This window comes from Streptomyces sp. NPDC044063 (assembly GCF_056434285.1).
In genome coordinates this window covers 141,223-254,977 of sequence record NZ_JBWKFM010000006.1, presented here as the reverse complement: position 1 = coordinate 254,977, position 113,755 = coordinate 141,223, and the positions used below count along the sequence as shown (strand labels likewise).

Annotated in this window: 102 protein-coding genes, 1 tRNA gene and 1 pseudogene (2 of these 104 running past the window's edge); 59 read left to right on the top strand and 45 right to left on the bottom strand. The window is 72.8% G+C overall.

Translation table 11 applies throughout. The annotated features are described in order from the left end of the window. From AC07BS_RS11035 to AC07BS_RS10970, 14 genes are all read left to right on the top strand, one after another. Positions 1 to 3,429: the 3' portion of a DNA polymerase III subunit alpha gene (locus tag AC07BS_RS11035; protein ID WP_478931483.1), read on the top strand. The gene continues 63 nt to the left of window position 1, outside the view; 3,429 of the gene's 3,492 nt are visible here — the last part of the coding sequence; its start codon lies beyond the left edge, outside the window; its stop codon occupies positions 3,427 to 3,429. Between the two features lie 92 nt (positions 3,430 to 3,521). Further along, positions 3,522 to 4,511: a DNA polymerase Y family protein gene (locus AC07BS_RS11030; RefSeq protein WP_478644956.1), complete on the top strand. Its 990-nt coding sequence runs from the start codon at positions 3,522 to 3,524 to the stop codon at positions 4,509 to 4,511. Between the two features lie 151 nt (positions 4,512 to 4,662). Beyond that, the gene (locus AC07BS_RS11025; RefSeq protein WP_478931481.1) at positions 4,663 to 5,544 is read left to right on the top strand and encodes an esterase/lipase family protein; all 882 of its coding nucleotides are present in this window, start codon (positions 4,663 to 4,665) and stop codon (positions 5,542 to 5,544) included. An 89-nt stretch (positions 5,545 to 5,633) separates the two neighbouring features. Beyond that, positions 5,634 to 6,152 carry a ribonuclease FAU-1 family protein gene (locus tag AC07BS_RS11020; protein WP_478644952.1) on the top strand — a complete coding sequence of 173 codons (519 nt, stop codon included), beginning with the start codon at positions 5,634 to 5,636 and terminating at the stop codon, positions 6,150 to 6,152. A gap of 12 nt (positions 6,153 to 6,164) precedes the next feature. After that, entirely contained in the window at positions 6,165 to 7,718 is a 1,554-nt protein-coding gene (locus tag AC07BS_RS11015) for a carboxyl transferase domain-containing protein (protein WP_478644950.1), read from the top strand. A gap of 149 nt (positions 7,719 to 7,867) precedes the next feature. Then, positions 7,868 to 9,088: an ATP-grasp domain-containing protein gene (locus tag AC07BS_RS11010; RefSeq protein WP_478644947.1), complete on the top strand. Its 1,221-nt coding sequence runs from the start codon at positions 7,868 to 7,870 to the stop codon at positions 9,086 to 9,088. Then, entirely contained in the window at positions 9,085 to 10,839 is a 1,755-nt protein-coding gene (locus tag AC07BS_RS11005) for an IucA/IucC family protein (RefSeq protein ID WP_478931480.1), read from the top strand. The genes AC07BS_RS11010 and AC07BS_RS11005 overlap by 4 nt, the downstream gene beginning before the upstream one ends. A 58-nt stretch (positions 10,840 to 10,897) precedes the next feature. After that, on the top strand, positions 10,898 to 12,646 hold the full coding sequence (locus AC07BS_RS11000) for an IucA/IucC family protein (protein ID WP_478931478.1): 1,749 nt from the start codon (positions 10,898 to 10,900) through the stop codon (positions 12,644 to 12,646). Next, on the top strand, positions 12,643 to 13,827 hold the full coding sequence (locus AC07BS_RS10995) for a type III PLP-dependent enzyme (protein WP_478644938.1): 1,185 nt from the start codon (positions 12,643 to 12,645) through the stop codon (positions 13,825 to 13,827). Before AC07BS_RS11000 ends, AC07BS_RS10995 begins: the two co-directional genes overlap by 4 nt. A 131-nt stretch (positions 13,828 to 13,958) precedes the next feature. Beyond that, complete coding sequence (gene asnB / locus AC07BS_RS10990) at positions 13,959 to 15,815, top strand: asparagine synthase (glutamine-hydrolyzing) (protein WP_478931476.1); 1,857 nt, start codon at positions 13,959 to 13,961, stop codon at positions 15,813 to 15,815. A gap of 82 nt (positions 15,816 to 15,897) precedes the next feature. After that, positions 15,898 to 16,272, top strand: a complete 375-nt coding sequence (locus AC07BS_RS10985; RefSeq protein ID WP_478644933.1) for a GntR family transcriptional regulator — start codon at positions 15,898 to 15,900, stop codon at positions 16,270 to 16,272. Between the two features lie 173 nt (positions 16,273 to 16,445). Beyond that, positions 16,446 to 17,762, top strand: a complete 1,317-nt coding sequence (locus tag AC07BS_RS10980) for a GH39 family glycosyl hydrolase (RefSeq protein ID WP_478931474.1) — start codon at positions 16,446 to 16,448, stop codon at positions 17,760 to 17,762. Between the two features lie 55 nt (positions 17,763 to 17,817). Beyond that, a complete protein-coding gene (locus tag AC07BS_RS10975; protein WP_478644929.1) occupies positions 17,818 to 18,072 on the top strand; it encodes a hypothetical protein in 255 nt (84 codons plus the stop codon). After that, on the top strand, positions 18,072 to 18,707 hold the full coding sequence (locus AC07BS_RS10970; protein ID WP_478644926.1) for a hypothetical protein: 636 nt from the start codon (positions 18,072 to 18,074) through the stop codon (positions 18,705 to 18,707). Before AC07BS_RS10975 ends, AC07BS_RS10970 begins: the two co-directional genes overlap by 1 nt. A 27-nt stretch (positions 18,708 to 18,734) precedes the next feature. Here AC07BS_RS10970 and AC07BS_RS10965 read toward each other — a convergent pair whose 3' ends face one another. From AC07BS_RS10965 to AC07BS_RS10935, 7 genes are all read right to left on the bottom strand, one after another. Continuing rightward, positions 18,735 to 22,388 (bottom strand): lipopolysaccharide biosynthesis protein, encoded by a 3,654-nt coding sequence (locus AC07BS_RS10965; RefSeq protein WP_478931472.1) that lies wholly within the window; start codon positions 22,386 to 22,388, stop codon positions 18,735 to 18,737. After that, complete coding sequence (locus AC07BS_RS10960; protein ID WP_478931471.1) at positions 22,381 to 23,208, bottom strand: polysaccharide deacetylase family protein; 828 nt, start codon at positions 23,206 to 23,208, stop codon at positions 22,381 to 22,383. The genes AC07BS_RS10965 and AC07BS_RS10960 overlap by 8 nt, the downstream gene beginning before the upstream one ends. After that, a complete protein-coding gene (locus tag AC07BS_RS10955; protein ID WP_478931469.1) occupies positions 23,205 to 24,302 on the bottom strand; it encodes a glycosyltransferase family 2 protein in 1,098 nt (365 codons plus the stop codon). Before AC07BS_RS10955 ends, AC07BS_RS10960 begins: the two co-directional genes overlap by 4 nt. Continuing rightward, on the bottom strand, positions 24,299 to 25,123 hold the full coding sequence (locus AC07BS_RS10950; protein WP_478644916.1) for a glycosyltransferase family 2 protein: 825 nt from the start codon (positions 25,121 to 25,123) through the stop codon (positions 24,299 to 24,301). Before AC07BS_RS10950 ends, AC07BS_RS10955 begins: the two co-directional genes overlap by 4 nt. A gap of 425 nt (positions 25,124 to 25,548) precedes the next feature. Further along, positions 25,549 to 26,643, bottom strand: a complete 1,095-nt coding sequence (locus AC07BS_RS10945; protein WP_478931466.1) for a GNAT family N-acetyltransferase — start codon at positions 26,641 to 26,643, stop codon at positions 25,549 to 25,551. Position 26,644: 1 nt separating this feature from the next. Then, positions 26,645 to 27,094 carry a hypothetical protein gene (locus AC07BS_RS10940; protein ID WP_478931464.1) on the bottom strand — a complete coding sequence of 150 codons (450 nt, stop codon included), beginning with the start codon at positions 27,092 to 27,094 and terminating at the stop codon, positions 26,645 to 26,647. A gap of 175 nt (positions 27,095 to 27,269) precedes the next feature. Then, positions 27,270 to 27,464 carry a hypothetical protein gene (locus tag AC07BS_RS10935; RefSeq protein WP_478931462.1) on the bottom strand — a complete coding sequence of 65 codons (195 nt, stop codon included), beginning with the start codon at positions 27,462 to 27,464 and terminating at the stop codon, positions 27,270 to 27,272. Here AC07BS_RS10935 and AC07BS_RS10930 point away from each other — a divergent pair. Continuing rightward, positions 27,463 to 28,266: an SGNH/GDSL hydrolase family protein gene (locus tag AC07BS_RS10930; protein WP_478931460.1), complete on the top strand. Its 804-nt coding sequence runs from the start codon at positions 27,463 to 27,465 to the stop codon at positions 28,264 to 28,266. The two genes, AC07BS_RS10935 and AC07BS_RS10930, sit on opposite strands and share 2 nt — an antisense overlap. A gap of 3 nt (positions 28,267 to 28,269) precedes the next feature. Here the strand turns inward: AC07BS_RS10930 and AC07BS_RS10925 are convergent, their stop codons facing one another. Beyond that, on the bottom strand, positions 28,270 to 29,967 hold the full coding sequence (locus tag AC07BS_RS10925) for a serine/threonine-protein kinase (protein WP_478931458.1): 1,698 nt from the start codon (positions 29,965 to 29,967) through the stop codon (positions 28,270 to 28,272). Positions 29,968 to 30,205: 238 nt separating this feature from the next. Between AC07BS_RS10925 and AC07BS_RS10920 the strand changes: the two genes are divergently transcribed. Then, positions 30,206 to 30,487, top strand: coding sequence for a hypothetical protein (locus AC07BS_RS10920; protein WP_478644905.1), 282 nt, complete (start codon positions 30,206 to 30,208; stop codon positions 30,485 to 30,487). Positions 30,488 to 30,538: 51 nt separating this feature from the next. On the opposite strand, the gene AC07BS_RS10915 is transcribed toward AC07BS_RS10920, so the two are convergent. Together AC07BS_RS10915 and AC07BS_RS10910 are read right to left on the bottom strand one after the other, a co-directional pair. Continuing rightward, positions 30,539 to 31,336 (bottom strand): ABC transporter permease, encoded by a 798-nt coding sequence (locus AC07BS_RS10915; RefSeq protein WP_478931503.1) that lies wholly within the window; start codon positions 31,334 to 31,336, stop codon positions 30,539 to 30,541. Further along, positions 31,336 to 32,298: an ATP-binding cassette domain-containing protein gene (locus AC07BS_RS10910; protein WP_478931456.1), complete on the bottom strand. Its 963-nt coding sequence runs from the start codon at positions 32,296 to 32,298 to the stop codon at positions 31,336 to 31,338. Before AC07BS_RS10910 ends, AC07BS_RS10915 begins: the two co-directional genes overlap by 1 nt. Before the next feature lie 65 nt (positions 32,299 to 32,363). Here AC07BS_RS10910 and AC07BS_RS10905 point away from each other — a divergent pair, with 65 nt between their 5' ends. Beyond that, positions 32,364 to 33,086 (top strand): TetR/AcrR family transcriptional regulator, encoded by a 723-nt coding sequence (locus AC07BS_RS10905; protein ID WP_478644898.1) that lies wholly within the window; start codon positions 32,364 to 32,366, stop codon positions 33,084 to 33,086. 45 nt (positions 33,087 to 33,131) lie between these two features. Here the strand turns inward: AC07BS_RS10905 and AC07BS_RS10900 are convergent, their stop codons facing one another. From AC07BS_RS10900 to AC07BS_RS10890, 3 genes are all read right to left on the bottom strand, one after another. After that, positions 33,132 to 33,881, bottom strand: a complete 750-nt coding sequence (locus AC07BS_RS10900) for a GntR family transcriptional regulator (RefSeq protein ID WP_478644896.1) — start codon at positions 33,879 to 33,881, stop codon at positions 33,132 to 33,134. A gap of 16 nt (positions 33,882 to 33,897) precedes the next feature. Next, positions 33,898 to 35,229, bottom strand: coding sequence for a homogentisate 1,2-dioxygenase (gene hmgA / locus AC07BS_RS10895; protein ID WP_478931453.1), 1,332 nt, complete (start codon positions 35,227 to 35,229; stop codon positions 33,898 to 33,900). 85 nt (positions 35,230 to 35,314) lie between these two features. Beyond that, complete coding sequence (locus AC07BS_RS10890) at positions 35,315 to 35,836, bottom strand: DUF2165 domain-containing protein (protein WP_478644892.1); 522 nt, start codon at positions 35,834 to 35,836, stop codon at positions 35,315 to 35,317. A gap of 197 nt (positions 35,837 to 36,033) precedes the next feature. Between AC07BS_RS10890 and AC07BS_RS10885 the strand changes: the two genes are divergently transcribed. Together AC07BS_RS10885 and soxR are read left to right on the top strand one after the other, a co-directional pair. Then, a complete protein-coding gene (locus AC07BS_RS10885) occupies positions 36,034 to 36,654 on the top strand; it encodes a TetR/AcrR family transcriptional regulator (protein ID WP_478644890.1) in 621 nt (206 codons plus the stop codon). Positions 36,655 to 36,669: 15 nt separating this feature from the next. Next, positions 36,670 to 37,119 (top strand): redox-sensitive transcriptional activator SoxR, encoded by a 450-nt coding sequence (soxR, locus tag AC07BS_RS10880; RefSeq protein ID WP_478644889.1) that lies wholly within the window; start codon positions 36,670 to 36,672, stop codon positions 37,117 to 37,119. A gap of 71 nt (positions 37,120 to 37,190) precedes the next feature. On the opposite strand, the gene AC07BS_RS10875 is transcribed toward soxR, so the two are convergent. Both AC07BS_RS10875 and AC07BS_RS10870 read right to left on the bottom strand, forming a co-directional pair. Next, positions 37,191 to 37,802, bottom strand: a complete 612-nt coding sequence (locus AC07BS_RS10875) for a hypothetical protein (RefSeq protein WP_478644887.1) — start codon at positions 37,800 to 37,802, stop codon at positions 37,191 to 37,193. Between the two features lie 163 nt (positions 37,803 to 37,965). After that, a complete protein-coding gene (locus tag AC07BS_RS10870) occupies positions 37,966 to 39,360 on the bottom strand; it encodes a serine-threonine protein kinase (protein WP_478644886.1) in 1,395 nt (464 codons plus the stop codon). Positions 39,361 to 39,588: 228 nt separating this feature from the next. Between AC07BS_RS10870 and AC07BS_RS10865 the strand changes: the two genes are divergently transcribed. The 3 genes from AC07BS_RS10865 (at position 39,589) to AC07BS_RS10855 (ending at position 42,844) form a co-directional block, all read left to right on the top strand. Continuing rightward, complete coding sequence (locus tag AC07BS_RS10865) at positions 39,589 to 40,440, top strand: SDR family NAD(P)-dependent oxidoreductase (protein WP_478931450.1); 852 nt, start codon at positions 39,589 to 39,591, stop codon at positions 40,438 to 40,440. A gap of 76 nt (positions 40,441 to 40,516) precedes the next feature. Continuing rightward, entirely contained in the window at positions 40,517 to 42,184 is a 1,668-nt protein-coding gene (locus AC07BS_RS10860; protein WP_478931448.1) for a class I adenylate-forming enzyme family protein, read from the top strand. Between the two features lie 48 nt (positions 42,185 to 42,232). Beyond that, positions 42,233 to 42,844, top strand: a complete 612-nt coding sequence (locus AC07BS_RS10855) for a TetR/AcrR family transcriptional regulator (protein ID WP_478644883.1) — start codon at positions 42,233 to 42,235, stop codon at positions 42,842 to 42,844. 20 nt (positions 42,845 to 42,864) lie between these two features. Here AC07BS_RS10855 and AC07BS_RS10850 read toward each other — a convergent pair whose 3' ends face one another. From AC07BS_RS10850 to AC07BS_RS10840, 3 genes are all read right to left on the bottom strand, one after another. Beyond that, positions 42,865 to 44,079, bottom strand: a complete 1,215-nt coding sequence (locus tag AC07BS_RS10850) for an acyl-CoA dehydrogenase family protein (protein ID WP_478644880.1) — start codon at positions 44,077 to 44,079, stop codon at positions 42,865 to 42,867. A gap of 5 nt (positions 44,080 to 44,084) precedes the next feature. Continuing rightward, a complete protein-coding gene (locus tag AC07BS_RS10845; protein ID WP_478644878.1) occupies positions 44,085 to 45,107 on the bottom strand; it encodes a phosphotransferase family protein in 1,023 nt (340 codons plus the stop codon). A gap of 139 nt (positions 45,108 to 45,246) precedes the next feature. Next, positions 45,247 to 46,194, bottom strand: coding sequence for an MBL fold metallo-hydrolase (locus AC07BS_RS10840; RefSeq protein ID WP_478644875.1), 948 nt, complete (start codon positions 46,192 to 46,194; stop codon positions 45,247 to 45,249). 302 nt (positions 46,195 to 46,496) lie between these two features. On the opposite strand from AC07BS_RS10840, the gene AC07BS_RS10835 reads away from it, so the two are divergent. Further along, complete coding sequence (locus AC07BS_RS10835; RefSeq protein WP_478931445.1) at positions 46,497 to 48,023, top strand: MFS transporter; 1,527 nt, start codon at positions 46,497 to 46,499, stop codon at positions 48,021 to 48,023. After that, positions 48,020 to 48,943: an NADP-dependent oxidoreductase gene (locus tag AC07BS_RS10830; protein ID WP_478931443.1), complete on the top strand. Its 924-nt coding sequence runs from the start codon at positions 48,020 to 48,022 to the stop codon at positions 48,941 to 48,943. Before AC07BS_RS10835 ends, AC07BS_RS10830 begins: the two co-directional genes overlap by 4 nt. A 597-nt stretch (positions 48,944 to 49,540) precedes the next feature. Here the strand turns inward: AC07BS_RS10830 and AC07BS_RS10825 are convergent. Then, complete coding sequence (locus AC07BS_RS10825; RefSeq protein ID WP_478931442.1) at positions 49,541 to 50,077, bottom strand: NUDIX hydrolase; 537 nt, start codon at positions 50,075 to 50,077, stop codon at positions 49,541 to 49,543. Positions 50,078 to 50,120: 43 nt separating this feature from the next. Beyond that, positions 50,121 to 51,005 carry a DMT family transporter gene (locus tag AC07BS_RS10820; RefSeq protein WP_478931501.1) on the bottom strand — a complete coding sequence of 295 codons (885 nt, stop codon included), beginning with the start codon at positions 51,003 to 51,005 and terminating at the stop codon, positions 50,121 to 50,123. Positions 51,006 to 51,400: 395 nt separating this feature from the next. On the opposite strand from AC07BS_RS10820, the gene AC07BS_RS10815 reads away from it, so the two are divergent. Further along, on the top strand, positions 51,401 to 52,396 hold the full coding sequence (locus tag AC07BS_RS10815) for a hypothetical protein (RefSeq protein WP_478644866.1): 996 nt from the start codon (positions 51,401 to 51,403) through the stop codon (positions 52,394 to 52,396). 35 nt (positions 52,397 to 52,431) lie between these two features. After that, complete coding sequence (locus tag AC07BS_RS10810; protein ID WP_478931441.1) at positions 52,432 to 54,000, top strand: APC family permease; 1,569 nt, start codon at positions 52,432 to 52,434, stop codon at positions 53,998 to 54,000. Between the two features lie 32 nt (positions 54,001 to 54,032). Here AC07BS_RS10810 and AC07BS_RS10805 read toward each other — a convergent pair. After that, positions 54,033 to 54,855, bottom strand: a pseudogene (locus AC07BS_RS10805) (helix-turn-helix domain-containing protein); the annotation flags it as partial. 14 nt (positions 54,856 to 54,869) lie between these two features. After that, positions 54,870 to 55,385, bottom strand: a complete 516-nt coding sequence (locus tag AC07BS_RS10800; RefSeq protein WP_478931440.1) for a DUF6879 family protein — start codon at positions 55,383 to 55,385, stop codon at positions 54,870 to 54,872. A 337-nt stretch (positions 55,386 to 55,722) separates the two neighbouring features. Here AC07BS_RS10800 and AC07BS_RS10795 point away from each other — a divergent pair, with 337 nt between their 5' ends. Together AC07BS_RS10795 and AC07BS_RS10790 are read left to right on the top strand one after the other, a co-directional pair. Beyond that, complete coding sequence (locus AC07BS_RS10795) at positions 55,723 to 55,857, top strand: hypothetical protein (RefSeq protein ID WP_478931438.1); 135 nt, start codon at positions 55,723 to 55,725, stop codon at positions 55,855 to 55,857. Positions 55,858 to 55,862: 5 nt separating this feature from the next. Next, positions 55,863 to 56,051 (top strand): hypothetical protein, encoded by a 189-nt coding sequence (locus tag AC07BS_RS10790; protein ID WP_478644861.1) that lies wholly within the window; start codon positions 55,863 to 55,865, stop codon positions 56,049 to 56,051. 53 nt (positions 56,052 to 56,104) lie between these two features. Here AC07BS_RS10790 and AC07BS_RS10785 read toward each other — a convergent pair whose 3' ends face one another. The 3 genes from AC07BS_RS10785 to AC07BS_RS10775 all read right to left on the bottom strand — a co-directional run bounded on the left by AC07BS_RS10785 (position 56,105) and on the right by AC07BS_RS10775 (position 58,613). Further along, positions 56,105 to 56,515: a (2Fe-2S) ferredoxin domain-containing protein gene (locus tag AC07BS_RS10785; RefSeq protein WP_478644858.1), complete on the bottom strand. Its 411-nt coding sequence runs from the start codon at positions 56,513 to 56,515 to the stop codon at positions 56,105 to 56,107. Positions 56,516 to 56,561: 46 nt separating this feature from the next. Continuing rightward, positions 56,562 to 57,350: a ferritin-like domain-containing protein gene (locus AC07BS_RS10780; RefSeq protein ID WP_478644856.1), complete on the bottom strand. Its 789-nt coding sequence runs from the start codon at positions 57,348 to 57,350 to the stop codon at positions 56,562 to 56,564. Between the two features lie 213 nt (positions 57,351 to 57,563). Continuing rightward, entirely contained in the window at positions 57,564 to 58,613 is a 1,050-nt protein-coding gene (locus AC07BS_RS10775) for an LLM class F420-dependent oxidoreductase (protein WP_478644854.1), read from the bottom strand. Between the two features lie 138 nt (positions 58,614 to 58,751). Here AC07BS_RS10775 and AC07BS_RS10770 point away from each other — a divergent pair, with 138 nt between their 5' ends. Then, a complete protein-coding gene (locus tag AC07BS_RS10770) occupies positions 58,752 to 59,735 on the top strand; it encodes an aldo/keto reductase (RefSeq protein WP_478644853.1) in 984 nt (327 codons plus the stop codon). Next, positions 59,732 to 61,837, top strand: coding sequence for a helix-hairpin-helix domain-containing protein (locus tag AC07BS_RS10765; RefSeq protein WP_478931435.1), 2,106 nt, complete (start codon positions 59,732 to 59,734; stop codon positions 61,835 to 61,837). Before AC07BS_RS10770 ends, AC07BS_RS10765 begins: the two co-directional genes overlap by 4 nt. Positions 61,838 to 61,912: 75 nt before the next feature. On the opposite strand, the gene AC07BS_RS10760 is transcribed toward AC07BS_RS10765, so the two are convergent. Next, positions 61,913 to 62,710, bottom strand: coding sequence for a hypothetical protein (locus tag AC07BS_RS10760; RefSeq protein WP_478644848.1), 798 nt, complete (start codon positions 62,708 to 62,710; stop codon positions 61,913 to 61,915). A 47-nt stretch (positions 62,711 to 62,757) separates the two neighbouring features. Between AC07BS_RS10760 and AC07BS_RS10755 the strand changes: the two genes are divergently transcribed. Next, positions 62,758 to 62,946: a DUF5703 family protein gene (locus AC07BS_RS10755; protein ID WP_478644846.1), complete on the top strand. Its 189-nt coding sequence runs from the start codon at positions 62,758 to 62,760 to the stop codon at positions 62,944 to 62,946. Positions 62,947 to 63,106: 160 nt separating this feature from the next. On the opposite strand, the gene AC07BS_RS10750 is transcribed toward AC07BS_RS10755, so the two are convergent. From AC07BS_RS10750 to AC07BS_RS10740, 3 genes are all read right to left on the bottom strand, one after another. Further along, positions 63,107 to 63,949, bottom strand: coding sequence for a chaplin (locus AC07BS_RS10750; protein ID WP_478931433.1), 843 nt, complete (start codon positions 63,947 to 63,949; stop codon positions 63,107 to 63,109). Between the two features lie 163 nt (positions 63,950 to 64,112). Further along, positions 64,113 to 64,346, bottom strand: coding sequence for a chaplin (locus AC07BS_RS10745; protein WP_478644842.1), 234 nt, complete (start codon positions 64,344 to 64,346; stop codon positions 64,113 to 64,115). A gap of 163 nt (positions 64,347 to 64,509) precedes the next feature. Then, on the bottom strand, positions 64,510 to 65,853 hold the full coding sequence (locus AC07BS_RS10740; protein ID WP_478644841.1) for a M20/M25/M40 family metallo-hydrolase: 1,344 nt from the start codon (positions 65,851 to 65,853) through the stop codon (positions 64,510 to 64,512). 231 nt (positions 65,854 to 66,084) lie between these two features. On the opposite strand from AC07BS_RS10740, the gene AC07BS_RS10735 reads away from it, so the two are divergent. Beyond that, positions 66,085 to 66,172 (top strand) — tRNA-Leu (locus tag AC07BS_RS10735). Between the two features lie 88 nt (positions 66,173 to 66,260). On the opposite strand, the gene AC07BS_RS10730 is transcribed toward AC07BS_RS10735, so the two are convergent. Beyond that, complete coding sequence (locus AC07BS_RS10730) at positions 66,261 to 67,538, bottom strand: tyrosine-type recombinase/integrase (protein WP_478931430.1); 1,278 nt, start codon at positions 67,536 to 67,538, stop codon at positions 66,261 to 66,263. 32 nt (positions 67,539 to 67,570) lie between these two features. Next, positions 67,571 to 68,137, bottom strand: a complete 567-nt coding sequence (locus AC07BS_RS10725; RefSeq protein ID WP_478931429.1) for a hypothetical protein — start codon at positions 68,135 to 68,137, stop codon at positions 67,571 to 67,573. A gap of 135 nt (positions 68,138 to 68,272) precedes the next feature. On the opposite strand from AC07BS_RS10725, the gene AC07BS_RS10720 reads away from it, so the two are divergent. The 3 genes from AC07BS_RS10720 to AC07BS_RS10710 all read left to right on the top strand — a co-directional run bounded on the left by AC07BS_RS10720 (position 68,273) and on the right by AC07BS_RS10710 (position 70,971). Continuing rightward, positions 68,273 to 68,455 (top strand): helix-turn-helix domain-containing protein, encoded by a 183-nt coding sequence (locus AC07BS_RS10720; protein WP_478931427.1) that lies wholly within the window; start codon positions 68,273 to 68,275, stop codon positions 68,453 to 68,455. Between the two features lie 117 nt (positions 68,456 to 68,572). Then, on the top strand, positions 68,573 to 68,962 hold the full coding sequence (locus AC07BS_RS10715; protein WP_478931425.1) for a hypothetical protein: 390 nt from the start codon (positions 68,573 to 68,575) through the stop codon (positions 68,960 to 68,962). A gap of 1,175 nt (positions 68,963 to 70,137) precedes the next feature. Next, entirely contained in the window at positions 70,138 to 70,971 is an 834-nt protein-coding gene (locus tag AC07BS_RS10710) for a recombinase family protein (RefSeq protein WP_478931423.1), read from the top strand. Between the two features lie 21 nt (positions 70,972 to 70,992). On the opposite strand, the gene AC07BS_RS10705 is transcribed toward AC07BS_RS10710, so the two are convergent. The 8 genes from AC07BS_RS10705 to corA all read right to left on the bottom strand — a co-directional run bounded on the left by AC07BS_RS10705 (position 70,993) and on the right by corA (position 77,633). Beyond that, the gene (locus tag AC07BS_RS10705) at positions 70,993 to 71,847 is read right to left on the bottom strand and encodes a hypothetical protein (protein WP_478931421.1); all 855 of its coding nucleotides are present in this window, start codon (positions 71,845 to 71,847) and stop codon (positions 70,993 to 70,995) included. Further along, positions 71,828 to 72,733 carry an aldo/keto reductase gene (locus AC07BS_RS10700; RefSeq protein ID WP_478931420.1) on the bottom strand — a complete coding sequence of 302 codons (906 nt, stop codon included), beginning with the start codon at positions 72,731 to 72,733 and terminating at the stop codon, positions 71,828 to 71,830. Before AC07BS_RS10700 ends, AC07BS_RS10705 begins: the two co-directional genes overlap by 20 nt. Next, positions 72,730 to 73,917, bottom strand: a complete 1,188-nt coding sequence (locus AC07BS_RS10695) for a cupin domain-containing protein (protein WP_478931418.1) — start codon at positions 73,915 to 73,917, stop codon at positions 72,730 to 72,732. Before AC07BS_RS10695 ends, AC07BS_RS10700 begins: the two co-directional genes overlap by 4 nt. 14 nt (positions 73,918 to 73,931) lie before the next feature. Further along, entirely contained in the window at positions 73,932 to 74,069 is a 138-nt protein-coding gene (locus tag AC07BS_RS10690; protein ID WP_169748831.1) for a hypothetical protein, read from the bottom strand. 552 nt (positions 74,070 to 74,621) lie between these two features. After that, complete coding sequence (locus AC07BS_RS10685) at positions 74,622 to 75,455, bottom strand: helix-turn-helix domain-containing protein (protein ID WP_478931417.1); 834 nt, start codon at positions 75,453 to 75,455, stop codon at positions 74,622 to 74,624. Next, positions 75,452 to 75,964, bottom strand: a complete 513-nt coding sequence (locus AC07BS_RS10680; RefSeq protein WP_478931416.1) for a DUF6879 family protein — start codon at positions 75,962 to 75,964, stop codon at positions 75,452 to 75,454. Before AC07BS_RS10680 ends, AC07BS_RS10685 begins: the two co-directional genes overlap by 4 nt. Beyond that, a complete protein-coding gene (locus AC07BS_RS10675; RefSeq protein ID WP_478931415.1) occupies positions 75,948 to 76,157 on the bottom strand; it encodes a hypothetical protein in 210 nt (69 codons plus the stop codon). Before AC07BS_RS10675 ends, AC07BS_RS10680 begins: the two co-directional genes overlap by 17 nt. Before the next feature lie 483 nt (positions 76,158 to 76,640). Then, positions 76,641 to 77,633, bottom strand: coding sequence for a magnesium/cobalt transporter CorA (gene corA / locus AC07BS_RS10670; RefSeq protein WP_478644840.1), 993 nt, complete (start codon positions 77,631 to 77,633; stop codon positions 76,641 to 76,643). A 66-nt stretch (positions 77,634 to 77,699) separates the two neighbouring features. Between corA and AC07BS_RS10665 the strand changes: the two genes are divergently transcribed. From AC07BS_RS10665 to AC07BS_RS10645, 5 genes are all read left to right on the top strand, one after another. Further along, the gene (locus tag AC07BS_RS10665; RefSeq protein ID WP_478931413.1) at positions 77,700 to 78,398 is read left to right on the top strand and encodes a histidine phosphatase family protein; all 699 of its coding nucleotides are present in this window, start codon (positions 77,700 to 77,702) and stop codon (positions 78,396 to 78,398) included. A 102-nt stretch (positions 78,399 to 78,500) separates the two neighbouring features. Next, positions 78,501 to 79,091 (top strand): DUF3090 domain-containing protein, encoded by a 591-nt coding sequence (locus AC07BS_RS10660; protein WP_478644836.1) that lies wholly within the window; start codon positions 78,501 to 78,503, stop codon positions 79,089 to 79,091. Then, complete coding sequence (locus AC07BS_RS10655; protein ID WP_478644835.1) at positions 79,055 to 79,885, top strand: SCO1664 family protein; 831 nt, start codon at positions 79,055 to 79,057, stop codon at positions 79,883 to 79,885. Before AC07BS_RS10660 ends, AC07BS_RS10655 begins: the two co-directional genes overlap by 37 nt. Positions 79,886 to 80,049: 164 nt before the next feature. Continuing rightward, positions 80,050 to 81,279 (top strand): cysteine--1-D-myo-inosityl 2-amino-2-deoxy-alpha-D-glucopyranoside ligase, encoded by a 1,230-nt coding sequence (gene mshC / locus AC07BS_RS10650; protein WP_478644834.1) that lies wholly within the window; start codon positions 80,050 to 80,052, stop codon positions 81,277 to 81,279. A gap of 172 nt (positions 81,280 to 81,451) precedes the next feature. Next, a complete protein-coding gene (locus AC07BS_RS10645; protein ID WP_478931410.1) occupies positions 81,452 to 83,761 on the top strand; it encodes a glycoside hydrolase family 31 protein in 2,310 nt (769 codons plus the stop codon). Between the two features lie 21 nt (positions 83,762 to 83,782). On the opposite strand, the gene AC07BS_RS10640 is transcribed toward AC07BS_RS10645, so the two are convergent. Together AC07BS_RS10640 and metH are read right to left on the bottom strand one after the other, a co-directional pair. Then, positions 83,783 to 84,130, bottom strand: a complete 348-nt coding sequence (locus AC07BS_RS10640) for a peptidase inhibitor family I36 protein (protein ID WP_478644830.1) — start codon at positions 84,128 to 84,130, stop codon at positions 83,783 to 83,785. Positions 84,131 to 84,248: 118 nt separating this feature from the next. Continuing rightward, on the bottom strand, positions 84,249 to 87,755 hold the full coding sequence (metH, locus tag AC07BS_RS10635) for a methionine synthase (protein WP_478644827.1): 3,507 nt from the start codon (positions 87,753 to 87,755) through the stop codon (positions 84,249 to 84,251). A gap of 299 nt (positions 87,756 to 88,054) precedes the next feature. Between metH and AC07BS_RS10630 the strand changes: the two genes are divergently transcribed. The 9 genes from AC07BS_RS10630 (at position 88,055) to AC07BS_RS10590 (ending at position 100,141) form a co-directional block, all read left to right on the top strand. Beyond that, positions 88,055 to 88,819 (top strand): IclR family transcriptional regulator, encoded by a 765-nt coding sequence (locus AC07BS_RS10630; RefSeq protein WP_478644825.1) that lies wholly within the window; start codon positions 88,055 to 88,057, stop codon positions 88,817 to 88,819. Between the two features lie 370 nt (positions 88,820 to 89,189). Continuing rightward, positions 89,190 to 89,972, top strand: a complete 783-nt coding sequence (locus AC07BS_RS10625; RefSeq protein ID WP_478644822.1) for an MIP/aquaporin family protein — start codon at positions 89,190 to 89,192, stop codon at positions 89,970 to 89,972. Positions 89,973 to 90,005: 33 nt separating this feature from the next. Further along, positions 90,006 to 91,541, top strand: a complete 1,536-nt coding sequence (gene glpK, locus AC07BS_RS10620) for a glycerol kinase GlpK (protein WP_478644820.1) — start codon at positions 90,006 to 90,008, stop codon at positions 91,539 to 91,541. A gap of 2 nt (positions 91,542 to 91,543) precedes the next feature. Continuing rightward, positions 91,544 to 93,151, top strand: coding sequence for a glycerol-3-phosphate dehydrogenase/oxidase (locus tag AC07BS_RS10615; RefSeq protein WP_478644817.1), 1,608 nt, complete (start codon positions 91,544 to 91,546; stop codon positions 93,149 to 93,151). 125 nt (positions 93,152 to 93,276) lie between these two features. Next, positions 93,277 to 94,347, top strand: a complete 1,071-nt coding sequence (locus AC07BS_RS10610) for a glycoside hydrolase family 18 protein (RefSeq protein WP_478931406.1) — start codon at positions 93,277 to 93,279, stop codon at positions 94,345 to 94,347. A 145-nt stretch (positions 94,348 to 94,492) separates the two neighbouring features. Beyond that, a complete protein-coding gene (locus AC07BS_RS10605; protein WP_478644812.1) occupies positions 94,493 to 95,548 on the top strand; it encodes a PAC2 family protein in 1,056 nt (351 codons plus the stop codon). Positions 95,549 to 95,697: 149 nt separating this feature from the next. Continuing rightward, positions 95,698 to 96,390, top strand: a complete 693-nt coding sequence (locus AC07BS_RS10600; RefSeq protein WP_478931403.1) for an HAD family hydrolase — start codon at positions 95,698 to 95,700, stop codon at positions 96,388 to 96,390. A gap of 459 nt (positions 96,391 to 96,849) precedes the next feature. Continuing rightward, positions 96,850 to 98,442: an ABC transporter substrate-binding protein gene (locus tag AC07BS_RS10595; RefSeq protein WP_478644807.1), complete on the top strand. Its 1,593-nt coding sequence runs from the start codon at positions 96,850 to 96,852 to the stop codon at positions 98,440 to 98,442. A gap of 106 nt (positions 98,443 to 98,548) precedes the next feature. Further along, on the top strand, positions 98,549 to 100,141 hold the full coding sequence (locus tag AC07BS_RS10590) for an ABC transporter substrate-binding protein (RefSeq protein ID WP_478644804.1): 1,593 nt from the start codon (positions 98,549 to 98,551) through the stop codon (positions 100,139 to 100,141). Positions 100,142 to 100,228: 87 nt separating this feature from the next. Here the strand turns inward: AC07BS_RS10590 and AC07BS_RS10585 are convergent, their stop codons facing one another. Both AC07BS_RS10585 and AC07BS_RS10580 read right to left on the bottom strand, forming a co-directional pair. Further along, entirely contained in the window at positions 100,229 to 100,900 is a 672-nt protein-coding gene (locus tag AC07BS_RS10585; RefSeq protein ID WP_087928839.1) for a response regulator, read from the bottom strand. Positions 100,901 to 100,915: 15 nt separating this feature from the next. Continuing rightward, positions 100,916 to 101,845: a RecB family exonuclease gene (locus AC07BS_RS10580; protein WP_478931401.1), complete on the bottom strand. Its 930-nt coding sequence runs from the start codon at positions 101,843 to 101,845 to the stop codon at positions 100,916 to 100,918. Positions 101,846 to 101,971: 126 nt separating this feature from the next. On the opposite strand from AC07BS_RS10580, the gene AC07BS_RS10575 reads away from it, so the two are divergent. From AC07BS_RS10575 to AC07BS_RS10565, 3 genes are all read left to right on the top strand, one after another. Next, complete coding sequence (locus AC07BS_RS10575) at positions 101,972 to 103,201, top strand: site-2 protease family protein (protein WP_478644799.1); 1,230 nt, start codon at positions 101,972 to 101,974, stop codon at positions 103,199 to 103,201. 104 nt (positions 103,202 to 103,305) lie between these two features. Continuing rightward, complete coding sequence (locus AC07BS_RS10570) at positions 103,306 to 104,193, top strand: tRNA (adenine-N1)-methyltransferase (RefSeq protein WP_399930811.1); 888 nt, start codon at positions 103,306 to 103,308, stop codon at positions 104,191 to 104,193. A 190-nt stretch (positions 104,194 to 104,383) separates the two neighbouring features. Beyond that, a complete protein-coding gene (locus tag AC07BS_RS10565) occupies positions 104,384 to 104,968 on the top strand; it encodes a hypothetical protein (protein WP_478644796.1) in 585 nt (194 codons plus the stop codon). A 4-nt stretch (positions 104,969 to 104,972) separates the two neighbouring features. Here AC07BS_RS10565 and AC07BS_RS10560 read toward each other — a convergent pair whose 3' ends face one another. Continuing rightward, complete coding sequence (locus AC07BS_RS10560) at positions 104,973 to 105,269, bottom strand: ferredoxin (protein ID WP_478644793.1); 297 nt, start codon at positions 105,267 to 105,269, stop codon at positions 104,973 to 104,975. 241 nt (positions 105,270 to 105,510) lie between these two features. On the opposite strand from AC07BS_RS10560, the gene arc reads away from it, so the two are divergent. The 6 genes from arc (at position 105,511) to prcA (ending at position 111,656) form a co-directional block, all read left to right on the top strand. Continuing rightward, entirely contained in the window at positions 105,511 to 107,277 is a 1,767-nt protein-coding gene (gene arc, locus AC07BS_RS10555; RefSeq protein ID WP_478644790.1) for a proteasome ATPase, read from the top strand. A 307-nt stretch (positions 107,278 to 107,584) separates the two neighbouring features. Continuing rightward, entirely contained in the window at positions 107,585 to 109,096 is a 1,512-nt protein-coding gene (gene dop, locus AC07BS_RS10550) for a depupylase/deamidase Dop (RefSeq protein WP_478644788.1), read from the top strand. A gap of 148 nt (positions 109,097 to 109,244) precedes the next feature. Then, entirely contained in the window at positions 109,245 to 109,463 is a 219-nt protein-coding gene (locus tag AC07BS_RS10545; protein ID WP_478644785.1) for a ubiquitin-like protein Pup, read from the top strand. Positions 109,464 to 109,517: 54 nt separating this feature from the next. After that, positions 109,518 to 110,093, top strand: a complete 576-nt coding sequence (locus AC07BS_RS10540; RefSeq protein WP_478931396.1) for an endonuclease VII domain-containing protein — start codon at positions 109,518 to 109,520, stop codon at positions 110,091 to 110,093. Next, positions 110,045 to 110,887: a proteasome subunit beta gene (prcB, locus tag AC07BS_RS10535; protein WP_478644782.1), complete on the top strand. Its 843-nt coding sequence runs from the start codon at positions 110,045 to 110,047 to the stop codon at positions 110,885 to 110,887. The genes AC07BS_RS10540 and prcB overlap by 49 nt, the downstream gene beginning before the upstream one ends. A gap of 46 nt (positions 110,888 to 110,933) precedes the next feature. Further along, positions 110,934 to 111,656, top strand: a complete 723-nt coding sequence (gene prcA / locus AC07BS_RS10530; protein WP_478644779.1) for a proteasome subunit alpha — start codon at positions 110,934 to 110,936, stop codon at positions 111,654 to 111,656. A gap of 80 nt (positions 111,657 to 111,736) precedes the next feature. Here prcA and AC07BS_RS10525 read toward each other — a convergent pair whose 3' ends face one another. Beyond that, the gene (locus tag AC07BS_RS10525) at positions 111,737 to 112,837 is read right to left on the bottom strand and encodes a LacI family DNA-binding transcriptional regulator (protein WP_478644776.1); all 1,101 of its coding nucleotides are present in this window, start codon (positions 112,835 to 112,837) and stop codon (positions 111,737 to 111,739) included. Positions 112,838 to 113,009: 172 nt separating this feature from the next. Here AC07BS_RS10525 and AC07BS_RS10520 point away from each other — a divergent pair, with 172 nt between their 5' ends. Further along, on the top strand, positions 113,010 to 113,755 hold the 5' portion of the coding sequence (locus tag AC07BS_RS10520) for an MFS transporter (RefSeq protein WP_478931394.1). 493 nt of this gene lie beyond the right edge of the window; the window shows 746 of its 1,239 coding nt (coding positions 1-746); the start codon lies at positions 113,010 to 113,012; the stop codon falls past the right edge of the window.

Sequence of the window (113,755 nt, the reverse complement as noted above, 5' to 3'; positions counted from 1 at the left end):
GCCACGCACCCCGAGCGGCTCGCCGAGCGGGCCGCCGAGCGCGGCATGGACGCGCTGGCCCTCACCGACCGGGACACCCTGGCCGGGGCGGTCCGCTTCGCCCGGGCCGCGGCCGCGGCCGGGGTCCGCCCGCTGTTCGGCGTGGACCTGGCGGTCCGCGAACCGCTGCCCCAGGACGGCCCCACGGTGCGCCACCGGGCCCCGGCGCGCGGCGGCGCCTTCGTCGACGAGTCCGCGCCCCGCGCGGTCTTCCTCGCCCGCGCCGGCGCCCCCGCCTGGGCCGCGCTGTGCGGACTGGTCTCCGCCGCCCACGCGGGCGGCACCGGACGACCGGAGCTGGCCCGGACGGACCTCGCGGACGCCGCCGACGGCATCCGCGCCCCGCTGACCGTCCTGCTCGGACCGGACTCCGAGGTCGGCCGCGCGCTGGCCGCCGGCCGTCCCGACCGGGCCGCGCGACTGCTGGGCCCCTGGCGCGAGATGTTCGGCGACGGCCTGCGGCTGGAGACCGTCTGGCACGGCCGCACCGGCACCGGACCCGGCTCCCTGCGCCTCGCCGCCCGCACCGCCGGCTTCGCCGCAGACCAGGGCGTACCGGCCGTGCTCAGCAACGCCGTCCGCTACGCCGACCCCGGCCAGGGGCCCGTCGCCGACGTCCTCGACGCCGCCCGCCGGCTGGTGCCCGTCGACCGCCGCCGGCCCGACACCCTCGACGGCGGCGAACGATGGCTGAAACCCCCCGCCGACATGGCCGCCGCGGCCGAGCGGATCGCGGAGGCCGCCGGCTTCCGCCGCTCCGCCGCCCACCGGCTGCTGGCCACCACCGAGGACACCGCGGCCGCGTGCCTCGTCGACCCCGAGGACGACCTGGGCCTGGGCTCCGTCCACTTCCCCGAGCCGCACCTGGTCGGGGCCGGCCGCCGCACCGCGGCCCGTGTCCTGCGCTCCCGCTGCGCCGCGGCCATGGTGCGGCGCGGGTACGACCGCGACCGGCGTCGCTGGGACCGGCTGGAGGAGGAGCTGGGCGTCATCGAGGCGCGCGGCCTGGCCTCGTACTTCCTCACCGTCGCCCGCGTCGTCGACGACACCCGCGCCCTCGGCATCCGCGTCACGGCCCGCGGCTCCGGCGCCGGTTCCCTCGTCAACCACCTGCTCGGCATCGCCCACGCCGACCCCGTCGAGCACGGCCTGCTCATGGAGCGCTTCCTGTCCCGGGAGCGGACCGCGCTGCCCGACATCGACATCGACGTGGAGTCCGCCCGCCGGCTGGAGGTCTACCGCGCGATCTTCGACCGCTTCGGCCCGGAGCGGGTGGCGACCGTCGCCATGCCCGAGACCTACCGCGTCCGGCACGCCGTCCGCGACGTGGGCGCGGCCCTCGGCATGGACCCCGCCGAGGTGGACCGGCTCGCCAAGGCCTTCCCGCACATCCGGGCCCGCGACGCCCGCGCGGCGCTCGCCGAACTGCCCGAGCTGCGCGACGTCGCCGCCGGGCCGTACGGGCCGGACGCCCGGCTGTGGCCGCTGGTCGAGGCGCTGGACGGACTGCCGCGCGGCGTCGCCATGCACCCGTGCGGGGTGCTGCTGTCCGACGCCGGCCTGCGCGCCCGCACCCCCGTCGTGCCGACCAGCGGCGAGGGCTTCCCGATGTCGCAGTTCGACAAGGACGACGTGGAGGAACTGGGCCTGCTCAAGCTCGACGTGCTCGGCGTGCGGATGCAGTCCGCCATGGCCCACGCGGTGGACGAGATCGCCCGGGTCACCGGCCGCCGGATCGACCTCGACGACCCCGCGCACGTACCGCCCGGCGACCCCGCCACCTACGAACTGATCCGCTCGACCGAGACCCTCGGCTGCTTCCAGATCGAGTCGCCGGGCCAGCGGGACCTCGTCGGCCGGCTCCAGCCCGAGACCTTCCACGACCTCGTCGTCGACATCTCGCTGTTCCGCCCCGGACCGGTCGCGGCCGACATGGTGCGCCCCTTCGTCGAGGCCCGCCACGGCCGCGCCCCCGCCCGCTACCCCCACCCCGACCTGGCGGAGGTGCTCGGCGAGACCTACGGCGTGGTCGTCTTCCACGAGCAGGTCATCGAGATCCTGCGGATCATGACCGGCTGCGACCGGGGCTTCGCCGACGAGAGCCGGCGCGCGCTGTCCGACCCCCTGCTGGTGGGCCGGGTACGGGCCTGGTTCGCGGAACGGGCCCGGGCGCGCGGCTACGGTACGGACGTCGTCCGGCGCACCTGGGAGATCGTCGAGGCGTTCGGCGCCTACGGCTTCTGCAAGGCGCACGCCGTGGCCTTCGCCGTGCCGACCTACCAGTCGGCCTGGCTCAAGGCCCACCACCCGGCGGCCTTCTACGCCGGGCTGCTCACCCACGACCCGGGCATGTACCCCAAGCGGCTGCTGCTCGCCGACGCGCGCCGGCGCGGGGTGCCCGTCCTGCCGCTGGACGTGAACCGCTCGGGGGCCGCCTATGCGATCGAACTGGTGTCCGGCAAGGGGCCGGGGGCGGGCCGCTTCGGCATCCGCCTCGCCCTCTCCGAGGTACAGGGCATCTCCGAGGCCGAGACCCGCCGGATCACCGCCGGCCGCCCGTACACCTCGCTCCCGGACCTGTGGCGGCGCGCCCGGCCCGCACGCCCGGTCGCCGAACGGCTGGCCCGGGTCGGCGCGCTGGACGCCTTCGGCACCAACCGCCGGGACCTGCTGCTCCACATCGCCGAACTGCACGGCCGGCGGGACCCCGCCGGAGCCGTCCAGCCGACCCTCGTCGACAGCGCCCGCACCGCGCCGGCCGGCCTCCCCGACCTGGACGCGCGCGAACGGCTCGGCGCGGAACTCGCCGTGCTCGGCATGGACGCCTCACGCCACCTGATGACCGATCACCTGGCCTTCCTGGCCGAGCTGGGCGCGACGCCGGCACGGCGGCTGCGCGACGCCCGGCACGGCGAGACCGTGCTGGTCGCGGGCGCCAAGGCGGCCACCCAGACACCACCGGTCCGCTCCGGCCGGCGAGTGATTTTCACGACCCTCGACGACGGCACGGGCCTGGTCGACTGCGCCTTCTTCGACGACAGCCACGAGGCGTGCGCCCACACGGTCTTCCACTCCTGGCTGCTGCTCGTACGCGGCGTGGTCCAGCGCCGGGGGCCGCGCAGCCTGAGCGTGGTGGGGGCGGCGGCGTGGGACCTCGCGGAACTGGCGCGACTGCGGGGGGAAGGGGGGCTGGAGGCGGTGGCGGGGGTTCTGGCCGGGGCCGTGCCGGTTGCCGCGTCGGCGGTGCCGGATGCGGTGCCGGATGGGGGTCGGCGGGTCCGGATGCCCACGGGCTACGCCATGCATCCGTGGGCGGATCTGCAACCGGCCGGTGAGGGGGCGCCGACCGGGCGGAAGCTGTGGCACGCGAGTTCCGGGAGCGCGGGATGAGTGCGCGAGGTCTTCTCTCCCCGGTCCCGCCCCTTCCCGGAACCAGGGGCTCCGCCCCCGGACCCCCGGTCCTCGAACGCCGGACGGGCTGGGTGGGCACCGTCCTGTACGTCCACTTCCACGCGGCCGGAGGGCCGCTCGGCGAGGAGACCTACGACGGCCTGCTCGCCCTGCTGGCCGCGGTGACGCCGGTCGTCCAGGCGTTGCCCCCCGACGCCGCCCTCATGGACGTCCGTGGAGCGCGCCGGTACTTCGGGCTCGATCCGGCCTCCCTCGGCACCCTGCTGCGCGTCCGCGCGCTCGCGCGGTACGGCGTGGACTGCACCGTCGGCATCGCGGGCAATCCCACGCTCGCGCGGATGGTCGCGGCGGACGGGCCGCCCGGGGCGGTGCGCGCGCTGCCCGGTGAACCGGACGCGGTCGCCGCCTTCCTGGACCGCAAGCCGGTCGCCGCGCTGCACGGGGTGGGGCCCGCCACGGCCCGGGCGCTCTGCGCGTACGGGCTGGACAGTGTGGGCCGGGTCGCCGCGGCGCCGGTCGGCACCCTGGAGCGGGTCCTGGGCGCGGCGGCCGGGCGACGGGTGCACGAGCGGGCGCGCGGTGTCGATCCGACACCCGTCACCCCGGACGCCCGGGCGCGGTCGATGGGGGCCGAGCACCGTTTCGCCGCCGACGAGCTGGACCCCGCGCACCGGCGTCGCGCGCTGCTGGCGCTCGCCGACGGGCTGGGGGCCCGGATGCGGGCGGGTGGCCAGGTCGCCCGTGGTCTGAAGCTGACCGTCCGGTACGCGGACGGCTCCTCGACCACCCGGTCGCGGACCTTCGCCGAGCCCACCGCGCACACCCCCGAACTGACGGCCGCGGCCTACGCGCTGCACGCCGGGCTCGCCCTCCAGCGGGCCAGGGTGCGGGCGGTGGCGCTGCGCGCCGAGGGGCTGTGCGGTGCCGAGCACGCCGCCCACCAGCTGACGTTCGATCCGGCCGACGAGAAGGCGCGGCGCGTCGAGGCGGCGGTCGACCGGGCGCGGGCGCGTTTCGGCATGGCGGCGGTGGGTCCCGCGGCGGCGCTGGACGTGGCGTAATCACGCCAAACGGATTTCGGTGAACTTGCTTGACGAAAGCAAGAAAAAGATCGCAGGCTACCCGCAAGTAAGTTAACGCCTTTTTAATCCACCGGTAACACCTCCCACCGGTGCTCATCGGCATGCCATCCCCCACCTGCGAGGACGTCCCATGAAGCCGCGCCGCAGATCCTTCCGTCCGCTCCGCGCCCTCCTGCCCGCTCTGGCCCTGGCCCTGTCGGCCGTCGCCGTTCCGACGGCGGCGTCGGCCGCCCCGGCCGGCGAGCGGACGGTCAGCAGTGGCTGGAACGACTTCTCCTGCAAGCCCTCCGCCGCCCACCCCCGGCCCGTGGTCCTCGTCCACGGCACGCTGGAGAACTCCACCAGCAACTGGTGGTCCTTCGCCCCCTACCTGGTCAAGCGCGGCTACTGCGTCTTCTCCTTCGACTACGGCAAGCTGCCCGGCATCCCCGCCTTCTACGGCCTGGGCCCCGTCGCGAAGTCGGCCGAGGAGCTCGCCGCGGACGTCGACAAGGTGCTGGCGGCCACCGGCGCCGAGAAGGTCGACATGGTCGGCCACTCGCAGGGCGGGATGATCCCCCGGCAGTACATGAAGTTCAACGGCGGGGCGACGAAGGTGAACGCCCTGGTCGGCATCGCCCCCAACAACCACGGCACCACCCTGTCCGGGCTCACCAAACTGCTGGACGTCGTCCCCGGCGCGCGCGGCGTGATCGACGCCACCGCCCCCGGCCTGACCGACCAGGTCGTCGGCTCGGACTTCATGAAGCGCCTCAACGAGGGCGGCGACACCGTGCCGGGCGTGAAGTACACGGTCATCGCCACCCGCTACGACGAGGTCGTCACGCCCTACGAGACCCAGTACCTCTCCGGCCCGAACGTCCGCAACGTGCTCGTCCAGGACCTCTGCCCGGTCGACATCTCGATGCACCTGACCCTCGGCACCATCGACCGGGTCGCCTTCCACGAGGCGGCCAACGCCCTCGACCCGGAGCACGCCACCCCGGCGAACTGCGCCTCGATGGTGAGCTGACCGGGCGAAAACCGGTGGCCCCGTGCCCCGTCGTGGGAGAGGCTGCGGCCGTTGACCACCACGGCGAGGCACGGAACGGGGTTCCCACGATGGACGAGGCACTGACCGGCGAGGCACTGACGGCGGGCGGTACGGTCACGGTCCGGCTGGTGAAGGCGGGCCGGACCAAGGTGAGCTACCCCGCCACGGTCGTGTACGACGACGGCACCCACGCCGTCGTACGGGCGCCCTGGGCGGGTGACGGCGACCGCGACTTCGGGTTCGTGCGCTTCGAGACGGGCGACCTCTTCACCGAGCACTACTGGCGGGACCGCTGGTTCTCCGTCAAGGAGGTGCGCGACGGCGCCGGCGTGCTCAAGGGCTGGTACTGCGACGTCACCCGCCCGGCGCGGACCGGGAAGGACCTGCTGGTGGCCGAGGACCTCGACCTGGACCTGTGGGTCTCGGCCGACGGGGCCACCGTACTGCGCCTGGACGAGGACGAGTTCGCCGCGAGCGGGCTGGCCGAGCGGGACCCGGAGGCGGCCCGGGCGGCCGAGCGGGCCCTGGACGAGCTGGAGGCGCTGGCCCGCACGGGCCGACTCGCCGGTCCGCTGCTCGGAACGTGACAGGGTGACGGCATGACCGACACCGGCAAGCGGACCTCCGCCCTCGATCTGATCCTGGCCGTCGTCGATCCCGGCAGCTGGCGCTGCTGGGACGAGCCCGTCGCGCTGACCACCGACGACCCGGACTACCGTGCCGATCTGCTCGCCGCCCGGGAGCGGACCGGGCTGGACGAGTCGGTGATCACCGGCGAGGGGAGGGTGCGCGGCCGCCGGGTGGCCCTGGTGGCCTGCGAGTTCCGCTTCCTGGGAGGCTCGATCGGGGTCGACGCGGGGGAGCGGCTGGTGCGGGCCGTGGAGCGGGCCACCGCCGAGCGGCTGCCGCTGCTGGCGGCGCCCGCCTCGGGCGGGACGCGGATGCAGGAGGGCACCATCGCCTTCCTCCAGATGGTCAAGGTGACCGGCGCGATCACCGATCACAAGGCCGCGGGCCTGCCCTACCTCGTCCACCTCCGCCACCCCACCACCGGCGGCGTCCTCGCCTCGTGGGGCTCGCTGGGCCATCTGACCTCCGCCGAACCCGGCGCCCTCATCGGCTTCCTGGGGCCGCGCGTGCACGAGGCGCTGTACGGCGAGGAGTTCCCGCCGGGCGTCCAGGTCGCGGAGAACCTGCTGGCGAACGGGCTGGTGGACGCCGTACTGCCGGCCGCGCTGCTGCCGGAGGTCGCGGCCCGGGCGCTGTCCGTGCTGTGCGCCGACGAGGTGCCGTGCGCCGACGAGGTGCCCGCCGCGCCCGGCCCCGTACCCGTGCCCGCACCCGCACCCGCCGAGGGCGGCGCCGTGCCCCCGGTCGAGGAATCGATCCGGCGGTCGCGCCGCCCGGACCGGCCGGGCGTCCGCGAGTTCCTGCGCGCCGCGGCCACCGAGGTCACCCCGCTCAGCGGTACCGGCGCGGGGGAGCGCGACCCCGGGCTGCTGCTCGCCCTCGCCCGGGTCGGCGGCACCCCCTGCGTGGTGCTCGGCCACGACCGGGGCAGCCACCCCGACCCGGCCGCGGGCCAGGCGCTCGGGCCCGCCGGGCTGCGCGCCGCCCGCCGCGGCATGCGCATCGCGGCCGGGCTGGGGCTGCCGCTGCTCACCGTGGTGGACACCGCGGGGGCCGCGCTCTCCCGGGAGGCCGAGGAGGGCGGGCTCGCCGGGGAGATCGCCCGCTGCCTGGCCGATCTGGTGAACCTTCCCGCGCCCACGCTCTGCCTGCTGCTCGGGCAGGGGGCGGGCGGCGCGGCGCTCGCGCTGCTCCCGGCGGACCGGGTGGTGGCGGCCCGGCACGCCTGGCTCTCCCCGCTGCCGCCCGAGGGCGCCTCGGCGATCCTCCACCGCACCACGGACCGGGCGTACGAGGTGGCCGGACGTCAAGGGGTGCGCACCGCCGACCTCTTGGCGAACGGGATCGTGGACCGCATCGTAGAGGAAGGACTACCGGGGGACGACGCGTTCCTCGCGGTGCTCGGCCGGGTGATCGGAGGGGACATGGCCGCTCTGGCGGCGCGCGACGAGCGGGAGCGGCACGCGGCCCGCCGGTCGCGCTATCGGCGCCTCGGCGGCACGGGTGTCGCACGGTCCTCGTGACGCGACGGCCCGGGGAAGCGAAGGGGCCCGGGCGAAGGGGGCATCGGGGGTATACGTCCACGCTCCTCGCAGGGTCCGTCACGGCGGCCGGCGCCCCCCGGTAGGCCGCGCCGGCCCACCCCACCCCTGATCCACCGAAAGGTGCCCCCGTGCGGCTGCATCTTCTCGCGCTCAACCCGACCGACTCCGTCACCGAGGGCTATCTGCCCGCCGCCGCCCGCCTGGGGCTCACGGTCACCCTGCTCACCGACCGGCCCGAGGACCACCGGCGCGCCCACGCCCGCCATCTGGCCCGGGGCGGCGACCCGCTGCCCCGGATCGGCGTCCTGCCCTGCGACGTCCGGGACTTCCGCGAGGTCATCGGCCGGATCTGCGAACTCGGCCGCCCCGACGCCGTCTTCACCAACAGCGACCACCTCCAGACCCAGGCCGCGCTGGCCGCCGACTACCTCGGGCTGCCCGGCAAGGACTGGAAGGCCGCGTTCAACGCCAAGAACAAGGCCCAGATGCGCCGCACCCTGGCCGCGGCCGGGCTGGACACCGTCCGTACCGCCGAACTCCGGCCGGACGACGACCTCCCCGGCCCGGCCGCCGGCCTGCCCTTCCCCTGTGTGGTCAAGCCCCGCGAGGGGGTCGCCAGCGAGGACGTGGTCCTCGCGCGCGACGCCGGCGAACTGGTCCGGCACTGCCGGGAGATCCGGGCCCGCAGGCCCGGCGCCGCCCTGGTCGCCGAGGAGTACCTCGACGGGCCGCTGCACACCCTGGAGACCCTCGGCGACGGCACCGTCCTCCACGTCCTCGCCGCCTTCCGCACCCGGCTCTCCCCGCCGCCCCACTTCGTCGAGGAACGCCTCGACCTGCTGCCCGCCCCGCCCCGCCCGCACACCGGGCACGTCCTCGCCCAGCTGGCCGCGCTCGGCGTCGGCTTCGGGATCTGCCACACCGAGTACGTCGCCCAGGGCGACCGGGCCCGCCTCGTCGAGGTCAACTACCGCGCCATCGGCGACCAGTGCGACCTCGCCCTCGCCCAGGCCCTGGACATCCCCCTCTTCGACCACGTGCTGCGCGTCCACCTCGGCGAGCCGCTCCCCGCCGAACTCGGTGCGCGCGCGGACAGCCGGGTACGTATCGAGTACGTGTGCGCCGAGCGCGCCGGCACCCTCAAGGCCGCGCCCGGGGCGAGCGACACCGAGCACGACGGGGTCCGGCTGGTCTACCGGCCGCTGCGCGAGCTCGGCGAGGACCACCCGCACCACCGCACGAACCGCGACTACCTGGGGGTGTTGCGGGCGACCGGTACCGACCAGGACCGGATCGACCGTGCCGTCGCGGAATTCCTGGCTGCCCGGCGATGGGAGATCGTCCCATGAGCACGGCCGAGACGACCGCACCGGCGCACGACGCGCCGGAGGAGGAGCTCCTCGGCAGGGTCCTCAGCGCCCTGCTGCGCGAGGACGCCTACGGACTGCGCACCGGAGCCGTCGCGGAACACCGCCCCGACGGCGACTGGCTCCGGCTCCCCGTCACCGGGGAAACGTTGCTGCTCCCGGTCGGTCCCGAGGGCTTCCAGTGCGAGGTCCAGGCCCGCGAGCCCGTCCTGGAGACCGCCGACGGACCGGTGCGGGGCCTGCGTCCCGCGCTGGCCCGGCTGCGCGCGGCCGCCGCCCCCGAGGACCGGGCCGGTTTCGACGCCTTCCTCACCGAGTGCGACGAGGCGCTGGCCGCGATCCGGCTCCAGGGCCGGCTGCGCGAGGCCGTCGCCGGCCACCTGGCCGACGCCTACGGGCCCTCCTGCGACGACTGGCGGGGACTGCGCGGCGCCCTCGCCTTCGACACCCTCGCCGCCTACCGCGACCACCCCGTCTACCCCACCGGCCGGGCCCGCGCCGGCCTCACCGAGGCCGAACTGCGCCCCTACGCGCCCGAGTTCCACCCCACCTTCGCGCTGCGCTGGATCGTCCTGCCGCTCGGGTCCGTCACCGGCGACCCCACCGCCCTGCCCCACTGGTGGCCCACCCCCGCCGCGCTCGGCCTGCCCCACCTGGACGCCACCCACCTCCCGCTGCCCGTCCACCCGCTCACCGCCGGCGCCCCGCTCGCCGGGGCCCTCGCCGCGACCGGCCTCGCCGGCCGCGCCCACCTCGCCGGCAAGCCCTGGCTGGAGGTCACCCCCACCCTGTCGATGCGGACCGTCGCCCTCGCCGACGACCCCGCGACCCACCTCAAGCTCCCGCTGGCCACCGCCACCCTGGGGCTGCGCAACCGGCGCACCCTCACCCCCGGCTCCCTCCTGGACGGCCGGACCGGACAGCGGCTGCTGGAGGAGATCCTCGCCGCCGAGCCGCGCTTCGCCGGCCGCGTCCTCCTCGCCGACGAACGCACCCACCTCGGCGCCGGCCACGAGCTCCTCGCCGCCCTGGTCCGGCGCTACCCGGCGGACCTCGGGGACGCCCACGTCGTCACCGTCGCCGGCCTCCTCGCCCGGACCCCCGACGGGCGGCTGGTCGCCGACGCGCTCGCCGCCCGCTACTACGGCGGCTCCCTCACCACCCTCGTCGACGCCTATCTGACCCTGCTGCTGGACTGGCACACCACCCTCTTCTCGTACGGCATAGCCCTCGAGTCCCACCAGCAGAACACCTCCGTCGTGCTCGACGAGGCCGGCGGCCGGACCCGGATGCGGCTGCTGCTCAAGGACAACGACGGGCCGCGCGTGCACTCCGTCCGGCTCGCCGCCCGGCTCGGCGGCGCGGTCGCCGACCTGCTCGGCTTCGATGACAAGCGCATCCTCGTCGCCGCCGACGGCCCCGTGGCCGACGTCTTCGCCACCATCACCGTCCACCTGTGCGCGGGCGCCCCGGCCTTCGAGCTGGCCCGCCTGGGCCGCGGCACGCTCCGGCAGTGGCTGGGGCTGCTGCGCGCGCGGCTCGCCGAGGCGGTGGAACGGCTCACGCCCGGCCCCGCCGCCGTCCTGCGCGCCCGGGTCCTGGACGCGGAACGGCTGCCCGTCAAGGCCATGCTCACCGCGGGCACGCTGCTCAGCAAGGAACGCTCCGGCGCCGCCGACATCAACAAGCACTACGTCGACGGCCCCAACTACCTGCGCGGGGCCCTCCCGTGACCACGGGCCCCCACGGCGCCCGTCAGCACGCCACCCCACCTCCGCTGGAGCCGCCGAGATGTCCTCCCCCGTGCCCCCCGCCGCCTCCCGGCGCTCCCGGGGGGCCGCGCCCACCGGCCTCCCCGAGGCCGGCCACGTGGTCGCCCACACCCTGCTGAACTGCCTGCTCCGCGAGGTCTCGGGGCCCGAGCACCGGACCGCCGTCAGCGACGGGCACCTCCTGCTGCGCCTGCCCCGCGGCGGCGCCCTGCTGCGGGTCCGGCTGCGCCGCACCTCCCTGATCGGCGCCCACCGCTTCACCGGGCCCGTCACCGAGCGGCGCGGCGGCGGCTGGAGGGAATTACCCTGGGCGGGCCTCGCCGAGCACATCCACCGCGAGCTGGAGCTGCGCACCGGCGTCCGCAACGACGAGTTCCTCGGCCAGGTGGCCGCCAGCCACGCCGGCGTGGCCGCCGCCCTCGCCGCCCGCCGGCCGGCCGCCACCGGCCTCACCCCCGCCGGCCGCTACATGGACTCCGAGCAGTCCCTGCTCTTCGGCCACCGCTTCCACCCCACCCCCAAGGCCCGCTCCGGCACCCCCGAGGACTGGGCCCGCTACGCCCCCGAGGCCCGCGCCCGCTTCCCCCTGCGCCACCTGGCCGTGCGCCGCGCGAGGGTCCGCGAGGAGGCCGCCCGCCCGGGCGCGCTGGCCGCGCTCGACCGGCAGGGCGCCGTACCCGCCGGCTACGTCCTGCTGCCCGTCCACCCGTGGCAGTACGCCATGCTCCGCGACCACCCCGCGCTGCGCGCCGCGGCCGCCCGCGGGGACGTCCTCGACCTCGGTGAGCGGGGCGCCGCCTTCGAGCCCACCGCCTCGGTGCGCACGCTCTACGACGGCCGGGACTTCCTGAAGTTCAGCCTCAACATCCGCATCACCAACTGTCTGCGCAAGAACGCCGAGTACGAGCTGGCCGGCGCGGTCGCGCTGACCCGGGTGCTGGAGCCGGTGGCGCGGCGCCTCGCCGCCCGCTTCCCCGGCGCCGACCTGCTGCGCGAGCCCGCCTACCGCACCCTCGACCTGGGCTGCCGCGACCTCGCCGAGGGCTTCGGGGTGATCGTCCGCGAGGGCCTGGGCGCCCGTCTGGCCCCCGGCCTCACCGCGCTGCTGGCCGCCGCGGTCGCCGACGAGTACCCCACCAGCGGGGCCCAGCTCTCCCGGCTGCCGGCGGTCGCCGGCCCGGACGACGCCCTCGCCTGGTGGGACGACTACCTCCGGCTGCTCGTCCCCCCGGTGCTGGCCGCCTACGCCGACCACGGCGTCGTCCTCGAACCCCACCTGCAGAACGTCGTCGTCGGCGTCGACGACGACGGCGCGCCCCGCCAGATCCTGCTGCGCGACCTGGAGGGCGCCAAGCTGCTCCCCGGCCACCACGCCGCCGCCCTCGCCGCCCTCCCCGAGGACGTGGCCCGCCCCCTGACGTACGACCGCGAGCGCGGCTGGGACCGGGTCGTCTACTGCCTGCTGGTCAACCACCTCGCCGAGACGCTCGCCGCCCTCGCCGACCGCCACCCCCGCCTGGAGCCCGCCCTGTGGTCCGCCGTGCGCCGGGTGCTGGGCCGGTGCGCCGAGGCCCACGGCGACCCGCCCCGGCTGCGGGCCCTGGCCGCGGGCGCCTCACTGCCCGCCAAGGCCAACCTCCTCACCCGCTGGGAGCGCAAGGCCGACCGGCACGCCGGGTACGTCCGCATCGGCTCACCGCTCGCCTCCGACCTGCTCTCGGCCGCCACCGCGGCCGGGACCCGTACCGCACCCTGGAGCCCCGCGTGATCACCCCCCGGGCCGCCGCCCTCGCCACCCGCCTGCCGGCCGCCGACCTGCCCGCCTATGTGTACGACCTCGCCGCCCTCGCCGAGCACGCCGGCGCCGTACGGGCCGCCCTGCCCCCGGGCGTCGAGCTCCACTACGCGGCCAAGGCCAACCCCGCCCCCGAGATCCTCCGGGCCCTCGCCCCGCACGTCACCGGCTACGAGGTCTCCTCGGGCGGCGAGCTGGCCCACGTCCGCCGGACCGTCCCCGGACACCCGCTCGCCTTCGGCGGCCCCGGCAAGACCGAGGAGGAGCTGCGGCTCGCCCTCCGGCTGGGCGCCGAGCGGCTGCACGTGGAGAGCGAGCAGGAGCTGCGGCTGCTGACCCACCTGGCCGCGGAGGAACCGGCCGGGCCGCCCGTGGACGTCCTGCTGCGCGTCAACCTCCCCGCAGGCGCCGCCGGTCCGGGCGGCGCGGCGCTGGTCATGGGCGGCCGGCCCAGCCCCTTCGGCCTCGATCCGCGCCGCGCCGACGCCTGTGTGCCCCGGCCGGGCGGCCGGGTGCGGCTGCGCGGCGTCCACGCCCATCTGGCCAGCGGCCTCGGTGCGCCGGCCCTGCTGGAGGTGGCGGCCCGGATCACCGCCTGGGCCCGGGAGTTCGGCGACCGGCACGGCCTGGGCGGGCTGGAGGTGAACGTCGGCGGCGGCATGGCCGTCGACTACGCCCGCCCGCACACCCGCTTCGACTGGACCGGCTACGGGCGGGGGATGGCCGCGCTCGGCGCGCGCCACCCGGACGTCACCCTGCGCGTCGAGCCGGGCCGGTCGCTGACGGCCCACGCGGGCTGGTACGTCACCGAGGTGCTGGACGTCAAGCACAGCCACGGCGAGGCGTTCGCCGTCCTGCGCGGGGGGACCCACCACATGCGCACCCCCGCCGCGAAGGGCCACGACCACCCCTTCACCGTGCTGCCCACCGACGACTGGGCCCGCCCCTGGCCGCGCCCGGCCGCCCTCGACGAGCCGGTGACCCTCACCGGGCAGCTGTGCACGCCCCGGGACACCCTCGCCGCGCGGGTGCCGGTGGCCGAACTGCGGGTGGGGGACCGGGTGGCGTTCGCCATGGCCGGCGCGTACGCCTGGAACATCTCGCACCACGACTTCCTGATGCACCCCCCGCCGTCGTTCCACTTCCTGCCGTGACGCCTTCCTGATGTGACGTCGTCCTGCCGTGACGTCTTTCCGCCGCTCCGGCGCCAGTAGATGGTGGATGCATCTATGGCGGCGTAGCGTCGTCGTGCCGACGGGGGACGCCTACCGAGAGGGGAACGTCCATGTGCGGGATCACCGGCTGGATCTCCTACGACCAGGACCTCACCACCGCCTCCGGAACGCTGGACGCGATGACGCGGACCATGGCCTGCCGCGGACCGGACGCCGCCGGCGTCTGGCTGGACACCCACGCCGCCCTCGGCCACCGCCGGCTGGCCGTCATCGACATCGAGGGCGGCCGGCAGCCCATGCTCGCCGAGCACGGCGGCCGCGTCCTGCGCGCCCTCACCTACAGCGGAGAGATCTACAACTACCGCGAGCTCCGCGCCGAACTGCGCTCCCTGGGGCACCACTTCCGCACCGACAGTGACACCGAGGTCGTCCTGCGCGCCCACCTCCAGTGGGGCGACGCCTTCACCGAACGCCTCAACGGCATGTACGCCCTCGCCCTGTGGGACCCCCGCGCCGAGGAACTCCTGCTCGTCCGTGACCGCATGGGCATCAAGCCGCTCTACTACCACCCCACCCCCGACGGTGTGCTCTTCGGCTCCGAGCCCAAGGCGATCCTCGCCCACCCCGCCGTCCGTCCGGCCGTCGACGCCGAGGGCCTGGCGGAGCTGCTGGCCTTCACCAAGACCCCCGGCCACGCCGTCTACAAGGGCATGCGCGAACTGCGCCCCGGCCACACCCTCCGCGTCCGCCGCGAGGGCCTGACCGAACGCCGCTACTGGGCCCTGGAGGCCCACGAGCACACCGACGACACCCGCACCACCGTGGCGCACGTCCGCGAGCTCCTGGAGGACATCGTCGCCCGCCAGCTCGTCGCCGACGTCCCCCTGTGCACCCTTCTCTCCGGCGGGCTCGACTCCTCCGCCATCACCGCGCTCGCCGCCCGCGGCCTGACCCGCTCCGGACGGGGCCCGGTGCGCTCGTTCTCCGTCGACTTCACCGGCCACGCCGAGCACTTCGTCCCCGACGAGCTGCGCCCCACCTCCGACGGGCCCTACGCCCACGCCCTCGCCGACCACGTGCGCTCCGACCACCGCGACATCGTGCTCGACACCGCCGACCTGATGGACCCGGTCCACCGGCGCGCCGTGCTCACCGCCCGCGACCTGCCCGTCGCCGGCTTCGGCGACGGCGACGTCTCCCTCTACCTCCTCTTCCGGGCCATCCGCGAGCGGTCCACGGTCGCCCTCTCCGGCGAGTCCGCCGACGAGGTCTTCGGCGGCTACCGGTGGTTCCACGACCCCGCGCACGTGGCCGCCGACACCTTCCCCTGGATCGCCGCCCGCGTCGCCGACCACTTCTCCGGCCAGGGCAGCGGCGGCCGCACCGGGCTCCTCGACCCCGGCCTGCTGGCCAAGGCCGACCTGCCCGGCTACACCGAGGCGCGCTACCGCGAGGCCCTCGCCGAGGTCCCCGTCCTGCCCGGCGAGAGCGGGCACACCCGGCGGATGCGCGAGATATCCCACCTCCACCTGACCCGCTTCGTGCAGATGCTCCTCGACCGCAAGGACCGGGCCAGCATGGCCACCGGGCTCGAGGTGCGCGTCCCCTTCTGCGACCACCGCCTGGTCTCCTACGTCTTCAACACCCCCTGGTCGATGAAGACCTTCGACGGCCGCGAGAAGTCCCTGCTGCGCGCCGCCGTCCGCGACCTCCTCCCCGACGCCGTCGCCGACCGGGTCAAGAGCCCCTACCCCAGCACCCAGGACCCCCGCTACGCCACCGCCCTGCGCGCCGAGCTCGGCCGCGTGCTCGCGGACCCCGACGCGCCCGTCCGCCCGCTCCTCGACCGGGCGGCCGTCTCCAGCGCCCTCGCCGGGGACGCCGGCGGCTCCTTCCGCGCCGCCACCGAGGTCGTCCTGAGCCTCAACACCTGGCTGGCCTCGTACGGCACGGCCCTGGAACTCTGACCCCAGCGGGCCTGCGGGCACGGTGGGCGCACCTGGCGCACAATGGACGGCACAACCACCCGCCCAGCCTGGAGTTCCCACCGTGGCCCTGCAGATGACCGTCGACCCGGACGCCGCCGAACCCCCCTTCGAGCAGATCCGCGCCCGCATCGCCGAGCGCGCCCGCTCCGGTGAGCTCCCGGCCGGCTACAAGCTGCCGACCGTCCGCGGCTTCGCCGAGGAACTCGGTCTCGCCGCCAACACCGTGGCCAAGGCCTACCGCGCCCTGGAGGCCGACGGCGTCATCGAGACCCGCGGCCGCAACGGCACCTTCGTCGCCGCCCGGGGCGGCGCCGCCGAACGCGAGGCCGCCGCGGCCGCCGCCGCGTACGCCCAGCGCGCCCACCGCCTCGGCCTCGGCCACGAGGCCGCCCTCGCCGCCGCCCGGGACGCGCTGCGGGCCGTCTACGGCGACTGAGGCGACCCGCCTGACGGAAGCCCCCGCGCGTCCGTTCCGCCCCGGATACCCTTTCCGTGATGGGACGTCATGGTGGATCGGGGACGCCGGGAACGGCACGCCGCCGGCCGAGAAGGGCCCGGCGCCGGCCGCGGGTGGCGTGGTGGCGGTCGTGGAGCCCGCGGACACGACTGGTGGTCCTGCTCGCGACCGCCCTCGCCACCGTGGTGGCCCTGGTCACCGTGGGCCTCGCGGTCCGCCCCGGCGGCGCCGGCGACGGCCACGGGCGCGTCGGCGGGGCCGCCGCCGACATCGGCTGGGGCTTCACCCACACCCAGTACAGCGCCGACCTCGGCCAGGACGCCGCCCGCCGCACCGCGACGCGCACCCTCTCCGGCGACCGCCTCCCGCAGAACCAGCACATCATGGGCTGGGGCGTCGACAACCCCGAACCCCGCAAGGGCTCCTACAACTTCACCGACCTCGACCGGCGCGTCGCCCTCATGCGCAGCACCGGCACCACGCCCGTCCTCACCCTGTGCTGCGCCCCCGACTGGATGAAGGGCGGCGGCGAACGCACCGACTGGTCCCAGAAGTCCCTGGAGAAGGCCCCCGACCGGGCCCACTACAAGGACTTCGCCAAGCTCGCCGGCGTCATCGCCAAGCGCTACCCGGACGTCCGCCACTTCATCGTCTGGAACGAGTTCAAGGGCTTCTACGACGAATCCAGGAAGCGCTGGGACTACGAGGGATACACCGAGCTGTACAACCTCGTCTACAAGGAGGTGAAGAAGAGGAACAGGAACGCCCTCGTCGGCGGTCCGTACGTCGTCATGGACAGCGAGGCCCCCGGCGACGGCTCCAACGCCTCCCGGGTGAGCGGCCCCTGGGGAGCCGTGGACCAGCGCGCCGTCGACGCCGTGGAGTACTGGGACGAGCACAAGGAGGGGGCGGACTTCGTCGTCGTCGACGGCGCCAGCTACACCCGTACGGGCAACCGGTCCGTCCCCGACGAGTTCCGGGCCACGGCCAAGTTCTCCGACGTCACCGCCTGGCTCAACCGGACCACCGGCCTCCCGGTGTGGTGGGCCGAGTGGTACGTCGAGCCCGCCGACGAGCAGGACAGCCGCCGGACCTGGAACGAGACCCACCGGGTGGCCGTCCAGGCCAGCGCCCTGATGCGGCTGGCCGCGGCGGGCGTGGCGGGAGCCTTCTACTGGAACCCCGAGGAGCAGGGCGCCGACTGCCCCGGCTGCCTGTGGCGCAGCACCGAACTGGCCGACGGCGGGGGCCGACTGCCCATGCTGGACCTGCTCACCCGCTTCGCCAGGGCCTTCCCGCCCGGCACCGCCCTGCGGGACGTGGACGTCGGCGGCGCGGACGCCGAGCGGGTCCAGGTGCTCGGCTCCGCCGACGCGGTGCTCGTCGTCAACACCGAGGACCGCCAGGTCACGGCCCGTGTCGACGGCCGGCAGGTCGCCCTCGGCCCGTACGAGACCCGCTGGCTGTGAGCCGGCGGCACCCACCGCCCGAGCGGCGTTCCCCCCGAGCGAAAGGAAGACCGCCATGCCGGACGGCACGAGCCAGGCGCTGGTCATCGCCGACGCGGAGAACAACTACTACGTCCTGCCCCGCGAGGTCGTCGAGATGGCCCGCGCGGCCCCCGAGGCCAGGGCCGCCATCGACGAGCACCTCGGCGACCGGGGCCGGGTCCCGCTCGCCGACGGCTACACCTTCGTCGGTGTGCTGCGGCTGTCCGCCGAGGGGGAGATGACCCACTACACCACCGAGGCCTCCTGGCCCGTGGCCACCACCCCCTGATGGCCGCCGCCGACCCGCCGCCACTGCTCCGCTCCACCGTCACCCCGGCCGAGCGGCGCGCCTTCGCCGCCCAGGGTCACACGGCGCTGCCCGGGCTGTGGGGCCGCGAGCTGGCCGGTGCCCTCGCCGCGGAGGGCCGGCGGCGCCATGCCGCCGCCGAGGTGCCCCGGCGCGGCCCGCGCACCCCCGTGCCGGCCCGGCGGCTGCCGCGCCGGGCCACCCCCGCCGCGAGCGGGCCGCTGCTGGCCCGGGTGCACCTGGCGCTGACGGGCGCGGCCCGCGCCCTGACCGGGCGGCTGCTCGTGCCCACCTTCGCGGCCTACGGCTACTACGAGGGCGACGACGAGGTGTTCCTGCACGTCGACACCGAGCAGTGCGATCTGACCCTGCTGACCGTCGCGTTCGGCGAGGTCGGCCCGCTGCATGTCCACCCCGGCCTGATCGGCAGCGGCATGGAGCGGCTGGGCGAGCTGGAGGGCGACGCCGGCTGGGACCGTACGGGCGGTGTCCGGGTCTCCTACCCGGACACCGGGGTCACCGCCCTCAGCGGCCACGTCCTGCCCCACCACCGGCCCGGAAGCCCGCGTCCGGGCCTCCAGGCGGTGGCGGCCCTGTGCTACCGCTCGCTCTTCTGACCCGCCCCGCTCACGGCACCCGCCCGCTCACGACATCGTCACCAGCCGCCACACCAGCGACCCCAGCACCACCGCCAGCAGCGGCAGGGAGAACCAGAACGACCCCTGGAGCCAGCGCAGCCGGCGCACCCCCGGGCGCACCCCGACCCGCACCAGCTCCCTGGCCGTCAGCAGCACCAGCAGCACCCCGGCCGCCAGGGCGCCGACCACGGTCACCGGCGTCCACGTCACCCGGGGCCCGGCCGGGCCGGGCCGGGGCTCGGGCGCCGGACCCGGGGGCGGGTCCTTGAGCTCGTAGAGCACCGCGTCGTCGTTGGCGAGCACCCGGCGCAGCTCCGGCCGCCCGTCGAGGGAGCGGCGCAGCCGCCCCTCCCAGTCGGGCGCGTAGCCCGCCGTGAACTCCAGGTAGACGGACTGACCGCGGCCGACCATCAGATAGGCGTGCGGTCCGGCGGCGCGCAGCCCGGCCACCAGCGCGGACGCCTGCGCGGGGTCGCGCGGGGCGGCCACCGGCTCGTAGAGCACCCGCTCCATGTCCCGGGCACCCCACGGTATGGCGGGGGTGACGTCACGGGTGGTGTCGCCGCTCAGCCACAACAGTCGTACGGTGGGCCGGTCGTGGCGGTAGACGTAGTCCATCGCCGCGACCTCGCCGGGCCGCACCCGCTCGAAGGGCTCGTTGCCCCAGCGGGCCACCAGGAAGCCCATGACCAGCGCCAGCCCGGCCAGCAGCGCCGCCACCGGCGCCCACCGGGCACGGGCGTCCCCGGACGGGCGCGGGAAGAACGCGAGCGCGGCCAGGACGCAGGCCCCCGGCAGGGCGAACAGGAAGACGCGCAGGGCCACCTCGCCGCCGTACGACTGCGCCCCGAAGGCGAGGAACGGCACGCAGGCCAGGATCAGCAGGGACCGGTCGCCGATGCCCGCCCGGCGCCGCCGCCACCAGCCCAGCGCCGCCAGGGCCAGCACACCGCCCGCGAGGGCCACCCGGACGTAGAGCACCGCCTTGTGGGTGGCGCTGCCGCCCTCGATACGGCCCGAGACGGACGAGGAGACGTTCCCGCCCAGCGAGCCCAGGCCGCCGAAGAGGTCGTCGAAATGACCCGACCAGTACGGCTCCGCCAGGAAGCCCACCCACACCGCGAGCAGCACCGCGCACAGCAGCGGCAGCCCGGTCAGCGACAGCCGGCGGGCCAGGGCCAGCGCCGTCACGACGCCCAGCATGACGAAGGGGGTGAGCTGGTGGCTGGCGACCGAGGCGGCGAACAGCGCCAGCAGCAGCGCCAGCAGGACCACCCCGTCGCCCCGGCCCAGCGGCGCGACCTCGCGCTCGCCGGGCAGCAGTCTGCCCCGCAGCTGCCCGGGCCACCGGAACCACACCAGCAGCACGGCGGCGAACAGCAGGTAGAAGAGGTAGTTCAGCGACTGGGGGGAGAAGTAGTCCTGCCCCACCCAGCCGCTCAGCGCGAACAGCCACAGCGCCGTCCAGCGCGCCCGCCGGGACGCTCGCACCGCCCGCAGCAGCAGCCACAGCGGTGCCAGCGCGAGCAGCTGGACGGCCGTCGGCCACCAGCGCAGCACCGCCTCCAGGTCCGTCACCCCGCAGGCGCGCAGGACGAACGCGGCCAGCGCGAAGAACCCCGGCCAGCTCCAGCGGGCGTCCAGGTCGGGCGCGGCCGTGCCGGCGCGGTCGATGTAGTCGAGGAAGCCCAGGTGCTGCCAGGCCGTCGCGAAGCGCGGCCGGTCCTCCAGCACGGCGGGCACGGCGTGGAGGGACACCACGGTCGCCACCAGCACCGCCGGCAGCAGCCACCGCCCGGGCCGCGGCAGCCACAAGGCCCCGGCGAAGGTCGCGACCAGCAGCGCCGCCCCCAGCAGCGTGGCCACCGGCAGCACGGACACCAGCCCGAACCCGCCCATGTCGTCCAGATCGGCCCCGCCGGCGACCGTCAGCGGCAGCCAGTACAGCGCCAGCGCGGCGATCAGCAGTAGCCATGCGCCGGCCTCCGCCGACCACCACCGGCGCGCGGGGCGCGGCACGGCGCCCCCGGCGGAGGCCGGGGGCGCCGGGGCCCGCTCGGCGCCCTCGGGGGCGGGGCGCGCGGCGGGACGTCCGTCGGGCCGTACATCGGGCCGTACATCGGGCCGTACATCGGGACGCACATCGGGGCGCCGCTCGGGATGTTCGAAGTCCGGCCGCATCCCCAGCGGGAGGGTGTCCGCGTCGAGCGCCGAGCGCAGCGCCCAGCGCGCGCCCGTACCGCCGCCCTCGCCGGCGGGCCGCTCGCCCGGCCGGTCGCCGTGCACCGCGAGATCGGCCAGATCACCGTCGGGCGGCGTGCCGCCCTCCGCGGGGGAGGGCTCGGGCGCCGCTCTCAGCACCGCCCGCAGCTTGACCGCCGCGATGGAGACGATCACCGTGAGGCTGCAGATCTCCGCCACCCCCGCGCCCGTCAGCCCCATCCGGGGCAGCAGCACCAGGGTCAGCCCCAGCACCAGCGCGCACAACAGCCCCTGGAGATAGGCGAGTCCGGCGGTGCGGCTCTGCGCCCGCAGCACCGCGAAGTAGACCTCCATCACCACCCGCAGCGCCGCCCCCACCGCGAACCAGCGCAGCAGGGGGGTGGCCGCGGCGGCGTACCCCGGGCCGAAGACCCGCAGGATCCACGGCGCCAGCACGAAGAGCAGCAGGCACACCGGGACCATGATCCTGGCCATCCGGCGCAGCGCGGCCCGGCAGTTCTCCGCGAGCCGCGCCGGGTCGTGCGAGCCCTCCACCGTCAGCGAGGCGCCCATGTTGATGGCGAGCAGGTTGACCGTGCCGGCGATGGTGGAGGCGATGTAGAAGTACGCGTTGTCGGCCGGGGCGATCTGCGCGGCCACCAGCACGGGCACCAGGTAGACCACGGCCAGCGAGAACAGCGAGCCCGTGCAGTCCCCGGCCAGGAAGCGGCCGATCTCGTGGTACGACACCGTCCGCGCCGTCGTCCGGGTCGCCGCGACGTGCGCGGGCACCAGCCGCCGGAACACCAGCCAGCCGAGCGGCAGCACCGACACCGCGATCGAGACCACCCAGGAGACGAACACCCCGGACACCGGCAGCGCCGCCGCCAGCCCCACCAGCAGGGCCAGCTTCACCACCGAGAAGACGGTGTTGCCCACCGGCACCCAGAAGGCGCTGCGCAGTCCCGTCAGCACCCCGTCCTGGAGGGTGAGCAGCGACCAGGCCACCGCGGCCGCGACGAACCCCACCCCGGCCGGCGTCCCGTGGAGGAAGCCGTACGACGGGCCCCAGGAGTCCAGGGTGAGCACGAAGACGCCCGCCGCGACGGCGATGACCACCGAGCTCCCGGCGTACGTGTGCCGGACCAGCCGGCCCGTCCAGGGCCCCGCGACCGGTATGAAGCGGGCCAGCGCGCCGGTGAGCGTGATGGCGGTCAGGCCCGCCAGGAGCTTCATGGCGGCGATGGCCGCCGAGCCCTGGCCGACCGACTCCTCGCTGTAGTAGCGGGCGGCGGCCAGCCAGAAGCCCAGTCCCAGGACGCCGCTGATGCCCGTGTTGAGCATCAGCGCGAAGGCGTTGCGGAACAGCGGGCTTCCGGTGCCGCGGCCGGGCAGCCGCAACCGCCGGGCGGCCGGCTCCACGGCTCTTTCCTCGGGCCGGGTGGACGTTTCAGGCACGGGTTCCGATCGCTTTCCTGATGCCGCTCTTCCTGACGAGACCGCGCGTCCTGCGGACGACCGCGTATCCCTTGGTCAGAGCCCGGTCGCGGGCGAAGAGGCGCCCGAGTGCCCGGCCCTCGACGAGCCGTTCGAACTCGGCGAGCCCCGTGGACCGCCGCACCGTCACCCGCTCCAGGGCGTACGGTCCCTGGTGGCGGGAGGCCAGCGCGTTGCCCACGGCGAGGGACACCCCGAATCCGGCCGCGCGCACCGTATCGCGCACCCGGCGGCTGGAATAGCCGTAGGGATAGGCGAACGACACGGGAGGGTGACCCAGTTCGGACGCCAGCAGCTCGCGGCAGTGCGCCACCTCGAACCGCAGCGCGTCGTCGGACAACTGGTCGAGCTGGGGATGGGTGTGACTGTGCCCCCCGATCTCCAGCCCGGCGGCGGCCAGCTCACGGACCTGCTCCCAGGTCAGCATGAGGTCGAGGGCGCCCCCCGTCTCGTGCTTCCCGCGCAGCCAGCCCGTCGAGGCGAACAGCGTGGCGGTGAAGCCGTGTCCGGCCAGCGCGGGGAGGGCGTAGCGGTGCACGCCCTCGTAGCCGTCGTCGAAGGTGATCAGCACCGGCTTCGGCGGCAGCGCGCCGCCCGAGCGCCAGGCGGCGGCCAGCTCCCCGGCCGTCACCGGTGTCCACCCGCGGGTGGCCAGCAGCGCCATCTGCTCCCGGAACGCGCCCGGCGACACCGACAGTCCGTACGCCGCCCGGGCGGGGGAGTGGGCCACCGCGTGGTACATCAGGATCGGCACCGGGGCCGGCGGGCTGCCGTCGCTCATGCGGCCGCTCCCTCGGACGCCGCCGCGCCGCCCCCCGGCGCCGGCGCGGTCCCGGGCGCGGTCACCGGCGCGGTCACCGGCTCCAGGGCCGCGACCGCGAAGCGCCCGCCGCCCCGGCGGGCCCGCAGCGTGCCCAGCGCGTAGCCCCCGGCGGCCGCGGCGACCCCGGCCAGGATCGCCCCGGCCCGGCCCGCGCCGCCGGGCCGCCCCAGCAGGGCGTCCCGCAGCCCCCGGCCGACCCCGGCCGGCAGCACCCGGGTGGTGTACCGGCGCTCGGACGCGAGCCCCTCCTGGCTGCCCACGCTCCGCGCCACCAGGGCCTTCGAGAGCCCCTCGGCGTACGCCCGGGTGCGGAAGTAGCCGAACCGCTCGCGGGCGGGCGGCACCCGGTGGTGGATCACCGAGCGGTCGTCGATCAGCAGCACGGCCCCGGGCACCGCCCGGGTCAGCCGGATGCACAGCTCGGTCTCCTCGCCGCCCAGCGGCAGCCGGTGGCCGTCGCGGCCGATGCCGCTGGCGAAGCCGCCGACGGCCTCCAGCCCGGACCGGCGGAAGGAGGCGTTGCCGCCGAGGACGTTGCGCACCGGGACCTTGCCCGGCGGCAGCCCCTTGTAGGTGCAGCCCACGACCCAGTCGAACTCCTCCGGGAACCAGGCGGGGCGGCGGCGGGAGGCCCACACCGGCTGGGTGCGGCCGCCCACCGCCATCACCCGCGGATCGGCGTAGCCCTCGGCGAAGTGCAGCAGCCAGTCCCGCTCGGCGACGGCGTCGTCGTCCAGGAAGGCGACGACCTCGCCGGCGGACGCGGCGACGCCGGTGTTGCGCCCGGCCGACAGGCCGCGCGGTCCGGCGTTGGCGAGCACCCGCACCGGCCGGGCGCCCGCGCCCGCCCCGTCGTCGCCGTAGGTCTTGGCGAGACGGCGCAGCAGCGCGGGATTGTGGTCGACGACGAGCAGCGTCTCCAGGGCGGGGTACGACTGGTCGCGCACCGAGGCCACCGCGGCGAGGATGTCGCCCCAGCGGTCCTCGGTGTAGACGCAGACGACCACCGAGACGGTGGGTGTGCCGGGCCGCGGCGTCGGCGCAGTGCTCAAGACACTTCCCCGCGGCTGGCGGTGGGAGCGATGGCGAGCGTCCCGCGCCGGGCGCGGGAGCGCCGGCCGGTGCCGCGTTCGTGGAGGATCACCCGCAGCACCCGCAGCCCGTCGCGCACGGCCCGCAGATTGCTGGTGCCGTGGATGCGGACGAACTCATGGCTGGGAATCTCCTGTACGCGCAGCCCGGCCTTCACCACTCTGATGTTCATCAGGGTCTCGACCTCGAAGCCGGCGCAGTCGAGGGCGATCTCGTCCAGGCAGTGCTTCCAGAACGCGTTGTAGCCGTAGCACAGGTCGGTGTACCGCGCGCCGAACTTGTGGTTGACCATCGAGGTCAGCACGCGATTGCCCAGCTTGCGGATCAGCGTCATGTCGTCCGTTCCGCCGCCGTTGGCGAAGCGGGAGCCCTTCGCGAAGTCCGCGCCCCCCACCAGAGCGGAGACATAGCTGACGATCTCACCGCCGTCCGCGGAGCCGTCCGCGTCCACCATCACGATGATCTCGCCCGTGCAGGCCGCGAAGCCGGTGATCAGCGCGTCGCCCTTGCCCTTGCCGCGCTGCTCGACGACCTTGACGTCCGGGTACAGGTCGCGCGCGACCCGGACGGTGTCGTCGGTGGAGTTGCCGTCGACGAGAACCACTTCGTGGATCCAGTCGGGCAGGGTCTTGAAGACGTACGGAAGGTTCTCCGCCTCGTTCATGGCGGGAATGACGACGCTGACCGGTGGCGCTATCGCGAAGTGCGAGGTCACCGGGCGGTAGCGGCTGGATGTCTCCGGATCCTCTTCACTGGCCGCCGGCCGCAGGAACGCACTCATGTGTCTTCTTTCCCTCTCGTCCGGTGGACCGCCTGCCCCAGCGGTCCGATCGTCTATCCGGTTCGAAAAGGGGGTACTCGCCTTGCCCGCCCGGCATGGAACATCCATGCGGACAGGGCGAGTTGGCAAGTATCACCGAGTCGCACGACACGCGACCCGGCGCTGCTGACTGGCCGAGCGCGGCACCCCCATGCCGCGCCCCGCGCCGGACACCATCGCGACGCTGTGAGCCCTCCCCGGGAGCCGCTTGGAGATGATGGGCCGATGCGGGTAGATGTACGACGGTATTGAAGCTTGAGACTGTATGGCAAGAGGTGGGGCGGAGACTCCTCCTTTGGTGTTTTTTGCGCCTATGCAACCATCCATACGGTCTCAGCTATTGACGACGAGTTCGCCCCGCACGGTTCCCCGGTCCGCCGGATTCGTCATCCACCGGACCGGATGCGCCCCACCCGTTTCAGCAGCCGGTCGGCCGGCTGGAACAACTCCGGCCGCGCCAGCACCGTGTTGCGCAGCGCCCGCACCGGCGCCCGCCGGGCCCGGTAGCCCAGCGCCACCGGGTGCCGCCGGCTCGCCCAGCCCTCCGAGACGCTGAGTTCACGGGTCTTGAGCGAGTCCTTGTAGGCCTTGCCGCCCCGTCCGAGGTCCAGGTAGGCCAGGCCGTCCGCGGCCGCCCCCTCGGCCATCCGCAGATGCAGCACCAGCCCGGGGGAGTAGCGCGCGAACTCCGGGTCGTACGCCGGGAACCAGCAGGCCAGCACCGTCCGCGAGCACAGCCCGAAGTGGGCCGCGACCGGCCGCCCGCCGGCGTAGAGCACCGACAGGAGCCCACTGAACGTCTCCGTGCGGGTATGGAACAGCTGCTCGACGAGCTGGGATATCCACGGGCGCGCGAAGCGGTCCGCACGCCCCGTTCTTCGGTACTGCGCCGACTTCCATCCGGTGAGCGTCCGCAGAACGGCCGGATCGCGCTCGTCGTGGACGTACCGCACCTCGCCGGCGTCGCGCTCCAGCCGCCGCTCCTTGGCCAGCGTGGTACGGGTGAACTTCGGCGACTGCTTGCGCAGCGCCGACAGATAGCGGTCGTAGCCCTGGTCGACGTCGATGACCGGGGAGGCGTACGACCCGGAGGCCGCCATCTCGAACGGTTTCTGTCCCTCGATCAGGTGGTCGAACTCCCACAGTGACAGCCCGCAGGCCAGCAGCAGCTCGCGGGCGTCCCACTGGAAGCCGGGCCGGTGCACCAGGCCCTGGGCGTCCGAGACACCCAGCCCGATGGCCCGCCCCACCCCCAGCGAGGTGCGCTGGAAGGGGAAGAAGGCCACCGGCTCCCCGTCCTCCCGTACGACGGCTATGCGCGCCCCGCGCCGGCAGCGGCCCACGGCGAGGGCGAACTCGGGCGCGAGGAAAGGATTCGCGAGCTGCGGCGACCCGTCCTCCACGGCCCTCGTCTGGAGGGCCGACCACGCCGCCCGGTCGGCCGCGGTGAGCTCGCCGGGCCGGTACACGCTGATGTCCACGTCACGAAGCCCGACTTCTCGCGGCGCGGCCCCGATGGCGCCGCGCGTGTGCCAGCAGGAACACCAGCAGGCTGACCGTCGCGACCGCCGCGACGCCGCCCCGTACCGTCCAGGCGTGCAGCGCCAGCATGACCTGGGCGATCAGCAGGTCCACGGCGACGGCCGCCCCCGCGGCGACCACCGCCCGGCTGAGCGGGTCCAGGCCGCGCAGCGCGGCCGCCACGGCGCACGCGGGCGCCGTGATCAGGAAGAACAGCGTGAAGGGCGCGCGCAGGGGCGAGCCGATGTCGGCGAGCGCCAGCAGCCCGCCCACCCCGGCGATGGCCGCGGCGGCCCCCGCCACCACGGGGAGCGAGTCCCCCGCGGGAGCCCTCCCCCCGCCGTCACCGTCGTCCGTGTCGTCCCGTTCCGCCGGATCACCGAGACCGGTGAGATCAGTGAAGCTCTGCATTGGCGACTTAGCCCCCCGAAGCGCCGGATGCCGGGCTTCAATGTCGCGCAGCGGGCAAAGGCCCGTCAAGATGTGAAGGCCATGCGAAACGGGCCGCCCGGTGTGCGACCGCCACAACCGGAGCCTGTCGGTCAGATGAACAGTCGGTGCGTCCTGCCGACGATCCGACGGTCCGTCAATCGGCGATCATCAAGCGGCAGTTGACAACGTTACCGGCGGAATCCTCGATCTGCTTGATTGTCATGATCTCGACATTCAACTGTTCATCAAAATAGCTATTGATCTTCCGTTTTTGGCATGGACACTTCCAGCAACGCCGGGTCGTTGCTACCACGGTGGTGGCAGAAAACCCTGCTAAGGGAGATTCCATGAAACTGTCCCGGGTCGCGGGTGCCGTATCCGCGCTGGCCCTCACCGCCGGTCTCGCCTTCGGCGGGGCCGGCGCCGCGCACTCTGCCGAGCAAGCGTCAACCACCGCCTACGTGGCGCTCGGTGACTCCTACTCCTCCGGCGTCGGCGCCGGTTCCTACGACTCCGCGAGCGGCTCCTGCAAGCGCAGCACCAGGGCGTACCCCGCCCTGTGGGCCGCCCGCAACGCCCCCGCCTCCTTCTCCTTCAAGGCCTGTTCGGGCGCCCGGACGGATGACGTCCTCTCCGGTCAGCTCGGCTCGCTCGACGCCCGCACCGGCCTCGTCAGCATCAGCATCGGCGGCAACGACGCGGGCTTCGCCGACACCATGACGTCCTGCGTCCTGGGCACCGACAGCTCCTGCCTGGACCGCATCGCCACGGCCCGCTCCTTCATCAGCGACCAGCTGCCCGCGAAGCTCGACGGCGTCTACTCCGCCATCCGGAGCAAGGCCCCGAACGCCCGCGTCGTCGTCCTGGGCTACCCGCGCTTCTACAGAACCGGCGGCACCTGCGCCGGGCTGAGCGACACCAAGCGCAAGGCCATCAACGCGGCGTCCGACCACATCGACACGGTCATCGCCAAGCGCGCGGCCGACCACGGCTTCGCGTACGGCGACGTCAACACCACCTTCGGCGGCCACGAGCTGTGCTCCGGCAGTGCCTGGCTGCACAGCGTGACGCTCCCGGTGGACGAGTCCTACCACCCGACCGCCACCGGCCAGTCCGGCGGCTACCTCCCCGTCCTCGCCGGGGCGGCCTGACCCCTACGACCCCGTCCCGCCGTACAGACCCGACCCCGCCGAGCCGGACGGCGCGGGGCCGGAGGAGGCCGGCGGGGCGGGCGACGGCGACGACGAGGGGGACGGCGAGGAGGGCGCGGACCCGCCCGGGGAGCCGGCGGAGCAGGAGACGGTGAACGCGACCCGCTCCGACGTCGCCCGCCGCGGGCCGCGCACCTCCACGGCGATCCAGTCCTTCTCCGGATCACCGGCCCGGCGAGCCGTCTCCACGTGCTCCACGCTCTGCGTCGTCGGCGCGCCGGCGCCGAACCGCAGCGTCTTCCACCCGCCGTCCGTCACCTTCCCGCTGCCCGTCACCCACCGGTAGGACACGTCCGCCGGCACCCGGTCCACGGCGATGCCCGCCACGAAGGAGGGCGCCGCGGCGCGCGGCGGCGGGCAGGCGCCGGAATAGGCGTCACGCTGCGCCGTCACCACCACGTTGACGGCGGCCGTGCCGGAACCGCCCGGGCCGGACGACGCGCCCGCGGCGGTGCTCGCGCCCGCGTCCTTCCCCCCGGTCCCGGCCGGTTCCCCGCCCGACGACGACCGGCCCGACCCCGAGGAGCCGCCGCCCCGCGTCAGCCCCCACACCACACCGGCCACGAGCAGTGCCACCACCAGCACCCCGCCCACCAGCAGCACCAGCGCCCGCCGCCCCCGCGCCGCCGGGGCGTCCCCGCCCCCGGCCGCCGGCTCCGGCCCCACGGTCGGTACGGTCGGCGGCGCCCCCGGCCCGCCCGGCCCCGGCGCCCCCGGCCCGCCCGGCCCCGGCGGCCCGGAACCGGCCGGCGTGGCCGCCACCGTCGGCGCGTGCGGCGCGCCCGCGGCACCGGCCCCCCGGTCCGCCGCCGGCCCGCCCGCGGCCGCCGTGCGCAGCAGCCGCTCGGCCTCGGCGGCCGACGGCCGTTCGGCGGGGTCCTTCCGCAGCAGCGCCGCCAGCACGGGCGCGAGCACGCCGGCCCGCCGCGGCGGCGGGAGCTCCGCGTCGACCACGGCCCGCAGCGTGCTCAGCGGGGTGTCCTGCCGGAAGGGGGAGGCGCCCTCGACGGCGGCGTAGAGGGTGACCCCGAGCGACCACAGGTCCGACTCGGGGCCGGGCGGACGGCCCAGCGCCCGCTCCGGCGCCAGGTACTCCGGCGAGCCGACGAGCTGCCCGGTCGCCGTCAGCGCCGAGCTGCCCTCGATGCTCGCGATGCCGAAGTCGGAGAGCACGACACGCCCGTCGTTACCGATGAGCACATTTCCCGGTTTCACATCGCGGTGGAGTACGCCCACGGCGTGCGCGCCCCGGAGCGCGGCGAGCACCTCCGCACCGATTCGCGCGGCCCGGGACGGGGCGAGGGGGCCCTCCGCCTCCAGCAGGTCGGCGAGGGACACCCCGCGCACCAGCTCCATGACGACCCAGGGCCGGTCGTCCTCGCTGACCACGTCGTGGACCGTGACCACGTTGCGGTGGGAGACGCGGGCCGCCGCGCGGGCCTCGCGCTCCAGCCGGGCGTAGAGCTGCCGCACGTCGGGGGCGGGCATCCCGGCCGGGGCCAGCACCTCCTTGACCGCGACCTCCCGGCCCAGCACCTCGTCCCGGGCCTGCCAGACCACCCCCATGCCGCCGCGCCCCAGCTCGCGCCGGAGCCGGTACCGGCCCGCCAGCAGTCGTCCCGTACCGGAACTCCCGTCCATGACGTCCGTCCCTCCCCCGAGAGCGATTCGGGGTGAATGTACCGCAACGGAGGGTGATTGCCCCCGGTGCGGCGCCGGATTGTCCCGGCCAACTCGCGGTGGGTGACGACAGGTTCACGCCAGGGTCGTCAACGCCCTTGACGGGGTGGTGAATCCGACCCGCGGATGCGCGGGTGACGCGATGGGGCGATAGGGTTACTCTGCCTGGGCCGGGTGCCTCGTACGGGTGGGGAGTCTCATGGATCAGATAGCAATGCGCAGCAGGGCACGGGTGCCCGCTGTCAGTCACGGGAGCGGCGCGTCGAGCGCGCGCCTCGACCGTCACCTCGCGGTGCTCGGCGGGCCCGCCCTGCCGCAGCGCGAGGTCGAGGGCGCGACCGTGCTGATGCGCGAGCTCACCGCGCGCGACCGCACTCGTACTGGCCACAGCCGGACCGCCCGGGTCTGCCTGCTCGCCCCGCTGAAGCTGCTGCGCCGTTCGCTCTTCGGCAGCCACACCGGCCCCAGCACGTCCGTCTGACCCGGCCCCCCGGCCCGTACCCGTACGGCCCCCCTCACCCCCGGCGCCCCCTCATCCGGCAGCCCGCCCGTACCTCCTGACCGTCGGCGGCACCACGGCGGCCAGGATCAGCACGGCCCACCCCAGTGACGCCGCGAGCGGGTGCGCCACCGGCCAGGACGCGTCCGCGGTCGCGGGCGCGTCGCCGAAGAGGTCGCGGCAGGCGGCGGAGACCGCGCTGACGGGGTTCCACTCGGCGACGGTCCGCAGCCAGCCGGGCATGCCCTCGGTGGGCACATAGGCGTTGGACAGCAGCGGCAGCATGAAGGTGGCGCCGCCGACCTGTCCCGCGGCCTCCTCGGTCTTCAGTAGCAGGCCCAGCCAATGCCCCAGCCAGGCCGTGACCAGCCGGAAGAGCAGCAGCAGCGCGAACGCGCCGGCCGCCGGCAGCAGCCCGCCCCGGATCCGCCAGCCCACCGCGTACCCGCACAGCGCCAGTGGCACCATCCCGGCGGCGGCGAGCAGCACGTCGGCCGCGGTCTGCCCGGCGGGCAGGGCGAAGCGGTTCATGGGCAGGGTCCGGAAGCGGTCCATCACCCCGCGCTGGTAGTCCTGCGCGGACGCGAGCATCGAGGTCATCACGCCGTTGACGGCGGTGGACACGAACAGGCCCGGCACCAGGTAGGCGCGGTAGTCCGCGCCGCCGTCGAGCACGACCGCGCTGCCGAAGACGTAGCCGAAGAAGAGCAGCATGGTCACGGGCATGGTCATGGTGATGACGAACAGCCCGGGCGCGTGCCGCATGCGCAGGAGGTTGCGGCCGAGCACGGCCCGGGTGTCGGACAGGGTGCCGGACAGGGCGGCGGCGATCACGCGGCGGCCTCCTTCGGGGTCGGGTCCGCGGGGGCGGTCAGGAGCAGGAAGACCTCGTCGAGCGTGGGCCGCCGCAGGGCGGCGTCGACGACGGGGACGCCCGCCGCGTCCAGCTCGCGGACGAGCGCGGGCAGGGTGAGGGTGCCTCTGGTGACGGCGGCCGAGGCGGCGCGCCGCTCCGCGTCGAGCGCCGGCCGGGACCCGGTGAGGCCGCCGAGGACGACGGCGGCGGCCGGCAGCGCGGCCTCGTCGGCCACCACCACCTCGGCGCGGGCGCCGACGCGGGCCTTCAGCGCGTCCGGCGTGCCGCGCTCGGTCGCGCGGCCGCGGTCGACGAGCACGACCTCGTCGGCGAGCCGGTCGGCCTCCTCCAGGTACTGCGTGGTGAGCAGGACGGTGGTGCCGGCGTCCGCCAGCTCCCTGACGGACCGCCAGATCGCTTCCCGCGCGGCCGGGTCGAGGCCCGTGGTGGGCTCGTCCAGGAACAGCACCCGCGGCCGGGCGAGGAGGCTCGCGGCGAGGTCGAGGCGCCGCCGCGTGCCACCGGAATGGGTGCGCGAGGGGCGGTCGGCCGCCTCCCCGAGACCGAAGCGCTCCAGCAGCTCCTCGGCGCGGGCGTGCGCGCGGGCGCGCGGCAGCCCGTTCAGCCGGCCGAAGAGCCGCAGGTTCTCCCGGCCGGTCAGGTCCAGATCGACGGCCGTGGCCTGGCCGGTCACGCCGATGGCGCGGCGCACGGCCTCGGGCTCCCGGACGACGTCGTGCCCGGCGACCCTGGCCGTGCCCGCGTCGGGCGCGGCCAGGGTGGTGAGCACGCGGACGGCGGTGCTCTTGCCCGCGCCGTTGGGTCCCAGCAGCGCGCAGACGGTCCCCTCGGGGACGGCCAGATCGAAGCCGTCGAGCGCCCGGACGTCGCCGTAGCGCTTCTCCAGCCCCTTACTCAGTACAGCGTACGTAGTCATGGCGGCGACCATACCGTACTCCGTACGGCGTACGTAACTACGATGGAGGCCGAGGTGATGGAGCAATGGCAGCCAGCGGACGCCCGGCCGGGCCCGAGGTGATCTGGTCGCGCCCGGAGCGCACCGGGCGCGGACCGCGCCCCGCGCATACCCGGGCCGACATCGCGGCGGCGGCGGTCCGCGTCGCGGACGCGGACGGGCTCGACGCCGTGTCCATGCGCCGGGTGGCGGCCGAGATCGGCTGCGGCACGATGTCGCTGTACAACTACGTGCCGCGCAAGGAGGACCTGTACGAGCTGATGGTCGACGCGGCCGCCGCCGAGTACGACCTGGACCGGCCGCCGTCGGGGGACTGGCGGGCGGACGTCCTGGCGCTGGCCCGGCAGATGCGCGACCTGATGCGCCGCCACCCCTGGCTGACCCGGCTGCTGGTGCCCGAGTACGGCTTCAGCCCGCACGCGCTGCGCTACCTGGAGTACGCCCTGTGGGCGCTGGAGCCGCTCGACGCCGACGGCGGGACGAAGATGGAGCTGATCTCGACGCTGAACGCGGTCGTGGCCGCGTACGTCTCCCACGAGCAGTCCGCCGCCGAACGGGCGCGGACCTCGCCCTGGGGCGAGGGGGAGGAGCGGGCCGCCCGGCACTCCTACCTGGCGCGGACGCTGGCGCGGGGCGAGCACCCGCGGCTGGCGGCGATCCTGGCGGCGGGCACGGCCGGCGCCGACCCGGACGCGTTCTTCGACCGCTCGGTCGGCCGCCTGCTCGACGGCTTCGGGGGCCGCGCCTGAAGAGCCCGACGGGCGTTCGCGCGGCCGGCCCGATCCGCGCCTCCCTCAGTGGGCGTCGAGCGTGACGGTGAAGGAGAAACGGTCGCCGCGGTAGCGGATGCGGGCCACGTCGACCGGGCGGCCGGAGTCGTCGTAGGTGACGCCCGTGTAGTGGAGGATCGGGCTGAGCAGCGGCACCTGGAGCAGCCGGGCCGTCTCCGGGTCCGCCAGGCGCGCCTCGACGGTGTCGGTGATCCGGCTGATGCGCACGCCGACCGCGTCGCGGAGCACCTTCGTCATCGGCCAGCGGGCCAGGTCGGCGACGTCGATGCGCTCGGCCACGTCCGGGCGGACCAGGTTCTCCGCCCAGTTCGTCGGCTCGCCCGACTCCCCGTCGCGGCGCAGCCGCCGGTAGGCCACCGCCTCGGCCAGGTCCGGGAAGTGCTCGGCGAGTTCGGCCGGCACCGGCTCGGGCCCGTGCCCGAGCACGGAGGTGACCTCGCCCGACTGCTGGGCGACGATGGTGTCCACCGAGCCCAGCAGCCGCACCGGCGCGCCGCGCCGGGCGCTCGGCTCGATGAACGTGCCGCGCCGCCGGTGCCGGCTGATCAGCCCCTCCGTCTCCAGCTCCTTCAGCGCCTGGCGCATCGTCAGCACGCTCACGCCGTAGTGCGCCGCGAGGGCGTCCTCGGTGGGCAGCCGCAGCGGGTCCTCGGGCCGGCGGCCGAGTATGGAGGCGCGCAGCGACTGCGACACCTGGTACCACAACGGCAGCTTGCGGTTGAGGGCGAGGGAGTCGGGGGCGAAGGTGGTCACGGGAGCTCCGCGGTCGTCAGCGACGGAAGTGGCGTTCCAGACCCTGCCATACGTCGTCGTAGCCCGTCTGCAGGTGTCCGGCGCCCGCCGCCGCGGGGGTCAGCGTGATCGGCCAGCGGGTCTCGAACATGAAGGCGAGGCCGTCGTCGACCTTGTGGGGCCGCAGCTCGGCCGCGCTCGCCCGGTCGAACGTCTCCCGGTCCGGGCCGTGCGCCGACATCATGTTGTGCAGCGACCCGCCGCCCGGGACGAAGCCCCCCTCGCCGGCGGTCTTCGCGTCGTAGGCCCCCTCGATCAGGCCCATGTACTCGCTCATCACGTTCCGGTGGAAGTACGGCGGCCGGAAGGTGTCCTCGCCCACCAGCCAGCGCGGCGCGAAGACCACGAAGTCCACCCCGGCCAGCCCGGGGGTGTCGGACGGCGAGGTGAGCACCGTGAAGACGGACGGGTCCGGGTGGTCGTAGCTGATCGACCCGATGACGTTGAAGAGCCGCAGGTCGTAGACGTACGGGACGTGGTTGCCGTGCCAGGCGACGACGTCCAGCGGGGAGTGGTCGTACGTCGCGGTCCAGAGGTTGCCGCAGTACTTGTTGACCACCTCGACCGGGCCCTCGACGTCCTCGTAGGCGGCGACGGGCGCGAGGAAGTCCCGGGGGTTGGCCAGGCCGTTGGCGCCGATCGGGCCGAGGTCGGGCAGGACGAAGGGCTGGCCGTAGTTCTCGCAGACGTAGCCGCGGGCGGTGTCGTCCAGCAGCTCGACCCGGAACCGCACCCCGCGCGGGATCAGCGCGACATGGCCCGGCTCGGCGCGCAGCAGCCCGAACTCGGTGCGCAGCAGCAGCCCGCCGTGCTCGGGCACGATCAGCAGCTCGCCGTCGGCGTCGCTGAAGACCCGCTCCATGGAGGTGTCGGCGTGGTAGAGGTGCACGGCCATGCCGGCGCGCTGGGTGGCGTCGCCGTTGCCGCCCAGGGTCCACAGCCCGGCGAGGAAGTCCGTGCCCGCGGCCGGCGCGGGCAGCGGGTTCCAGCGCAGCCGGTTGGGGTCGGGGACGGTCTCGGCGAACGGCGCGCCCCGCAGGGCGCCGTTCTCCACCCGGGTGAAGGGCGGGTGGGCGGCGGAGGGGCGGATGCGGTACAGCCATGATCTGCGGTTGGTCCGCCGGGGCTCGGTGAAGGCCGTGCCGCTGAGCTGCTCGGCGTAGAGGCCGAGCGGCGCCCGCTGGGGGGAGTTGCGCCCTTGCGGCAGGGCACCGGGCTCGGCCTCACTGGCGTGCTCGTTGCCGAAGCCGGTCGCGTACCGAAGCGCCTCGGCCGTCTTGCGTGCCCGTTCGTTGCCCGTACCGCTCATCGCGTGCTCCCGCCGCCGGTGGATCGCCGAAGGATTCCTATGGACGACCGTAGGATTCATGGCGGGGCGCGTCAATGGAAAAGGATCAGCCGGGGCCGCGCCGGTGCCACTGCGGGGACGGCAGATGGATCAGTACGAGGACGAATCCGGCCAGCGTGACGTTGCGGAGGGCGGCCTGGAGGCCGTTCCACTTGGCCGACTGCCACATCGCGAACCATTCGCCGCCTATGGCGATGAAGCCCAGCCCGAAGAGCAGCAGGAGCATCACCAGTCCCAGTGTGGTGGCCCGCCGGGCCCGGTCGAAGCCCTTCCCGGCCCGCCCCAGGCCGCGCAGCCACAGCAGCGTGGCCCCGAGGAGCACCAGCGCGCACGCCGTCTCCCAGGCGATGATGGCGACGTAGACGGCGTCCTGGACGGTGGCGTTCGTGATCGCCCGCCACATCACGTCCTCGTCCTGGAACGTGGTGTCCATGGCCAGGACGTGCCGGACGAACTCCTGGTTGGTGCCGAAGTCGGTGATGTTGCCGAAGGCGACGAGCGTGATCAGGACCGCCACCGTGGCGGTGAGCGCCGTGGCCGCCGCCGGCAGGGTGCGCTCAGCGGTCATGGGCATATGCATGCCCTCGGGGCCGGGATGCATGCCCTCGCCGGCCGGGGCGCGTGCTGTCATCGGCCGGCGCCGCGCGCCACGGCCCCTCATGGCGTCCCGGGGCGGCCTAAGCGATCGCTCAGGAGGCGGGGTATGGTGTTCGCTCCCTTCCGACGGCGACAGGGCCGGCAGCGGCCCGGAGAGCGGGGCACGCCATGAGCGCGCAGACGCAGCGCACCGAGGAGTGGGCCGACGTCACGCCCGACGCCGCCCGGCGGCTGCTGACCGCCGCCGTCGAGGCCTTCGCCGAGCGCGGCTACCACGCGACCACCACCCGGGACATCGCGGGCCGCGCCGGGATGAGTCCGGCCGCACTCTACATCCACTACCGGACCAAGGAGGAGCTCCTCTACCGCATCAGCGGCGTCGGCCACCGGCTCGCCCTCGACCTCCTGCGCGCCGCCCGCGACGGCGCCGGCACACCCGCAGAGCGCCTCGCCGACGCCGTGCGCCGCTTCGTGCGCTGGCACGCCGAACACCACACCACCGCGCGCGTGGTGCAGTACGAGCTCGGGGCGCTCGGCGAGGAGCACTACGCCGAGATCGTCGCGCTCCGCCGGGACAGCGACGGCGCCGTGCGCGCCATCATCGAGGACGGCGTCGCCGCGGGCGACTTCGACGTCCCCGACGTCCGCGGCACCACCCTCGCCGTGCTCTCCCTGTGCATCGACGTCGCCCGCTGGTTCGACGCCGGGGGCAGGCGCACCCCCGAGGAGGTCGGCGAGCTCTACGCGGGCCTCGTGCTGCGCATGGTCGGCTGCTCCGAAGGCTCCTGACGTACAGTCTCAGCCGTGTCCCAGATCCCGCACAAGGTCCAAGAACTCACCGTCGGACAACTCTCGGCCCGCAGCGGCGTGGCCGTCTCGGCCCTCCACTTCTACGAGGCCAAAGGGTTGATCACCAGCCGCCGCACCAGCGGCAACCAGCGCCGCTACAGCCGTGACGCGCTGCGCCGGGTCGCCTTCATCCGCGCGTCCCAGCGGGTGGGCATCCCGCTGGCCGCGATCGGCGAGGCACTGGACACGCTGCCCGACGGGCGCACCCCCGACCGGGCCGACTGGGCCCGGCTCTCCGGGAACTGGCGCACCGAGCTGGAGCAGCGGATAGAGCGGCTGACCCGGCTGCGCGACCGGCTCGACGGCTGCATCGGCTGCGGCTGCCTGTCCCTGTCCACGTGCGAGCTGTCCAACCCCGACGACCGCATAGGGGAGCACATTGACGGCTCGCTGCTGGGCGGCTGAGCCGCCGGGGCGCGTCCGCGGAGCCCCGCCCGGGCCCGTGGCACGCCCCCGCGTCCCTCCCGCACCGCCGCTCACACGGCCGCGTACCGCCCCGCGAAGGCGTACCGCCGGGCGGCCAGCAGCGCGGCCGGGGTGAGCACGGGCACCGGCACCACGATGCCGCAGTCCGCGCAGACCGGGCCTTCGAGGGGGTAGCGCTCCAGGTCGGTGCGCCACTCGATGCGCTCCTGGGCGCACACCGGGCAGGCGTCGCCGGGCGCGGACTCCATGGCGGCCATCACCCGGCGCAGCACGTCCGCCAGCCGGGCGTCCGGGGTGACGTCGGGCGAGGCGCACGGCACGATGTCACAGCCGCCCCAGGTGTTGCGGTGCCAGTCGTCGACGGCGCTGGGCTGGCGGATGCCGTCGTGCTTCTCGCGGCGCCGCCGGCCCGCGAACGCGGCCTCGTACGCCAGCCAGACCTCGCGCGCCTCCTCCAGCTCGGCCAGCGCGGCGATCAGCAGCGCGGGGTCGGGGGCGCGGTCGTCGGGGGCGAGACCGGCACGGGCGCACAGATGTCGCCACGTGGCCCGGTGCCCGTACGGAGCGAACCGCTCCAGGCATTTGCGCAGGGAGGTCCGCCGCAAAGCGATGGTGTTCCGTGGATTGCGCACCTCTCGGGCCAGTGCTCTGAAACCTGCCACTGCATCCCACCTCCGGCGGAGCGGACTCGGATCGACATGGAAGGGACGTATCGCGCCGCCCATCGGATCCATCGGATCTTCGGATCGCGCGCGCACGCCCCCGCTGTCGCTCTGCTACCCCCGAACGCCGGGCGAACGCCCCCTCCCCGGCGGGGCCCTCGGGTCAGCCCACGAGCCGCCCGGCCAGCAGGACCAGGCGCGCCAGCTCGCCGTGGCAGATGTCACTGTGCGCGCCGGACGGCGGCCCGCCGCGCCGGACGACCGCCGAGACGTCGACGTTCACACAGCCGGCGCCGGGCAACGGGCCCCGCAGCGCCTCGTCGAGCCGCAGCGTCGTGGTGCCCTCCACGGACTGGACGCCGTCGTGGCCCATCGCGCCCCAGCGGCGGTCGCCCGGCCCGAACGCCGAGGCGGCGTCCCGGGACAGCTCGGAGGCCAGCGGGTAGAGCACGCCCAGCGCCTGGTCGTGCCGCGAGTGGCAGCACAGCACCGGCCCGCGCACGCGGGTGTGCAGCCCCTTCAGCGCGCCCCCGCGCCCGGTGTCGAACGGCAGCCGGGGCGCGAACGCGTAGTGCGAGAAGGCGCCCTGGAGCAGGGTCAGGGAGCGCACGCACGCCGCGCCCTCCGGCAGGCCGCCGACGGCGAACGCCATGAGCCGCGCGCCGAAGCTGTGCCCCACCAGATGCACCCTCAGCTCCGGCGCCGCGTCGGCGAGGAGGCCCAGGAACGGGCCGAGGCCCCGCCGGCCGACCGTGCCCGCGCGCCGCTTCATCTCCCAGTACGAGCCCTGGCGCAGCAGTTCGAGGGCGCCGCTCCACAGGCGTCGGCCCAGGTCGCCGAAGAGCTCGGCCCGCGCCGCGTCCGGGGGCGACCCCGGCGGCGGCTCCAGCCCTGCCAGCGCGTCGGCGAAGCGCCCGCAGACGCGCGCCGGGTCGTCGGCGAACATCAGCGGCTCCGCGGCCTCCTCGGCCTCCGGCTCGGTGTCGTAGCGAAGGACGCCGTCGGAGGGGAGGTCGTACGGAAGCCCGCCCGGGCCGGCCGCCGCGTCCGGGCGGCGCGGGACGACGAGCCGGCGCACCAGGGCCGCGAACTCCTCCAGCCGGGCCGGGTCGCCGGGCCGCAGCTCCAGCAGCTCCGCCAGCCGGTCCAGCGCCGCCGCGCCGCCGGGGAAGGCCTCGGCCAGCGCCCGGAGCGTGGCGGGTTCCAGACAGGGCGCGGCGCACGGTGCCGCGGCGCCGGCGGCCGGTGCCGCGCCCGGCGCGGGGAAGTCCGGTACGGGCTCGTCCGTGAACCGCATGGACGGCCAGATCACGCCGGCGTAGCCGAGGCGCGCGGGGGACGGGGACTCCGCGAGGACGGCGGGGAAGGGGGCGAGGAAGCGGTCGTAGAGGCCGGTGGCGGTCGAGCGGTCGTTGTTCCACCCGTGCGCCAGGACCACCAGGTCGGTCAGTCCCTCCGCCCGTACCCCGCCCACCAGCGCGTCCCGTTCGTCCGGCGCCGGATCGCCGTCGGCGTCGAACGTCAGCTCCCAGTACGGCCCCACGGATATGCCCGTCATGGCGTGTCCCCCTGCCCGGTCCGGTGTGCGCGCATCGTCCTGCCGTCAAGAGGGCATGTCCAGCCTGTCCGGAGTCACTTCACCCGTACGGGAGCGGGCCGCCGCGCCCTTGTGCGCGGGGCGCGCGGAGGGAACGCTTCGGGTGGGGAGAGCGCCTCCGGCGCCCTTCCGGCACCACATACCGACCGGTTAGTCTGCCGGGGCCGTCGGGACGAGGGAGGCGCGGACGTGGTATCCGTACGGGACGCGGGAGTCGTGGTCACCGGGGCGGGGGGCGGCATCGGGGCCGCGCTCGCCCGCCGATTCGCCGCGGAGGGGGCCCGCGTCGTCGTCAACGACCTCGACGCCGCCCGGGCCGAGGCCGTCGCCCGGGAGATCGGCGCCGTCGCCGTCCCCGGCGACGCCTCCGCCGTGCTGCCCGCCACCCTGGACGCGCTCGGCGGCACCGTCGACATCTACTGCGCCAACGCCGGCGTGGCGCACCTCGGCGGCCCCGAGGCCGGTGAGGGCGCGTGGGCCACGGCCTGGGACGTCAACGTCATGGCCCACGTCCGCGCGGCCCACGCCCTGCTCCCCGGCTGGCTGGAACGGGGCGGCGGCCGCTTCGTCTCCACCGTCTCCGCCGCCGGACTGCTCACGATGGTGGGCTCCGCGCCGTACAGCGTCTCCAAGCACGCCGCCCTCGCCTTCGCGGAGTGGCTCTCGATCACGTACCGGCACCGCGGCATCGACGTCCACGCCATCTGCCCGGCGGGCGTCCGCACCGACATGCTGCGCGACACCGGGGTCGTCGGGGACATGATGCTGCGGCCCAACGCCGTGGAGCCCGAGGTCGTGGCGGACGCGCTCTTCGCGGGCATGGCCGCCGGGCGCTTCCTGATCCTCCCGCACCCCGAGGTGGCCGACTACGCCGCCGCCCGCGCCACCGACCCGGACGACTGGCTCGCGCGCATCAACCGCCTCCAGTGCAAGATCGAGGAGCTCCAGGACCAGCAGGACCAGCAGGATCACCAGGACAACCCGGACCAGCAGGACCACGAGGACCACCCCCCGGCCCCGGACCCCGCCCCGGCCCCCTGACGTTCCCGCCCCGAGGCCGGCCGCCGCACCCGCCGCACCCGTCGCCGTCGCACCCGTCGCAGAGAAGGGCCGCACCATGACCGCGCACCCCTCGTACCAGGACAAACCCTGGCTCGGCAGCCTCACCCCCGCCCAGCGCGCCCCCGTCACCCCGCGGCCCAGCCTCCTCCACGTCTTCCGCGACGCCGTCCGGCGGGCCCCCGACCGCGACGCCCTCGCCTACTTCGACGGACGGGTGACCTACCGCCGCGCCGAAGCGCTCACCGACGCGATCGCCGCCCACCTCGTGGCGCACGGCTTCCGGCGCGGCGACCGGCTGGCCGTCATGCTGCAGAACACCCCGCAGTTCGCCCTCGCCGTCCTCGGCGCCTGGAAGGCCGGCGGCGTCGTGGTGCCGGTCAACCCCATGTACAAGGACGCCGAGACCGCGCACGTCCTGCGCGACGCCGGCGTCACAGCGCTGGTCTGCGGGGACCGGGCCTGGGAGGCCTACCTGCGGCACACCGCGAGCGCCTCGCCCGTACGGATCGCCCTGACCGCCTGCGACTTCGGCCTCCAGACCCGCGACGACCCGCGGGTGCTGCCCGGCCGCCGCGCCCGGCCCCCGGAGGACGCGGACGACCTGCTGGCCGTGGCCTCGACGCCCGGCGCCATCCCGCCGCCCGACCCCCGGCCCGGCCCCGGCGACCCCGCCCTCATCTGCTACACCTCCGGCACCAGCGGCACCCCCAAGGGGGCCGTCAACACCCATGGCAACCTCGCCCACCAGGCCGAGTGGACCCGTATCAACGCCGGCCTCCCCGAGGGCAGCGGCTACTTCGCCCTCGCGCCCCTCTTCCACATCACCGGTATGGTCGCCGAGCTGTCGGCCTGCCTGGCGAACGCCGGCACCCTCGTCCTCGCCGGCCGCTTCGACGCGGGCGTCGTCCTCGACGCGTTCCTGGAGCACCGCCCCGCCTACACGGTCGGGCCCTCCACCGCCTTCACCGCCCTGCTGGCCCACCCCGCGGCCACCCGCGACCACTTCGCGTCCTTCCGGATGATCACCTCCGGCGGGGCCCCGCTGCCGCCCGCCCTCGTCGAACGGTTCCAGGACGCCTTCGGCCCGTACCTCCACAACGCCTACGGCCTCACCGAGTGCACCGCGCCCTGCGCCAGCGTCCCGCCCGGCCGCCGCGCCCCCGTCGACCCCGTCTCCGGCACCCTGGCGGTGGGCCTGCCCGGCGCCGAGACCCTCGTCCGCGTCGTCGACGACGAGGGCCGGGACGTGCCCTTCGGCGAACCGGGCGAGATCGCCGTACGCGGCCCCCAGGTCGTCCCCGGCTACTGGCGGCGGCCCGAGGAGACCGCCGGCACCTTCCCCGGCGGCGAGCTGCGTACCGGCGACATCGGCTTCATGGACACCGACGGCTGGCTCTACGTCGTCGACCGGAAGAAGGACATGATCAGCGCCTCCGGCTACAAGGTCTGGCCCCGCGAGGTCGAGGACGTCCTCCACACCCACCCCGCGGTCCGCGACGCCGCGGTCGTCGGCGTCCCCGACGCCTACCGCGGCGAGACGGTCAAGGCCTACGTCAGCCTGCGCCCCGGCGCCGGGGCCGCCCCGGCCGAGCTCGTGGACCACTGCCGGGAGCGGCTGGCGGCGTACAAGTACCCGCGCGAGGTGGAGATCCTCCCCGAGCTGCCGCGGACCGCGAGCGGGAAGATCCTGCGCCGGGAACTGCGGGCGCGGTCACGGGACTAATGTGCGGGGCGTGCACGGGGCACAGCGGCGGAAGGGCGGGTGGCGGCGATGACGACCAGGACGGCTGCGGCCGGGACGACGGACAACGGCACGAGGCCGGTGCCGCGGCGGCTGCTGGCCGCCGCGACCCGGCTGTTCGCGGAGCGCGGCTACGACCGCACGTCCGTCCAGGAGATCGTGGAGGCGGCGGGCGTCACCAAGGGCGCGCTGTACCACTACTTCGGTTCCAAGGACGACCTGCTGCACGAGGTCTACGGGCGGGTGCTGCGGCTCCAGCAGGAGCGGCTGGACGGCTTCGCGGGCGCCGACGCGCCGGTGGAGCAGCGGCTGCGGGCCGCGGCGGCCGACGTGGTGGTGACCACCATAGAGAACCTCGACGACACGAAGATCTTCTTCCGGTCCATGCACCACCTGGGCCCGGAGAAGTGCCGCCAGGTGCGCGCCGAACGCCGCCGCTACCACGAACGCTTCCGCGCCCTGGTCGAGGAGGGGCAGCGCACCGGTGTCTTCAGCTCGGCGACCCCGGCCGACCTGGTGGTGGACTACCACTTCGGCTCCGTCCACCACCTGGGCAGCTGGTACCGCCCCGAGGGCGCCCTCACCCCGCAGGAGGTCGCCGACCACCTGGCGGACCTGCTGATGCGGGCCCTGCGGCCGTAGCGGGGGCGAGGGCGCCGGCGTCAGCTGTACCGGTTCAGCTCGCGCCGGGCCAGCGAGCGCTGGTGGACCTCGTCCGGGCCGTCCGCCAGCCGCAGGGTGCGCGCGGCGGCCCAGAGCTCGGCCAGCGGCAGGTCCTGGCTCACCCCCGCGGCGCCGTGCAGCTGCACCGCCTTGTCGAGGATGTCCACGACCGTGCGCGGAGTGGCGATCTTGATGGCCTGGATCTCGGTGTGGGCGCCCTTGTTGCCGACGGTGTCCATCAGCCAGGCGGTCTTCAGCACCAGCAGCCGCAGCTGCTCGACGGCCACCCGGGCGTCCGCGATCCACTCCCGCACCACGCCCTGCCCGGCGAGCGGCCCCCCGAAGGCCGTACGGGTCAGTGCCCGTCGGCACATCAGCTCGATCGCGCGCTCGGCCATGCCGATCAGGCGCATGCAGTGGTGGATGCGGCCGGGCCCGAGCCGCGCCTGGGCGATGGCGAAGCCGCCGCCCTCCTCCCCGACGAGATGGTCCGCGGGCACCCTGACGTCGTCGAAGACCACCTCGGCGTGGCCGCCGTGGTAGTGGTCCTCGTAGCCGTAGACCGTCATCGCCCGGCGGATCTCCACACCGGGCGTGTCACGCGGCACCAGCACCATCGACTGCCGGCGGCGGACGTCCGGGCCGTCGGGGTCGGTCGCGCCCATCACGATCAGGACCCGGCAGTCCGGGTGGAGGGCACCGGAGATGTACCACTTGCGGCCGTTGATCACGTAGGAGTCGCCGTCCCGGGCGATCCGCGTCCTGATGTTCGTCGCGTCGGAGGACGCCACCTCCGGCTCGGTCATCGCGAACGCCGAACGGATCCCGCCGGCCAGCAGCGGCCGCAGCCAGCGTTCGCGCTGCTCCGCGCTGCCGAACTGCGCCAGCAGCTCCATGTTCCCGGTGTCGGGCGCCGCGCAGTTGAGGGCGGTCGGGGCCAGCTGGGGGCTGCGGCCGGTGATCTCGGCCAGCGGGGCGTACTGGAGGTTGGTGAGCCCGGCGCCGTACGTCGCGTCCGGGAAGAACAGATTCCACAGCCCGCGCCGCCGCGCCTCGGCCTTCAGCTCCTCGACGACCGGCGGCACGTCCCACGGCGAGGGGAGCGCGGCCCGCTGCTCCTCGACGACGGCCTCCGCCGGGTACACGTGCTCGTCCATGAAGGCCAGCAGCCTGCCGCGCAGCTCCTCGGTGCGGGCGTCGAACGCGAAGTCCATGGGGTTCAGCCCTTCTGCAGGGTGGTCAGGCCGTTGCGGACGAAGAGCGGGACGAGCTCACCGATGCGGTCGAAACCCGCGCCGACGGTCCGTCCCAGGGTGTGGCGGTAGTGGATGCCCTCGAGGATCACGGCGAGCTTGAAGTAGGCGAAGGCCGTGTACCAGGGCAGCGCCGCGATGTCGCGGCCGGAGCGGGCCGCGTACCGCTCCGCGATCCCGGCCGGGCCGGGGTGGCCGGGGGCCTCGCCCGTGGCGCCGAGCGGCGAGCCGGGGACCGGCCGCTGCTCGCTGTACATCACCAGCAGGCCGAGGTCGGTGAGCGGGTCCCCGAGGGTGGACATCTCCCAGTCCAGCACGGCTCGGACGGTGTCGTCGGGGCCGATCAGCACGTTGTCGAGACGGTAGTCGCCGTGGACGACGGCCGGCGCGGGGGAGGACGGGACCGCCGCGCCCAGCGCCGCGCGCAGCTCGTCGATCCCCGCCAGGTCACGGCTGCGGGAGGCCTCCAGCTGCGTGCCCCACCGGCGCAGCTGCCGCTCCAGGAAGCCGTCGGGCCGCCCGAAGTCCGCGAGCCCGGCCGCCGCCGGGTCCACCGCGTGCAGCGCGACGAGGGTGTCGACGAGCCCGTGGACGACCGCGCGGGTGCGCTCGGGCCCGAGCGAGGCCAGCTGCGCCGCCGAGCGGTACGGCGTGCCCTCGACGAACTCCATGACGTAGAAGGGCGCCCCGAGCACCTCCTCGTCCTCGCACAGCAGCACCGTCCCCGGCACCGGGACGGGCGTCGGCCGCAGCGCGGTCATCACCCGGTGCTCGCGGCTCATGTCGTGGGCGGTGGCGAGGACGTGGCCCAGCGGCGGGCGGCGCACGGCCCAGGTGCGCACGCCGTCGGTGACGGCGTAGGTGAGGTTGGACCGGCCCCCCTCGATCAGCTCGGCCGTCAGCTCCCCGGCCACCAGGCCGGGCCGCTCCCGGTCCAGATGGGCCCGCAGCCGCTCCGGGTCGAGTCCGGGGGGATTGCCCTTGCTCATCGCACGCTCCTCGCGGGGGAGTTGGCCGGTAGGTCCGGGGCCATCATGCCGACCGGTCGGTATGCCGTCCAGGGGTCCCCCGGTCCGGAATCCGGACGGGGGAGGGAGAGGGGTTGGGCCGGCCGGCCGGCGTAAGGCGTCAGGCGTGGCAGGCGATCGGGCGGCCGCCGTTCATGGTCTCCATGTCGGCCAGGACGGTGGGCATGTCGAGCGGCGCGGCGGCGGGGACGCCGTCGAGCTCGGCGTAGGCCCGGTGGAGGTTGGCGACCAGGCGCTCGCTCTCGCGCAGCGACGCGAACTCGCCCAGGTCGGCGGCGAGCGCGGCCTCCAGCGGGGTGCGGCCGGCCGCCCGGGACGCGCGGGCCAGCTCGTCGACGAAGCGCAGATAGGCCTCGATCGTGTCGTAGACGCCGGGGTCGGTCACCCGGCCGTGGCCCGGGACGACGACGGACGCGTCGAGGGTGCGCAGCACCTCGACGGCGCGCAGCGAGCCGCTCAGCGAGCCCATGAGGAGGAAGGGGGTGCCGCCGTGGAAGACGAGGTCGCCGGTGAAGACGATGCCGTGGCCGGGCAGGTGGACGATGGTGTCGCCGGCGGTGTGGGCCGGGCCGGGGTGGATCAGCCGCACCTCGGTGTCGCCCATGTGGAGGGTGAGGTCGTCGGTGTAGGTGAGCGTCGGGGCGGTGACCTCGACGTCGCCGTACTCGACCTCCGGCCACATGCCGTGCAGCTGGAGGCCCGCGGCGAGCACCTCGCGCCGGCAGTCGGTGTGCCCGACGACGGTGGCCTCGGGGGTGAAGACACAGTTGCCGTAGGTGTGGTCGCCGTGGTGGTGGGTGTTGACCACGAGCGAGGGGCGCGGGGCGCCGCTCGCGGTCACCGCGTCGGCCAGCCTCCGGGCCCGCCGCTCGGTGGCCGCCGTGTCGATCAGCAGGGTCCGGCCGCCGCCGGTGACGAATCCGGCGTTGTTCAGGCACCAGCCGCCGTCGGGCTGGATGTAGGCGGTCACTCCCGGGGCGAGCGCGACGGTGTACGGCTCGGTGGCCTCCGCCGCGGGGGCGGGTGCGGTGGTGTGCGTCCTGGTCATACGAGGCCCTCCCGTGCCGTGTGCCGCCCCGGCCGGGCGGATCCGATCACCCGTCAGAATACGGGCGCCGCGCGGAGGAAGGGCGGTTCCGGCGGACGGGATCGGGCCCTTCCGGCGGGCCGGACCGGGGCCGCCGCCGCGTACCGCGCCGGGGAGCACCGTGAACCCTGGAGGTTAAGGTCATGAACTATTCACTTGACCATCTGAAGTATCTGCCTCTATCGTCCTCTGGTTGCTTGACGACCTCAAGCATCCACGTCGTGAAGTAAATGTCGGGCAACGCGAAGGAACACCCCCCTCCCATGACCTCCCAGGCCCCCGCCGCCCCGCCGGGCACCCGGCGCAACGAGACCGTCGTCGTCTTCGCGCTGAGCCTCGCCGCCATGGTCGTCTCGATGATGCAGACGCTGGTCGTGCCGATCCTCGGCCTCATCCAGAACGACCTGGAGGCCACCTCCGCCGACGTCAGCTGGGTCACCACCGCGACCCTGCTGTCCGCCGCCGTCTTCACCCCGCTGCTCGGCCGCTTCGGCGACCAGCACGGCAAGAAGAAGACCCTGGTGGCCGTCCTGGTCGTCATGGTCGCCGGCTCCGTCCTCGCCGCCGTGACCCACTCCCTGCTCTGGCTGATCGTCGGCCGGGTGCTCCAGGGCGCCGCCACCGCGATCTTCCCGCTGGCGCTGTCCGTGCTCCGCGAGGAGATCCGCCCGGCCCGGCTGCCCGGCGCCATGGCCATGGTCAGCGGCACCCTCGCCTTCGGCAGCGGCCTGGCGCTCGTCGCCACCGGCCTGCTCACCTCCGGCGACGACCCCGACTACCGCAGCGCCTTCTGGCTGGCCACCGGCCTCGCCACGCTCGCCCTCATAGCCGTCGCCACCCTCGTCCCCGCCACCCGGGAGACCACCGGCGGCCGTACCGACGCCCTCGGCGCGCTCACCCTGGCCGCGACCCTGGTCCTGCTCCTGCTGCCCATCACCCAGGGCCACGAGTGGGGCTGGTCCTCCGCCCGCACCGTCGGCTGCTTCGCCGGCGCCGCCGTCATGGCCGCCGTCTGGACGCTGGTCGAGCGCCGGGTGCGCGAGCCCCTGGTGGACATGCGGATGTTCGCCCACCGGCCGGTGCTCTTCGCCAACCTCGCCGGCCTGCTCGTCGGCTTCGGCTCCTTCGCCCTCTTCATCGGCGTCTCGTACCTCGTGCAGATGCCCGAGCGGATCGCCGGCTACGGCTTCTCGGCCGGCGTGCTGCGCGCCTCGGTGGAGTACCTGCTGCCCAGCACCGTCGTCTCGCTCCTCGCCGCGCCCGTCGGCGGCCAGCTCGTCCGCCACAAGGGCCCCCGCCCGGTGCTCCTCCTCGCCTCGTTGATCGGCACCGTCGGCTTCGTGTGGATCGCCCTGGACCACAGCCACACGGTCTCCGTGATCGCCGCCGGCATGTGCGTCGGCGCCGCCATCAGCCTGGGCTACGCGGCCATGCCCGCCGTGATCGTCGCCAGTGTGCCGCACGAGCAGACCGGCATCGCCAACGGCATCAACTCCATCTCCCGCTCGACCGGCAGCGCCATCGGCAGCGCGATGATCACCACCGTGCTGGCGTCCAAGAGCCTGGAGCACCTGCCCCCGGGCGCGCCCAAGCTGCCCGCCGAGAGCCAGTTCACCCTCACCTTCGTCATCGCCGGCACGGCCTTCGCGCTGGTCGCCGTGGTGGCGTGGCTCGGGCTGCGCCGCATCGGCACCCTGCGGCCGGCCGCCGCGGTGGCGGACGCCGCTCCGGCGGCCGAGGCTGGGACCGCGGACCGCGCCGCGCAGATCATGAAGGAGACCGCACGATGAAGGCTGTGAGCTACCGCTCCTACGGCGGCCCCGAGGTCCTGGAGTACGGCGAGCTGCCCGCCCCCCACCCCGGCCCGGACTCCGTCCTGATCGAGGTCAGGGCGGCCGCGGTCAACCCCGTCGACTGGAAGGCCCGGGAGGGCTACCTCGGCGGCATGATCGACGCCGTCTTCCCCGTCGTCCCCGGCTGGGACGTCGCCGGCGTCGTCGTCGCGCCGGGCGCCGACACCCCCGAGTACCAGGTGGGCGACGAGGTCATCGGCTACGTCCGCGAGGACTTCCTCTCCCGCGGCACCTTCGCCGAATACGTCGCGGCGCCCGTGCGCACCCTCGCCCGCAAGCCCGCCAACCTCAGCTTCACCGAGGCCGCGGCGCTGCCGCTGGCCGGGCTGACCGCCTACCAGTGCCTCAAGGCCACCGGCGCCGGCGAGGGCGACACCGTCCTGGTCCACGCGGCCGCCGGCGGCGTCGGCTCCATGGCCGTCCAGCTCGCCCGGCACCTGGGCGCCCGCGTCATCGGCACCGCGAGCGAGCGCAACCACGACTACCTGCGCGCGCTGGGCGCCGAGCCCGTGACGTACGGGGACGGTCTCACCGAGCGGGTACGGGCCCTGGCGTCCGGCGGCGTGGACGTGGTCCTCGACCTCGTGGGCGGCGGCGTCGTCCAGGACGCGCCCCGCGTCACGGCCGACGGCGCCCGCCTGGTCTCCATCGCCGACCCGGCGGTGGCGGAGCTCGGCGGCCGCCTGCTGTGGGTCCGCCCGGACGCCGAGGACCTGACGGCCCTCGGCAGGCTGGCGGAGCAGGGCGTCCTGTCGGTGGAGGTGGCCCGCGTCTTCCCGCTGGAGAAGACGGCCGACGCCCACCGCCTCAGCGCCGAGGGCCACACGCGCGGCAAGATCGTCGTCACGGTGCCGTAGCGCGTCCGCGCGGGGGCACGAACGGGGGCGCCCCCCGGCCCCGGCCACGCCCTCCGGGCGCGGGGCCCTCCACGGGTCCGGTCGCGGACGCGGCCCGACGCGGACGCGCCCGACGCGGGCACGTCCGTGCGGGACCGCCCGGTCCGGTCGGTGGGTCGCCGTCGCCCGGCGGGGGCCCCGGGCCCGTACGCGCGTCGCGTCGCCGGGCGCGCTTCCGTACGTCCGGTAGGGATGGCCCCGGCTGGTCGGTGGGTCGCCGTCGCCCGGCGGGGGCCCCGGGCCCGTACGCGCGCCGCGTCGCCGGGCGCGCTGCCGTACGTCCGGTACGGGGGGCGGCCCGCCACCGTGTGCCGCCACCGCCGGGACGCGTCCCGACGCCGGGCGCCCGGGCCAGGGCACGGCCGGTCCGGCGCGCCCGACTGGGTCCGATCGCGCGGGGCGGCCCCGGCTGGTCGGTGGGTCGCCGTCGACCGGCGGGGGACCCGGGCCCGTACGCGCGCCGCGTCGCCGGGCGCGCTCCGGTACGTCCGGTACGGGGGGCGGCCCTCCGAGGTGCCGCACCGGCCACCGCCGGGACGCGCCCCGGCGCCGGGCGCCCTAGCGCGGGCGCGCCCGGTGTTCGCGCAGTCGCCGGTACGCCTCCAGCCCGTCCGGTACCCACTCCCAGGCGTCCAGGCGGGCCAGCACCTCCTCCTCCGGCAGGAAGTCCCACCAGGCGACCTCCTCCTCCTGCGGCGACACCGGCAGGTCGCAGCGGACCTCGTACACCGCCGACCACCACCGCCCGCCCGGCCCCTCGTACAGGAACCGGAACAGCGGGGTGGGCGTCGGCAGCCCGCTGACCCCCAGCTCCTCCTCCGCCTCGCGGAGGGCGGCCTCGTCGTACGTCTCGCCCGTGCCCAGGACCCCGCCCACGAACATGTCGTACCGCGAGGGGAAGACGAGCTTGCGGTCGGTGCGGCGGTGGACGAAGAGCCGCCCGCCCGCGTCCCTCGCCTGGACGAAGACGCAGCGGTGGATCAGGCCCTTCGTGTAGACCTCGCCCCGCGGCGCGCGCCCCGTCACCCGGTCGTCCTCGTCGACGACGTCCAGCACCTCGTCGGCCGCCGACGGCTGCGGCTGCTGATCGCTCATACGGCCATCCAACCAGCTAGCCCGCGCGCGGCACGCGGCGGCGTCAGCGCGGCTGGAGGTCCCGCTCCCGGTCCGTCTCCGTCATCCCCGACGGCATCGCCGGATGGCGCCCGATCAGCACGATCCCGCACACGATCGCCACCAGCCCCGCGGCCTCCCAGGCCAGCGCCCCCGGCGTGGTCCGCAGCCGGTCGCCCAGGAAGCCCACCCCGCAGACGATCCCGGCGAGCGGCTGGGCCGCGGTCAGCGCGGGCAGCGACATCCGCAGCGGCGCCGTCTCGAAGGCGCTCTGCACCAGCAGCAGCGCGGTCACGCCCAGCGCGGCCACCGCGTACGGCTGCCAGCTGGTGAACAGCGCCGTCCAGCCGCCGTGGTCCAGGCGGTCGCCGGTCACCCGGGTGAGCGCGTCCTGGACGCCGTACAGCAGCCCGGCGGCGACGGCCAGCAGGGCGGCCTCGGTGCTCATCCGCACCCGTTTGGAGACGGCCGCGAGCAGCAGCGCCCCGCCCACCATCAGCCCGACGATCAGCCAGTGGCGCAGCGGGTCGGTGACCGTGGCGCCGCCCTCCGGCCGGCCCGCCACGATGAACGCGGCCACGCCGCCCGCGAGCAGCCAGAGCCCGGACCAGCCCGTGAGGCCCAGCGACTGCCTGGTCAGCACGCGGGAGAGGGCCATCGCGAACAGCAGGTTCGTCGCCATGAGCGGCTCGACCAGCGACACCTCGCCCCAGTTGAGCGCGAGCGCGCCCAGGACCATGCCGCACACCATGAAGGCGATGCCCGCGAGCCAGCGCGGCATGCGCACGAGGTCCAGCAGCAGCCGGAAGGAGAGGAAGTCGCTCATGGGGGCCCGCTGCGCGGCGTTCTGCTGCAGCACGAACCCCACGCCCAGACAGCACGCCGCGCTCACGGCGAAGGCGAAGACCATCACGTCGCGCACCTCAAGACCGTGCGGTCGTCGGAGACTTGACAGGGAAACGATAGCCGCCCCGGGGGCGGTGTGACGTCTGGGTACCCCCCTTTCGGCCGTTCATCCGGGTCGTGCGGGAACGCCTCCGCGGCCCCTTCCGCACCCCCAGTGTCGAACATGCGTGCAGTGAACATATGCACGCACACTGAAGGGGTTCCTCCGCAAGCGGTGCCGGACCTCACCGGTCCCGCAACGTGAGCCGACGGTACGTTACTTGACGTTATGTCAGCATCAAGATCGGTCTTGACGCGGAGCAGTGACTACCGGTTTGCTGTGCGTGATCGTGACAGCCTGTCCGCCGGCGCCCCGGCCCGGCGCCGGAGGGGGACGCACGCCGTGGAGGGAGCCCGCAGATGACGCCCTCCCTGGGCCGCGCGCGGAGCAAGGACGGGCCCGCGTTCGACCCGGCCCTCGACGACCACGACCTCGCCGCCGCCCGCGACGCCCTGGCCCGGGGCCGCTGGGCCGACGCCCGCCGCCTCCTCGCCCGCACCGGCGACGACTGGGACCGCCGCGGCCACCGCCTCGTCGTCCTCGCCGAGGGCCCCACGAGCGCCGCCTGGGCCCGCGAATGGCGGCTGGCCGAGCCCGACAGCGCCGACGCCGCCACCCTCCTCGCCTGCGCCGCCGTCGTCCGCGCCGTCCACGGCAGGGACCACCCCGACGCGGCCCGCGCCCTGTGCCAGGAGGCGGCCAGGATGGCGCCGCGCGACCCCACCCCCTGGCTCGGCGCCCTGATCCTCGCCCACCGCACCGGCACCGCCGCCGAACGCGTCCGCGCCTTCGACCAGGTGCGCGCCCGGCACCGCGACCACCACCACGCCCACCACCTCATGGCCGCCTGCCTGGCCGAGCACCAGGAGGGCGACCGCGACGACCCGCTGCACGAGGTCTACGACTTCGCCGCCTGGGCCGCCGAGCAGGCCCCCGCCGACTCGCCCCTGGCCGTCCTGCCCGTCGTCGCCCACGCCGAGCGCTACCGCGTCCTCGCCCGCGCCGGCCTCGAACCCCCCGACCCGGCCCGCTCCCGGCACTGGACCACCCGGCGCGCCCGCCAGGTCATGAAGGCCGCCTTCGACTGGTGGCTGGAATGGGACGTCGACGACGTCGACGACACGGGCCACCCCGAAGCCACGGGCGACGCCGGCCACGCCACCGCCCACCCCCGCCGCAAGGTCGACCTCAACTACCTCGCCCACGCCAAGCTCCACGAGGGCCGGCCCGCCGAGGCCGCCGCCCTCCTCACCCGCATCGGGCCGCACGCCACGCCCGCCCCCTGGTCCTTCCCCGACCGGGACCCCAAGAAGGCCTTCAGGGCCGCCCGCCGCGCCGCCCTCGGCGCCTCCTGAGCCGGCCCCCACCCCCAGGAAGGACCACTTCCGTCATGTGCACGGGCACCACCAGCGAGATCCGCACCTTCAAGGGGCGCGGCCCGCGCCTGGGCGCCGGCCGCATCGGCGCGGCCGGCCTCCTGCTCTCGGTCGTCGCGGCCAGCGCCCCCCTCATGGTGACGGCCGGCGTCATGCCCACCACGTACGGGACCATGGGCATCGTCGGCCAGCCCCTGCTCTACGTCGTGCTCGGCGCCGTCCTGACCCTCTTCGCCTTCGGCTACGCCGAGATGAGCCGGCACGTCCACAACGCCGGCGCCTTCTACGCCTACATCGCCCGCGGCCTGGGCGGCACCGCCGGAGCCGCCGCCTCCGTCGTCGCCCTGGTCGCCTACAGCGCCCTCCAGGTCGGCATGTACGGCATCTTCGGCCACGAGCTCGCCACCCTGCTGCGCGACCGCCTCGGCGTGGACATCCCCTGGTGGGCGCCCGCGCTGGCCGCCGTCGCCGCCGTCGCCTTCCTGGGCTGGCGCAAGATAGGCCTCAGCGTCAAGGTCCTCGGCGTGCTGCTGCTCGCCGAATGCGCGATGGTCGCCGCCTTCGACCTCGCCGCCGTCCTGAGGCCCGGCGCCGACGGCCTGTCCCTCCACGCCTTCGACCCGGCCACCCTCTCCGGCGCCGGCCTCGGCACCGCGCTCTCCTTCACCATCGCCTCGTTCGTCGGCTTCGAACAGGCCGCCGTCTACGCCGAGGAGACCAGCCGCCCCCACGTCGTCGTCGCCCGCGTGACCTTCCTCGCCGTCGGCTTCGTCGCCCTCTTCTTCGCCGCCGGCTCCTGGGCCCTGAGCGTGGCCGCCGGCCCCTCCCGGATCGTCGAGGCCTCCCGGGAGGCCGGCCCCCGCCTGCTCTTCGAGCTCACCGCCGACCGGCTCGGCGCCGGCTTCAGCGACGTCATGCACCTCTTCTACGCGACCGGCACCTTCGCCGCCATGCTCAGCTTCCACAACGTCGTCGCCCGCTACGCCTTCGCCATGGGCCGCGAGGGCCTGCTGCCCGCCGCCGTCAGCCGCACCGCCCCCGCCGGCGGCGCCCCCGCCCACGGCTCGCTGCTGCAGACCGCCGTCTCGGTCGTGACCGTCTGCGCCTTCGCCGCCACCGACGACCGCCCGCGGGGCGACCCCACCACGCCCGTCATCCGCCTCTTCACCTGGACCGGCAACATCGGCGCCCTGGGCGTCATCCTCCTGATGGCGGCCACCAGCGCAGCCGTGATCGCCTTCTTCGCCCGCCGCGGCGCGGCCCGCGCCCACGCCCCCCGCCTGGCCGCCTCCGCCGTCTCGGGCCTGGCCCTGCTGGTCATCGCCGGCTACACGGTCAAGGACTTCGGCATCCTCCTCGGCACCGACCCCGGCCCCGTCATGCGCTGGGCACCACCGGCCGTCATCGGCCTCGCCGCCCTGGCCGGCCTGGCCCACGGCCTGATCCTCAAGACGACGCGCCCCACGACCCACGCCCGCATCGGCCAGGGCAACGAGGCCTTCCAACTGGCCAGAGCGGCCGAGGCCACGGCCCGCTGCGAGGAGCGGGCGGCGGGGCCGGGAACAGCGGGAAACCTCGGATGAACCGGGCCTTCAGGTGAGGGACGCCAACGCCCCGCTATGAGTGAACGTGCCTCGGCTCCCCGCACCGCCCCCTGCGAGCACCGCTCGAAGGCTCGGCCGTACAGCTCGACCTGGCTGGGCTGCGTGAGGGTGGAAGCCGTCCAACGTGTCCGCGTGCACCCTGGTGTCGTCGAAGATCGTGAAGGTCGGCATGGGCCACATGACGCGCTGAGCCGAGAACGGGATGATGCCCACGGCGACGTTCTGGAGATCCATGACCGCGAGCAGGTGACCGAGATGTGCCGCCATGGTTTCGACGCCGCACAGCCGATACCGCAGCACCGCTTCCTCCAGGACGAAGGAGAAGCGGTGCGCGCCGTTGCCCAGCACGGCATTGCGTCTGATGCGGGCCGCTACCGCATCGGCCACATCGTCCGGTGTTCCCCGGAAACCCGCGATGGACGACAGCAGGGCAGTGGCGTATCCGGGAGTGTGGAGGAATCCAGGAATCACGTCGGACACATAGACCCGGAACAGCTTTGTTCGCTGGTACAGGTCTGCTGTGGTCTCCTGCAAACGCCGGAGACCGCTCCGCTGGAGTTGCTTCCACTGCACGTGAGCATCGGCGGACTGCCTGTTTGCCGCGACCAGGTCGGCGACCTGGTCATCGGCGGCACAGGCTCGGCACCACGCTCCGATGTCCTGGTCGGAGGGAGACGTCCTGGCGTTCTCGATCCGGGACGACTTCGATTCCGACCATCCGCACCTGGCGGCCAGCTCCCGCCCGCTGATCCCCGCGTCCTTCCGGATCTCACGCAGACGACCGGCGATCTCTTCGCGAGTCCTCTGAACGCGTGAGGAGGGATGTGGGGGCATGGAGCCGGCCTTCGTCAGATCTCGTACAGGTGGTGCGGGATCGATCGCTCCCAGACTGTCTCGAAGGCAACGGAGCACAGCTTCACGGTGTCCGGGTCGTCGGTGATCTCGTCCTCGACCACCACTCCGTCACCGGAGAAGTGGTGCACCCGGAGAAGCGCGCCGTCGAACAGCCAGAAGTCATTCCCGGGCAACGGGATGCTCGTGGCCCGTCGCCGTGGCAGCCACCGGACCTCTTCGCCCGCCGTGATGTTGGCATGCGTGACGTAGTGCTCCCATCGGATGTACTCCGACACGGGCTCCGAGACAATCCGGGCGCGCCGGATCACCACGCCTCGGGCCACCGTGTCCCTGATCAACTGATCGTAGGGATGCCACCAGGCCTCACGATCCTCCCAGCTGATCCGCTCGCCCCGCTTCCACGACTCGAACCGGTCGGTGGGGGCGTAGAAGTCACGCAGCTCCAGATGGACGGCCGACCGCTCGCGCCGACCCAGCAGCTCAGCGAAGCCGGGCTCGCTCGACGGCATCGTGATCCCGGTCGGTGTCAGGGTCGATCCCGATGAACTCTACGGCCATGGCTGACTCCCTGGTCCACGCGTTTGCTCGGGCTTGCATGAGCGTTGCCGAACAGCAGAGATGGCGTCAATGGTGCGACTGGCCATGCCGATTGGCGTGCAGGCTCGTGCAAGGTCGTGGCGCCCCGCGTTCACCGCTTTCTACCGTCGGTCCCATCGCCCCCGGACGTGACCGGAGCCCTGTCCCTGCCGCTGAGCAACGGGAAGGGCTGCTGCGGGCGGGATACACAACGGCGCGGGCACCGGCTCCCGTGTCGCGCGAACGTTCGACAGGAAGGAGCGCACGAGAATGGGTAAGCAGAACGAAGACGGCTGGGACCCGCACGCCAACCAGGATCAGGCGACCGATCCCGACACCCGCGCTTCGCAGAACGGGGACGTGTGCAGCAGCATGGCCGACGACGAGGACCGCGAAGGGAAGTAGCGCCCGTGATCCACGGCGAGAACCTGGCGAAAGACCTGCGGCGTGACCACGGCTTCATTCACGTCGGACGTACCAGGGACGGCAAGGCCGTGGTCATGCGCAAACGCGACAAGTGGACCGTGGTCCCTCTGCGCTGGCTCACCGAAGACGCTGTGGACACCATCAAGGCGCAGGCCGGGATCAGCCTCGTGTGAGTCCGCGAACGAATGAACGCCCCCGCCGGAATCGGCGGGGGCGTTCTTCTTCGTCAGGACGTCTCCTCCAGCCCCTTGCTCACCCGGCGCGAGACCGTGAACGCGTAGAGGTCCAGTACCCCCGGCGGCTCCGCCAGGCCCGGGCCGCCGGATCGTACCCAGGTGGCGATGTCCGTCAGTGCGTCGTCGTCGTTGACCAGGCCCAGCCACACGGGCCGGCCGCCGGCCGCGCGGCCCGCCGCCGAGGGCTGGACCACCATCACGTTGGCCTGGTCGCACACGTCCAGGCACTCCGAGGCGCGCACCAGGGCCGCGTCGCCCACGGCCTCCCGCAGGCGGCGGGTCTGCCCGGCGTGGTCGACGCCGGGCACCTTGCTCGGGTCGCCGCAGCAGCAGCCCCGGCACACCGTGATCCGGCAGGTCGCGGCGGAGGGGGCGGGGACGCGGGCGCTCGTGGAGATCATCCGGCAGATGATACGCACGGCCGGTCGAGGGGCCCCGGGCGTCGCCTCAGGCGAACTCCGGTTCCGGGGCGGCCGGGCCGCCCAGGGCGTCGCGGCGGCTCGGCATCCGCAGGGAGACCATGCGGCGCCAGCCGCCGAGGCGTTCGTAGGCGTGGACGGCGCGGATGCCCGCCGCCAGGCCGGCCGCCTTGGGGCGGGGCCAGCGCAGGATGCGGCCCATGTGGCCCATGACGGCGAGGCTGACGTCGCGGTAGACGGCGATCTCGGCGAGCGCGCTCTCCCGCAGCAGCCGCTGGATCAGGCGGCCGTGGCCGGCCGCGGCCAGCCGTAGCAGTTCCTCGTGGCAGTAGGCGAGGTGGTTGGTCTCGTCGTGGCAGATCATCCGGATGGCCTTGCCGACCTCGGGGTGGTCGCCGAAGTGGTGGGTGAGCATCTCCATCTGGTCCGCGGCGCGTTGCTCGGTGACGCGGCTGTGGGCGAGGTAGGCGATGATGTCGTGCTCGGTGAGGGGGGTGTCGGCGCGCAGCTTGGTGTGCGGCAGGCCGATGCCCTCGCGTTCGAGGATCATCGTGTAGTCGGTCTCCGGCGGGACGTCGAGCCGGGGCAGGCCGCGCTTGTGCAGGAGGGCCTCGAAGATCCGGCCGTGCTTGTCCTCGTCCGCGCCGTGCCGGGCGATCCTGGGGGCGAGGGTGCGGCAGCTCTCGGGCACGAGGACGGCGATCCGGCCGTTCTCCCAGCCGCCCTGGTGCTCGCCGCCGGCGGCGATGGAGCAGAACAGCTGGTAGGCGTCGTCGTTGTCGAGGATTTCCTGGAAGACACTTCTGGCCGTGATCATCGCCTCACCTCCGTAGCCACTCCAGTCAAGTGGCGGGCGGAGGGGGCGGCAATCAGGGGCAGCCGCACGCTCGGCCGAACGGGGGATTTCGTACGGGGATTCCAGGGGTGCCCGGCGCGTAACCTCGCGGGCGTGCGGCCGTTGTGCTCGGTGTCGGCCGTGGCGGGGAAGACGACCCCCGAGCCCCCACCACGGCCGCGGCCCTCCTCGGGGCTACGCCAGGCCGGCCCGCTCCAGGGCCTCGACGCCGGCGCGCAGGCTCGCGATCCGCTCGTCCAGCGTGAAGCCGGCCGGGGCCAGCGACAGGGTGGTCACCCCGGCCTCGGCGTAGGCCGTCATCCGGTCGGCGATGCGTTCCACGGAGCCCAGCAGGCTGGTGGAGTCGATCAGCGCGCGCGGCACGGCCGCGGCGGCGCCCGCCTTGTCGCCGGAGAGGTACTTCTCCTGGATCTCGGCCGCCTCCTTCTCGTAGCCCATGCGGCACGCCAGCTTGTTGTAGAAGTTCTGCTTCGCGCTGCCCATGCCGCCCACGTAGAGGGCGGTGTACGGACGGAAGAGGTCGGCGAGGGCGTCGACGTCGTCGCCGAGGGCCATGGGCACGGTCGGGACGAGGTCGAAGCCGTCGAGGTCCTTGCCCGCCTTGGCGCGGCCGGCGCGCAGCGCGCCCAGGGTGGTCTCCTCGGCGTGCTCCGGGGCGAAAAAGACGACGAGGGCGCCGTCGGCGATCTCGCCGGTCTGCTCCAGGTTCTTCGGGCCGATGGCCGCGATGTACAGCGGGATGTGCTCGCGCACCGGGTGCACGGTGAGCTTGATCGGCTTGCCCGGGCCGTCCGGCAGCGGCAGCGTCCAGTGCTCGCCCGCGTGGGTGACGCGCTCGCGGGCCATGGCCTTGCGCACGATCTCGACGTACTCGCGGGTGCGGGCGAGCGGCTTGTCGAACTTCACGCCGTACCAGCCCTCGGAGACCTGGGGGCCGGAGACGCCGAGGCCCAGCCGGAACCGGCCGCCGGAGAGCGAGTCCAGGGTGGCCGCCGTCATCGCCGTCATGGTGGGCGTACGGGCCGGGATCTGGAGGATCGCCGAGCCGACGTCGATGCGCTCGGTCTGCGCCGCCACCCAGGACAGCACGGTCGGCGCGTCGGATCCGTAGGCCTCGGCGGCCCAGCAGACCGCGTAGCCGAGGCGGTCGGCCTCGCGCGCGACCGCGAGGTTGTCCGCGTCCATCCCGGCTCCCCAGTAGCCGAGGTTGATTCCGAGCCGCATGCCGCACCCCTTACTGATAAGTAACATCGTCGTCGCGGGGACTCTAGCGCGCCCGCCGGGGGTACGTCACCGGTGAGTTGTCCACAGGCGGTGGCGGCACGGCAACGCGGCGTCGGCCGGACAGTACGCTCAGCGCTCATGGAACACAGGCACCTCGGCCGTACGGGCCTGCGGGTCTCCCGGCTCGGGCTCGGCACCCTCACCTGGGGCCGGGACACCGGGGAGCACGACGCGGCCGAGCAGCTCAAGACCTTCCGCGACGCGGGCGGCACCCTCGTCGACACCGCCGACGTCTACGCCGACGGCGGCTCCGAACTCCTCCTCGGCCGGCTGCTGGCCGACCTCGTCCCGCGCGACGAGCTGGTCATCGCCACCAAGGCCGGCAGCGTCCTCGACCCCGAGCGGCGCGTCGACTGCTCCCGGGGCCATCTGCTCGCCGCCCTCGACGCCTCCCTCGCCCGGCTGGGCACGGACCACGTGGACGTCTGGCAGATCCACGCCTTCGACCCCGGCACCCCCGTCGAGGAGACCCTCCAGGCCGTCGACCTCGCGGTGAGCAGCGGCCGGGCGCGCTACGCAGGCGTCTCCAACTTCTGCGGCTGGCAGCTCGCCAAGGCCGCCACCTGGCAGCTGGCCGCGCCGGGCACCCGCACCCGGCTGGCCTCCACCCAGATGGAGTACTCCCTGCTGCAGCGCGGCATCGAGCGCGAGGTGCTGCCCGCCGCCCGTGACCTGGGCGTGGGTGTGCTGCCCTCGTCGCCGCTGGGCCGCGGCGTGCTGACGGGCAAGTACCGCCGCTCCACCCCGGCCGACTCCCGGGCGGCCTCCGAGCACCTGGCCCCCTTCGTCGAGCCCTACCTCGACGAGCCGGCGGGCCGCATCGTCGACGCCGTCGCCACCGCCGCCGACGGCCTCGCCACCACCCCCTTGCAGGTCGCCCTCGCCTGGGTGCGGGACCGCCCCGGGGTCGTCGCGCCCATCGTCGGCGCCCGCACCGCCCAGCAGCTGCGCGAGGCGCTGTCAGTGGAGGCCCTTACGCTTCCGGACGAGATCTGCCGGGCGCTCGACGACGTGTCGGCGCCCGTGCACCGCTACCCGGACCAGGACTGGAGCACCTTGTGAACGACGATCGCCCTGCCGACGGGGCCGACGGGACCGCCGGCGCCGACGCGTCCGCCGCGGACCGTCCCGGCGAACCCCCGGCCGTCCCGGCCGGGCGGTCCACCGCCGTCGAGGCGCTCGCCGCGGCCGTACGGGCCGTGGAGAGCGGGGAGCGCTCCGCCGCGTCGTTCTTCACCGAGCCCCGACCCGCCGCCCGGCCGCCGCGCCCCGCGCGCCCGGCACCGGCGGACCGCCCCGCCACCGTGCCGCCGCCCGCCCGGGCGGCGGTGATCCCGCCCAGCGCCGAGCTGACCGAGGTGCTCGCGGCGGGCGGGGCCCCGGAGCAGCTGGCCGGGCAGGCCGCCGCCGCGCTCGGCGAGGACGCGGCCACGGCCCTGCGCGAGGACCCCTGGCGGCTGCTGGCCGTGGCCGGCGTACGGCCCGAGCAGGCGGACGGCTTCGCCCGGGCCCTGCTCGGCGCGGAGTGCGGGCCGGGCGACGAGCGGCGGGCACGGGCGCTGGTCGGCTGGCTCCTGGAGCGCGCCGCGCTCATGGGGCACACGGTCCTGGACTCGGCGGCCCTGCGCGCCGAGCTCGCCCGGCGCGCGGTGCCCGACCCGGACGAGGCCCTGAGCGCCGCCGTCGCCGACGGCTCGGTGCTGGTCTTCCGGGAGGGCCCGGAGCCCGAGGAGGCGATGGACGCCGAGGGCGGCGAGGGTGCCGAAGGCGACGAGGCGGCCGGTGAGGGCGGAGAGGCCGGCCCGGTGCTGCTGGGCCTGGACCGCTACGCGATGGCCGAGGAGAGCCTCGCCGACGGCCTCGCCCGGCTGGCCAGCGCCGCCGTCCCGGAGACTGTCCCGGGCACGGAGCCGGAGGCCGGGCCGGGCACGGGGCCGGACGAGGCCACGGAGAAGACCCCCGCCGGCGGGGACGCCGCCCCGGACGCCCGCGACGGCTGGGAGGGCGCCGCCGCGCGCGCGTCCTCGCCCTCCGCCGCCGAGCTGATCCGCGCCGCCGCCACGGCCGGCCTGGTGACCCACAGCGGAGGCGAGGCCGCGCGGGCCGAGCCCGCCGCCCTGGTCGCCGCCGCCGCGGAGCTGGGACTGCGGGCCTGCGCCGCCGCCCACACCGAGGACGGCCGCCGGCGCCTGGCCGCGCTCGGCGTCACCGACGCCGTGACCGTGGCCGGGCTGCTCTCCGGGCACGAGGGCCCGGGACGCGACGAGGACGGCACCCTGGCCCTGGACGTGCTGGCGGTGCTGGACGCGCCCCAGCTCGACGTGGAGACGGCGGCGCTGCTGGTCGAGTCGCTCGCGGACGGCACCCGGCTCGTCCTCTCCGGCGACCCCGGTGTCCTGTGGTCCGCGGGCCCGGGCCGGGTGTTCGCCGACGTCGTGGCCTCGCGTACGTGTCCCTCGGTCATCTCCCGCACCCCCGACCCCGGTCCGGTCGGCGAGCTGGTCTCCGGCATCGGCGTCGGCGAGCTCCAGCAGGTGGAGGCCCCCGGCAAGGAGGTCGTGATCGTTCCCGTACGGGAGCCGGCCGAGGCGGTGCACCGCACGGTGCAGCTCGTCGCCGACTCCGTGCCCCGCGCCATCGGCGTGCCCGCCGACCGCACCCAGGTCATCACCACGGGCCACGGCGGCCCCGCCGGCACCCGCGCGCTCAACGCGGCCCTCAAGGAGCGGCTGAACCCCGGCCCCGGCCGGTTCGGCGGCTTCGACGCGGGCGACCGCGTCGCGTACGTGCCCGCGCCCGGCCGGATGGTGCCCGGCACCGTCACCGGGGCGGACGCCGAGGGGCTGCGGCTGGACTGCGGCGGCACGCCCGTCGTCGTACCGCCCTCCCGGGTGGCCGAGGAGGTGCGCCACGGCTGGGCCGTGACCGCCCACCAGGCCGTGGGCACGGTCTGGGACGCGGCCGTCGTGGTGCTGCCCGGGGACGCCGCGGCGTCGCTGACGCGCTCCTGGGTGTACACGGCGTTCAGCCGGGGCACCCGCCATCTGTCGGTGGTGCACGGCGTGGACCAGGCGCTGGCCCGTTCGGTCGCCGAGGTCCCGGCCAAGGAGCGGCACACCCGGCTGCGGGCGCTGCTGGAGGCCCAGCTGCGGCCGGCCGGCTGACCACGGGCTGACCGCACGACCGAGCACGCGACCGATCCCGGGGGCCGCGGCCCCCGGGATCGGTCGCCGGCGGGGTCACCGCCCGGCGCGTGCGCCCCGGGCGCCGGGGCCACCGTCCCCGCGGTCCTCCTCGTCGGTGTCCTCGCCCTCGTCGGAGTCCTCGTCGCCGTCCTCGTCGAGGTCCAGACCGTCGTCGAGGTCCTCGTCGTCACCGTCGTCGGAGTCGTCGGGCTCGTCGCCGAGCCCCCGCTCCTCGTCGAAGACGGCGCTGACGTCGAAGCGGCAGACCACCCGCTGGGTGTCGGGCTGGTCGAAGGGCGCGGAGAGCCACTCGCCGGGCTCGGCGGGGTCGTCGGCCGCGGCCACCCACAGGGTGGAGTCGCCCTCCTCCAGGCCGAACTCCTTGTGGCGGGAGGCGATCTCGTCCGGCTCGTACTCGCCGAAGAGCACGCCCAGGGCGGTGTGCACGCTGGTCCCGGCGCCGCCCGGGCCGCCCTGCGCGGCCCCCGTGTCCTCGGCGTCGGGGTCGAGGTCGGTGACGCGCCGGGCCTGGGCGAGCAGTCGATGGGGCTCGACCACGGAGTAGTCCCTGCGGATCAGCACGCTGAGCGCGCTGGGTTCCTCGGGCCCGGTGTAGGCGGGCAGGGTGTCGTCCCCGGGGATCTCGAAGGGGGTGACCTCGTCGTAGACGTCGTAGAGCAGTTCGTCGTAGGCCTCGGCTGTCGCGGCCAGCTCGTTGAACGCGGCGTAAACGGCCGGGTCGTCCTCCCCCGAACGGCGTTCGACGGCCTCGAGGTGGCGGTCCAGAGCGGCTTTGACCGCCTCGGCGGCGGCCCGTACCTCGGCAGCGGTTGGCTGCGCAGCATCAGACATAGTGCAGACGCTATCCGCACCGGGGCCGTTCCCGCACAATAGATGCGATGCCGGAATACGAATTCTGTGATGTGTATGTGCCCCGGGGTGTCTCCCGGAAGGCCGCCACGCGACTGCTGACCGACCACGCCGAGTACGGACACTGGGAGTTGGACCGACTACGCCTCTATCCCGACGGCAGCCGCAAGGCGCGGCTGCGGCGCCGGATCATCCGCCAGATCAGGGCCACCTGGTGACCTGACGGCCCAACGGTCCCCCGGACGGCTCAGTGGATCCACGGGCGGGCCCGGCGGATCCGCCCGTGGATCCACGGGCGGTGCGACGGCTCCATGCCCGGAAACGCCGGAAGGCGGGTCCCGCGACCGCGGGACCCGCTCCCCGTGTGCTCAGCCGGGCTCAGCCCTGGGCGCCGCGCGCACGGCGGTAGAGCATGGCACCGCCGAGCAGCAGGCCCGCGCTGGCCGCGCCGGCCGCGCCGAGCTGGCCCGCGCCGGTGTGCGCGAGCTCGGCGGCCTGCTGGGCCACCGTCGCCGGGCGGTGCTCGGAGATCGCCGAGGCGGGAGGCATGTGGGCGTCCTTGACCTCCATGGCCGGCTTGGTGGCCGGGTGGTCGCCGGGCGTGCCCGGGTGACCGGCCGGCTGGCCGGGGTGGTCGGCCGGCTTGTGACCGGGCTTCTCCTCGCCGGGCTTGCCGTGGTGGCCGCCGGGCGTGCCCTCGTGACCGCCGGGGTGGCCGGGCTTGTCGCCGTGCGGCGGCTTGTGGCCGTGGTCGTGACCGCGGTCGTGACCGTGACCCTGCGGGCCGTCGCCGTCGTTCACACAGGTGTTGCCGGTGGCGGGGTTGCCGATGCCGGCGACGTTGACGCTGTTGCCGCACGCGTTGACCGGGATGCTCACCGGGATCTGCGCGGTGTTGCCGGAGGCCACGCCGGGCGAGTCGGAGCTCCGGCCGTCCGCCTGCGGACCGCCCCGGTGCCCGTCGTGCCCGTGGCCGCCGCCGTTGGCGCACCGGTTGCCCGTGGCGGGGTTGAGCAGGCCGACCACGTTGACGGTGTTGCCGCACGCGTTCACCGGCACGTGCACCGGAACCTGGACGGTGTTGCCGGACGCCACGCCCGGGGAGTGGCTGGCCGAGCCCTTGGCGCCCGAGTCGGCCATGGCGTAACCGCCGGTGACAGCCGCGATGACCCCACTCGCCGCCGCTGCCGTGATCAGGCCCTTCTTGGTGACCTGTCGCATTTCGTCTTGCCCCTTTGCTGCTTTTTGCCATGCGGAATGCGCGAGGGCGTTGTTCTGCGCCCGAACGCGGAAAGCTCCGGGTCGAAAGCCGGGTGGCTCCGGTGCACATGGCATGTGCCCCGGAGCCACCCGGCCTCAACCCTTCACGGGATGAAGCGCAACGTCACTTGTTGACGCAGACGTTGCCCGCGGCGGGGTTGAGCAGCCCGACGACGTTGATCGTGTTGCCGCACACGTTCACCGGCACGTGGACCGGGACCTGAATGACGTTGCCCGAGACGACGCCGGGAGAGCCCACGGCAGTGCCCTCGGCACCTCCGCTGGCGGCGGCGACGCCGGCACCCGCGAGGACGAGACCACTGGTGGCAGCCGCAGCAGCGACGACCTTCTTGAGCATTGTTTCCTCCTTGTTGGCAATGCGGTCCCAGCCGCGGACCGCACACCTGTAACGACGAGGAGGTAATAGGGCTACGTAACCGTGTCGGCGTTCACTCTTTCCGGTTAAGAAGGGGCCGAATATGTACGGTCTGTCGCACATTCAGGAACAGAGGGTCCGGGACTCAGCACGCGTCGAGGAACCGGTCGAGCACGCGTACCCCGAATTTCAGGCCGTCGACCGGCACCCGCTCGTCGACGCCGTGGAACATCCCCGCGAAGTCCAGCTCCGGGGGCAGCTTCAGCGGCGCGAAGCCGAAGCAGCGGATTCCCAGGTCGTCGAAGGACTTGGCGTCGGTGCCGCCGGAGAGCATGTACGGCACGGCGCGGGCGATCGGGTCCTCGGCCCGCAGCGCCGACTGCATGGCCGCCACGAGGTCGCCGTCGAAGCCGGTCTCCAGGGCCTTGTCCGCGTGCACGTCCTCGCGCCGGACCCGCGGGCCCAGGATGCGGTCCAGGTCGGCCAGGAACTCCTCCTCGTAGCCCGGCAGGAACCGGCCGTCCACGTGCGCCGTGGCCTGCCCCGGGATCACGTTGACCTTGTAGCCCGCGCCGAGCATGGTGGGGGCCGCGGTGTTGCGCAGCGTGGTGCCGATCATCTTGGCGATGCCGCCGAGCTTGGCGAGCGTCGCCTCCATGTCCTCGGGGTCGAGCGGGGTGCCGAGCGCGTCCGAGAGCTCGTCGAGGAAGGACCGCACGGTCTTGGTGACCCGGACGGGGAACTCGTGCCGGCCCAGCCGCGCGACCGCCTCGCACAGCTCGGTGATGGCGTTGTCCTTGTTGGTCATCGACCCGTGGCCGGCCGTGCCGTCCACGGTGAGCCGCATCCAGTGCATGCCCTTCTGCGCCGTCTCGACCAGGTACAGCCGCAGGTTCTCGTTGACGGTGAACGAGAAGCCGCCCACCTCGCCGATGGCCTCGGTGACGCCCTCGAACAGCTCCGGGTGCCGGTCGACCAGGTAGCGGGCGCCATAGGTGCCGCCCGCCTCCTCGTCGGCCAGGAAGGCCAGCACGATGTCGCGCTCCGGGCGGCGGCCCGAGCGCAGCCGGTCGCGGACGACCGCGAGGGTCATCGCGTCCATGTCCTTCATGTCGACGGCGCCGCGCCCCCACAGGCACCCGTCCGCGATCTCGCCCGCGAAGGGGTGGTGGGTCCAGTCGCCGGCGTCGGCGGGCACCACGTCGGTGTGGCCGTGGATGAGCAGGGCGGGCCGGGACGGGTCCGTGCCCTCGATGCGGGCCACGGTGGAGGCCCGGCCCTTGTGCGACTCGATGATCCGCGGTTCGAGCCCCACCTCGGCGAGCTTCTCGGCCACGTACTCGGCGGCCAGGCGCTCGCCGGGCCCGGAGTGGTCGCCGTAGTTGCTGGTGTCGATCCGGATCAGATCGCGGCAGAGGTCGACCACCTCGTCCTCGCCGCTCCCGACGCTCCTGCCCGGGCCGCTGGTGGCCGGCTGCGACTCGCTCACGCTGCCTCCTCGTCGTCGTGCGCCGGCCGGCCGGCGCACGCGGGCGCGGCCTCCGGCGGGTACCCCGCCATCCTGCCTCGCGGTGTTCCCGCAGCCCAAGGCCGCAATGCCGCCGACACGCCCCCGCAACGACCACGGCGGCCCGCGTCCGGCCGGGTGATCGAGCACCCCCGGATGTTTGCTATTGTTTTCCATGTCGCCGCGGGGAACACCGCGAACGACAGACACCTTGTCCGGGTGGCGGAATGGCAGACGCGCTAGCTTGAGGTGCTAGTGCCCTTTATCGGGCGTGGGGGTTCAAGTCCCCCCTCGGACACCAGCAGAGACCCCAGTTGATCTGGGGTTTTTCTGTTTCTCCGGCTGTGGCGTGACCAACCACGTGACCAACAGCCGAGCGAACTTCCTGGTCAGACCAGGGATGACAGGCCGAGGCGGCTGGCGCTCGAAGCGGCCAGCTTCTTCGCTCCCTCAGCGCGACGTCTGCCGTACCGCGCCATGGTGTAGCCCGGCGAGTGGTGCCGGGCGTTGGCCGAGACCTCTACCGGGTTCTCGTGATTGTCGAGATCGTTCGTGATCTTCGACGCCCGCCAGTCGTGCAGTCGGAAGTTCTCCGGCAGGTGCAGACGGTTGCGTGCCGTCCGCCAGCGGGCCGACACCTTCTCGGGGTCCTGCGGTCCGCCTGCCTCGCCCCGGTACAGCTTGAAGCCGTCTCGGGCGAACACGAGGTCATGGTCCACCCAGAGATCCCCGAGGCGTTCCCGCTCCGCGTCCTGGCGTTCCTTCTGCCACTTGAGGACGTTCATCAGGGCTTGGTCTACGTAGATGATCGCATTGTCGTCTCCGTCCTTGGTGAGCTTGCGCAGCCGGTAGGTGTTGCCTTCCTCAACTACGACCCAGGCCAGTTCGATGGCGCACTCATCCCAGTGGATGAGCGACCACTTCCACCCCAGCACTTCGCTGCGGCGGCATGAGGTGGCCGCGTAGGCGGTCCACAGCGGGGCGTCCCGGAGGCAGTGGTGAGTCAGCCCGCCGTCACAGGCCCGGTTGCCGCACGGCTTCCAGATGTCCGCCAGGAACCCCCGCGTCTCGTGATCGTTGAGCGTGGGGAAGTCCGGCTGTGCCGCCTTGATCTGCCGTTCCGTGGGCGGGTTGGCAGTGTGGGCCGGGTTGACCGTGAGGAGCTTCCTCGGTCCGGTCACCGAGTCCAGCGCCGCCGAGATGATGTTGTGTATGTGGCGGACGCTCTTGGGGCCGAGCGGCTTGTTGCCGTTTGCCTCGATGGGCGTGGCCTCCAGGAGGCGGTACAGCTCGTCAAGCCGCTCGTCCGTCACCTCCACCACCTTGACCTTGCCTATGTGCGGCTTGATGTGCAGCCGGATCTTCGGCTCGTATCCCTCCCTCGTGGTGTCCTCGCCCCGGTGCTTGGCAAGCCACCCGTCCATGAGCTGGGCCATGGTCATGTCGGAGCGGGGCGTGAGGGTGCCTGCCTCGTGGTCGGTGTGCCACTTGCGCAGCGCCCGTTCCGCCTCGGTCTTGTTCTTGTACTCCCGGCCTATCCAGTAGCGCCCCCTCTTGCCCGTCGCCGGGTTGAAGTGCAGGGGCGTGCGCACGCCCCAGGTGTTCGGTCGGCCCGTGCGCGGGATCTCCACCGGAGTCCCGCCGAGCCCGTTGCCGCGCTTTGCCACCCGGCTAGTTCCCCCTCGCTCTGTCCCAGCCGCTACGGCTGTCGTTCCTGTTCGGCATCGATCCCCTTCAGCGTTTCGACTGCCTTGTCCGTGAGCTGTCCGCCGGCCTTGCCTTCGACCTTGGTCAGGAATCCCCGCTGACGCGCCGCCCGGAGGTGACCCTTCAAGGTGGCCTGCTTGGTGTCGGTCAGCTCTTCCAGCAGCGGGACCGGTGCCCGGTGACCGAGATCGACCGCTCTCACATAGAGCGACGAGAGAACGGCCAGGTACTCATCCGTCAGTCGGCCAGGCAGATCCTTGAGAACGCTCGCGAGTGCGTAGATCTCGGCCGCCGCGACCTTCTCCCGGTTCCTCTCCTTCGCCTTCTCGGAAGTGGGCACAGCCGTGTTGATCTGCCGGAGCACCGTGCTCGTGATTCCACGCGCGATCTCCTGCGGATCACCGTCAGGCGCTGGCTCGATCGCGATTTCAAGAGGGCCGCCGCTATCGATGTGGCCAGCAGGCCGGTACATGGTCACGTTCCATGATCCGATCCGCTGAACAACAGCTAGGCCCAGGCGGAACGGCTCGCCTTCGGGCTCTGTCTCTTCACTGGTCATGGGGGGAACCTACGGGAACGCGCCAGACCAGGCAAGTCCAGACGTGACGCAACCGGCTTTGACTGAACCGGACTGTTAGCGCAGGATGGGCAGCCCGAGGGGAACCCGCCCCTCCGCTAATTGAGGAGCCGTCCTTTGCAGAACACCCGCCTGATGAGCGTCACCGACCTGGCCGAGTACCTGGGCGTGACGCCCGCGTGGGTCTACAACAACCACCGAGCACTCAACATCCCCGCCTGCAAGATCGGCGGTCACCTCCGCTTCCGGCCCGCCGACGTGGACCGCTGGATCGAACGGGACTGCCGGGAAGCCGCCTGACCTGAGACCCAACCCCAAGCCAACCGAAGGGCTGGCCGTGCCTACCAGAAGGGAGCACATGCGAACCACCGACTACCGGCGCTCGTCGCGCCACACATCGAAGGGCACACCCGTTCAATGCGAGAAGGCTTCGGCCCCGGCCTGTACTGGAACAAGCTCTCCAAGAAGGACTGCGAGCGTCTCGCTCGCGAGTCGGACGCCCCGCTGTGGCTCCGCGTCTACTTCGCTGCACAGTGGCGCTTGAACCAGATCGGACACGCCGAGTTCCAGTCCGGCGAACTGGCCGGGTTGCTGGCGAAGAAGGGCGGCAAGTCCCTCGGTGAGGGCAGCGTGTCCAACGCCATCGCCAGGGCCAAAGAGAAGGGGCTCATCAACGACGAGTCCAACGCCCGTTGCCTGGTGCTCTCGCATCACCACGCCCGCACAGAGAAGGGCAGCCAGTCTTGCAGCCAGCACAATGCCCGCGTCTGGCGCCCAAGGATGACTGCCTCTTCACGTGAGACGTGAGGCTTCCTCACGGCGGACGTGAAGGCAAACAGCATCTGACCTGCGAAGTCCTTCGTTCCCTCTTATATCTAGTAAGGGAAGTCCAGAGTCTTGCCATGAGCGGCCCCCGTCGGGGCCGACAGAGCGAAGCTACTTACGTACGTACGTCAACGGCGAGACGTACAGGAGCAAGCCGAGGGGTCTACGTCATGAGCGGCCCCGAAGGGGGCCGACCTCGTGGAGCCACTTACGTGCAGCGGCGAAGGGAAGCGTGGGCGCGCAGCGCCCCCATGGGTGAAGACCCAACGGCGAAGGCGTGAGCAGAGAGGGCGGCCATTCTGCCGCTCAAACCGAAGCCACTTACGTACTTACATGCAGCGGCGAAGAGGTGAGTAGCAGGGGGCGGCCTCCGGCCGCACAGCCGGAAGCCACTTCGACACAGCGGCCCCGACAGGGGCCGACATCAGGAAGACCAGGAAGCTAGCCAGGTGGGGCGCTACCGCGCCCCCACGACGAGAAGCTCCTTCGGGCTTACAGCAAGGGGAGTGGGCCGCTTACGCGGCCACAGAGCGAAGCCACTTACACCAAGCCTCGTAAGGCTTCATTCTCGTGCAGGCTCCGAGTGCCGGCCAGGCTAGGCGCAGCGCTCCCACCTGCAACTTCCTCGCCGCTGCCTACCTTCGCCGCCGCCCTGACGAGGTCTGGAACCGTGGCAGGATCTGAGCTGCTAAGACATGGCGGTCGCCGCTTTCGTGTTCAGGGGGTCATACCCCCACCCCTTCGCCGTCGCCTTCACCTTGGACAGTGCCAGCACCTTGCCCTTCCCTTCGCCGTTGGAAGGCTCCACCTTGCGGCATGACAGGGGAACGGCTGTACGGTCTTGTGCTCGGCCGACAGGCCACACGCCTCCGAGGTGACGAGAGCCATGCGACAGGCTGTCAGGCGGGCGCACAGCGCCTTGCCATGGCTGGCAGTCAGAACAGACGGCAAGCCATGACAGGGCGCCCCACTGTCCGAGGTGGTGAGCACGAGCACCAGGACCACGGGCAGGGCGTCTCATAAACCTTCGATAGTGAGACGATCCGCCAGCGTTCGGACCGTGTCCGTTTCGCCCTCGCTCCAGCGTCTCGAAACCCGTCTCGAAAGCTTCGTCTCATGATTGTCTTTCGAGACACGTTTATGAGACGATCTCGATCATGACCACGAACACCCCGGCCGATCAGGTCGAGCGTCACCCCTGCCCGAAGTGCGAAGCCCCCGCCGGTAGCCCCTGCCGTACGGGAGCGGGCAAGGTGGCAGCGAACTACCACACGGGGCGCTTCGCGCTCGTGCCATCTCTGAAGGCGGAACTCACGGTGAAGACCCCGGCAGACCGCAACCCGGGTAAGCGGTGGGTGCAAGGTGAGCCCGTGCCCGTGGTGGCCGAAGCCGTACCGGGCGCAGCGATACGACTGGCCTACGCGAGATGCTCAACGGTTGGGCAAGACCTCCAGTCCCAGTTGGACATCCTTGCCCGAGCGAACTGCACCCGCGTCTTCTCCGAGAAGATCAGTACCCGTGTGAAGGAGCGGCCGGAATTGGAGAAGGCGTTGGCCCTGGCGCGGGACATCAAGACAGCCGCGCCGAACCAACCGGTGATCCTCACCGTGGTTGAGATGAAGCGCCTTGCCCGCAACGCGGCAGAACTCATGACGTTGTCCTCCACCCTGCAAGCGGATGGCATCCAACTGGAACTCCTCTCCGGTCCCTTGCAGGGGGTCTACGACCCGAACGGGGCGGGCGCCATTGTGTTCGCCGTCCTGGCCGTGGCCGCCGAGGTGGAGCGGGAAGGCATCCGGGAGAAGACGTTGGAGGGGCTGGACACTGCGGCCCGCAAGGGCAACCACGGTGGACGCCCCTCCGTCGTGGACGACGACAAGCTAGCCGTAGCACGTGCCCGGCACGCCAAGGGGGAGAGCGTCACGGCCATCGCCAAGGCGCTGGGAATCTCTCGGGCAACCTTGTACCGGCACATCGGTGAGAGCGCCTGAGACAGGCGCACAGGGGCGCAGTCAGGCGCTCACCTCGGAGTGCACCGGGACGGGTGGGCGCACTCCGGTGAGCGCCTCTGCACGGGCCACGAGGTGGGGTGCAAGGTCGGGGTACCAGCCACGGGCTACGGCTTGCAGCATCTCGGCCAGGGCCGCGAGTTCCCCGATTCGGCCGGCGGGGGTATCGAGGATCGGTGCGAACTCCTTGCGGATGCGGGCGGCTACGTCGGGAACGAGGAGGCTATTGGCGTGGAGGAGTCCAGCGTCGTAACCGAAGGGCACCCGGCCCCACCGTTCCCAGTCCAGCAGGCACAGGGGTGCGGCGGTGAGGTTGCCCCAGTGCAGGTCACCGTGACCGGTCACCCGCTCCACCTTGGTGGGGGCAGGGATGCCGAGGAACTGGGGGAAGGCTCGTTCGATCCACCCGTCCCGCACGGTTGCCTTCACTCCCTCCGCTTCAGCGAGGAGGGTCAGGGCTTGGCGAAGGTCCGCCCACCACTCATCCGGCAACCCGGGGTCGTGGTCGATGTCGGCCCGGTCCGGGGACACGATGGGTTGCGTGAGGTAGTCCAGGACTTCCGACTCGAAGGCCCACTCGCCGTCAGTCCAGTCATGCACCGCGTACAGGTGGGGGCGGGGCACGCCGTCAGGCACCAGCTCCGAGGCGCCGACGACGCCTTCCCCCGCCTTCCTGCCCGCGTTCCTCTTGGCCGTCCGGCTGACCCGTAGCCACCGGTCTCCCGCTCGGCGTCCGAGAGTGACACCGAGGAAGCCCCACGCCAGCGGCCCCGTGCAGGTGAGGCCCAGTGCCTTGGCCGTCCGGTCGTGGGCGGCCTCCATCAGGGCCTGTACCTCCTCATTCACCGGCGAGTTCATCCGTCACCCTCCTGAGTTCCTGGGCCGTCAGCGGCGCAGCCAGAGCCTTGGCCACATCGTCCCAGTGCTCGCGGGTGCTCGCGGAGGTCAGGACGACATCGAGGCCGGGGCACGAGCCAGCGGCCAGCAGGGCAGCGGCTGCGGCCGACAGGCCGGGGCGGATGAGGTTCACCAGTCCGGGTGTCATGGCGTCGAGAAGTTCGCCCCCGTGCAGGGGAGCGGAGCCGAACGTGATCAGCCCCGCGTCCTTCGCCTGTACCAGTGGTCCGCCGCCGTTCAGGGACTGTGTGATCGGGGCATCCATGATCAGGCTGACGGGCATCTGCAAGCCCGTGAAGTGGTGCTCGGCGGAACCGGCCGCCTGACGGGCGAGCGTGAGCAACTCGGGGACGCTGAACGCTCCGGAGGTCAGGCCCGACCAGGTGGCGACGCCGTACCCGCCGATCCTGCCCGCATGGGCGAACTCTTCCAGCGCCGTGAAGGCTTCCCGTATACGCCCGTGCAGAACGGCACGGTCAATGCCGTGCCCGTGGTGCTCCGGGTTGTGCACGAACACCAGGTCCACGCGCCCGAGCGCGGCCAACGACCGCCCCGTCTGCCAACGGACGAAGCCCCGTTCAAGGCTGTGCCTACCGGCCGCCCCTTCCCGGGTGAGCACTCCCTCAGCCAGGGCGGTACGGCCCTGCTCCTCCGTGAAGAACCCCGTCTTCGTGGCTACCCGAACGGTCGGGTACTCCGCGAGCACCGGGCGCAGCTCCTCATGCGCCCGACCATGGGCGTAGTTGGGTGCCGTGTCCACCCAGGGACTACCGGCGGCCAGGGCGGTGCGTGCCGCCTGACTGACGGCACGCACGCGGTATGTCCCCAGGCAGAGCGCGGCGGTCACAGCACCGTCCCCACGACTGCGACGGCGTGGCCGTCGATGAGGACGGAGACCAATTCGGCCACCTCCTTGACCTCCAGCCCGGCGGAGTCGGCGAGTTCGCCCAGCGTGGTCGGCTGGTTGGTCAGCAGCGTGCCCAGCGCGGGAGCGGCGGACTCGGCGAAGTCCCACGCGGTACCGGCCGCCGAGAAGGTGACTGTGCCCTGTTCGCGGTCCGCCGTCAGGCGGCCCCTCGGAGTGGTGAGCTTGACCGTGATGTCCCGCTGGGCGGGGAGTCCGCCCACGTAGGGCAGGGACGGAATCGCGTGACCCAGGTCCGTCGTGTCGATCGACTCTGCCCACCGTTCCACGAGGCGGGGGTCCGCCATCATGTCGGCCACCTCACGGCGTACGGCGTCGATGAAGTCCGACTGTTCCGCCAGCGAGCCGAAGCGCGGGATGTCCCTGCGCAGCGCGAGGGACGCCCGGAGCTGATCGACGACCCACAGCATCAGGTCAGCGCCCGTGTGCGGGACCATGCCGAACGTCAGGTGAAGGGATTCCGTCCCCTGGTCAGCGGTGACCGCGTGCCACCAACCGCGCGGCAGGTAGAGCACGTCACCCGGGGACAGAACGAGATCCGCCATCGGGTCGCCCTCCGGCTCCTCCGGCGACTCCACGTCCCGGAAGGTGGGCGCCTCACGGGTCATCCCCCACAGGCGCCACCGCTTCGAGCCGTGCAGTTGGACCACCACCACATCGTGGTCATCCCAGTGCCGGCCGAAGCCCTCCCGCTCGGTCCACGAGGCGTACACGTTGGCCTGCACGGAAGTTCCGAGGAAGCGTTCCAGCCCCTCAGCAGCCGCCCCCACAGCGGGGTGGATCTTCTCCACGGCATCGAGCACCAGCGACGCCCCGTCTCTGAGCTGGGCGTGGAAGTCGGACGGTTGGATACGGGACCAGGTGACCGCTCGGCGGTTCGTGGTCGGGATCGCGTAGCGGTGGAGCGGGACCATCTCGCCGTCGACCGACAGGCGCAGCCGGGGCGGCTCCAGCCGCTGAGTGGCAATGATCCGGTTCAGGTCGTCCCAGGAGAACAGGCCCGCCGTGTCGGCGGCTCCGAGGAAGTGCGCGTAAGAGCGGTGGTACGTCCGGGCGAGGAACGTGTCCCCGCCCAGACGCCCCGCCCACGAGGCTGCATCAAGCACCGTGGGCGCTCCCGTCAGTCGTTGCCGTCGGAACGGCCACTGCTGACGTCAGACTCCTGCTCGGCACGGGTGCGTGCGGCCACGATCTTCCGCTTCGCGACGAGCAGGCCACCCCCCTCGGGGGCCACCGAAGTGGTGTTCTCTTCCACCATCGGACTACCTCTCTTCTCGGGAACTCCCACCGGGAATCCGGCGGGAAGCATCAGGGACAGCGGCCAATGCGGTTACCAAAGAGCCACGGCGAGAACCAGGGCACAGCCGCCGAGGATCGCGGCCAGGTAGAGCGGCCCCGCGTACCGGCCAAAGTGGCGCAGCACCCAGTGGCCCAAGCGACGCATCACGTCGCCTTCGGCTCCACCGCCACGGGGCGAAGAGCACTGGCAGGCAACGAACTGCGACCCGTGCACCGAGGGCACCCGCACGGCGGGTACTTGGTCGGCGAACCCAGGATCACCGCATTGCGCGGCTCCACCTGCACCTCACGAACCGGGCCGTACGTCCGGCCGCCGTCGTACGACACCCGCAGAGTCATGCGCCCCGTCACGAGCGCACACCACCATCAGGGCCGAACGCCCGCCGGTACTCCAACCCCCGACCTCCGCCGTAACGCACCCGCTCTTCGTTTCGCTCGGTCGCTGTCATGGGGGAAATCATTGGCCCAGAAAGCGGCGGCTGTGTAGTTCTTTCCCGTCATGGACTAAAGATCATGAACGGCAGGCGGCAGCCCACTCCGTCAACAAGGCTCGTGCTTCGGCCCCGAACAGCGCGTACCCCTCCAGCGTCGAGAACAGTTCCAAATGCATTTCGATGTCGCGCGGATCTCTCAGGATCACGACTCCGGTGGTGTTCTCCACAGTGGCCAGGGTGTTGTCGTAGACAGTGAAGGTGTCCATCGGAGCCATGGGCTTATAGCCCGCGATTGGGATGACACCGAGCTTCACATTCGGCAGGTGGGTCAATGAGGCTAGCCGGTCAATCTGCATCGCCATCGCGGCCGGGGGCAGGAGTGGCCACCTCACGGCCTGTTCGGTGAGGATGAAGGTGAACCGCTTCTTCGTGTCGTAAAGAACCTCCTGCCGCTCCAGCTTCCTCGCGATCGTCTTAGTGGCATCAGCCGGTGAATGGGCAAGGCTGGCCCGGATGTACTCAGGGGTGGACAGCAGTCCCGTAATCATCGAGAGCAGGAAGAAACGGAACTCAGTAGAGGAGGATTCGAGCGCGGCAAGTTCGGTCTGCTTCTTTTCCAGTCCTCTGCGGCGCAGCGAGCGCAGGTCTTGCCACTCGGTATTGGCCAGCCTCGCGAGGGCAATGACCTCCTCGATGACCTCGGGCGGAGCAACGACAGCCCGGAGGATTCTCTCCAGGTCTAGCAGGCTCGGTTGCGCTTTCCCGTTCTCGATCCGACTGATCTTCGATTGGGACATGTTGCAACGCCGAGCGAGCCGGTCCCCAGTGAGGCCGGCTCGCTTGCGTAGTTCTTTCAGCAGGGCGGCCAATTCTTGCTTCGGCTGCCCCAACTGTTCAGGGTCGAACGTCACCCGCTCACGTACTCCAGGAATGGAACCGACTCAGCAATGGCAATCCGCTTCCACTGCCGATACGGCTCAGGATCGCCCTCGTACAGTTCCCGGTTTATCTGCGTCCCGTCCGCCCGGTAGTTCATCAGGACCACCTTGGACTCATCGAACATCCAGAAGTCCTGATCCGGAAGCCCCGGGTTCGCTCGATCGGTGAGGTCGAGAATGCGGATATCCTCGCCCGCCTTCACGTGGTGCCGGTAGTAATACTCGAACTCGAACCGGAGGTAATCCGAGAGCGGGCGAGTCACGACGTGCACCCTGCCGACACTCTTCCCTTCCGAGGCCCATTGCCGAACTTCGTCCATCCAGGCCGACGTGTAGTCGTCCGGGGATTTCTCCCCGGCGAGGAAGCGCTTCAGCTTCTCCGCTTCCTGGGGCATGGTGTAGACGGGCAGTGTTTCCAGCCGCCACGCCTCATGCTCCATGGAATCGAAGCAGTCATTCCACGCGTCACCATCCAAGCGCACGGAATGCCTCCCTGAGAACCGCCTCCGGGATTTCCACGAGCCCTTCCCCGGAGGGCGGGGCGAAGGCGTTGGACACGTCGCCCTGCACGACGAACGATCCCGTGGCCGTGCGGTACACGTTCGGGCAGTCCTTCTCTCCGCACTCGCCGTTGCCGTTGCCCGTGAGCCGGGTGAGTGCCGAACGTTCGGACATGCCAAACCCCCTTGCTCTGGCCCCGTTTGGGCCGCCTGCCCAACGACAGTAGAGGGGGTGGCGCTACGCGTCCATGCGCGAACGCGACTATGCGTGTCCTTGCATAAACAGGTCCCCAACCGCCCCGGCCACCCCCGGTACGCGGTCACGTACGCGCCCGTGCAGACTAGGCGTAGCCCCGTGGCGCGGTCCGGGAAGCCTGACCAGGGACGGACGCCTCGGAGGAGGGTTGGTCACGTGACCAACGCATGACCAACAGGGGCCCGAGAGGGCCTGAAACAGCAGGAAAGAACAGGAGAAACGCCCGCCGAAATCAAGCCTGTCGACGGGCATTTCCCCAGGTCAGAGCGGTTGGGGGCTGGTGCCCGAGAGGAGAGTTCAAGTCCCCCCTCGGACACATAGAGCGAGAACCCCGGCCCTGCCGGGGTTCTCGTGTTTTCGCCCGCGATCCCCGCGGAGCCGGCGCCTCGGAGCCGGGGTCCTTCAGAGCCAGCCGCGTCGTTTGAAGAGCCGGTGGAGGCCGAGGACGATGCCCGCCATCAGCAGGAGCACCGCGGGGTAGCCCCAGGCCTGGTGGAGCTCGGGCATGTGGTCGAAGTTCATGCCGTAGACGCCCGCGACCATGGTCGGGACGGCCGCCATCGCCGCCCAGGCGGAGATCTTGCGCATGTCGTCGTTCTGCTGGACGCCCATCTGGGCCAGGTGCGCGGACAGGATGTCCGTCAGCAGGCGGTCCAGGCCGTCGACGGACTCGTTGGCGCGGGTCAGGTGGTCGCTCACGTCGCGGAAGAAGGGGCGGGCGCGGTCGTCGACGAAGGGCAGGCCGGCCGACGCCAGGCGGGTCACCGGGTCGGTGAGCGGGACGGTGGCCCGGCGGAACTCCACCACCTGGCGTTTGAACGAGTAGATCCGCGACGCCGTGTGCCGGGTGTCGCCGCCCAGCGGGGCGAAGACGTCGGTCTCCAGGTCGTCCAGGTCCGCCTGGAGCATCGACGCCACCTCGGTGTACTGGTCGACGACCTCGTCGCACACCGCGTAGAGCACCGCCGTCGGGCCGTGCGCGAGGAGCTCCGGGTCCTGCTCCAGGCGCTGCCGGACGCGGCTCAGCGGGCTGGCCCCGCCGTGCCGGACGGTCACCACGAAGGCGTCGCCGAGGAAGAGCATCAGCTCGCCCGTGGTGAGGATGTCCGCGTCGTCGTCGTACGCGACCGGCTTGAGCACCGCGAAGAGCGAGTCCTCGTACACCTCCAGCTTGGGCCGCTGGTGTGCCTTGAGGGCGTCCTCCACGGCCAGCGGGTGCAGCGCGAACTCGGAGGCGACCAGCGCGAACTCCGTCTCGCCGGGCTCGTGCAGCCCGATCCAGACGAAGGCGTCGCCCGCGGCGCGCGCCGCGTCCAGCGCGTCGGAGAAGTCGGCGGGCCCCTCCGTGCGGTGCCCGTCCCGGTAGATGGCGCAGTCCACGATCACGTCCGGCATTCTTCCCCGTCCGCTGTACCGGCGGTAGCCGCTCCACGCCGCGTGCGGCGTCGTACGCTGGCTGCCATGCCCACGCTGATCCTGGTCCGGCACGGCCGGTCCACCGCCAACACCGCGGGAGTGCTCGCCGGCCGGACCCCCGGCGTGGCGCTGGACGAGCGCGGCGCGGCCCAGGCCGCGGCGCTGCCGGCCCGGCTGGCCGGCGTGCCGCTGGCCGCCGTGGTCACCAGCCCCCTGCGGCGCTGCCGCGAGACCGTCGCACCGCTGCTCGCCGCCCGCCCCGGGCTGCCCTCGTACACCGACGAGCGCGTCGGCGAGTGCGACTACGGCGACTGGTCGGGCCGCAAGCTCGGCGAGCTGGCCGACGAGCCCCTGTGGGAGACGGTCCAGCGCCACCCCTCCGCCGCCGCCTTCCCCGGCGGGGAGTCCCTCCGTGCCGTCCAGGCGCGCACCGTGGACGCCGTACGGGAGTGGAACGAGCGGATCGAACGCGAACACGGCGCGGACGCCGTCTATCTGATCTGCACCCACGGCGACCCGATCAAGGCCGTGGTCGCCGACGCCCTCGGACTGCACCTCGACCACTTCCAGCGGATCACCGCCGACCCCTGCTCGGTCACCGCCGTCCGCTACACCCCGCTGCGCCCCTACCTGCTGCGCCTGGGCGACACCGGCGACCTCGCCGGGCTCGCGCCGGCGCCGGAGGGCCGTGAGGAGGGCCACAGCGGGGACGCGGCCGTGGGCGGCGGCGCGGGAGCCCCGTGATCGACGCGCGCAGTAGGGTGGTGACGCGGGGCGGTCCTCAGGGCCCGCGGTCCCGCACCCGGAACAGTCAATTCCGACCACCGAACCCAATGGAGCAGGACGTTGTCCCGTCAGGTGTTCCTCTATGACCCGCCGGACCGCTTCGTCGCCGGTACGGTCGGGCTGCCGGGCCGCCGCACATTCTTCCTCCAGGCCACCGCCGGCGGCCGGACCACCAGCGTCGCCCTGGAGAAGGCCCAGGTGGAGGCGCTCGCCGAGCGCATCGACGAATTGCTGGACGAGGTGGTCCGGCGCACCGGCGGCAGCGCCCCGGTGCCCGCCGTGGCCCCCGTGGAGTTCGCCGACACCGCCCCCCTGGAGACCCCCGTCGAGGAGGAGTTCAGGGTCGGCACCATGGCCCTGGCCTGGGACGGCGACGGCCAGCGCATGGTCGTCGAGGCCCAGGCCCTGGTCGAGCTGGAGGCGGACACCGACGAGGACCTCGCCGAGGCCGAGGAACGGCTGCTGCAGGACGAGCTGAACGGCCCGCCGATGCTGCGGGTGCGGCTGACCGGAACCATGGCCCGGGCCTTCGCCAAGCGCGCCCTGGAAGTCGTCAACGCCGGCCGGCCCCCGTGCCCGCTGTGCAGCCTGCCGCTCGACCCGGAAGGACACGTATGTCCGCGCCAGAACGGATACCGCCGCGGAGCCTGACGCCGCACGAGCTCCTGGCCCGGGGTGAGCTGACGGTGCGTGGGCGGATCCACGAGGCCTCCAACGCCGTGCTCTACTGCACCGTCGAGCACGAGGGCGTGAGCGCCGCCTGCGTCTACAAGCCGGTCGCGGGGGAGCGCCCGCTGTGGGACTTCCCCGACGGCACCCTCGCCCAGCGCGAGGTGGCCGCCTACGAGCTGTCCGAGGCCATGGGGTGGGGCCTCGTCCCGCCCACCGTGCTGCGCGACGGCCCGTACGGCCCCGGCATGTGCCAGCTGTGGATCGAGGCCACCGAGGAGCCCGGCGCCGAGGACCGGCTGCTGGCCCTGGTCGAGGGCGACGACCCCGGCCCCGGCTGGAAGGCCGTGGGCTACGCCGATGTGGGGGACGACCGCACCGCGCTGCTCGTCCACGCCGACGACGAACGGCTGCGCCGGCTGGCCGTCCTCGACGCGGTGATCAACAACGGTGACCGCAAGGGCGGCCATCTGCTGCCCGCGGCCGACGGGCGGCTCTACGCCATCGACCACGGCGTGACCTTCAACGCGGACGACAAGCTGCGCACCCTGCTGTGGGGCTGGGCGGGCGAGCCGCTGACCGAGGAAGCGCTGGGGGCGCTGCGGCGGCTCTCGGCCGACCTGGACGAGGGGCGGCCGCTGGCGGCACGGCTGGCGGAGCTGATCACCCCGGCGGAGATCGAGGCGCTCCGCGGCCGCGTGGCGGAGCTGCTCCGTACGGGGCGCCACCGCGAGCCGAGCGGGCAGTGGCCGGCGATCCCCTGGCCACCGGTGTAGCGCCACCGGTGTAGCGCCACCGGTATAGGGCCGCCGGTGCAGGGCTGCCGGTGCGGCCCGGACGGGCCGCACGCACATCCGTCCCCTACTGTGCAAGTGCGTGATTTCGGCCAACAGCCGGATCCGGTTCGTATCCGGAAGCCCCGTCCGGTTACGCTCGGGGCATGCATGCCTGGCCCGCTTCTGAGGTTCCCGCCCTGCCCGGCAGTGGCCGCGACCTCCGGATCCACGACACCGCGACCGGTGAGCGAGTGACCCTCGCCCCCGGTCCCGTCGCCCGCATCTACGTGTGCGGCATCACGCCGTACGACGCCACCCACATGGGGCACGCGGCGACCTACAACGCGTTCGACCTCGTGCAGCGCGTGTGGCTCGACACCAAGCGGCAGGTGCACTACGTCCAGAACGTCACCGACGTCGACGACCCGCTGCTGGAGCGGGCCGTGCGCGACGGCGAGGACTGGACCGCGCTCGCTGAGCGGGAGACCGCGCTCTTCCGCGAGGACATGACCGCCCTGCGGATGCTCCCGCCCCGCCACTACGTGGGCGCCGTGGAGTCGATACCGAAGATCGTCCCCCTGGTGGAGCGGCTGCGCGACGCCGGTGCCGCCTACGAGCTCGACGGCGACATCTACTTCTCCGTCGCCTCCGACCCCGCCTTCGGCAGTGTCTCCCGCCTCGACGCCGAGGCCATGCGCCTGCTCTCGGCCGAGCGCGGCGGCGACCCCGAGCGCCCCGGCAAGAAGAACCCCGTCGACCCCATGCTGTGGATGGCCGCCCGCCCGGGCGAGCCCAGCTGGGACGGGGGCTCCCTCGGCCGCGGCCGCCCCGGCTGGCACATCGAGTGCGTCGCCATCGCCCTGGAGCACCTGGGCATGGGCTTCGACGTGCAGGGCGGCGGCTCCGACCTGATCTTCCCGCACCACGAGATGGGCGCCTCCCACGCCCAGGCGCTCACCGGCGAGCACCCCTTCGCCCAGGCGTACGTCCACGCCGGCATGGTCGCCCTGGACGGCGAGAAGATGTCCAAGTCCAAGGGCAACCTCGTCTTCGTCTCCGCGCTGCGCCGCGAGGGCGTGGACCCGGCCGCCATCCGGCTCGCGCTGCTGGCCCACCACTACCGCGCCGACTGGGAGTGGACCGACGCGGTCCTCACCGAGGCCGTGGAGCGCGTCGGCCGCTGGCGCGCCGCCGTCTCCCGTCCCGACGGCCCGTCCGCCGACGCGCTGGTGGAGGAGATCCGCGAGGCCCTCGCCGACGACCTCGACGCCCCGGCCGCGCTCGCCGCGGTCGACCGCTGGGCGGCCCTCCAGGCCGCCGAGGGCGGTACGGACGAGGGGGCGCCGGGCCTGGTGTCCCGCGCCGTGGACGCGCTGCTGGGCGTGGCCCTCTGACGCGCTGACCCGACCGGCCCCAGGGGGCGCCGCCCGCGGACCGCGCGGGGGCGCCCCCTTTCCCGTACGCGGGCCCCCTTTCCCGTACGCGGGGCCCGGCGCGCGACAAGTCCACGGACGCCGCACACCCGTCCATGGCGGCGGCCCCGCCGCCTGCGCTAGGCACGCCGTCATGAGCGTGAACACGCGAACACGAACGCGAACACGAACGCGGGCACGACGACTGAGAGCGGCGGTCGCCGGTGCGCTCCTGGGCGTGCTGGCGACCATGGCCGGCCCGGTGGACGCGGCCCGCGCCACGGGCCCGGCCGCCGACCCGGACGGGACCACCGTGGGCGACGTCACCGGCTTCTCCACCGCCGGCCCCGTCTTCCACCTCCGCGCCGGGCGGACGGCCGTACGGGTCCGCTTCGTCACGGCCGAATCGTTCCGGCTGGAGCTCGCGCCGGACGGCACGTTCACCGACCCCACGGGCAAGGACATCGTCCAGCGGCAGGGACCGCCCCCGCCGACCCACTGGCGCGAACGGCCCGACCGCTACGAGCTGAGCACCCCGGCGATCACCCTGCGCGCGTACAGGAGCCCGCTGCGCTTCGCCCTCCACCGCGCCGACGGGTCGCTGCTGTGGGCCGAGACCAAGGGCCTGACCTGGACCGGCGACCGCACCACCCAGACCCTCGCGCGCGGCGCCGGCGAGCAGTTCTACGGCGCCGGGATGCAGAACGGGCGCGGCAACACCTCGCACCGGGGGAAGACGGTCGAGGTCGGCGTCGACTACGACTGGAACGACGGCGGGCACCCGAACTCGGTGCCCTTCTACCTCTCGTCGGCCGGCTACGGCGTCTACCGCAACACCTGGGCACCCAACACCTACGCCTTCGCCGACCCGGTGACCGCGACCGCCCGCGAGCGCCGCTTCGACGCCTACTACTTCGCGGGGAAGACGCCGAAGGACGTCATCGGCCAGTACACGCGCCTGACCGGCAGGCCCTTCCTGCCGCCCGTGTACGGCCTGGAGATCGGCGACTCGGACTGCTACCTGCACAACAGGAACCGCGGCGAGCGGCGCACGCTCGACGCGCTGAAGGTCGCCGACGGCTACGTGGCCCACGACATGCCGCTCGGCTGGATGCTCGTCAACGACGGCTACGGCTGCGGCTACGAGAACCTGCCCGAGGTGAACAAGGGCCTCGGCGACCGCGGGGCGGCCATGGGCCTGTGGACCGAGGACGGTCTCGCGAAACTCGCCGACCAGGTACGGGCCGGGCAGCGTGTCGCCAAGCTGGACGTGGCCTGGGTCGGCGACGGCTACAAGTTCGCCCTCGACGGCTGCGAGGACGCCTACAAGGGCATCGAGGACAACAGCGACGCGCGCGGCTTCACCTGGGCCCCCGAGAGCTGGTCGGGCGCCCAGCGGTGCGGCGTCCAGTGGTCCGGTGACCAGAAGGGCTCGTGGGACTACATCCGCTGGCAGATCCCCACGTACGCCGGCGCCACGATGTCCGGCCTCGCGTACACCACGGGCGACGTGGACGGCATCTTCGGCGGCAGCCCCAGGACGTATGTGCGCGACCTCCAGTGGAAGGCCTTCCTGCCGGCCGTGATGACGATGGACGGCTGGGCACCCGACGACAAACAGCCCTGGCGGTACGGCGAGCCCTACACCTCCATCAACCGGAAGTACCTGAAGCTCAAGGAATCCCTGCTGCCGTACATGTACTCCTACGCGGCCGAGGCCACGCGCACGGGCGTCGGCCCGGTGCGCCCGCTGGCCCTGGAGTACCCGGACGACCCGAAGGCGTCCTCGGACGCGGCGAAGTACGAGTTCCTCACGGGCGAGCACTTCCTGGTGGCCCCGGTCTACCGGGACACGGACGTCCGCGACGGCATCTACCTCCCCAAGGGCACCTGGACCGACTACTGGACGGGCCGCGTGTACGAGGGCCCGGCCACCGTCGACGGCTACCGCGCCCCGCTCGACACCCTGCCGCTGTTCGTGAGGGCGGGGGCGGCCGTCCCGATGTGGCCCGGCATCCGCTCCCACCGGGACCGCGCCCCGGACGCGCCGGTGGCCTGGGACGTCTACCCGGACGGCACCGGAGCGCCCTCGTCGTTCACCCTCTACGAGGACGACGGCGTGACCCGCGCCCACCGCTCGGGCGCCTCCGCGGAGCAGCGGCTGACCGTACGGGCGCCGCGGACCGGCGGGCGCGGGGACGTGACGCTCTCGCTGGGCGCCCTCACCGGCGACTACCGGGGCAGGCCGGCGGCCCGGCCCACGCACTTCGCCGTCCACACCGCCGCGCCGGCCTCCGCCGCGCTCGACGGGCGGCCGCTGCCCCGGCTGGAGTCGGGGGAGGCCTTCGAGCGGGCCGCCGAGGGCTGGTGGTACGACGCGGCGGAACGGGGCGGCGTGGTGCGCGTGAAGACGACGTCCCGTCCGACGGACCGTCCCCTGACGGTGACGCTCCGGGCGGAGTGACCGCCGGCGGGGGAGCGGCCGTCAGCAGGGGCGGGCCGAGCGGGCCTCCAGGCCGAGGCCCGGGTTGTAGGAGCCCGGCTGGATGACGGAGCGCTCGCCCGCGTAGGAGGGGCGGGTGTACAGGCACCAGGGGTGGTTGGTCTGGTTCTTGGCGCTGCGCACGGGCTGGGCGAGGCGGGGCGTGGGGTTCTCCAGCATTCTGGCCGGGCCCCCGGAGCCGGCCTCCGTCCAGGTGCACAGGCCGACGACCGTCGGGCAGATCGGGGCCCGCGCCTCCGCGGCGGCCGCGGACGGCGGCAGCAGTGCCGCCGCCGTCAGGGCCGCCGCGGCGACCGCGGCCCTCGTCGTCTTCCTCAGGGCAGCCCTCACGGCCGTCTCCTCCCTCGCTCCGGCGGTGCGGGCCACCGCCCGGCGGTGGCCTTTCCGCCGGGCGGTGCCGGAAAACGCGGGGAGGGGCGGCCTCACGCGAACGGAGGCATCCCGCCGGCTAGCGGGCGTTGAAGTACTTCGCCTCCGGGTGGTGGATCACGATCGCGTCGGTGGACTGCTCGGGGTGCAGCTGGAACTCCTCCGACAGATGGACGCCGATCCGCTCCGGCCGCAGCAGGTCCGCGATCTTCGCGCGGTCCTCCAGGTCGGGGCAGGCGCCGTAGCCGAGGGAGAAGCGGGCGCCCCGGTACTTGAGGGCGAACATGTCCTCGACGTCCTCGGGGTCCTCCCCGCCGAAGCCCAGCTCGGCGCGCACCCGGGCGTGCCAGTACTCGGCCAGGGCCTCCGCCAGCTGCACGGACAGGCCGTGGAGCTCCAGGTAGTCGCGGTAGGCGTCGGCCTGGAACAGCTTCGCCGTCGCCTCGCCGATGCGGGAGCCGATCGTGACGACCTGGAGGCCGACCACATCCGTCTCGCCCGACTCCTCCGGGCGGAAGAAGTCCGCGAGGCACAGCCGCCGGCCGCGCCGCTGGCGCGGGAAGGTGAAGCGGGTGCGCTCGGTGCCGTCCTCGTGCAGCAGGATGAGGTCGTCGCCCTTGCTGACGCAGGGGAAGTAGCCGTGGACGACGGCCGCCTCCAGCAGGTTGTCCGTGTGGAGCCGGTCGAGCAGGCCGCGCAGCCGCGGCCGGCCCTCGGTCTCCACCAGCTCCTCGTACGTCGGGCCGCCGGCGCGGGCCTGCTTCAGGCCCCACTGACCCTTGAAGAGGGCGCCCTCGTCCAGCCAGGACGCGTAGTCCTTGAGCGGGATGCCCTTGACGACGCGGGTGCCCCAGAAGGGGGGCTCGGGGACGCGGTTGTCGGTCGCGACGTCGGAGCGGACGGCGCCCTCGGGCTCGTCCACCTCCAGGACGGTCGTCTCCCGCTTCGGTACGCGCCGCTGCTTGAGCTCCGGCAGGGCGGCCCCGGGCACCCCGCGCTTGACCGCGACGAGCGCGTCCATCAGGCGGAGGCCCTCGAAGGCGTCCCGGGCGTAGCGCACCTCGCCCTCGTAGATCTCGTGGAGGTCCTGCTCGACGTAGGCCCGGGTGAGGGCGGCGCCGCCGAGGATCACCGGGTAGGTGGCCGCCAGCTTGCGCTGGTTCAGCTCCTCCAGGTTCTCCTTCATGATCACGGTGGACTTCACCAGCAGGCCGGACATGCCGATCACATCGGCCCGGTGCTCCTCGGCGGCCTCGACGATGGCCGAGACCGGCTGCTTGATGCCGAGGTTGACGACGTTGTAGCCGTTGTTGGAGAGGATGATGTCGACGAGGTTCTTGCCGATGTCGTGGACGTCGCCGCGCACCGTGGCCAGCACGATCGTGCCCTTGCCCGCCGCGTCCGACTTCTCCATGTGCGGCTCCAGATAGGCGACCGCGTTCTTCATCACCTCGGCCGACTGGAGCACGAAGGGCAGCTGCATCTGGCCGGAGCCGAAGAGCTCGCCGACGACCTTCATGCCCTCCAGCAGGGTGTCGTTGACGATGTCGAGCGCCGGGCGCTCGGTCAGCGCCTCGTCGAGGTCGGCCTCCAGGCCGTTCCGCTCGCCGTCGACGATGCGCCGGCGCAGCCGCTCCTCCAGCGGCAGGGCGGCCAGCTCCTCGGCCTTCCCGGCCTTCATGGACTTGGTGTCCACGCCCTCGAACAGCTCCAGGAAGCGCTGGAGCGGGTCGTAGCCCTCCCGGCGGCGGTCGTGGATCAAGTCGAGGGCGACCTCGCGCTGCTCCTCGTCCAGCCGGGCGATCGGCAGGATCTTGCTGGCGTGCACGATCGCCGAGTCCAGACCGGCCTGCACGCACTCGTCGAGGAAGACGGAGTTGAGGACCATACGGGCGGCCGGGTTGAGGCCGAAGGAGATGTTGGACAGGCCTAGGGTGGTCTGGACGTCGGGGTGGCGCCGCTTGAGCTCGCGGATCGCCTCGATCGTGGCGATGCCGTCGCGCCGGGACTCCTCCTGGCCGGTGGCGATGGTGAAGGTGAGGCAGTCGACGATGATGTCCGACTCCAGGACGCCCCAGTTGCCGGTGAGGTCGGCGATGAGCCGCTCGGCCACGGCCACCTTGTGCTCGGGGGTGCGGGCCTGGCCGTCCTCGTCGATCGTCAGGGCGATCAGCGCGGCGCCGTGCTCCACGGCCAGCCGGGTGATGCGGGCGAAGCGCGAGTCGGGGCCGTCGCCGTCCTCGTAGTTGACGGAGTTGATCACGGCCCGGCCGCCCAGCTTCTCCAGGCCCGCCTGGATGACGGCGGGCTCGGTGGAGTCCAGGACGATGGGGAGGGTGGAGGCGGTGGCGAAGCGGCCGGCGATCTCCGCCATGTCGGCGACGCCGTCCCGGCCGACGTAGTCGACGCACAGGTCGAGCAGGTGGGCGCCCTCGCGGATCTGGTCGCGGGCCATCTCCACGCAGTCGTCCCAGCGGCCGTCCAGCATGGCCTCGCGGAACTTCTTCGAGCCGTTGGCGTTGGTGCGCTCGCCGATGGCCAGGTACGAGGTGTCCTGCCGGAAGGGCACGGTCTGGTAGAGGGAGGCGGCGCCCGGCTCGGGGCGCGGCCGGCGCTCGCCTGGCGCGAGACCGCGCACCCGCTCCACGACCTGCCGCAGGTGCTCCGGGGTGGTGCCGCAGCAGCCGCCGACGAGGGAGAGCCCGTACTCCCGGACGAACGTCTCGTGGGCGTCGGCCAGCTCGGCGGGCGTGAGCGGGTAGTGGGCGCCGTCCTTGCCGAGGACGGGCAGGCCCGCGTTGGGCATGGCCGAGACGCGGGTGCGGGCGTGCCGGGAGAGGTAGCGCAGGTGCTCGCTCATCTCGGCGGGGCCGGTGGCGCAGTTCAGGCCGATCATGTCGATGCCCAGCGGCTCCAGCGCGGTGAGCGCGGCGCCGATCTCGGAGCCCAGCAGCATCGTGCCGGTGGTCTCCACGGTCACCTGGACCAGCAGCGGGAGATCGGCCCCGGTGGCGGCCATGGCGCGCCGGGCGCCGATGACGGAGGCCTTGGTCTGCAGCAGGTCCTGGGTGGTCTCGACGAGGACGGCGTCGGCGCCGCCGGCGATCAGGCCCTCGACGTTCCGCTGATAGGCGTCGCGCAGGGGGCCGTACGAGGTGTGGCCGAGGGTGGGCAGCTTGGTGCCGGGGCCGACGGAGCCCAGCACCCAGCGGGTGCGGCCGTCGGCGGCGGTGAACTCGTCGGCGACCTCGCGGGCGATGCGGGCGCCGGACTCGGAGAGCTCGTGGATGCGGTGGGCGATGTCGTACTCGCCGAGGGCGGCGAGGTTGGCGCCGAAGGTGTTCGTCTCCACGCAGTCCACGCCCACCGCGAAGTAGGCTTCGTGCACGGAGCGCACGATGTCGGGACGGGTGACGTTGAGGACCTCGTTGCAGCCCTCCAGCTGCTGGAAGTCCTCGAGGCTGGGGTCCTGCGCCTGAAGCATCGTGCCCATCGCCCCGTCGGCCACCACCACACGGGTGGCCAGGGCGTCGCGCAATTGCGCGACTCGGGCGGGCAGAGGGGTCGATGGCGTACGCGAGGCCATGGAAGTGCTCCCGGGTGTGCGACGGCTGTCGGCTTTGCGCCCTCCCTTCAGAGGGCGCACGCCGCAAGCGTAGCCGCCGAGTCCCGCGGTGGCAGGGGGTGTCCCAGGGGATGGACCGGCACCGGCCGCGCGGGGGTCCGGGGGAGGGGTGGCCGGATTCGGCCATGCGCCGTTTCTCGGTGATCATGGACTGGCCTGCTGTCGGGTATCCCCTGGTCGGCATCGGCCGATAGTGTTCAGCATTGCCGAACGGATACAAACGGATACAGCCGGTCGGCGACGCGCAAGGAGGTTGCTCGATGGCACGAACCATCCAGTCGCTCGAACGGGCGGCGGCCATGCTGCGGCTGCTCGCGGGTGGCGAGCGGCGGCTCGGCCTGTCCGACGTGGCCTCCGCGCTGGGGCTGGCCAAGGGCACCGCGCACGGCATCCTGCGCACCCTCCAGCAGGAGGGCTTCGTCGAACAGGACCCCGCCTCCGGGCGTTACCAGCTGGGCGCCGAGCTGCTGCGCCTGGGCAACAGCTACCTGGACGTCCACGAGCTGCGCGCCCGGGCCCTGGTCTGGGCGGACGACCTGGCCCGTTCCAGCGGCGAGAGCGTCTACCTGGGCGTGCTCCACCAGCAGGGCGTGCTGATCATCCACCATGTCTTCCGCCCCGACGACAGCCGCCAGGTGCTGGAGGTCGGCGCGATGCAGCCGCTGCACTCCACCGCCCTGGGCAAGGTGCTGTGCGCCTACGACCCGGTGGCCCACGCCGAGGTGGCCGACACCGCGCGCGAGGCGTTCACCCCGAGCACCGTCACCGCCATGCCGGACCTGGAGGGCCTCCTCGACCTCACCCGGGCCCGCGGCTGGGCCGCGGACGTGGAGGAGACCTGGGCCGGCGTGGCCTCCGTGGCGGCGCCCATCCACGACCGGCGCCGGATGCCGGTGGGCGCGGTGGGGATCACTGGCGCCGTGGAGCGCGTCTGCGAGGACGGCGAGCTGCGGGCACGACTGGTCGCGGCCGTCCGCGACTGCGCCCGGGCCGTCTCCCGGGACCTGGGCGCCGGACGCTTCTGAGCCGGGCCGCCCGGACGCTTCCGGGCGGGACGGGCCGAAGGCCCTCCGAGCAGGTCGGAAACCGCCGTCGCGGTTCGGAAACAGGGCCTCCCGGGGGCTCCCGAGACCCCCTCGTTACCCACCGGTATCCAAACGTAAATTTCCGGCCAGTTGGCCGAGAGTTTCCGGTCACACAGCCCTTGACGGGCCCTTAACCGTGCAGAAAACTGCCGTGCATCGGTCGGCATTGTCGAACACCTAACGACAATATTCGCTATGGTGTGCAGTGCGTGCAGTGCCATGGGGCCGATCACCGCCCTCACGGAGGGCGCGGACCGCCGGAGTGAGCCGGGGTTCGCCTTCCCCTGGACGAAGGACAAAGGAGTCGCGGGTGTCCAGCTCCGACATCTTCACCGGTGAGACCATCGGTACCGCAGTATTGATCCTGCTCGGCGGCGGCGTGTGTGCCGCCGTCACCCTCAAGCGCTCGAAGGCGCTGAACGCGGGCTGGCTCGCCATCACGTTCGGCTGGGGCTTCGCGGTGCTGACGGCCGCGTACATCGCCAAGCCGTCCGGCGCCCACCTCAACCCGGCCGTGACCCTCGGCCTCGCCCTCGACGGCAAGGTCGAGTGGAGCGACGTACCGCTCTACGTCGGCTCCCAGATGCTGGGCGCGATCATCGGCGCCTGCCTCGTATGGGTGACGTACTACGGGCAGTTCCAGGCGCACCTCACCGATCCGGAGATCGTCGCCTCGCTCAACCCGCAGGAGGGCATGGTCGACCAGACCGCCACCCCGCAGGCCGGCCCGGTCCTGGGCATCTTCTCGACGGGCCCCGAGATCCGCAACGTCGTGCAGAACCTCGCCACCGAGATCATCGGCACCGCCGTGCTCGTGCTCGCCATCCTCACCCAGGGCCTGACCGAGGGCCTGGCCGTCAGCGGCACCGGCGTCCTCATGACCGCCTTCGTCGTCGTCGGTATCGGCCTCTCGCTCGGCGGCCCCACCGGCTACGCCATCAACCCGGCCCGTGACCTCGGCCCCCGCATCGCCCACGCGCTGCTCCCGCTGCCGAACAAGGGCGGCTCCGACTGGAGCTACGCCTGGATCCCGGTGGTCGGCCCCCTCGTCGGTGCCGCCCTCGCCGCAGGCATCCACAAGCTCGCGTTCTAAGCCCGCACCTTCACCCCCAGGAGCACACAGACCATGACCGAGACCACCGGCACCCACGGCCAGGGCCCGTTCATCGCGGCGATCGACCAGGGCACCACCTCCTCCCGCTGCATCGTCTTCGACCGCGACGGACGCATCGTCTCCGTCGACCAGAAGGAGCACGAGCAGATCTTCCCCAAGCCGGGCTGGGTCGAGCACGACGCCATGGAGATCTGGGCGAACGTCCAGGAGGTCGTCGCGGGCGCCGTCGAGAAGGCGGGCATCACCGCCGCCGACGTCAAGGCCATCGGCATCACCAACCAGCGTGAGACCACGCTGCTGTGGGACAAGAACACCGGCCAGCCGGTCTACAACGCCATCGTCTGGCAGGACACCCGCACCGACGCCCTCTGCAAGGAGCTCGGCCGCAACGTCGGCCAGGACCGCTTCCGCCGCGAGACCGGCCTCCCGCTGGCCTCCTACTTCTCCGGCCCCAAGGTCCGCTGGCTGCTGGACAACGTCGAGGGCCTGCGCGAGCGCGCCGAGGCCGGCGACATCCTCTTCGGCACCATGGACTCCTGGGTCATCTGGAACCTCACCGGTGGTGTCGAGGGCGGTGTCCACGTCACGGACGTCACCAACGCCTCCCGCACCATGCTGATGAACCTCCGCAGCCTCGACTGGGACGAGCGCATCCTGGAGTCGATGGAGGTCCCGGCCGCCGTGCTGCCGGAGATCCGCTCCTCCGCCGAGGTCTACGGCACCGCCAAGGACGGCGCCCTCGCCGGCGTCCCCGTCGCCTCCGCGCTCGGCGACCAGCAGGCGGCCCTCTTCGGCCAGACCTGCTTCTCCGAGGGCGAGGCCAAGTCGACCTACGGCACCGGCACGTTCATGCTGATGAACACCGGCGACGAGCCCGTCAACTCCTACAACGGCCTGCTGACCACCGTCGGCTACCGCATCGGCGACCAGAAGCCGGTCTACGCCCTCGAGGGCTCCATCGCCGTCACCGGCTCCCTCGTGCAGTGGATGCGCGACCAGATGGGCCTCATCAAGAGCGCGGCCGAGATCGAGACGCTCGCCAGCTCCGTCGAGGACAACGGCGGCGCCTACTTCGTGCCCGCCTTCTCCGGCCTGTTCGCCCCCTACTGGCGCTCCGACGCGCGCGGTGTCATCGCGGGCCTGACCCGCTACGTCACCAAGGCGCACATCGCCCGCGCCGTGCTCGAGGCCACCGCCTGGCAGACCCGCGAGATCACCGACGCCATGACCAAGGACTCCGGCGTCGAGCTGACCGCGCTCAAGGTCGACGGCGGCATGACCTCCAACAACTTGCTGATGCAGACCCTCTCGGACTTCCTGGACGCGCCGGTGGTGCGCCCGATGGTCGCCGAGACGACCTGCCTCGGCGCCGCCTACGCCGCCGGCCTCGCCGTCGGCTTCTGGCCGGACACCGACGCGCTGCGCGCCAACTGGCGCCGGGCCGCCGAGTGGACCCCCCGCATGGACGCGGACACGCGTGACCGCGAGTACAAGAACTGGCTCAAGGCCGTCGAGCGGACCATGGGCTGGATCGAGGACGAGGAGTAATCATGACAACCCCGCAGAGCGTTCCGACCCTGGGAACGCACCCGGCTGCCGGCGCCAACCCGGGCCGCGCCGAGACCCGGGACCGGCTGTCCAACGCGACGTACGACCTCCTGGTGATCGGTGGCGGCATCCTGGGCACCTCGGTGGCCTGGCACGCCGCGCAGTCCGGTCTGCGGGTCGCCATGGTGGACGCCGGCGACTTCGCCGGCGCCACCTCCTCCGCCTCCTCCAAGCTCGTCCACGGCGGTCTGCGCTACCTGCAGACCGGCGCGGTCAAGCTGGTGGCGGAGAACCACCACGAGCGCCGGGTGCTGGCCAAGGATGTGGCCCCGCACCTGGTCAACCCGCTCACCTTCTACCTGCCCGTCTACAAGGGCGGCCCGGTGGGCGCGGCCAAGCTCGGCGCCGGCGTGTTCGCCTACTCCGCGCTGTCCGCCTTCGGCGACGGCGTCGGCAAGGTCATCACCCCGGCCAAGGCCAAGGCCGACAACCCCGGTCTGCGCACCGACAACCTCAAGGCCGTGGCGGTCTACTACGACCACCAGATGAACGACTCCCGCGTGGCCGTCATGACGGTCCGCGCGGCGGTCGAGTCCGGCGCCGTGGTCCTCAACCACGCCGAGGTCACCGGTCTGCGCTTCACGCACGGCAAGGTGACCGGCGCGGAGCTCAAGGACCGCGTCGACGGCACCGAGTTCGGCATCGACGCGCGCGTCGTCCTCAACGCCACCGGCCCGTGGGTGGACCACCTGCGGAAGCTGGAAGACAAGGGCGCCGCGCCGTCGATCCGGCTCTCCAAGGGCGCGCACATCGTGATGAAGCGCAAGTCGCCGTGGAAGGCCGCCATGGCCACCCCGATCGACAAGTACCGCATCACCTTCGCCCTGCCGTGGGAGGACCAGCTGCTGCTGGGCACCACCGACACCCAGTACGAGGGCGACCCGGCGGACGTGCGCGCCACCGAGGAGGACATCCAGCAGATCCTCGACGAGGCCGCGTTCTCCATCCAGGACGCCGACCTCGACCGCTCCCTGATGACGTACGCCTTCGCCGGCCTGCGGGTGCTGCCCGGCGGCCCCGGCGACGTGGCCCAGGCCAAGCGCGAGACGGTCGTCTCCGAGGGCAAGGGCGGCATGCTGTCCGTCGCCGGCGGCAAGTGGACCACCTACCGCCACATCGGCCGCACGGTCATGAAGAAGCTGGCCCAGGTGCCCGGCAGCCCGCTGACCGAGGACATGGAGCCCATCTCCAGCCTGGTCCGCCGCACCCCGCTGCCCGGTGTCGCCAACCCCAACGCGGTCGCCCACCGCCTGCTCGTGGACCGCGAGCCCGGCAGCCGCATGGACCCGCTGACCGCCCGTCACCTCGCCACCCACTACGGCTCGCTGTCCTTCGACATCGCCCGCATGGTCAACGAGAACCCCGAGCTCGGCGAGCGGATCCACCCCGACGGTCCGGAGATCTGGGCCCAGGTCGCCTACGCCCGCGACCACGAGTGGGCCGAGACGGTCGACGACGTGCTGCGCCGCCGCACCACCCTGACGATCCGCGGCCTGGACACCGAGGACGTCCGGACCCGCGTCAAGGACATGCTCGGCGACCAGCGCTGACGCATCGGCACATGACGTGACGAGGGGAGGGACGCCCGGGGCGTCCCTCCCCTCCGCGTGCCCGGGGAACCGAACGCAACCGCCGCGCGCTCGAACACGTCCCTCGAAGGGAAGAGGGGGACGACATGAACCGGCCAACGACCCGGCGGCCAACGGCCCGGCGGAGGACGACCCGGCGCGGGACGCCGCTGCGGCGCGTCGCGCTCCGCGTCGCGCTCGGCCTCGCCCTGCTGGTGCTGCTCCCCGTGGTGACGGCGGGCAGCGCGCTGCGGGCCTCGTACGCCGGGACACCCGCCCCCGACGCGGTCACCCGCGGCAGGGACGCGCTCTGGCTGGGCCACGCCTGGATCGACGGCCGCCGCGGCGACGCCGACCTGGCGCGGCTCAAGCGACGGGTGGGAGACACCGGCATCCACGACCTGTACGTCCACGCGGGCCCGCTGGAGCACGACGGCACGCTGCCCGCCTCCGCGTACCGCAACGCCGCCTGGCTCGTCGCGGCGGTCCACCGCGAACTGCCGGGCGTCCGGGTACAGGCCTGGCTGGGCAACCGGCTGGTCGACCGGCCGGACGGCGCGGGGCTGCCGCTGGCCTCGCCCGCCGCCCGGGACGCGGTGGTGGCCAGCGCCCGCCAGGTGATGCGGGCGGGCTTCGAGGGCGTGCACGTCGACGTCGAGCCGGTGCCCACCGGCGACGCCGCCTTCCTCACGCTGCTGGACGCGCTGCGCCCGGCCGTGCGGTCCGCCGGCGGGGTGCTGTCGGTCGCCGCCCAGCAGATCGACCCGCTGCCCTCGATGCACAGCGCGGCCCGGATGATGGGCAGCAAGAAGTGGTGGACGCAGAGCTATTTCGGCGCGGTGGCCCGCCGGGTCGACCAGATCGCCGTCATGTCCTACGACACGGCCCTGCCCTGGGAGAACCTCTACGGGGGCTACGTGGCCCGGCAGACGGCGCTCGCGCTGCGGGCGACCCCGGCGGGCACGGACCTCCTGATGGGCCTGCCCTTCTACCACACCGACGACTGGGGCCATCAGAGCCGGGCCGAGACCGCCGCGGCCGCCGTGCGCGGCGCCCGGCTGGGCCTCAGCCGCGAGGACCGCGGCCGACGGCACTTCGGGCTGGCCCTCTACGTGGACTTCGCCGCGACGGAGGCCGACTGGCGTGCCTACCGCGGTGAATGGGGTGCGCGTGGCTGAAAGTCCCTCCCCCTCAGGGGCTGCGAAGGGGGGTCGCCGAAGTCGTAGGCTTGGGGGCACACGCAAGACATGACGCAACTGCACGGAACGGCAACCGGCGACACCCCGCGACCCGCGGGAGGGGCCGGTCGGAAGGAGGCGCTGGGTGATCGAGCTTGAGGGGGTTCCCGAGCTGATCGACCCGGTCATGATCTGTGCCTTCGAGGGCTGGAACGACGCCGGTGACGCCGCCTCCAGCGCGGTCGCGCACCTGGACCGGGAATGGAAGGGCGAGGTCTTCGCCGCGCTGGACGCGGAGGACTACTACGACTTCCAGGTCAACCGGCCCACCGTCTGGCTGGACGGCGGGGTCCGCAAGATCACCTGGCCGACCACCCGGCTCTCCGTGGTGCGCACCGGCGCCGACAAGGGCGCGCCGCGCGATCTCGTCCTGGTGCGCGGCATCGAGCCGAGCATGCGCTGGCGCTCGTTCTGCAACGAGATCCTGGGGTTCGCCCATGAGCTGGGCGTGGAGATGGTGGTGATCCTGGGCTCGCTGCTCGGCGACACCCCGCACACCCGGCCCGTCCCGGTGAGCGGGGTGACCTCCGACCCGGACCTGGCCCGCACCCTGGACCTGGAGGAGTCCCGCTACGAGGGGCCGACCGGCATCGTCGGCGTCCTCCAGGAGGCGTGCACCCACGCCGGGGTGCCGGCGGTGAGCCTGTGGGCGGCCGTTCCGCACTACGTCTCGCAGCCGCCCAACCCGAAGGCCACCCTGGCCCTGCTCAACCGCCTGGAGGACCTGATCGACCTCCGGGTCCCGCAGGGCGAGCTGCCCGAGGACGCGCGCGCCTGGCAGCTGGGCGTCGACCAGCTGGCGGCCGAGGACAGCGAGGTCGCCGAGTACGTCCAGTCGCTGGAGGAGGCGCGGGACACCGCCGATCTGCCGGAGGCATCCGGCGAGGCGATCGCCCGCGAGTTCGAGCGCTATCTGCGGCGCCGCGACGGCCAGCCCGGGCAGCCGGGCCAGGCCGGACCGCTGGCCGCGGAGCCGGGGCTGACCGAGGGCGGGCCCGGCGGCTCGTATCTGCGCGACACCACCAGCGGGCGCACCCGGCCTCCCAGGCCTCCGGCCGGCTCCGACGAGGAGGCCGGCGGCGAGGGCCCGGAGCCGCGGCGGGGCCAGGACGGCCCCGGGGACGAGGACCGGCCCCGGTGACGGGGAACGGGCGTCCTCCCGGGACTTTCGCGGAGTATTGACGCGACGCACCGTAACGGTTCGCCGTACACTTGTCTGCCCGGTGAAGGCCGGTTCACTACCCGTCGAGGGTGGGGGACCGGCCTTCTCGTCCCTCAGGAGGTGTGCGGATGACCAGCAGCATTCCCGCGGTCGACACCCGTTCGGCGGCATCGGCCCTGCAAGCGGTCCTGCTCGACATGGACGGCACGTTGGTCGACACCGAGGGTTTCTGGTGGGAGGTCGAAGTCGCGGTCTTCGCCGAGCTGGGGCACCAGCTGCTGGAGGATTGGCGCGAGGTCGTCGTCGGCGGCCCGATGACGCGCAGCGCCTCCTTCCTGATCCAGGCCACCGGGGCGCGGATCGCCCTGGCCGAGCTGACCGCCCTCCTGAACAGCCGGTTCTCGGAGATGATCGGCCGCGGGGTCCCGCTGATGCCGGGCGCCCGGCGGCTGCTGGGCGAGCTGGCCGCGCACGGGGTACCGACGGCGCTGGTCTCGGCCTCGCACCGGGAGATCATCGACCGGGTGCTCCACACCCTGGGCCCCGAGCACTTCACGCTGACCGTGGCGGGCGACGAGATCGCCCGCACCAAGCCGCACCCGGACCCCTATCTGCTGGCCGCCGCCCGGCTGGGCGCGGACCCGGCCCGCTGCGCGGTGGTGGAGGACACCCTGACGGGTGTGACGGCCGCCGAGGCGGCCGGCTGCCGGGTGGTGGCGGTGCCCTCGGTGGCGCCCATCCCGCCGGCCCTCGGCCGTACGGTCGTGGGTTCGCTGGAGGAAGTCGACTTGTCTTTTCTGCGGGGCCTGATCAAGGTCTGACCCCGTTCGGCGGCCGATCACGGGAATGCGACAGAGTGTGCACCGAGCGTGCGGTGCGGGAATGACCATGAACTCTGAGCACGTGATCGATTGTTTTCCGTGACGAATGCGGCGGCTGAATTCGCGCGGTCGGCCGGGGCGTGACGGAAGTGACCTTCGTCACCGGTCCCGGCGCCCGCGCGTCGCCTTGCGCGCCGGCCGGTGGGCGTTTTCCGGGGCTGAAGCGCACCCTTGTGTCCCGTTTGATCATCTCCTGCCGGAAACGTTCCGGCGTCCGAATAACGGATATCTCTCCGTCGTTATCACGGCGTGATATCACGTCAAGTTCTTCCGGTTCCGGGCCCGGCGGCGGTGCGCACTAATCTTTTCGCGAGAACTTCACGGCTGCCCGTATGACCAGCGCATCAGGTATCGGTAGGGTCCGGGCAGTCGAACGCACCACAGGGAGAACACCGGACAATGAACCGCAAGACGTTGGTCCTGCCCCTCGCGGCAGCCCTGCTGGCGCCCGCGCTCGTCGCCTGTGGCGGGGGCGAGGGGTCCGGCGGGAACAAGGCCATCGTCATCGGCACGACCGACCGGTTCGAGGAGACCACCGACGCGCCGGCGCCGTTCGACCCCGCCGCCGCGTACGACATCGGCGCCTGGAACGTCCTCCACAGCACCTTCCAGACACTCCTGCGGCTGCCGCGCTCCGGCACCGAGCCGGTCGGCGACGCCGCCGAGCGCTGCCAGTTCGGCGACCGCAAGAACGAGCAGTTCCGGTGCACCCTGCGCGGCGGCCTGAAGTTCTCCAACGGGCACGACCTCACCTCGGAGGACGTCAAGTTCTCCATCGACCGTGCCCGGGCCATCAACTTCGAGAACGGCCCGGTCTCCCTGCTGAGCAACATCGACAAGGTGGAGACCCCGAACGAGCGCGAGGTGGTCTTCCACCTCAAGTCGCCCGACGCCACCTTCCCGCAGAAGATCGCCACCCCGGCCGCCGCCATCGTCGACAGCGAGTCCTACGCCAAGGACAAGCTGGACAACGGTTTCAGGACGGTCGGCTCCGGTCCGTACACGCTGAAGGCCGACACCAAGGACGGTCGCGTCGTCAAGGCCACGTTCAGCAGGAACGGGGACTACAAGGGCTCCGTCAAGGTGCTCAACGACAAGGTCGAGATGCGCTTCTTCGACGACGCCGCGTCGATGGAGAAGGCCCTCAAGGGCGGCGACATCGACATCATGAACCGCGCCCTGCTGCCCGAGCAGATCGGCCGCCTGCGCAACTCCGCGGACCAGGGGGTCCGGCTGCTGGAGTCGCCCGGCCAGGAGATCAGCTACCTCGCCTTCAACACCGAGGACCCCTCGGTGAAGTCCAAGGCGGTGCGCCAGGCCGTGGCGCAGGTGGTCGACCGGCAGGCGCTGACCCGCGACGACGCCGACCGCACGAGCGAGCCGCTGTACTCCCTGGTGCCCAGCGGTATCGCCGGCCACCAGAACGCCTTCTCCAACAAGTACGGCGAGCCCAGCGCCGACAAGGCCCGCGCCCTGCTGAAGGCCGCGAACATCACCACCCCGGTGCCGCTGACCCTCACCTACACCACGGACCACTACGGTGAGACCACCGCGAAGGTCTTCAAGTCGCTGCAGAAGCAGCTGAACGGCACCGGGCTCTTCGAGGCCAAGGTGCAGGGCGTGAAGTGGGCGGACTTCCGCCCCGAGGCCGCCAAGGGCAAGTACGCCGTCTACGGCATGGGCTGGTTCCCCGACTTCCCGGACCCGGACAACTTCATCGCCCCGTTCGTCGGCAAGGACAACTTCCTCTCCTCGCCGTACCGCAACCCGAAGATCTCCAACGAGCTCATCCCGCAGTCCCGCGAGACCGCGCAGCGCGAGGCCGCCGCGAAGTACTTCCAGCAGGCCGCGGACCTCCTCGCCGAGGACGTGCCGCTGCTGCCGCTGTGGCAGGGCAAGCAGTACGTCGCGGCGCGGAACAAGATCAACGGCGCGGAGTGGGCCCTCAACTCCGCGTCCGAGCTCCAGCCCTGGGAGCTCACCCGCGGCTGACGGCGGCACCCCGCCCCGGCCCCCGACGCAGGTCCAGTTCCACCAGCTTCACCGGATACACCCGACGGTCTCTCTTCTGCGATCAAGAACTGTGAGGAAAGTGCACGTGAGGAAACGTGACCAGTGGCTCGCCGCCCCGCTCGGCGCGGGGCTCGCCGCCGCCCTGCTGAGCGGGTGCGGATCGGACGACGGCTCGGCGGCCGGCACCGGGCAGTCGGTGGTCATGGGGATGTCGGAAGAGGTCCTCTCCACCGACCCGGCGTCCGGTTACGACCCCGGTTCCTGGCTGCTCTTCAACAACGTCTTCCAGTCGCTGATGAGCTTCCCCAAGGGCAGCACCACCCCGGTCCCGGACGCCGCCAAGAGCTGCAAGTTCCAGGACGACACCAGCACCGTCTACGAGTGCACCCTGGTGGACGGGCTGAAGTTCAGCAACGGCAACGACCTCACCTCCGAGGACGTCGCCTACTCGTTCAACCGCACGCTGCGGATCAACGACAAGAGCGGTCCCGCCGCGGCCATGCTGTCGACGATCAAGCACATCAAGACGCCGGACAAGTCGACCGTCGTCTTCCAGCTCAAGCGCCCGGACGCCACCTTCCCCCAGAAGATCGCCTCCGGTGCCGGCTCGATCGTGGACCACACGGAGTACCCGAAGGACAAGCTCCGCACCGACGGCAAGGCCGTCGGCTCGGGTGTCTACAAGCTGGACTCCTTCGACCGCAAGGGCAAGGCCGTCTTCAAGCCCAACGGCTCCTACAAGGGCCCGGCCACGCTGCAGAACAGCGGCATGACCCTGAAGTTCTTCGACGGCCACCAGGACGAGCTCAAGACCGCGCTCCAGAAGGGCGAGATCGACCTCGCCTACCGTGGTCTGGGCATGAAGGACATCGCGGACATCGAGAACGTCGGCGACAAGGGCAGCCTGAAGGTCGTCGAGGGCACCAGCGCCGAGGTCCAGCACCTGGTGTTCAACACCAAGGACCCGGTGGTCGGCAAGGTCGGCGTCCGCAAGGCCATCGCCTTCACCATCGACCGCTCCGCGCTCGTCCGCGACGTCTACAAGCGCACCGCCGAGCCGCTGTACTCCGTGGTCCCCAGCGGCATCACCGGCCACCGGACGCCGTTCTTCGACCTCTACGGCGACCACCCGCAGATCGACAAGGCCTCGGCGGCCCTGAAGTCGGCCGGCATCACCGGCAAGGCGAAGGTCACCCTCTACGCCACCCCGGTCCGATACGGCCCGGCCACCGTCGCCGAGTTCAAGGAGATCGCCCGGCAGCTCAACGCCAGCGGCCTCTTCGAGGCCGACGTGCAGAGCGTGCCCTTCGAGCAGTACGAGAAGGACATCGCCGCCGGCAAGTACGGCATCTACGTGAAGGGCTGGGTCCCCGACTACCCGGACCCGGACAACTTCACGGCGCCGTTCTTCGGCGAGGACAGCGTCCTCGCGAACAACTACACGTCCAAGGACATAGCGAGCATCCTGCCGACCACGGCCGCCCAGGGCAGCCGCCCGTCGACCGTCGCCGACTTCGCCAAGGTGCAGAACACCGTGGCCCAGGACGTGCCGGTGCTGCCGCTGTGGCAGGGCAAGCAGTACGCGGTCGCCAACGACCGGATCGACGGTCTCCAGTGGACCCTCGACGCCTCGACCGTCTTCCGATTCTGGGAGATCAGCAAGGGCGCCAAGGACTGACCCGGGCGCGGCCCCGCCGCGCACACGACGACGCCCCGGCACGCGGACCGCGTGCCGGGGCGTCGTCGTGTTCCGTTCCGAGGGAGCTCACTGGGCCCCGGGGCGCACCAGACCGCTCTCGTAGGCGTAGACCGCCGCCTGCACCCGGTCCCGCAGCCCCAGCTTCGTCAGCACATGCCCCACATGGGTCTTCACCGTGGTCTCGCTGACGAACAGATCCGCCGCGATCTCCGCGTTCGACAGACCGCGCGCCACCAGCTTCAGCACCTCGACCTCACGGTCCGTGAGCGTGTGGAGGGTGTCCGGCAGCGGCTCCTCGCCCGACGGCAGATGCCCGGCGTACTTGTCCAGCAGCCGCCGCGTGATGCTCGGCGCCAGCATCGCCTCGCCACCCGCCACCACCCGGATCGCCTGCACCAGCTCATGGGCGGGCGCGTCCTTGAGCAGGAACCCGCTGGCCCCCGCCCGCAGCGCCTCGACCACGTACTCGTCGAGATCGAACGTGGTCAGCACCAGCACCTTGGCCGGGCCGTTCCGCTCCGGACCGGTGATCTGCCGGGTGGCCTCGACGCCGTCCATCCGGGGCATCCGGATGTCCATCAGCACCACATCGGGCTGCAGCGCCCGGACCTGGTCGAGGGCCTGCAGACCGTCCCCGGCCTCCCCGACGACCGCCAGGTCCTGCTCGGCCTCCAGGATCATGCGGAAGCCGGTGCGCAGCAGCGGCTGGTCGTCGACCAACAGGACACGGATCGCCACAGGAGAACTCCTTCGCTAGACCGCGTCCATTCTGCCCTGCGGGCCGCCGGCGGAGGCAGCCGGACCGTCGTCCGCCGCCGCACGGGGCGCCGGCAGGGGCAGCGGATACGGCGGGGGAGTGCCACCGAATTCCGGGCAGCGGGACCGGTGGTCGCACCAGCCGCACAGCTTCGTCGGCCGGGGCCGCCAGTCACCGGTGTCCGTGGCCAGGGTGATCGCCTCCCACAGCGCCCGCAGCCGGCGCTCCACCGCCAGCAGCTCCGCCTCCACCGGGTCGTACGTGAGCACGTCGCCGCTGCCCAGGTAGACCAGCTGCAGCCGGCGCGGGATCCGGCCCCGCAGCCGCCACATCACCAGGGCGTAGAACATCATCTGGAACAGCGGGGTGTCCCGGTACCGCGGGGCCGGGGCCTTGCCGGTCTTGTAGTCGACGATCCGCACATCGCCCGCGGGGGTCACGTCCACCCGGTCGACGATGCCGCGCAGCCGCAGCCCCGAGTCCAGCACCGTCTCCACCGACAGCTCGCGCTCGGCGGGCTCCAGACGCGTCGGGTCCTCCAGCGTGAACCACCGCTCGACCAGCCGCTCCGCGTCCGCCAGCCAGCCGGCCAGCAGGTCGGGGTCATGGCTGCCGTCCTCCCGCAGGAACAGCTCCGCCAGCTCCGGACGGGCCTCCAGCAGCCGCTCCCACTCGCCCGGCACCAGCCCCCTGGCCCGCGGCGCCGTCCGCTCGCCCGCCGGGGCGTCGAAGAGCCGCTCCAGCACCGCGTGCACCACCGTGCCCCGGGTCGCCGCGGCACTCGGCTTCTCCGGCAGCCTGTCGATCACCCGGAAGCGGTACAGCAGCGGACACTGCATGAAATCGGCCGCACGCGACGGCGACAACGAGGCCGGACGCGCGGCGGCCCGGGCCGGGGCGGCGGGAAGCTCGGGGGCGGTATCCATGACACAAACCCTACGGCCCGTCACCGACAGTCGGCCGCATACCATCGACGGTAGACCCCTTCGCACTGCATGATCGTAAGAATGCACCACGTGGGTGCGAATGACCGGATCCGACGAGGGGACACCGTGGACAACAGCGGGCAGGGCCGCACCGGCGGCAACGACGCCGGCCGACCCCCCGGCCCCGGGGACCGCAAGCCGCAGCCCCCGCGCGAGGCCGGCGGCGGCATCCTCATGGGCCGTCCCTTCGGCGTACCCGTCTACGTCGCCCCCAGCTGGTTCCTGGTGGCGGCCCTCATCACCTGGGTCTTCGGCGGCCAGCTCGACCGCGTCCTGCCCGAGCTGGGGAACATCCGCTACCTGGTCGCCCTCTTCTTCGCCGTCGCCTTCTACGCCTCCGTGCTCGTCCACGAGCTCGCCCACACGGTCGCCGCACTCCGCTTCAAACTCCCGGTACGCCGCATCCAGCTCCAGTTCTTCGGCGGCGTCTCCGAGATCGAGAAGGAGAGCGAGACCCCCGGCCGCGAATTCGTGCTCGCCTTCGTCGGCCCCCTCCTCTCCCTCGTCCTCGCCGGCCTCTTCTACCTGGGCGTCCTCGCCGTCCAGCCCGGCACCGTACCGGCCGTCCTGCTCGCCGGGCTGATGGTCTCCAACCTCCTCGTCGCCGCCTTCAACCTGCTCCCCGGCCTCCCCCTGGACGGCGGACGCATGCTCCGCGCCGTCGTCTGGAAGATCAGCGGCCGCCCCATGACCGGCACCGTCGCCGCCGCCTGGGTCGGCCGCGCCCTCGCCGTCGGCGTCCTCGTCGGGCTCCCCCTGCTCACCCACCGCGCCGGCGCCGAGGAGATCGGCGGCGTCGACACCCTCACCGACGCCCTGCTCGCCGCCATCCTCGCCGCGATCATCTGGACCGGCGCCGGCAACAGCCTGCGCATGGCCCGGCTCCGCGAACACCTCCCCGCCCTGCGCGCCCGCGCCCTCACCCGGCGCGCCGTACCCGTCGAGGCCGCCACCCCGCTCTCCGAGGCCCTCCGCCGCGCCAACGAGGCCGGCGCCCGCGCCCTGGTCGTCGTCGACGGACAGGGCACCCCCACCGCCCTCGTCCGCGAGGCCGCCATCGTCGGCGTCCCCGAGCACCGCCGCCCCTGGGTCGCCGTGGGCACCCTCGCCCAGGACATCCGCGACGGCATGCGCGTCTCCGCCGACCTCTCCGGCGAGGACCTCCTGGACGTCCTGCGGGCCACCCCCGCCACCGAATACCTCGTCGTCGAGGACACCGGGGAGGTCTACGGCGTCCTCTCCACGGCCGACGTCGAACGCGCCTTCGTCGCCGCCATGGCCCGCCCCTCGTCGTAGCGGAGCCGGCGCGGAGGCGCCACGGAGCCGCTATAGAGCCCGTGCGGAGCCCCGCGGGCCCACAGGTGGTCGGCCGCCCGCAGCACACCCGGTAGGCTGGTCACATGTCCGAACCGACCGGTGCCGCCCGCCGTCGCGGGCCCTTCAAGGTCGGGGACCAGGTCCAGCTCACCGACCCCAAGGGACGCCACTACACGTTCACGCTCGAGGCCGGGAAGAATTTCCACACCCACAAGGGTTCCTTCCCCCACGACGAGCTGATCGGCGCTCCCGAGGGCAGTGTTGTCCGTACCACGGGAAACGTCGCCTACCTCGCGCTGCGCCCCCTGCTCCCCGACTACGTCCTGTCCATGCCCCGCGGTGCCGCCGTGGTCTACCCCAAGGACGCGGGGCAGATCCTGGCGTTCGCCGACATCTTCCCCGGCGCCCGCGTCGTCGAGGCCGGTGTGGGATCGGGCTCGCTCAGCAGCTTCCTGCTGCGGGCCATCGGCGACCAGGGCATGCTGCACTCCTACGAGCGCCGCGCGGACTTCGCCGAGATCGCGCAGGCCAACGTGGAGCGCTACTTCGGCGGCCCCCACCCCGCCTGGCAGCTGACCGTCGGCGACCTCCAGGACAACCTCTCCGACACCGACGTCGACCGGGTCATCCTGGACATGCTCGCCCCGTGGGAGTGCCTGGAGGCCGTCTCCAAGGCGCTCGTGCCCGGCGGCATCCTGTGCTGCTACGTGGCCACCACCACCCAGCTCGCGCGGACCGTGGAGTCCATCCGTGAGATCGGCTGCTTCGCCGAGCCGCAGCCCTGGGAATCCATGATCCGCAACTGGCACGTCGAGGGCCTGGCCGTCCGCCCGGACCACCGGATGATCGGCCACACCGGCTTCCTCGTCACCGCCCGCCGCCTCGCGGACGGCGTCGAGCCCCCGATGCGCCGCCGCCGTCCCGCCAAGGGCGCCTACGGCGAGGACTACGAGGGCCCCAACAAGGGCTGACCCCTCCCGCACGAACGCGAGCGCCGCCGCCGAGTACGCATCCCCACGCGAACTCGACGGCGGCGCTCGCGCGTTGGGCACCCGTACACCGGGTGAGGCCAGGGCCCGCGCCCCCCGTGTGCCGGCCCCGGGCCGTGTGGCACGATGCGGAAGATCCTCGTCCCAGCCGCCCCCGGAGGAGTCGGTGCGCGTGCAGCCCCCGGCAGGACCCGTCCCCGAGCCCCACCCGCACACCCGTACCCGTCCGGTCCACTGGCTGGCCACGGCCGCCGCACTGGCCGGCGTGATCACCGGCGCCGCACTCCTCGGCCCCGGCGACGCCGGCGCCACCGCCCCCACGCCCCCGGCCGCTGCGGCCCCCGCCCCCGACGCGGGGGCCGTCCGCTACCCCGTCGACTGCGGCAGCGCCACCGCCGAGGTCACCGACCGGGCCACGGGGGACCTCGACGGCGACGGCGAGCCCGAGACGGTCGCGGTCGTCCGCTGCCCCTCCGGCGCCGGCACCCCGCCCAGCGGCGTCTACGTCCTCGCCCCGGCGGCCTCCGACCCCGAGCACAAGGCCGCGCCCCGGATCGTGGCCGCCCTCGTCGACCCCCGGGAGCGGATGAGCGTCACCGGCCTCACCGTCACCGAGCGCACCGTTTCGGCCACACTTCTCGGCTACTCCGCGGCCCGCGTCCCCCGCTGCTGCCCCGACCTGCGCCGGGCGGTCAAGTGGCACTGGCGCGACGGCCAGTTCGCCCTGACCGCCGCGCCGGTCGCGGCGGGTGGATGAACCGTCACCCCGCGTCGGGGCCGTACACCTCGACCTTGTCCGAGACACGGCGGACATGGATGCAGTCCCCCGGGCACTCCAGCGCGGAGTCCCGCACGTCGTTGAGCAGCGGCAACGGGACCGGCGTGGTGGCACCCTTGTCCTGGAGCAGCTCGTCGTCGGCGCTCTTCACATACGCCAGCCCGTCGATGTCCAGCTCGAAGACCTCCGGGGCGTACTGCGCGCAGATGCCGTCCCCGGTGCACAGGTCCTGGTCGATCCAGACTTCCAGCTCACCGAGTCCTTCTTCCTGCACCGTCATCTCGCCTGCCGTTCCTGCGTACGTGAACCAATTGGAGCCAGCCCTGACGGGTGTTGACCGAGTCGACGATACAACCGCCCGCTTTCCGATGTTGATGGGTGGGTATTCCCCTCACGTGAGGACGTGCGCAAGGGTGAAGATCGGACACACTCCGACCGGGTTTGTGATCTAGGGGTTTCAACCTGCACCGGCCCAGGTAGGGTCTGGAAGCGTCCAGCTCCCCTTGGAGGAGGTGAGGACCGTGGCAGCCCACGACGACGACATGAACCGCGGCATCCGGCCGGGACGAGGGTCTGACGACCCCGCGGGCCAGGTTGCCTATCTCGAGCAGGAGATCGCCGTCCTGCGCCGCAAGCTCGCCGACTCACCGCGCCACACGAGGATTCTCGAAGAGCGCATCGTCGAGCTCCAGACGAACCTGGCCGGCGTCTCCGCGCAGAACGAACGCCTCGCGAACACCCTCCGCGAAGCACGCGACCAGATCGTGGCCCTCAAGGAGGAGGTCGACCGGCTCGCCCAGCCGCCGGCCGGCTTCGGGGCCTTCCTGCAGGCGAACGAGGACGGCACCGCCGACGTCTTCACCGGAGGCCGCAAGCTCCGGGTGAACGTCAGCCCCGGCGTCGAGCTCGACGAGCTCCGGCCCGGCCAGGAAGTCATGCTCAACGAGGCCCTCAACGTGGTCGACGCCATGGCCTTCGAGCGCCACGGCGACATCGTCACCCTCAAGGAGATCCTCGAGGACGGCGTACGCGCCCTGGTCATCGGGCACACCGACGAGGAGCGGGTGGTACGGCTCGCCGAGCCGCTGCTGGACACCACCATCCGCCCCGGTGACGCCCTCCTGCTCGAACCCCGCTCCGGCTACGTCTACGAGGTCATCCCCAAGAGCGAGGTCGAGGAACTCGTCCTCGAAGAGGTCCCGGACATCGACTACACGAAGATCGGCGGCCTGGGAAACCAGATCGAGCTGATCCGCGACGCGGTCGAGCTCCCCTACCTCTACCCCGACCTCTTCAAGGAACACGAACTCCGCCCGCCCAAGGGCGTCCTGCTCTACGGCCCCCCCGGCTGCGGCAAGACACTCATCGCCAAGGCCGTCGCCAACTCCCTTGCCAAGAAGGTCGCCGAGGTGACCGGCAAGCCCGCGGGGAAGAGCTTCTTCCTCAACATCAAGGGCCCCGAGCTCCTCAACAAGTACGTCGGCGAGACCGAACGGCACATCCGGCTGATCTTCCAGCGCGCCCGCGAGAAGGCCAGCGAGGGCACCCCGGTCATCGTCTTCTTCGACGAGATGGACTCCCTCTTCCGCACCCGCGGCTCCGGGGTCAGCTCGGACGTGGAGAACACCATCGTCCCCCAGCTGCTCTCCGAGATCGACGGCGTCGAGGGCCTGGAGAACGTCATCGTCATCGGCGCCTCCAACCGCGAGGACATGATCGACCCGGCCATCCTGCGCCCCGGCCGCCTCGATGTGAAGATCAAGATCGAGCGCCCGGACGCCGAGGCCGCCAAGGACATCTTCTCGAAGTACCTCACCGAGACCCTGCCGCTGCACGCCGACGACCTCACCGAACACGGTGGGTCCGCCAAGGCGACCGTGGACGGCATGATCCAGTCGGTCGTCGAGCAGATGTACGCCGAATCCGAGGAGAACCGCTTCCTGGAGGTCACCTACGCCAACGGTGACAAGGAAGTCCTCTACTTCAAGGACTTCAATTCCGGAGCGATGATCCAGAACATCGTGGACCGGGCCAAGAAAATGGCCATCAAGGCCTTCCTGGACCACAACCAGAAGGGCCTCCGCGTCTCCCACCTGCTCGCCGCCTGTGTGGACGAGTTCAAGGAGAACGAGGACCTGCCCAACACCACCAACCCGGACGACTGGGCCCGCATCTCCGGAAAGAAGGGCGAGCGGATCGTCTTCATCCGCACCCTCGTCACCGGAAAGCAGGGCGCGGACACGGGCCGCTCCATCGACACCGTGGCCAATACCGGCCAGTATCTCTAGCTCAGCCGTCCGGCTGCGGACGCCCCCGCCGTTCCGCCACCCCCGCCCAGTGGCGGGGGCGGCCCCGGGGCGTCCGCAGCCGGACGCGTTTTGCACCACTTGTGGGACTCGCACAGCGACGTTTTCCGACCGCCACGAGAACCGGAGCAATGACTGTAATGATCTCCCCAGGGCCGCAAAGCCGTTCTAGGCTCTTCGGTACCGCCGCCGAGCGCAATGGGGGATCGGGGACCGGGCACGGACTGGATGCGCAGCGGTACTTGAGCGCCGACCCCACCGGGGGGCGCCGCCGGGCAAGGAGGGCCGCATGACCGTACGGCGAGTAATGGGCATCGAGACGGAGTACGGGATCTCCGTCCCAGGTCACCCGAACGCCAATGCCATGCTCACCTCGTCCCAGATCGTCAACGCCTACGCGGCCGCGATGCACCGGGCACGCCGTGCCCGCTGGGACTTCGAGGAGGAGAACCCGCTGCGGGACGCCCGCGGCTTCGACCTCGCCCGCGAAGCCGCGGACTCCAGCCAGCTCACCGACGAGGACATCGGCCTCGCCAACGTCATCCTCACCAACGGCGCACGCCTCTACGTCGACCACGCCCACCCCGAATACAGCTCACCCGAGGTGACCAACCCCCGCGACGCCGTCCTCTGGGACAAGGCCGGGGAACGGATCATGGCCGAGGCCGCCGAACGCGCCGCCCAGCTCCCCGGCGCCCAGCCCATCCACCTCTACAAGAACAACACCGACAACAAGGGCGCCTCCTACGGCACCCACGAGAACTACCTGATGAAGCGGGAGACCCCCTTCTCCGACATCGTGCGCCACCTGACGCCGTTCTTCGTCTCCCGCCAGGTCGTCGCCGGCGCCGGCCGCGTCGGCATCGGCCAGGACGGCCACGAACACGGCTTCCAGATCAGCCAGCGCGCCGACTACTTCGAGGTCGAGGTCGGCCTCGAGACCACCCTCAAGCGGCCCATCATCAACACCCGCGACGAGCCGCACGCCGACGCCGAGAAATACCGCCGGCTCCACGTGATCATCGGGGACGCCAACCTCTCCGAGATCTCCACCTACCTCAAGCTCGGCACCACCGCCCTCGTCCTCTCGATGATCGAGGACGGCTTCATCGCCGTCGACCTCGCCGTCGAACAGCCCGTACGCACCCTCCACCAGATCAGCCACGACCCCACCCTGCGACGCCTCATCACGCTGCGCAGCGGCCGCACGCTCACGGCGGTGCAACTCCAGATGGAGTACTACGAGCTCGCCCGCAAATACGTCGAGGACCGCTTCGGCGCCGACGCCGACGAGCAGACGAAGGACGTGCTCACCCGCTGGGAGGACGTCCTGGGCCGGCTGGAGCACGACCCCATGAGCCTGGCCGGGGAGCTCGACTGGGTGGCCAAACGGGAGCTGCTGGAGGGCTACCGCCGCCGCGACGGCCTGGGCTGGGACGCCGCCCGGCTGCACCTCGTGGACCTCCAGTACGCGGACGTCCGCCCCGACAAGGGCCTGTACAACCGCCTCGCGGCCCGCGGCCGCATGAAGCGCCTGCTGGACGAGGCCGACGTCGCCCGGGCCCGCACGGCCCCGCCCGAGGACACCCGCGCCTACTTCCGCGGCCGCTGCCTGGAGCAGTACGCCGAGGACGTCGCCGCGGCCTCCTGGGACTCCGTGATCTTCGACCTCCCCGGCCGCGACTCCCTCCAGCGCGTCCCCACCCTGGAACCGCTGCGCGGCACCCGCAACCACGTCAAGGAGCTCCTGGACCGCTGCCGCACGGCGGAGGACCTGGTCCGGGTCCTCTCGGGCGGCTGAGCGGGTCTGAGAAGGACGGGAGGGGGGAATCATCACGGTGGTTCCGGGACGTTGTAGCAAGTGCAGGGCCGATCCCCGGCCCTGCTTGTAGGGTCGGATCTTGAACGTCTCGTGTACGTGTACGTCGAAACCGAGCGGGGTGAGGGGTATGGCGACCAAGGACACCGGCGGCGGACAGCAGAAGGCCACGCGTGCGACGGAGGAGACCGAGGAGCAGGCGCAGGACGCGCAGGTCTCCGAGGACCTCAAGGAGCGCCAGGAGAAGCTGTCGGACGACGTGGACTCCGTGCTGGATGAGATTGATGATGTCCTAGAGGAGAATGCGGAGGATTTCGTACGCTCGTTCGTTCAAAAGGGAGGCCAGTGAGGCTTTTTGCCTTCGATTCGAAGGTGAGGGGTGGGGGTGGCTGACCGTGGAGACGTGAAGCGTTGCACGCGGTGTGGTGAGGAGAAGCCGCGTGCGCGCTTCGCGATCAAGCGCACGAACTTGGATGGTCTGCAGCGTCACTGTCGCGACTGCGCGTCCGCCTACCACCGGGCACGCGAGGTGAAGCTGGGGAAGAAAGTGCGTCCTGAGGCGGATGTCCCCGAAGGGCACAAGCACTGCTTGCGCTGTGGCCAAACCAAGCCGCACTCGGAATGGCATCGTAATGCGTCCGCCTCCGACGGGCTGTCCACGCGCTGCAAGGCGTGCCGAGCCATCCAGGGGCGATCCGATCACCTCAGGCGCCAGTACGGCATCACCGAGGCGCAGCGCGACGAGATGATCACGTCGCAGGCAGGCGTCTGCTGCATTTGCTTGGCGGCGCCCGCGGTGCATGTGGATCATTGTCACGAGACGGATAAGGTCCGTGGCGTGCTGTGCTTCAACTGCAACTCGGCACTCGGAAAGTTGAGAGACGATGTCGGCGTCATGCGTCGTGCCATCGCCTACCTGGAAGGAAACGTGTGGAAGCCAACCCTCGTAGCATCGGGCGTCTACCTGCTGCCTTCCTGACGCCCGGCTCGTCGTCCTTCATGGATTTCCTCGGGGCGCACCAGCCCGAGCTGCTGCCGCGCAACCGGCAGCTGCCGGCCCAGGGTGTCGTCGAGGCCCCGCACGGTACGACCATCGTCGCGGCCGCCTTCCCGGGCGGTGTGGTGCTCGCCGGTGACCGGCGGGCCACGATGGGCAATGTGATCGCTCAGCGTGACATCGAGAAGGTGTTCCCGGCCGACGAGTACTCGGCGGTGGGTATCGCCGGTACGGCCGGGCTGGCCGTGGAGATGGTCAAGCTGTTCCAGCTGGAGCTGGAGCACTTCGAGAAGGTCGAGGGGGTCTCGCTCTCCCTGGAGGGCAAGGCCAACCGGTTGTCGACGATGATCCGCAGCAATCTCGGCATGGCCATGCAGGGGCTGGCCGTGGTGCCGCTGTTCGCCGGGTGGGACGCGGACCGCCGCAAGGGCCGCATCTTCTCCTACGACGTGACCGGTGGGCGTTCCGAGGAGCAGGGCTTCGCGGCCACGGGGTCCGGTTCGCTGTTCGCGCGTGGTGCGCTGAAGAAGCTCTTCCGTGAGGACCTGACGGAGGCGCAGGCCACCACGCTCGTCGTCCAGGCGCTCTACGACGCCGCCGACGACGATTCCGCGACCGGCGGTCCCGATCTCGCGCGCCGCATTTACCCCATCGTCACCGTCATCACCGACGAGGGCTTCCGCAGGCTCACCGATGCCGAGTCCGCCGAGATCGTCCGCGCCATTCACGAGCGGCGGCTCGAGGAGCCCGACGGCCCGCGGGCCGCGCTCCTGTGACGCCTTCGACACTGACGGAACCCCACACGAGAAGGGACGGATAGCGGTGTCGACGCCGTTCTATGTCTCACCCCAGCAGGCCATGGCCGACCGCGCCGAGTACGCCCGCAAGGGCATCGCCCGCGGCCGGAGCGTGGTCGTCCTCCAGTACGACGACGGTGTGCTGTTCGTCGCCGAGAACCCGTCCCGCGCCCTCCATAAGGTGAGCGAGATCTACGACCGGATCGCCTTCGCGGCGGTCGGGAAGTACAACGAGTTCGAGAACCTCCGCATCGGCGGTGTGCGCTACGCCGATCTGCGCGGTTACACCTACGACCGGGGCGATGTCACGGCCCGGGGCCTGGCGAACGTCTATGCGCAGACGCTGGGCACGATCTTCTCCAGCGCGGGGGAGAAGCCGTACGAGGTGGAGCTGATCGTCGCGGAGGTCGGGGCGGGTCCCGAGGACGATCAGATCTACCGGCTGCCGCACGACGGTTCCATCGTCGACGAGCATGGCTCGGTCGCGGTCGGTGGCAACGCCGATCAGATCAGCAGTTATCTCGACCAGCGGCACCGCGACGGGATGACGCTCGCCGAGGCCCTCAAGCTGGCCCGGGACTCGCTCGCCCGTGACACGAACGGCAGTGAGCGGACGCTCACGGCCGAGCAGCTGGAGGTCGCGGTCCTGGACCGGACGCGGCCGCAGACGCGCAAGTTCAAGCGGCTGCTGGGGCAGCAGCTGACGCGGCTCCTGGAGGGTGACGGGACCGCCGCGGCGGAGGAGTAGCCGGGTGTCCTCAAGGGCCGGACGGGCTGAATTCAGCCCGTCCGGCCCTTGAGGGCCCGGGGTCCGGGGCGGAGCCCCGGTTACCGAGAGGGTGCCGCACCCGTCGACGCGCGGGGCATCAGTCGTACCGGCAGGGTCGCCGGCGCCGCCGTGGCGCCGTCCAGTACCGCCACCAGTGCCCGTAGCCCGGCCTCTCCCACGCCTTCGGCCGGCAGGCGCACGGTGGTGAGCTCCGGTTCGAGTGCCGTCGCCAGGGCGAGGTCGTCGAAGCCGGTGACCGAGACGTCGGCCGGTACGCGGAGGCCGAGGCGGCGGGCGGCCTTGCAGGCGCCCGCGGCGAGGATGTCCCCGTCGCAGACCAGTGCGGTCGGGGCGGCGGGTCCGGTGGTGAGGGCGCGTTCGGCGGCGGCTCGGCCGGCGTCCACGTCCAGGGGTGCCCGTTCGGTGCGGACGATCTCGGCGCCCGCTGCGCGCAGGCGTTCCGTCAGGGCCCGCTCGCGTACGCGGAAGGTCCAGGAGTCGACGTCGGCGGCGATGTGGGCGAAGCGCCGGTGGCCCAGGTCGAGCAGGTGGTCGGCCAGTCGGCGCATGCCGTCGGCGATGTCGGGGTTGACGGTGGCGGCCGCCTCGGGTCGTGAGGGGTCGCTGTCGAGCATGACGAGCGGCAGTCCGCCTTCGCGCAGGTCGGTCAGGGCCTCGGCGGCCATGGAGGAGGCGATCACTCCGTCCAGGGTTGTCCGTGCGGAGGCGAAGGGGTCGCGGGCCTTGCCGGTGCCTTCGGGCGAGGGGTAGAGGACCACGCCGATGCCGTGTTCGGCGGCGGCGCGGGCGGCGCCGGCGTGGACGCGGGCGAAGAATTCGTTGGTGAGGGCGGGCACCACGAGCAGTGCGGTGCGGGTGCGGCCCAGGCGGAGGTCGCGGGCGGCGGCGTTGGGCCGGTAGCCGAGTTCGCGGGCGGCGTCGCGTACGGCGCGGGCGGTGGGTTCGGAGACGCGGCCGCGCCATTTGTCGCCCATGACGAGGGAGACCGTGGCCTGGGAGACGCCGGCGGCCCGTGCGACGTCCCGGCTGGTGGCCCGGGCGGTGGCGGCGTGGCGTCCTCGTACGGTCGGCCAGCGCTTTCCGCCCCCGCCCCCGCTCCTGCTCCCGCTTCCGCTGTGCTCGGCCTCGACGTCCGTCACCGGTGCTGCGCCCCTCTCGCTGCTGCCGTGCCGCCGCACGGTTGGACCCGCGGGCTGTGGCCATGGTACGTATAACCGATCTAGTTATACGTAAAACGATAATGAACCGGACGTGTGTCCGGAACACGACGAGAGGCGGACAATGGCGGCGGCGGGCGGCGGTTACGTCGACATGCTCAGAACGCGGCACGCGGCGCGACTGCTGACCGGCACCCTGGTGGGGCGGCTTCCCAACGCCACCGCCGCGCTGGCGATCGTGCTGTTCGTGCGCGCCGAGGGTGGCAGCTACACCCTCGCCAGCGTGCTCTCGGCCGTCTACGGCGTGGCCAACGCCGTCGGCCAGCCCCTGCTCGGCCGGGCGGTCGACCTCCACGGCCAGCCCCGGGTGCTGCTGCCCTCGGCGCTGCTCGCCGCGCTCGGCATGACGGCCTTCGCCGCCGTCGGCCTGGAGCCGCTGCCCCTGGTCTACGCGGCCGTGATCGTCTCGGGCTTCTTCACCCCGCCCCTGGAGGGCGGCCTGCGGGCCCTGTGGCCGTCCGTCCTCAAGAGCGAGGACCGTATCCACGCCGCGTACTCGCTCGACGCCATCGCCCAGGAAGTGATGTACGTCGTCGGCCCGCTGCTGATCACCTGGCTGGTCTCGTGCTGGTCCGAGGCCGGCGCGCTCTACGTGATCAACGCGCTGGGCGCCCTCGGCGCGCTGGCCGTCGTCACCTCGCCGCCCTCGCGGGAATGGCGCAGCGAGCCCCGCGAGGCCCACTGGCTGGGTGCCCTGCGGTCGCGCGGCCTGCTGGTGCTGCTGAGCACGTTCTTCTTCATAGGCTCCGCGCTGGGTTCCATAGCCGTGGCCGCGGTGGCCTACGGCGATGCCCACGACAGCGGTGACGTCGCGGGCTGGATCCTCTCCGCGCTCGGTGT

Excerpts from the sequence above, each read along its gene's own strand:
- AC07BS_RS11025 (WP_478931481.1), top strand. The coding sequence starts at position 4,663 with ATGAAGCCGCGCCGCAGATCCTTCCGTCCGCTCCGCGCCCTCCTGCCC.
- AC07BS_RS11020 (WP_478644952.1), top strand. The coding sequence starts at position 5,634 with ATGGACGAGGCACTGACCGGCGAGGCACTGACGGCGGGCGGTACGGTC.
- AC07BS_RS11015 (WP_478644950.1), top strand. The coding sequence starts at position 6,165 with ATGACCGACACCGGCAAGCGGACCTCCGCCCTCGATCTGATCCTGGCC.
- AC07BS_RS11005 (WP_478931480.1), top strand. The coding sequence starts at position 9,085 with ATGAGCACGGCCGAGACGACCGCACCGGCGCACGACGCGCCGGAGGAG.
- AC07BS_RS11000 (WP_478931478.1), top strand. The coding sequence starts at position 10,898 with ATGTCCTCCCCCGTGCCCCCCGCCGCCTCCCGGCGCTCCCGGGGGGCC.
- asnB (WP_478931476.1), top strand. The coding sequence starts at position 13,959 with ATGTGCGGGATCACCGGCTGGATCTCCTACGACCAGGACCTCACCACC.
- AC07BS_RS10975 (WP_478644929.1), top strand. The coding sequence starts at position 17,818 with ATGCCGGACGGCACGAGCCAGGCGCTGGTCATCGCCGACGCGGAGAAC.
- AC07BS_RS10970 (WP_478644926.1), top strand. The coding sequence starts at position 18,072 with ATGGCCGCCGCCGACCCGCCGCCACTGCTCCGCTCCACCGTCACCCCG.
- AC07BS_RS10960 (WP_478931471.1), bottom strand. The coding sequence starts at position 23,208 with ATGAGCGACGGCAGCCCGCCGGCCCCGGTGCCGATCCTGATGTACCAC.
- AC07BS_RS10950 (WP_478644916.1), bottom strand. The coding sequence starts at position 25,123 with ATGAGTGCGTTCCTGCGGCCGGCGGCCAGTGAAGAGGATCCGGAGACA.
- AC07BS_RS10940 (WP_478931464.1), bottom strand. The coding sequence starts at position 27,094 with ATGCAGAGCTTCACTGATCTCACCGGTCTCGGTGATCCGGCGGAACGG.
- AC07BS_RS10930 (WP_478931460.1), top strand. The coding sequence starts at position 27,463 with ATGAAACTGTCCCGGGTCGCGGGTGCCGTATCCGCGCTGGCCCTCACC.
- AC07BS_RS10935 (WP_478931462.1), bottom strand. The coding sequence starts at position 27,464 with ATGGAATCTCCCTTAGCAGGGTTTTCTGCCACCACCGTGGTAGCAACG.
- AC07BS_RS10925 (WP_478931458.1), bottom strand. The coding sequence starts at position 29,967 with ATGGACGGGAGTTCCGGTACGGGACGACTGCTGGCGGGCCGGTACCGG.
- AC07BS_RS10920 (WP_478644905.1), top strand. The coding sequence starts at position 30,206 with ATGGATCAGATAGCAATGCGCAGCAGGGCACGGGTGCCCGCTGTCAGT.
- AC07BS_RS10910 (WP_478931456.1), bottom strand. The coding sequence starts at position 32,298 with ATGACTACGTACGCTGTACTGAGTAAGGGGCTGGAGAAGCGCTACGGC.
- AC07BS_RS10905 (WP_478644898.1), top strand. The coding sequence starts at position 32,364 with ATGGCAGCCAGCGGACGCCCGGCCGGGCCCGAGGTGATCTGGTCGCGC.
- hmgA (WP_478931453.1), bottom strand. The coding sequence starts at position 35,229 with ATGAGCGGTACGGGCAACGAACGGGCACGCAAGACGGCCGAGGCGCTT.
- AC07BS_RS10890 (WP_478644892.1), bottom strand. The coding sequence starts at position 35,836 with ATGACCGCTGAGCGCACCCTGCCGGCGGCGGCCACGGCGCTCACCGCC.
- AC07BS_RS10885 (WP_478644890.1), top strand. The coding sequence starts at position 36,034 with ATGAGCGCGCAGACGCAGCGCACCGAGGAGTGGGCCGACGTCACGCCC.
- AC07BS_RS10870 (WP_478644886.1), bottom strand. The coding sequence starts at position 39,360 with ATGACGGGCATATCCGTGGGGCCGTACTGGGAGCTGACGTTCGACGCC.
- AC07BS_RS10860 (WP_478931448.1), top strand. The coding sequence starts at position 40,517 with ATGACCGCGCACCCCTCGTACCAGGACAAACCCTGGCTCGGCAGCCTC.
- AC07BS_RS10855 (WP_478644883.1), top strand. The coding sequence starts at position 42,233 with ATGACGACCAGGACGGCTGCGGCCGGGACGACGGACAACGGCACGAGG.
- AC07BS_RS10850 (WP_478644880.1), bottom strand. The coding sequence starts at position 44,079 with ATGGACTTCGCGTTCGACGCCCGCACCGAGGAGCTGCGCGGCAGGCTG.
- AC07BS_RS10845 (WP_478644878.1), bottom strand. The coding sequence starts at position 45,107 with ATGAGCAAGGGCAATCCCCCCGGACTCGACCCGGAGCGGCTGCGGGCC.
- AC07BS_RS10840 (WP_478644875.1), bottom strand. The coding sequence starts at position 46,194 with ATGACCAGGACGCACACCACCGCACCCGCCCCCGCGGCGGAGGCCACC.
- AC07BS_RS10835 (WP_478931445.1), top strand. The coding sequence starts at position 46,497 with ATGACCTCCCAGGCCCCCGCCGCCCCGCCGGGCACCCGGCGCAACGAG.
- AC07BS_RS10830 (WP_478931443.1), top strand. The coding sequence starts at position 48,020 with ATGAAGGCTGTGAGCTACCGCTCCTACGGCGGCCCCGAGGTCCTGGAG.
- AC07BS_RS10825 (WP_478931442.1), bottom strand. The coding sequence starts at position 50,077 with ATGAGCGATCAGCAGCCGCAGCCGTCGGCGGCCGACGAGGTGCTGGAC.
- AC07BS_RS10820 (WP_478931501.1), bottom strand. The coding sequence starts at position 51,005 with ATGGTCTTCGCCTTCGCCGTGAGCGCGGCGTGCTGTCTGGGCGTGGGG.
- AC07BS_RS10815 (WP_478644866.1), top strand. The coding sequence starts at position 51,401 with ATGACGCCCTCCCTGGGCCGCGCGCGGAGCAAGGACGGGCCCGCGTTC.
- AC07BS_RS10810 (WP_478931441.1), top strand. The coding sequence starts at position 52,432 with ATGTGCACGGGCACCACCAGCGAGATCCGCACCTTCAAGGGGCGCGGC.
- AC07BS_RS10800 (WP_478931440.1), bottom strand. The coding sequence starts at position 55,385 with ATGCCGTCGAGCGAGCCCGGCTTCGCTGAGCTGCTGGGTCGGCGCGAG.
- AC07BS_RS10795 (WP_478931438.1), top strand. The coding sequence starts at position 55,723 with ATGGGTAAGCAGAACGAAGACGGCTGGGACCCGCACGCCAACCAGGAT.
- AC07BS_RS10785 (WP_478644858.1), bottom strand. The coding sequence starts at position 56,515 with ATGATCTCCACGAGCGCCCGCGTCCCCGCCCCCTCCGCCGCGACCTGC.
- AC07BS_RS10780 (WP_478644856.1), bottom strand. The coding sequence starts at position 57,350 with ATGATCACGGCCAGAAGTGTCTTCCAGGAAATCCTCGACAACGACGAC.
- AC07BS_RS10775 (WP_478644854.1), bottom strand. The coding sequence starts at position 58,613 with ATGCGGCTCGGAATCAACCTCGGCTACTGGGGAGCCGGGATGGACGCG.
- AC07BS_RS10770 (WP_478644853.1), top strand. The coding sequence starts at position 58,752 with ATGGAACACAGGCACCTCGGCCGTACGGGCCTGCGGGTCTCCCGGCTC.
- AC07BS_RS10760 (WP_478644848.1), bottom strand. The coding sequence starts at position 62,710 with ATGTCTGATGCTGCGCAGCCAACCGCTGCCGAGGTACGGGCCGCCGCC.
- AC07BS_RS10755 (WP_478644846.1), top strand. The coding sequence starts at position 62,758 with ATGCCGGAATACGAATTCTGTGATGTGTATGTGCCCCGGGGTGTCTCC.
- AC07BS_RS10750 (WP_478931433.1), bottom strand. The coding sequence starts at position 63,949 with ATGCGACAGGTCACCAAGAAGGGCCTGATCACGGCAGCGGCGGCGAGT.
- AC07BS_RS10745 (WP_478644842.1), bottom strand. The coding sequence starts at position 64,346 with ATGCTCAAGAAGGTCGTCGCTGCTGCGGCTGCCACCAGTGGTCTCGTC.
- AC07BS_RS10725 (WP_478931429.1), bottom strand. The coding sequence starts at position 68,137 with ATGACCAGTGAAGAGACAGAGCCCGAAGGCGAGCCGTTCCGCCTGGGC.
- AC07BS_RS10715 (WP_478931425.1), top strand. The coding sequence starts at position 68,573 with ATGCGAGAAGGCTTCGGCCCCGGCCTGTACTGGAACAAGCTCTCCAAG.
- AC07BS_RS10710 (WP_478931423.1), top strand. The coding sequence starts at position 70,138 with ATGACCACGAACACCCCGGCCGATCAGGTCGAGCGTCACCCCTGCCCG.
- AC07BS_RS10705 (WP_478931421.1), bottom strand. The coding sequence starts at position 71,847 with ATGAACTCGCCGGTGAATGAGGAGGTACAGGCCCTGATGGAGGCCGCC.
- AC07BS_RS10690 (WP_169748831.1), bottom strand. The coding sequence starts at position 74,069 with ATGGTGGAAGAGAACACCACTTCGGTGGCCCCCGAGGGGGGTGGCCTG.
- AC07BS_RS10675 (WP_478931415.1), bottom strand. The coding sequence starts at position 76,157 with ATGTCCGAACGTTCGGCACTCACCCGGCTCACGGGCAACGGCAACGGC.
- corA (WP_478644840.1), bottom strand. The coding sequence starts at position 77,633 with ATGCCGGACGTGATCGTGGACTGCGCCATCTACCGGGACGGGCACCGC.
- AC07BS_RS10665 (WP_478931413.1), top strand. The coding sequence starts at position 77,700 with ATGCCCACGCTGATCCTGGTCCGGCACGGCCGGTCCACCGCCAACACC.
- AC07BS_RS10655 (WP_478644835.1), top strand. The coding sequence starts at position 79,055 with ATGTCCGCGCCAGAACGGATACCGCCGCGGAGCCTGACGCCGCACGAG.
- mshC (WP_478644834.1), top strand. The coding sequence starts at position 80,050 with ATGCATGCCTGGCCCGCTTCTGAGGTTCCCGCCCTGCCCGGCAGTGGC.
- AC07BS_RS10645 (WP_478931410.1), top strand. The coding sequence starts at position 81,452 with ATGAGCGTGAACACGCGAACACGAACGCGAACACGAACGCGGGCACGA.
- metH (WP_478644827.1), bottom strand. The coding sequence starts at position 87,755 with ATGGCCTCGCGTACGCCATCGACCCCTCTGCCCGCCCGAGTCGCGCAA.
- AC07BS_RS10630 (WP_478644825.1), top strand. The coding sequence starts at position 88,055 with ATGGCACGAACCATCCAGTCGCTCGAACGGGCGGCGGCCATGCTGCGG.
- glpK (WP_478644820.1), top strand. The coding sequence starts at position 90,006 with ATGACCGAGACCACCGGCACCCACGGCCAGGGCCCGTTCATCGCGGCG.
- AC07BS_RS10615 (WP_478644817.1), top strand. The coding sequence starts at position 91,544 with ATGACAACCCCGCAGAGCGTTCCGACCCTGGGAACGCACCCGGCTGCC.
- AC07BS_RS10610 (WP_478931406.1), top strand. The coding sequence starts at position 93,277 with ATGAACCGGCCAACGACCCGGCGGCCAACGGCCCGGCGGAGGACGACC.
- AC07BS_RS10600 (WP_478931403.1), top strand. The coding sequence starts at position 95,698 with ATGACCAGCAGCATTCCCGCGGTCGACACCCGTTCGGCGGCATCGGCC.
- AC07BS_RS10595 (WP_478644807.1), top strand. The coding sequence starts at position 96,850 with ATGAACCGCAAGACGTTGGTCCTGCCCCTCGCGGCAGCCCTGCTGGCG.
- AC07BS_RS10580 (WP_478931401.1), bottom strand. The coding sequence starts at position 101,845 with ATGGATACCGCCCCCGAGCTTCCCGCCGCCCCGGCCCGGGCCGCCGCG.
- AC07BS_RS10570 (WP_399930811.1), top strand. The coding sequence starts at position 103,306 with ATGTCCGAACCGACCGGTGCCGCCCGCCGTCGCGGGCCCTTCAAGGTC.
- AC07BS_RS10560 (WP_478644793.1), bottom strand. The coding sequence starts at position 105,269 with ATGACGGTGCAGGAAGAAGGACTCGGTGAGCTGGAAGTCTGGATCGAC.
- dop (WP_478644788.1), top strand. The coding sequence starts at position 107,585 with ATGACCGTACGGCGAGTAATGGGCATCGAGACGGAGTACGGGATCTCC.
- AC07BS_RS10545 (WP_478644785.1), top strand. The coding sequence starts at position 109,245 with ATGGCGACCAAGGACACCGGCGGCGGACAGCAGAAGGCCACGCGTGCG.